This window comes from Buttiauxella cochleicola, assembly GCF_021282405.1.
Lineage (GTDB): Bacteria > Pseudomonadota > Gammaproteobacteria > Enterobacterales > Enterobacteriaceae > Buttiauxella > Buttiauxella massiliensis.
The window spans coordinates 230,687-346,029 of sequence record NZ_JAJSOU010000003.1 but is presented as its reverse complement, the minus strand read 5'-3'; the positions used below and the strand labels follow the sequence as shown (position 1 = coordinate 346,029).

Annotated in this window: 99 protein-coding genes and 1 pseudogene (2 of these 100 running past the window's edge); 46 read left to right on the top strand and 54 right to left on the bottom strand. The window is 50.2% G+C overall.

The annotated features are described in order from the left end of the window. On the top strand, window positions 1-361 hold the 3' portion of the coding sequence (locus LVQ79_RS05895) for a class I SAM-dependent methyltransferase (protein ID WP_502258307.1). 77 nt of this gene lie to the left of the window's left edge; 361 of the gene's 438 nt are visible here — the last part of the coding sequence; the start codon falls outside the window, past its left edge; its stop codon occupies window positions 359-361. Window positions 362-375: 14 nt separating this feature from the next. Here LVQ79_RS05895 and LVQ79_RS05890 read toward each other — a convergent pair whose 3' ends face one another. The 8 genes from LVQ79_RS05890 to fucP form a co-directional block, all read right to left on the bottom strand. After that, window positions 376-987, bottom strand: a complete 612-nt coding sequence (locus tag LVQ79_RS05890) for a helix-turn-helix domain-containing protein (protein ID WP_232864232.1) — start codon at window positions 985-987, stop codon at window positions 376-378. Window positions 988-1,022: 35 nt separating this feature from the next. Beyond that, complete coding sequence (locus LVQ79_RS05885; RefSeq protein ID WP_232864231.1) at window positions 1,023-1,706, bottom strand: EAL domain-containing protein; 684 nt, start codon at window positions 1,704-1,706, stop codon at window positions 1,023-1,025. A 51-nt stretch (window positions 1,707-1,757) separates the two neighbouring features. Beyond that, the gene (locus LVQ79_RS05880) at window positions 1,758-3,887 is read right to left on the bottom strand and encodes an EAL domain-containing protein (protein WP_232864230.1); all 2,130 of its coding nucleotides are present in this window, start codon (window positions 3,885-3,887) and stop codon (window positions 1,758-1,760) included. A gap of 655 nt (window positions 3,888-4,542) precedes the next feature. Further along, window positions 4,543-5,250: an L-fucose operon activator gene (gene fucR / locus LVQ79_RS05875; RefSeq protein WP_151994880.1), complete on the bottom strand. Its 708-nt coding sequence runs from the start codon at window positions 5,248-5,250 to the stop codon at window positions 4,543-4,545. A 65-nt stretch (window positions 5,251-5,315) separates the two neighbouring features. After that, window positions 5,316-5,738: an L-fucose mutarotase gene (gene fucU, locus LVQ79_RS05870; protein WP_151994879.1), complete on the bottom strand. Its 423-nt coding sequence runs from the start codon at window positions 5,736-5,738 to the stop codon at window positions 5,316-5,318. 2 nt (window positions 5,739-5,740) lie between these two features. Next, complete coding sequence (gene fucK, locus LVQ79_RS05865) at window positions 5,741-7,204, bottom strand: L-fuculokinase (RefSeq protein ID WP_232864229.1); 1,464 nt, start codon at window positions 7,202-7,204, stop codon at window positions 5,741-5,743. A gap of 87 nt (window positions 7,205-7,291) precedes the next feature. Further along, window positions 7,292-9,079: an L-fucose isomerase gene (gene fucI, locus LVQ79_RS05860; RefSeq protein WP_232864228.1), complete on the bottom strand. Its 1,788-nt coding sequence runs from the start codon at window positions 9,077-9,079 to the stop codon at window positions 7,292-7,294. A 49-nt stretch (window positions 9,080-9,128) separates the two neighbouring features. Beyond that, window positions 9,129-10,478 carry an L-fucose:H+ symporter permease gene (fucP, locus tag LVQ79_RS05855; RefSeq protein ID WP_255668742.1) on the bottom strand — a complete coding sequence of 450 codons (1,350 nt, stop codon included), beginning with the start codon at window positions 10,476-10,478 and terminating at the stop codon, window positions 9,129-9,131. 501 nt (window positions 10,479-10,979) lie between these two features. Here fucP and fucA point away from each other — a divergent pair. After that, window positions 10,980-11,627 carry an L-fuculose-phosphate aldolase gene (fucA, locus tag LVQ79_RS05850; RefSeq protein ID WP_232864227.1) on the top strand — a complete coding sequence of 216 codons (648 nt, stop codon included), beginning with the start codon at window positions 10,980-10,982 and terminating at the stop codon, window positions 11,625-11,627. Between the two features lie 38 nt (window positions 11,628-11,665). Next, on the top strand, window positions 11,666-12,814 hold the full coding sequence (fucO, locus tag LVQ79_RS05845) for a lactaldehyde reductase (RefSeq protein ID WP_232864226.1): 1,149 nt from the start codon (window positions 11,666-11,668) through the stop codon (window positions 12,812-12,814). 191 nt (window positions 12,815-13,005) lie between these two features. Here the strand turns inward: fucO and LVQ79_RS05840 are convergent, their stop codons facing one another. Further along, window positions 13,006-15,120 carry a glycoside hydrolase family 36 protein gene (locus LVQ79_RS05840; RefSeq protein WP_232864225.1) on the bottom strand — a complete coding sequence of 705 codons (2,115 nt, stop codon included), beginning with the start codon at window positions 15,118-15,120 and terminating at the stop codon, window positions 13,006-13,008. Between the two features lie 17 nt (window positions 15,121-15,137). Beyond that, on the bottom strand, window positions 15,138-16,376 hold the full coding sequence (locus LVQ79_RS05835) for an oligosaccharide MFS transporter (RefSeq protein ID WP_232864292.1): 1,239 nt from the start codon (window positions 16,374-16,376) through the stop codon (window positions 15,138-15,140). 252 nt (window positions 16,377-16,628) lie between these two features. Between LVQ79_RS05835 and LVQ79_RS05830 the strand changes: the two genes are divergently transcribed. Together LVQ79_RS05830 and LVQ79_RS05825 are read left to right on the top strand one after the other, a co-directional pair. Next, window positions 16,629-17,597 (top strand): ROK family protein, encoded by a 969-nt coding sequence (locus LVQ79_RS05830; RefSeq protein WP_232864291.1) that lies wholly within the window; start codon window positions 16,629-16,631, stop codon window positions 17,595-17,597. Window positions 17,598-17,608: 11 nt separating this feature from the next. After that, entirely contained in the window at window positions 17,609-18,598 is a 990-nt protein-coding gene (locus tag LVQ79_RS05825) for a LacI family DNA-binding transcriptional regulator (protein ID WP_151994870.1), read from the top strand. A 91-nt stretch (window positions 18,599-18,689) separates the two neighbouring features. Here the strand turns inward: LVQ79_RS05825 and LVQ79_RS05820 are convergent, their stop codons facing one another. Both LVQ79_RS05820 and LVQ79_RS05815 read right to left on the bottom strand, forming a co-directional pair. Further along, window positions 18,690-20,300: an FAD-NAD(P)-binding protein gene (locus LVQ79_RS05820; protein WP_232864224.1), complete on the bottom strand. Its 1,611-nt coding sequence runs from the start codon at window positions 20,298-20,300 to the stop codon at window positions 18,690-18,692. A 54-nt stretch (window positions 20,301-20,354) separates the two neighbouring features. Beyond that, window positions 20,355-20,936 carry a sugar O-acetyltransferase gene (locus tag LVQ79_RS05815; protein ID WP_232864223.1) on the bottom strand — a complete coding sequence of 194 codons (582 nt, stop codon included), beginning with the start codon at window positions 20,934-20,936 and terminating at the stop codon, window positions 20,355-20,357. Between the two features lie 407 nt (window positions 20,937-21,343). Here LVQ79_RS05815 and LVQ79_RS05810 point away from each other — a divergent pair, with 407 nt between their 5' ends. Beyond that, window positions 21,344-22,768, top strand: coding sequence for a sugar porter family MFS transporter (locus LVQ79_RS05810; RefSeq protein WP_151994867.1), 1,425 nt, complete (start codon window positions 21,344-21,346; stop codon window positions 22,766-22,768). A gap of 56 nt (window positions 22,769-22,824) precedes the next feature. On the opposite strand, the gene LVQ79_RS05805 is transcribed toward LVQ79_RS05810, so the two are convergent. The 6 genes from LVQ79_RS05805 to LVQ79_RS05780 form a co-directional block, all read right to left on the bottom strand. Continuing rightward, window positions 22,825-24,228: a diguanylate cyclase gene (locus tag LVQ79_RS05805; protein WP_232864222.1), complete on the bottom strand. Its 1,404-nt coding sequence runs from the start codon at window positions 24,226-24,228 to the stop codon at window positions 22,825-22,827. A gap of 235 nt (window positions 24,229-24,463) precedes the next feature. After that, window positions 24,464-24,889 (bottom strand): ion channel, encoded by a 426-nt coding sequence (locus LVQ79_RS05800; RefSeq protein ID WP_232864221.1) that lies wholly within the window; start codon window positions 24,887-24,889, stop codon window positions 24,464-24,466. Between the two features lie 10 nt (window positions 24,890-24,899). Next, the gene (locus tag LVQ79_RS05795; protein WP_232864220.1) at window positions 24,900-25,913 is read right to left on the bottom strand and encodes a DUF2955 domain-containing protein; all 1,014 of its coding nucleotides are present in this window, start codon (window positions 25,911-25,913) and stop codon (window positions 24,900-24,902) included. Between the two features lie 8 nt (window positions 25,914-25,921). Next, entirely contained in the window at window positions 25,922-27,016 is a 1,095-nt protein-coding gene (locus LVQ79_RS05790) for an HlyD family secretion protein (protein WP_232864219.1), read from the bottom strand. Next, on the bottom strand, window positions 27,013-28,479 hold the full coding sequence (locus LVQ79_RS05785) for an efflux transporter outer membrane subunit (protein ID WP_232864218.1): 1,467 nt from the start codon (window positions 28,477-28,479) through the stop codon (window positions 27,013-27,015). The genes LVQ79_RS05790 and LVQ79_RS05785 overlap by 4 nt, the downstream gene beginning before the upstream one ends. Window positions 28,480-28,525: 46 nt before the next feature. Next, a complete protein-coding gene (locus LVQ79_RS05780) occupies window positions 28,526-29,638 on the bottom strand; it encodes an AI-2E family transporter (RefSeq protein WP_151994861.1) in 1,113 nt (370 codons plus the stop codon). A 738-nt stretch (window positions 29,639-30,376) separates the two neighbouring features. On the opposite strand from LVQ79_RS05780, the gene LVQ79_RS05775 reads away from it, so the two are divergent. Then, a complete protein-coding gene (locus tag LVQ79_RS05775) occupies window positions 30,377-31,240 on the top strand; it encodes a MurR/RpiR family transcriptional regulator (RefSeq protein WP_232864217.1) in 864 nt (287 codons plus the stop codon). A gap of 48 nt (window positions 31,241-31,288) precedes the next feature. Here the strand turns inward: LVQ79_RS05775 and LVQ79_RS05770 are convergent, their stop codons facing one another. Together LVQ79_RS05770 and LVQ79_RS05765 are read right to left on the bottom strand one after the other, a co-directional pair. Continuing rightward, window positions 31,289-31,678, bottom strand: a complete 390-nt coding sequence (locus LVQ79_RS05770; RefSeq protein WP_232864216.1) for a RidA family protein — start codon at window positions 31,676-31,678, stop codon at window positions 31,289-31,291. A gap of 56 nt (window positions 31,679-31,734) precedes the next feature. Further along, window positions 31,735-33,165 carry an N-acyl-D-amino-acid deacylase family protein gene (locus LVQ79_RS05765; RefSeq protein WP_232864215.1) on the bottom strand — a complete coding sequence of 477 codons (1,431 nt, stop codon included), beginning with the start codon at window positions 33,163-33,165 and terminating at the stop codon, window positions 31,735-31,737. A gap of 202 nt (window positions 33,166-33,367) precedes the next feature. Between LVQ79_RS05765 and LVQ79_RS05760 the strand changes: the two genes are divergently transcribed. Beyond that, window positions 33,368-34,588, top strand: coding sequence for an amino acid deaminase (locus tag LVQ79_RS05760; RefSeq protein WP_232864214.1), 1,221 nt, complete (start codon window positions 33,368-33,370; stop codon window positions 34,586-34,588). 57 nt (window positions 34,589-34,645) lie between these two features. Here the strand turns inward: LVQ79_RS05760 and LVQ79_RS05755 are convergent, their stop codons facing one another. Continuing rightward, on the bottom strand, window positions 34,646-35,731 hold the full coding sequence (locus tag LVQ79_RS05755; protein ID WP_232864213.1) for a MurR/RpiR family transcriptional regulator: 1,086 nt from the start codon (window positions 35,729-35,731) through the stop codon (window positions 34,646-34,648). A gap of 272 nt (window positions 35,732-36,003) precedes the next feature. On the opposite strand from LVQ79_RS05755, the gene LVQ79_RS05750 reads away from it, so the two are divergent. The 5 genes from LVQ79_RS05750 to LVQ79_RS05730 all read left to right on the top strand — a co-directional run bounded on the left by LVQ79_RS05750 (window position 36,004) and on the right by LVQ79_RS05730 (window position 41,296). After that, window positions 36,004-36,309 (top strand): PTS sugar transporter subunit IIB, encoded by a 306-nt coding sequence (locus LVQ79_RS05750; protein WP_064516930.1) that lies wholly within the window; start codon window positions 36,004-36,006, stop codon window positions 36,307-36,309. A gap of 17 nt (window positions 36,310-36,326) precedes the next feature. After that, on the top strand, window positions 36,327-37,628 hold the full coding sequence (locus LVQ79_RS05745; protein WP_232864212.1) for a 6-phospho-beta-glucosidase: 1,302 nt from the start codon (window positions 36,327-36,329) through the stop codon (window positions 37,626-37,628). Window positions 37,629-37,829: 201 nt separating this feature from the next. Then, window positions 37,830-39,188, top strand: coding sequence for a PTS cellobiose transporter subunit IIC (gene celB, locus LVQ79_RS05740; protein WP_154155287.1), 1,359 nt, complete (start codon window positions 37,830-37,832; stop codon window positions 39,186-39,188). A 214-nt stretch (window positions 39,189-39,402) separates the two neighbouring features. Next, window positions 39,403-39,681, top strand: coding sequence for a DUF1471 family periplasmic protein YahO (gene yahO, locus LVQ79_RS05735; RefSeq protein WP_232864211.1), 279 nt, complete (start codon window positions 39,403-39,405; stop codon window positions 39,679-39,681). A gap of 154 nt (window positions 39,682-39,835) precedes the next feature. Beyond that, window positions 39,836-41,296: a TrkH family potassium uptake protein gene (locus LVQ79_RS05730; protein ID WP_154155285.1), complete on the top strand. Its 1,461-nt coding sequence runs from the start codon at window positions 39,836-39,838 to the stop codon at window positions 41,294-41,296. Window positions 41,297-41,381: 85 nt separating this feature from the next. On the opposite strand, the gene LVQ79_RS05725 is transcribed toward LVQ79_RS05730, so the two are convergent. The 7 genes from LVQ79_RS05725 to LVQ79_RS05695 all read right to left on the bottom strand — a co-directional run bounded on the left by LVQ79_RS05725 (window position 41,382) and on the right by LVQ79_RS05695 (window position 49,866). Then, window positions 41,382-42,770 (bottom strand): amidohydrolase family protein, encoded by a 1,389-nt coding sequence (locus tag LVQ79_RS05725; RefSeq protein WP_232864210.1) that lies wholly within the window; start codon window positions 42,768-42,770, stop codon window positions 41,382-41,384. Window positions 42,771-42,785: 15 nt separating this feature from the next. After that, entirely contained in the window at window positions 42,786-43,736 is a 951-nt protein-coding gene (locus LVQ79_RS05720; RefSeq protein ID WP_232864209.1) for a carbamate kinase family protein, read from the bottom strand. 99 nt (window positions 43,737-43,835) lie between these two features. Next, window positions 43,836-45,374 (bottom strand): xanthine permease, encoded by a 1,539-nt coding sequence (locus tag LVQ79_RS05715; RefSeq protein ID WP_154155278.1) that lies wholly within the window; start codon window positions 45,372-45,374, stop codon window positions 43,836-43,838. An 11-nt stretch (window positions 45,375-45,385) separates the two neighbouring features. Further along, the gene (locus tag LVQ79_RS05710; RefSeq protein ID WP_232864208.1) at window positions 45,386-46,798 is read right to left on the bottom strand and encodes a YlbE family protein; all 1,413 of its coding nucleotides are present in this window, start codon (window positions 46,796-46,798) and stop codon (window positions 45,386-45,388) included. Then, window positions 46,795-48,345 (bottom strand): acyl-CoA synthetase FdrA, encoded by a 1,551-nt coding sequence (gene fdrA / locus LVQ79_RS05705; protein WP_232864207.1) that lies wholly within the window; start codon window positions 48,343-48,345, stop codon window positions 46,795-46,797. Before fdrA ends, LVQ79_RS05710 begins: the two co-directional genes overlap by 4 nt. Continuing rightward, window positions 48,323-49,243 carry an oxamate carbamoyltransferase subunit AllH family protein gene (locus LVQ79_RS05700; protein ID WP_502258308.1) on the bottom strand — a complete coding sequence of 307 codons (921 nt, stop codon included), beginning with the start codon at window positions 49,241-49,243 and terminating at the stop codon, window positions 48,323-48,325. The genes fdrA and LVQ79_RS05700 overlap by 23 nt, the downstream gene beginning before the upstream one ends. A 17-nt stretch (window positions 49,244-49,260) precedes the next feature. Further along, entirely contained in the window at window positions 49,261-49,866 is a 606-nt protein-coding gene (locus LVQ79_RS05695) for an ankyrin repeat domain-containing protein (protein ID WP_232864205.1), read from the bottom strand. Window positions 49,867-50,261: 395 nt separating this feature from the next. Here LVQ79_RS05695 and LVQ79_RS05690 point away from each other — a divergent pair, with 395 nt between their 5' ends. From LVQ79_RS05690 to LVQ79_RS05670, 5 genes are all read left to right on the top strand, one after another. After that, entirely contained in the window at window positions 50,262-51,191 is a 930-nt protein-coding gene (locus LVQ79_RS05690; RefSeq protein WP_232864204.1) for a LysR substrate-binding domain-containing protein, read from the top strand. 165 nt (window positions 51,192-51,356) lie between these two features. Continuing rightward, the gene (gene fdnG, locus LVQ79_RS05685; RefSeq protein ID WP_232864203.1) at window positions 51,357-54,404 is read left to right on the top strand and encodes a formate dehydrogenase-N subunit alpha; all 3,048 of its coding nucleotides are present in this window, start codon (window positions 51,357-51,359) and stop codon (window positions 54,402-54,404) included. Between the two features lie 11 nt (window positions 54,405-54,415). Further along, complete coding sequence (gene fdxH / locus LVQ79_RS05680) at window positions 54,416-55,300, top strand: formate dehydrogenase subunit beta (protein WP_232864202.1); 885 nt, start codon at window positions 54,416-54,418, stop codon at window positions 55,298-55,300. Continuing rightward, the gene (gene fdnI, locus LVQ79_RS05675; protein WP_232864290.1) at window positions 55,296-55,949 is read left to right on the top strand and encodes a formate dehydrogenase-N subunit gamma; all 654 of its coding nucleotides are present in this window, start codon (window positions 55,296-55,298) and stop codon (window positions 55,947-55,949) included. Before fdxH ends, fdnI begins: the two co-directional genes overlap by 5 nt. 113 nt (window positions 55,950-56,062) lie before the next feature. Continuing rightward, window positions 56,063-56,314 (top strand): DUF1158 domain-containing protein, encoded by a 252-nt coding sequence (locus tag LVQ79_RS05670; RefSeq protein WP_232864289.1) that lies wholly within the window; start codon window positions 56,063-56,065, stop codon window positions 56,312-56,314. Window positions 56,315-56,353: 39 nt separating this feature from the next. On the opposite strand, the gene LVQ79_RS05665 is transcribed toward LVQ79_RS05670, so the two are convergent. Then, window positions 56,354-57,601, bottom strand: a complete 1,248-nt coding sequence (locus tag LVQ79_RS05665; protein ID WP_232864201.1) for a mechanosensitive ion channel family protein — start codon at window positions 57,599-57,601, stop codon at window positions 56,354-56,356. Between the two features lie 226 nt (window positions 57,602-57,827). On the opposite strand from LVQ79_RS05665, the gene LVQ79_RS05660 reads away from it, so the two are divergent. Further along, window positions 57,828-58,946 (top strand): YbdK family carboxylate-amine ligase, encoded by a 1,119-nt coding sequence (locus tag LVQ79_RS05660; protein ID WP_232864200.1) that lies wholly within the window; start codon window positions 57,828-57,830, stop codon window positions 58,944-58,946. 95 nt (window positions 58,947-59,041) lie between these two features. Here LVQ79_RS05660 and LVQ79_RS05655 read toward each other — a convergent pair whose 3' ends face one another. Next, entirely contained in the window at window positions 59,042-59,935 is an 894-nt protein-coding gene (locus LVQ79_RS05655) for a LysR family transcriptional regulator (RefSeq protein WP_232864199.1), read from the bottom strand. Between the two features lie 255 nt (window positions 59,936-60,190). Here LVQ79_RS05655 and LVQ79_RS05650 point away from each other — a divergent pair, with 255 nt between their 5' ends. The 7 genes and pseudogenes from LVQ79_RS05650 to lldD all read left to right on the top strand — a co-directional run bounded on the left by LVQ79_RS05650 (window position 60,191) and on the right by lldD (window position 67,626). After that, a complete protein-coding gene (locus LVQ79_RS05650) occupies window positions 60,191-60,613 on the top strand; it encodes a (R)-mandelonitrile lyase (RefSeq protein ID WP_154155248.1) in 423 nt (140 codons plus the stop codon). A gap of 128 nt (window positions 60,614-60,741) precedes the next feature. After that, a complete protein-coding gene (locus LVQ79_RS05645; RefSeq protein ID WP_304502992.1) occupies window positions 60,742-61,797 on the top strand; it encodes an NAD(P)-dependent alcohol dehydrogenase in 1,056 nt (351 codons plus the stop codon). Window positions 61,798-61,911: 114 nt separating this feature from the next. Beyond that, window positions 61,912-62,337, top strand: a complete 426-nt coding sequence (locus LVQ79_RS05640; protein ID WP_255668740.1) for a DUF2946 domain-containing protein — start codon at window positions 61,912-61,914, stop codon at window positions 62,335-62,337. A 41-nt stretch (window positions 62,338-62,378) separates the two neighbouring features. Continuing rightward, a pseudogene (locus LVQ79_RS05635) lies at window positions 62,379-63,731 on the top strand (PepSY-associated TM helix domain-containing protein); the annotation flags it as partial. A 276-nt stretch (window positions 63,732-64,007) separates the two neighbouring features. Continuing rightward, window positions 64,008-65,663 (top strand): L-lactate permease, encoded by a 1,656-nt coding sequence (gene lldP / locus LVQ79_RS05630; RefSeq protein ID WP_064516860.1) that lies wholly within the window; start codon window positions 64,008-64,010, stop codon window positions 65,661-65,663. Beyond that, the gene (gene lldR, locus LVQ79_RS05625) at window positions 65,663-66,448 is read left to right on the top strand and encodes a transcriptional regulator LldR (RefSeq protein ID WP_151994840.1); all 786 of its coding nucleotides are present in this window, start codon (window positions 65,663-65,665) and stop codon (window positions 66,446-66,448) included. Before lldP ends, lldR begins: the two co-directional genes overlap by 1 nt. After that, the gene (lldD, locus tag LVQ79_RS05620) at window positions 66,445-67,626 is read left to right on the top strand and encodes an FMN-dependent L-lactate dehydrogenase LldD (protein WP_151994839.1); all 1,182 of its coding nucleotides are present in this window, start codon (window positions 66,445-66,447) and stop codon (window positions 67,624-67,626) included. Before lldR ends, lldD begins: the two co-directional genes overlap by 4 nt. Window positions 67,627-67,669: 43 nt before the next feature. On the opposite strand, the gene LVQ79_RS05615 is transcribed toward lldD, so the two are convergent. The 3 genes from LVQ79_RS05615 to LVQ79_RS05605 all read right to left on the bottom strand — a co-directional run bounded on the left by LVQ79_RS05615 (window position 67,670) and on the right by LVQ79_RS05605 (window position 68,933). Next, window positions 67,670-67,972, bottom strand: a complete 303-nt coding sequence (locus LVQ79_RS05615) for a helix-turn-helix domain-containing transcriptional regulator (RefSeq protein WP_232864197.1) — start codon at window positions 67,970-67,972, stop codon at window positions 67,670-67,672. After that, entirely contained in the window at window positions 67,962-68,291 is a 330-nt protein-coding gene (locus LVQ79_RS05610) for a type II toxin-antitoxin system RelE/ParE family toxin (protein WP_232864196.1), read from the bottom strand. Before LVQ79_RS05610 ends, LVQ79_RS05615 begins: the two co-directional genes overlap by 11 nt. 213 nt (window positions 68,292-68,504) lie before the next feature. Further along, window positions 68,505-68,933 (bottom strand): OsmC family protein, encoded by a 429-nt coding sequence (locus LVQ79_RS05605; protein ID WP_154155233.1) that lies wholly within the window; start codon window positions 68,931-68,933, stop codon window positions 68,505-68,507. Window positions 68,934-69,089: 156 nt separating this feature from the next. On the opposite strand from LVQ79_RS05605, the gene LVQ79_RS05600 reads away from it, so the two are divergent. The 3 genes from LVQ79_RS05600 to LVQ79_RS05590 all read left to right on the top strand — a co-directional run bounded on the left by LVQ79_RS05600 (window position 69,090) and on the right by LVQ79_RS05590 (window position 70,909). Next, window positions 69,090-69,623: a tetratricopeptide repeat protein gene (locus tag LVQ79_RS05600; RefSeq protein ID WP_232864195.1), complete on the top strand. Its 534-nt coding sequence runs from the start codon at window positions 69,090-69,092 to the stop codon at window positions 69,621-69,623. An 87-nt stretch (window positions 69,624-69,710) separates the two neighbouring features. After that, window positions 69,711-70,160, top strand: a complete 450-nt coding sequence (locus LVQ79_RS05595; protein ID WP_232864287.1) for an RNA polymerase sigma factor — start codon at window positions 69,711-69,713, stop codon at window positions 70,158-70,160. Beyond that, window positions 70,157-70,909, top strand: coding sequence for an anti-sigma factor family protein (locus LVQ79_RS05590; RefSeq protein ID WP_232864194.1), 753 nt, complete (start codon window positions 70,157-70,159; stop codon window positions 70,907-70,909). Before LVQ79_RS05595 ends, LVQ79_RS05590 begins: the two co-directional genes overlap by 4 nt. A gap of 59 nt (window positions 70,910-70,968) precedes the next feature. Here LVQ79_RS05590 and LVQ79_RS05585 read toward each other — a convergent pair whose 3' ends face one another. From LVQ79_RS05585 to entC, 13 genes are all read right to left on the bottom strand, one after another. Beyond that, entirely contained in the window at window positions 70,969-71,358 is a 390-nt protein-coding gene (locus LVQ79_RS05585) for a type II toxin-antitoxin system VapC family toxin (RefSeq protein ID WP_232864193.1), read from the bottom strand. A 2-nt stretch (window positions 71,359-71,360) separates the two neighbouring features. After that, window positions 71,361-71,624: an antitoxin gene (locus LVQ79_RS05580; RefSeq protein WP_232864192.1), complete on the bottom strand. Its 264-nt coding sequence runs from the start codon at window positions 71,622-71,624 to the stop codon at window positions 71,361-71,363. Window positions 71,625-71,885: 261 nt separating this feature from the next. After that, the gene (ilvN, locus tag LVQ79_RS05575; protein ID WP_151994831.1) at window positions 71,886-72,167 is read right to left on the bottom strand and encodes an acetolactate synthase small subunit; all 282 of its coding nucleotides are present in this window, start codon (window positions 72,165-72,167) and stop codon (window positions 71,886-71,888) included. A 3-nt stretch (window positions 72,168-72,170) separates the two neighbouring features. Next, complete coding sequence (gene ilvB / locus LVQ79_RS05570; protein ID WP_232864191.1) at window positions 72,171-73,859, bottom strand: acetolactate synthase large subunit; 1,689 nt, start codon at window positions 73,857-73,859, stop codon at window positions 72,171-72,173. A gap of 111 nt (window positions 73,860-73,970) precedes the next feature. Next, complete coding sequence (gene ivbL, locus LVQ79_RS05565; protein WP_134183912.1) at window positions 73,971-74,072, bottom strand: ilvB operon leader peptide IvbL; 102 nt, start codon at window positions 74,070-74,072, stop codon at window positions 73,971-73,973. Between the two features lie 127 nt (window positions 74,073-74,199). Next, a complete protein-coding gene (locus LVQ79_RS05560) occupies window positions 74,200-75,222 on the bottom strand; it encodes a CobW family GTP-binding protein (protein ID WP_232864190.1) in 1,023 nt (340 codons plus the stop codon). A gap of 15 nt (window positions 75,223-75,237) precedes the next feature. Continuing rightward, a complete protein-coding gene (locus LVQ79_RS05555) occupies window positions 75,238-75,435 on the bottom strand; it encodes a YbdD/YjiX family protein (RefSeq protein WP_034456870.1) in 198 nt (65 codons plus the stop codon). Between the two features lie 53 nt (window positions 75,436-75,488). Continuing rightward, entirely contained in the window at window positions 75,489-77,594 is a 2,106-nt protein-coding gene (cstA, locus tag LVQ79_RS05550; protein WP_232864189.1) for a pyruvate/proton symporter CstA, read from the bottom strand. A gap of 304 nt (window positions 77,595-77,898) precedes the next feature. Next, window positions 77,899-78,315, bottom strand: a complete 417-nt coding sequence (entH, locus tag LVQ79_RS05545) for a proofreading thioesterase EntH (protein WP_232864188.1) — start codon at window positions 78,313-78,315, stop codon at window positions 77,899-77,901. Then, complete coding sequence (gene dhbA, locus LVQ79_RS05540) at window positions 78,316-79,068, bottom strand: 2,3-dihydro-2,3-dihydroxybenzoate dehydrogenase (RefSeq protein WP_232864187.1); 753 nt, start codon at window positions 79,066-79,068, stop codon at window positions 78,316-78,318. It abuts the gene before it with no gap. 2 nt (window positions 79,069-79,070) lie between these two features. Beyond that, the gene (locus LVQ79_RS05535) at window positions 79,071-79,925 is read right to left on the bottom strand and encodes an isochorismatase (RefSeq protein WP_232864186.1); all 855 of its coding nucleotides are present in this window, start codon (window positions 79,923-79,925) and stop codon (window positions 79,071-79,073) included. Window positions 79,926-79,939: 14 nt separating this feature from the next. Next, window positions 79,940-81,556, bottom strand: coding sequence for a (2,3-dihydroxybenzoyl)adenylate synthase (locus LVQ79_RS05530; protein ID WP_232864185.1), 1,617 nt, complete (start codon window positions 81,554-81,556; stop codon window positions 79,940-79,942). After that, window positions 81,557-82,738 carry an isochorismate synthase EntC gene (gene entC, locus LVQ79_RS05525; protein WP_232864184.1) on the bottom strand — a complete coding sequence of 394 codons (1,182 nt, stop codon included), beginning with the start codon at window positions 82,736-82,738 and terminating at the stop codon, window positions 81,557-81,559. A gap of 215 nt (window positions 82,739-82,953) precedes the next feature. Here entC and fepB point away from each other — a divergent pair, with 215 nt between their 5' ends. Next, a complete protein-coding gene (gene fepB / locus LVQ79_RS05520; RefSeq protein ID WP_232864183.1) occupies window positions 82,954-83,898 on the top strand; it encodes a Fe2+-enterobactin ABC transporter substrate-binding protein in 945 nt (314 codons plus the stop codon). Here fepB and entS read toward each other — a convergent pair whose 3' ends face one another. After that, window positions 83,899-85,155 (bottom strand): enterobactin transporter EntS, encoded by a 1,257-nt coding sequence (gene entS, locus LVQ79_RS05515; RefSeq protein ID WP_232864182.1) that lies wholly within the window; start codon window positions 85,153-85,155, stop codon window positions 83,899-83,901. It lies immediately after the preceding gene. 141 nt (window positions 85,156-85,296) lie between these two features. On the opposite strand from entS, the gene fepD reads away from it, so the two are divergent. From fepD to LVQ79_RS05495, 4 genes are all read left to right on the top strand, one after another. Next, window positions 85,297-86,286 carry a Fe(3+)-siderophore ABC transporter permease gene (fepD, locus tag LVQ79_RS05510; RefSeq protein WP_232864181.1) on the top strand — a complete coding sequence of 330 codons (990 nt, stop codon included), beginning with the start codon at window positions 85,297-85,299 and terminating at the stop codon, window positions 86,284-86,286. Next, on the top strand, window positions 86,283-87,275 hold the full coding sequence (gene fepG, locus LVQ79_RS05505; protein WP_232864180.1) for an iron-enterobactin ABC transporter permease: 993 nt from the start codon (window positions 86,283-86,285) through the stop codon (window positions 87,273-87,275). The genes fepD and fepG overlap by 4 nt, the downstream gene beginning before the upstream one ends. Continuing rightward, complete coding sequence (gene fepC / locus LVQ79_RS05500) at window positions 87,272-88,072, top strand: iron-enterobactin ABC transporter ATP-binding protein (RefSeq protein ID WP_232864179.1); 801 nt, start codon at window positions 87,272-87,274, stop codon at window positions 88,070-88,072. The genes fepG and fepC overlap by 4 nt, the downstream gene beginning before the upstream one ends. Window positions 88,073-88,373: 301 nt before the next feature. Further along, on the top strand, window positions 88,374-88,703 hold the full coding sequence (locus LVQ79_RS05495; protein WP_232864178.1) for a HigA family addiction module antitoxin: 330 nt from the start codon (window positions 88,374-88,376) through the stop codon (window positions 88,701-88,703). A 39-nt stretch (window positions 88,704-88,742) separates the two neighbouring features. Here LVQ79_RS05495 and LVQ79_RS05490 read toward each other — a convergent pair whose 3' ends face one another. Genes LVQ79_RS05490 through fes form a run of 3 tightly spaced genes read right to left on the bottom strand, consistent with a single transcriptional unit; the run spans window position 88,743 to window position 94,122 of the window. Then, a complete protein-coding gene (locus LVQ79_RS05490) occupies window positions 88,743-92,630 on the bottom strand; it encodes an enterobactin synthase subunit F (RefSeq protein ID WP_370639832.1) in 3,888 nt (1,295 codons plus the stop codon). 40 nt (window positions 92,631-92,670) lie between these two features. After that, entirely contained in the window at window positions 92,671-92,892 is a 222-nt protein-coding gene (locus LVQ79_RS05485) for an MbtH family protein (RefSeq protein WP_232864177.1), read from the bottom strand. Between the two features lie 15 nt (window positions 92,893-92,907). After that, entirely contained in the window at window positions 92,908-94,122 is a 1,215-nt protein-coding gene (gene fes / locus LVQ79_RS05480; protein WP_232864176.1) for an enterochelin esterase, read from the bottom strand. A 278-nt stretch (window positions 94,123-94,400) separates the two neighbouring features. On the opposite strand from fes, the gene LVQ79_RS05475 reads away from it, so the two are divergent. The 3 genes from LVQ79_RS05475 to gdhA all read left to right on the top strand — a co-directional run bounded on the left by LVQ79_RS05475 (window position 94,401) and on the right by gdhA (window position 98,909). After that, window positions 94,401-96,683, top strand: coding sequence for a TonB-dependent siderophore receptor (locus LVQ79_RS05475; RefSeq protein ID WP_232864175.1), 2,283 nt, complete (start codon window positions 94,401-94,403; stop codon window positions 96,681-96,683). Between the two features lie 104 nt (window positions 96,684-96,787). Continuing rightward, a complete protein-coding gene (gene entD / locus LVQ79_RS05470) occupies window positions 96,788-97,462 on the top strand; it encodes an enterobactin synthase subunit EntD (protein WP_232864174.1) in 675 nt (224 codons plus the stop codon). Window positions 97,463-97,565: 103 nt separating this feature from the next. After that, window positions 97,566-98,909 (top strand): NADP-specific glutamate dehydrogenase, encoded by a 1,344-nt coding sequence (gdhA, locus tag LVQ79_RS05465; RefSeq protein ID WP_232864173.1) that lies wholly within the window; start codon window positions 97,566-97,568, stop codon window positions 98,907-98,909. Between the two features lie 141 nt (window positions 98,910-99,050). Here the strand turns inward: gdhA and opgB are convergent, their stop codons facing one another. Then, complete coding sequence (gene opgB, locus LVQ79_RS05460) at window positions 99,051-101,330, bottom strand: phosphatidylglycerol--membrane-oligosaccharide glycerophosphotransferase (protein WP_232864172.1); 2,280 nt, start codon at window positions 101,328-101,330, stop codon at window positions 99,051-99,053. Window positions 101,331-101,772: 442 nt separating this feature from the next. On the opposite strand from opgB, the gene ahpC reads away from it, so the two are divergent. The 4 genes from ahpC to LVQ79_RS05440 all read left to right on the top strand — a co-directional run bounded on the left by ahpC (window position 101,773) and on the right by LVQ79_RS05440 (window position 107,794). After that, window positions 101,773-102,336 (top strand): alkyl hydroperoxide reductase subunit C, encoded by a 564-nt coding sequence (gene ahpC, locus LVQ79_RS05455; RefSeq protein ID WP_151994812.1) that lies wholly within the window; start codon window positions 101,773-101,775, stop codon window positions 102,334-102,336. 100 nt (window positions 102,337-102,436) lie between these two features. Beyond that, window positions 102,437-104,005 carry an alkyl hydroperoxide reductase subunit F gene (ahpF, locus tag LVQ79_RS05450; protein ID WP_232864171.1) on the top strand — a complete coding sequence of 523 codons (1,569 nt, stop codon included), beginning with the start codon at window positions 102,437-102,439 and terminating at the stop codon, window positions 104,003-104,005. A 220-nt stretch (window positions 104,006-104,225) separates the two neighbouring features. Continuing rightward, on the top strand, window positions 104,226-105,314 hold the full coding sequence (locus tag LVQ79_RS05445; RefSeq protein WP_232864170.1) for a NapC/NirT family cytochrome c: 1,089 nt from the start codon (window positions 104,226-104,228) through the stop codon (window positions 105,312-105,314). Window positions 105,315-105,352: 38 nt separating this feature from the next. Beyond that, the gene (locus LVQ79_RS05440) at window positions 105,353-107,794 is read left to right on the top strand and encodes a trimethylamine-N-oxide reductase 2 (protein WP_232864285.1); all 2,442 of its coding nucleotides are present in this window, start codon (window positions 105,353-105,355) and stop codon (window positions 107,792-107,794) included. Window positions 107,795-107,869: 75 nt separating this feature from the next. On the opposite strand, the gene LVQ79_RS05435 is transcribed toward LVQ79_RS05440, so the two are convergent. Next, window positions 107,870-108,532: a helix-turn-helix domain-containing protein gene (locus LVQ79_RS05435; protein WP_232864169.1), complete on the bottom strand. Its 663-nt coding sequence runs from the start codon at window positions 108,530-108,532 to the stop codon at window positions 107,870-107,872. Window positions 108,533-108,622: 90 nt separating this feature from the next. Next, complete coding sequence (cysS, locus tag LVQ79_RS05430; protein WP_232864168.1) at window positions 108,623-110,011, bottom strand: cysteine--tRNA ligase; 1,389 nt, start codon at window positions 110,009-110,011, stop codon at window positions 108,623-108,625. Between the two features lie 188 nt (window positions 110,012-110,199). Between cysS and ppiB the strand changes: the two genes are divergently transcribed. From ppiB to mnmH, 5 genes are all read left to right on the top strand, one after another. Further along, on the top strand, window positions 110,200-110,694 hold the full coding sequence (ppiB, locus tag LVQ79_RS05425; RefSeq protein WP_232864167.1) for a peptidylprolyl isomerase B: 495 nt from the start codon (window positions 110,200-110,202) through the stop codon (window positions 110,692-110,694). 8 nt (window positions 110,695-110,702) lie between these two features. After that, window positions 110,703-111,425 (top strand): UDP-2,3-diacylglucosamine diphosphatase, encoded by a 723-nt coding sequence (gene lpxH / locus LVQ79_RS05420; RefSeq protein ID WP_232864166.1) that lies wholly within the window; start codon window positions 110,703-110,705, stop codon window positions 111,423-111,425. Window positions 111,426-111,563: 138 nt separating this feature from the next. Beyond that, on the top strand, window positions 111,564-112,073 hold the full coding sequence (gene purE / locus LVQ79_RS05415; protein ID WP_232864165.1) for a 5-(carboxyamino)imidazole ribonucleotide mutase: 510 nt from the start codon (window positions 111,564-111,566) through the stop codon (window positions 112,071-112,073). Further along, a complete protein-coding gene (gene purK, locus LVQ79_RS05410) occupies window positions 112,070-113,134 on the top strand; it encodes a 5-(carboxyamino)imidazole ribonucleotide synthase (RefSeq protein ID WP_232864164.1) in 1,065 nt (354 codons plus the stop codon). The genes purE and purK overlap by 4 nt, the downstream gene beginning before the upstream one ends. A gap of 122 nt (window positions 113,135-113,256) precedes the next feature. Next, window positions 113,257-114,360, top strand: coding sequence for a tRNA 2-selenouridine(34) synthase MnmH (gene mnmH / locus LVQ79_RS05405; RefSeq protein ID WP_232864163.1), 1,104 nt, complete (start codon window positions 113,257-113,259; stop codon window positions 114,358-114,360). Between the two features lie 26 nt (window positions 114,361-114,386). Here the strand turns inward: mnmH and LVQ79_RS05400 are convergent, their stop codons facing one another. After that, window positions 114,387-115,343: the 3' portion of a porin gene (locus tag LVQ79_RS05400; RefSeq protein WP_232864284.1), read on the bottom strand. The gene runs 138 nt beyond the window's last position; the window shows 957 of its 1,095 coding nt (coding positions 139-1,095); the start codon falls outside the window, past its right edge; its stop codon occupies window positions 114,387-114,389.

Genomic DNA, 115,343 nt, shown 5'->3' with positions numbered 1-115,343 from the left:
GCGAGCTCATCAACAATTAACTGTCATTCTGCAAGAATTAAAACAACGTAGTATCCTACCCTCCCCCGGAGCTTCGTTTCTGGAATTAGGCTGTGGAAATGGTGCAATGTCTTCCCAATATATGGCAGAGCATGGCTATGAAGTATCCGGTGTTGATATTTCACAAACCGCAATTGAGTGGGCAATAGAGCGATTTTTGACACTTGGGCTTAAAGGGCATTTTACCCAAGGCGATGTCTGCCATCTTAAGCAGCTGGAAGAAGAGATCAGCAATCAGGGATTCTCTATCATTTATACCGACCTGAATCATAATCCATGGTGGGATCATGCCACTATTTGTTGTAAGCCATCACAGGAATGATGATGTGTTAAAAATCAAGCCATCTCATTCAATTCAATCAATTTCCCGCGGTAAAATTTTATATCTCCTGAGCCTTCTAGCTCTCTTACAACCTTCTGAACGGCACTCCTCGATATATTATTTCTGGAAAGAATAAAATTGTACACAGAAGTTGTGTGTCTTTCTGGTTCACCTAAAGCCCAAATTTCCTTCAAATGTTCAACAACGATTTCCCTGGCTGATGATTTATGAATTAGTTTTCCTTTAGGCATGCAGATATATAAATACTTTCTGATTATAAAAAAAGCATCTTGCCATAAATTATTCTCTGTAAATAAATCAAAAGCAATATTCGAATCAAGTATCCACATAGAACATTCGCTTTTACACTGAATGAAATGTGTCAGCCCAATATCATGTATATGCCCAAGCCCAATAACTGCGGGCGCTTTAATAGAGTTAGTCAGTAGCCCATCTTCAATACGATGAATAGTAACAATGCCCGATTTAAGGAATGCAACCTGATTATCCTGAATAAGGTCTACGTGCTGCCCCTTTTTTCTAAGTGCAAAAAATGCATATTTACATTTTTCTATCTCTTCACCGACTACTTTTACTGAGTGCGAGATATCCCTTCGACTGTTCATATTATAAGTGCCCTATTAATACCTTCTGGATTAATTTAAAGTATTACTTCTTCAATTGGCACTGGCTTACCCGTGTGGTATCCCTGTAACCAATCTACACCTATTCTTATTAGCTCTTGCTTGATCTCTTCATTTTCAACAAATTCTGCAACGACCTGCATTTTTTTGATTTTAGCAACGGTGCAGAAAGATCTAACTAAAAAGTGATTTAAGTCATCATGAAGAATCTTGCGGATAAAAGACCCATCTATCTTAAGAATATCAGCTTCTATTTCTTCCAGGCGAGAATAGCTGGAGCAACCGGTACCAAAGTCATCAATGGCTATCTTGCAACCAAGACTGCGCATCTTTTCAAGCTTTAAAGCGACTACTTTAGTATCAATAATGTCCGTTTCGACGATTTCAAAAATAATTCTGCCCGGTGATATTTCATACTTCTTGAATAGCACCGTCAAATGGTTAATAAAATAGATATGATGAAGCATCCGTGGGGCTAAATTAATACTAAATTTACTTTCAGATTTTGATTCATCAAGTGACTGTATAAATCTGAATGTTTGTTCAATAACAGTCATATCTAACTGAGCAAGAATCCCAGCTTGTTCTGCAATAGGAAGAAATGCGTCAGGAAATAAGAGCTTTCCATCTTTGTTTCTGATCCTAATAAGGACTTCATGATAGTATAAATCTGTACGTGATGAGATTACAGGTTGAGCCATGTTCAATATGTACAAAAAAACATCCGTGTGAGAGTAAGCCTCGCTTTAACATCATGATGTTAATTGCAGCTCCTTTTCATAGGTTGAAACATTATTAGAGCAATGATGATTTTCTTTCAGGACCTGGCATAATTTTTCAACTGGTAACGGACGCCAGAAAAGGAACCCTTGTGCCAGTTCGATACCAACAGAGCGAACCTGGGCAAGTTCCTGGTCTGTTTCAATCCCTTCAATAAGAACCTGGCGCAGCTCATCTTCAGTTTCAACACCTTCAATAACAAGATTGCAGTGCGTGAGTCGGCACAGTCTGGTGACTTGTTTTAAAAACTGCAGCCCACCATTTTCAGCTAGCCCCTGCACAAGTGAACGATCAAGCTTTATCTTGTCGAGCGGATATCGTGTCAGATAATTCAGTGTCGAGTACCCGGCTCCAAAATCATCAAGAGCAATACGAATCCCCATTGATTTTAATTTTGTCAGCACCGAGGCCACATTTACCGGGTCGATAACAGCTTGTGACTCTGTAATTTCCATCTCAAGAGTCCAGCCTGGAGGTAAAGGTTTTTCCAGCACTTGGGATATCACTTTAAATAATCTCTTGTCCAGCAGTGTCTGCGCCGAGACATTGACCGACAGAGTCATTTCATTAAATTCTTGAAGATGATGATGTAGATAATTAACAGATTGCTCGATAACCCAGAAATCTATATCTGCCATCGCTTTGAGGCGATCATAATATTGTAGGAAAGTAGGTGGCGTAATTTTACCATCTTCACCCTGATGGCGGATTAATGCCTCAACCCCAATAATGCGACGGTCGGAGATCCGTACCTGAGGCTGAAAATAAAGAATGAAATGACCACTCGATTGTAAGTGTTGCACCTTGCTCAGTGCATCAAGATAAGATTTTTCTTCGGACTGCAGCGTATGCCCAGGAACCAGGTCTAAATTTGTTGGTGGTAAAAACAAATTCAACTCAGGGGTTTTTAGTTTGCTAATAGACCATTTTCTAACAAATGGTGTGTAGATAAGCGCGCTTACGCCAATAATAACGATATTCAGTATAATGGCGGAGACCGATCCCCCAGTGGCAAGCCAGGTGCTCAAAATAGGTGGAACGCTCCAGTTTACCGCTTCAGAAACCGGGGGCACCAGATGCCAGACAGTTGCAGTGTACGCTATTGTATAGGACACAGCTGGCACCAGAACAAAAGGGATAATCAGCAAGGGGTTCATGACTATCGGCAAGCCAAAGATTAATGGTTCATTCACATTAAACAGCGACAGCGGAAGCGATAAGCCAAGCAAATTCCTGTGCGGAGATTTTTTATTCAACAATATGCATAGCAACATTCCCAGGGTATTTCCTGTGCCACCCATGGTGCACCAGATATTATAAAAAACGGGGCTAATAATATTTAGCTGCCCTTGCCCTGCATGCCAGGCAGCAATATTGCTATTCATTTCGGCAATAAACCCGGCATCAATATCGGCACAAATAAAATACCCATGAATACCAAAGAACCACGGTATGCAGCGAAGAACAATATAAATCAACCCATCGATGAAGTTATCAGGGTAAGAGTGCAGTAGCGTTTGCGATATTACGGGAAAAATTAAAAGGTAAATGGAGTGGGCTACCACGCCAATAATCAATGTGGAAAAGGTGATAATGAGTACAGAACAGAAGAAAAGAGCTGATGTTTTTCGGCTTTTGCTTTTCAGGAAATCAACTGAATCCACTAAAGCGATAGTTTTTTCCAGCAATAAATTGACCGTAATGCCTGAAAGTAAAGCTAAGGGAACAGTAATATCAAAGAAGAAAAGCTTATCATTACTGATAACCCTGCTAATAAATAGCAAGCTACAGAAATTAATAGTCAAAAAGTGGATAACTGAATAACGATTACGAATTGCCCAATGTAAAGCCATAAAGGCATTTATTGCGATGGGCATAAATTCTGTAAGCGTTTCTTGTAACTGGAACAACTGTACCGAAAAACTCCCCCACCCCAGCTGGTTACAGACGATTGAGCCAACAAGAAGTAATGCACGGATGATGGCAAAGGGGACAATAGCTAAGGAGCTTGCGACAATAGACTTTATAACTCGGTTATTGAATAACAAAATCCGACTGTTGTTGAGCTGATAAATAAAAGTGTTCTGAAACCATGTACTCATCTCAAAAATACTCTTTTTTGGACATTTATTGCCTGACTGAAAACTATATTTATAAAAATTCCGAATATTTCCAAATGCTGAATTTTTTGTATGAGTTATAATTCATCAGAGTTTCTTATTAATTAGTGTTGCCGGAAAGATGCATACATTTTGCTAGTTATGACGCAATGCAAACACAATTGTTAGAGTGGTGTTAGCCAGAAAGCCATTAGCATGCTTAATATATAAACACAGATCGATATAAACGATCAATAAATTAATTTCGATAGATTTAATCAATAGGTCTTATAGATCATTCGCCGGTAATAGATCGATAAAACCTATCAATTTGTTTAGTTATGTGATTAAGTTTTAAAAAAATGTTAATTTGAATTGTGTGGTTTTTTTAATTACAGAAAATTAAATTCGAATAATTACTTCAAGATATTACGGAGGAACGAATGCAGTCTAATAATTAAAAGATCAATAAACGAACAATAGTGTAAGTGTTTGTTACACATATTTATTTGCCGCAAGCACAGTGTTTCAACATTCAACTCAAGTTGGCCGTATTAATTCATTTTGGAAAAATGAATTTACAACTCCTGTCCTGGCAAGCAGGAGAGTTGCTTTTGTAGATCACATTATTATATTGAATTAATAACCTGTGAATGCGCTAGGCATTTTGATTTGAAATAACCAGTACAACATCTTCCACGCAGCCGATTTTTATTTCACTGGTTCTATTTATTTTACTCTTGTCGATAAGCAATAAAGATTGCGCTGCGCGCTTCATGAGTAATGATTTAAATTCCGCATTGTAAGCATTGGAATCCCATAGCACGCCATCCTTATCAACTCCCTCACAAGAGAAAAGAAACAGATCGATATCCAGTTCTTTAAGTTGGGAAATAATTGCAGGATTGACGTAACAAGCATATTTACGTTGTAGCAAGCCACCAGAACTAATGAGCTGTATATTTTTCCATTTTGCCAGTTCCTGGCAAATACGCACACTATTGGTAAAAACAGTGATATCAATATCCGGGAGTTGTTTTGCCAGATACCAACATGTTGAACTTGCATCCAGTGCGATGGTCATTCCAGCACTAATCCACGGTAGTGTCTGGCGCGCAATATCGGCCTTGCTGGCAAAATGGCTTTTGAGGCGAGCGCTAAATGGGTCTCCACTGTCATGAGTGTCGCGCTTGATGCTCTTAGCTCGCCCATGCTGGCGAATGATTTTCCCCTGCGTCTGTAAAGCATTCAGATCACGACGGATGGTTTCTTTACTGACCTTTAATAGCTCGGCGAGATCTTCAGTTGTCAGGGTTTCATGTTGTCGAATGAGTTCTACTATAGCCGCATGGCGCACCGTTTTCACAAGCCCTCTCCTCTACCTGAAACAACCATGCGCCAGTGGCGCATGGCAAAACAAGGAGTCTGAGACTACGGTGTAACCCCTTTTTTTAACAGAATATTCCCGTATTTAGCGGTCTCACCTGTGATGACGATCGCAAATGCCTGCTGCGCTCGTTCATAGAATGCAAAGCGATCAATACGGCTGACCTTATGTTGCGGCTTTTCACCAAATAAAGCCTGCAAATACCGGGTTTCAACACATGGATCTAATTCATCGCCTTCAACTGCCGCCATCATGACGAGCGGGGGCGCGTAACTATCGAGTTCAAATAACGGAATAATTGCGGCCAGTAACTCGCTCACTTTTAAACCATCGGCGCGGATAACATTCGGGCCCATGCTATGGGCAGGAAAATGCGCATCTGAAAAAATGATTTCATCGCCGTGACCCATTTCGGCCAATGTTTTAAGTAGCTGAGGAGAAATTAATGGAGATATGGTTTTTAACATCGTTAAACCTCTTCGAATATTTCGGAGCACTGGCAAGCGAGGTCTCGATATTGCGCGCTTTGCTTGCCTGGATAATAAGACTGGTAGCGATAGTTAACTTGCTGACGTGCTTGTTCTGGTGAGGTGTAAAAGTTGACACCACTCCAGGCAAACATTGCCGCTCCCAGAACGGTGGTTTCCGCATCTTGTAATACTTTGATAGGTAGATTGAGGACATCCGCTTTAATTTGGTTCCACAGTGGGTTTCGGCTCCCTCCCCCAACCAGCAGCAACTCTTGAGCTTTAAAACCGCCGATATCTTCCAGCACTAACAAGTTTTGCTGTAGCTGCCATGAAAGACTCTCTAACGCTGAGCGATAGAAATGACCGCGTTCTGTATGTAGATGCACACCACTCCAGCCTGCCTGCTCGCGCCTGTCGAGAAGTTGGCAGTTCATACGTAAACCTTCGCAGCCTGGTGGGATCGTTTTGGCTTCAGCGATCATCTGCTCATATACAGCAGGCAATGTGCCATCCGGCCAATACAGCTTACGAACCCATTCCAGAACACCGGAGGCCAGCCATTGCAAACCGGGATTAAACAGGCCAGAACAGCTATCAAGCTCACATGTTGAACCTGCAAAACGTGGCAGCAATGAGGTGTTAACCTGCGGGGTGCGTACCATCAGGATTTCCCAGGTTCCAGATGAAAGCACTGGTTGATCTAAACCTGCGCCAGAACCAAACAACGCAAACTGGGTATCATGCCCGGCAGAAATAACCGCTGTTCCCGCTGGTATTCCAAGGCGTTGTGCCATATGAGGTAAGAGATTGCCGATATGCTCGCCTGCGGCGACAAGACGTGGAAACAGCTCTATTGGCAGGCCGGTACGCTGAAAAATAGTCTTGCTGAAGATTTCCTGCCGAACATCTAATAATTGGCTAGTTCCTGCCATCGTGCGGTCGGTCGTGAATTCGCCCGTTAGCCGCTGATTAATCAATGAAGAGATAAATAGCCAGGCGTGCGCTTTTTCCAGCAACTCAGGGCGGTTTTCTTTTAGCCAGATAAGTTTATATAAGGTGTTAAAGCTGAATTGACCGATACCCGAAATAGTTTGTAGCTCACCGGGGGTAATGTAGCGGTCAATTTTTTCCATAATTTCTGACGTGCGGGGGCATTTCCAACTAATTATCGGATAAATGAGCTCCCCTTGAACATCCACCAGCGCGCCATCCACACCAAATGTTGTGACACTCAACGCGTGAATTTTATCGCCTTTGAGCTGCGGAATAATTTGCATACAGCAGTCGGAAAAGCGCTGCAAAATGTCATCGAGCGACCAAATGTGCCATTGGTCATTTTCTTCAGCAGCAAGACTTACATTGGGTAAAGCCGCTTTAGCGACCACATTGCCTTGCGAATCCACGGCAATGGCACGGATGTTAGTGGCGCCACAGTCCAGAATAATCACCACATCACGATTCATGATGCTTCCTTTGATAAGTATAAATGTGCCCCCCTCAAACAAAGGGAGGCGACAAAGGGGCTTGGTTATAAGCAGCCCCTTGGAGCATTATTTTTTATACAGTGGCCCGTAGTTTTGGCAGGCGCGATAGTCCTGGCCTTCCACATCCATACCATGAGCACCCCATGAAGATGGGCGATAAATGTCACCGTCCTCCACGTTATGCATACACACTGGAATGCGCAGCATTGACGCAAGGGTAATAAGGTCAGCACCCACATGCCCAATAGTCAGCACACCGTGATTAGCGCCCCAATTTGCCATCACAGAGTAAACATCAGTGAATGGGCCTTTGCCTGTCAGGCGTGGGGCAAACCATGTGGTTGGCCATGTTTCATTAGTGCGTTTATCCAGAATGTCATGCACATCTTTTGGCAGCTCAACGCTCCAACCTTCCGCAATCTGCAAGACCGGCCCAATGCCCTTAATAATATTGATACGGGACATCGTGAATGCCACGCCACCGCGAGTGAGGAAGCGTGATGAATAACCGCCGCCACGGAAATATTCATGGATGGCCGGGCACCATTCGGTAGCTTGCAGGCAGTCATCAGCCTCTTTCTTGCTGATTTTCCAATGCGGCTTCATGGTTGGCTTGCCCTGCTCATCAAGCTGGCGACATGAACCATCAAGTGCTGCGGAACCGGAGTTAATTAAATGGATAATTCCTTGCTCAGCATGCCCGGTCAAATCGGTACCGGTTACGCGTTTCACCGCTTCTGGGGACCAGTATGTACGCACGTCAGCGAATACCTGGGCCGTACCCGTGAGCATATGCCCAAACAACATTGCCACACCGTTCAGACTGTCATTTTCGGTCGCAAGCACATACGGCTTGCGCACCCCATTCCAGTCAAAGGAGCTATTTAACAAGGCTTCAGCGGTATCACCATTCGGGTATTGATCCGTCCAGTGACGTTGCCCCTGGAAACCGGCGGCGATGGCGTTATAACCAAGGGATTCTTCAACAAAACCTTTTTGTGCCAGCGCAGGATTGCCCTGCATCATGTCGCGGATACACATCGCCATCAGCAAGCTTTCACGCAATACCTGGCGGCTGCTTTCAGGGGAACGGCGGTATTGTTCCGCGTTAAGATCCGGCCCGAAACGGAAGTTTTTATCGGCCCAGGCCAGTGCCAGCTCTAGTTCCTGTTCATCATAAATTTTCTGATCAATACGACGACGTAGCTCGGTCATATCAACAGACTGCACCTTCATGCCCAGCCAGGATTCAAAGAAATTGTGGTCCACAATGGAACCTGCAATCCCCATTGAAACGCCACCCAGAGACATATAGCTTTTGCCTTTAATACTCGCCACAGCCAGGCCTGCCCGGGCAAAACGCAGCAGTTTTTCTTGTACATCCGCAGGAATAGATTCATCGCCGCCATCTTGTACGTCATGGCCATAGATTGAGAACGCGGGGATCCCTTTTTGGCTGTGGGCAGCTAACGCCGCGGCCAGATAAACTGCGCCAGGACGCTCTGTACCATTGAACCCCCAGATAGCTTTCGGGCGGAACGGGTCCATATCGATGGTTTCACTGCCATAACACCAGCAAGGCGTCACAGTAATGGTAAGGCCAACATTCTGTTTACTGAATTTGTCGTCACAAGCTGCTGACTCTGCCATTCCGGCGATGCAGCCATCAGCGATAATGCATTCAACCGGTGAACCACAGGCATGGTGAAGTTGTTCGCTCAGCAGTGCTGCCGTGGCTTTCGCCATATTCATGGTCTGCTCTTCCAGTGATTCACGTACCCCCATACGGCGACCATCAATCACAGGGCGAATACCAATTTTTGGTAAATTTTTAGACTGGTGTTGGCTGTTCATTTTATTCCTCAAATTAATCAGTAAATTGCACTTATTAAGGTTGAATTGCTTAAGCCGTTACACGCGGCATTACGTTTGATCTGAATTTGGCGAAAATGAAAATAATGGCGAAGCACAGCGCGGGGATGATTTCAGCAGCCGGGATATTGCCCGCCGCATCACTGACGAACCCCATAATCGGGGTGACAATCCCGCCACCGACAATAGTCATCACGATAATTGATGAACCATATTTGGTATCCTGGCCCAGTCCCTTGATGCCTAAGGAGAAAATCGTTGGATATTGAATGGACATAAACATGCTGCATAAAGTCAGCGCTATCAGGCCAAGATGCCCGCCCAGCACGGCTGAGATGATGCATAACAACATGGAAACGAAGGCATAGATGGCCAAAACTTTAAAAGGTGCATAGCGGCGGATTAACCATGTGCCGCTGAAGCGTCCGATGAAGAAACAGACCATGGTGGCGGTAAGATAGTTGGCGGCAAACCCTGGCGTAGTCCCCGGCAGCTCTTCGATAGCGTAACGAATCAAGTAACTCCAACAGGCTGTTTGTGCGCCGACGTAGCAAAACTGAGCTAATACAGCCCAACGCCAGTGACGAATACGCAGCAGGCGAGATATAGAAGCCATGACTGAACCAGCTTCTTTACTTTCGTCATGGGAATCACTTTGAATCGAAGGAAACTTGGTCAACGCAATTAATAGCGCCACAACTAATACGACCGCTACGATTATCATGTAGGGAGACTGAACGGCGAGCACCAGGCTGTGGTTATAAGCACCAAGCTGGTCAGGCGTCATACTCTTTAATACGTCATCTGATTGATGAGGAACATGGGAAAGAATAAGGCCCTGACCAAATACTACGGCAACAATGGCTCCGAAAGAGTTAAAGGTTTGAGCTAAGTTAATTCTAAAATGCCCTGACTCTTCAGGCCCTAACACAGTAACAAACGGGTTAGCTGCGGTCTCCAGGCAACCAAGCCCTGCTGCTATAATAAACAAACCAATTAAAAACAATGAATAACTCATTCCTTCCGCAGCAGGCCAAAATAAAGCCGCACCAATGGCATACAATAACAACCCAGTAATAATACCGGCTTTATAACTCATCTTCTTCATCAATATCCCGGCAGGGATAGGAATAAGGAAGTAGCCAAAATAAAATGAAGACTGAATAAGCCCAGCCTGGAAATTTGTTAATGTAAAAGCCTGTTGGAATTGCGGTAGTAAAATATCGTTAAGATTGTTCGCTACAGCCCACAGGAAAAAGAGTGAACATAATAATGCAAAAGGAATGGCGTAGTTCCCTTTGCGCTCATTGCTGGCAACGCAGTAGCTCTCTGACTGAATTGAAACTTGTCCCATAGCACCCTCGTTAAATATTAAGTACATCTGCTTTTATTTCCGCAGCAACATAATCAATACAGTCAGCCAATTTCTAATCTGACAATCATGCGGCTTGTGCGGTAAGTGCAGCTATTCTTAAAACAAAAAACGCTTAAAAATATGAGTTCAGTCACATTAAGCATTATTGGCAGGTGAAGTGTGAGCATGATCACTTCAGTAAAAGAATTAATATGCCCGTTTCCATCATGCATTGAATAAAAAACACAACATGCATGCCCGATTGGTTTTATTTATTTTAAAACGGGCACTTTTAGATATTTAACGACATAAATTGTCATAAATTGCCCGTTTAAATTCACTTGAGATAAAACGGACATTTTTACTATTTCCACAATTGCGTTATTGAATCTAAATAAGCCATTTAACTTGATGAAGATCACACTTTCTGAACTGGCAACTTCTTAATAACTCTTGCTGGATAAAGATAAAAATCACATTCCCCATTCATGTTTATTTTTTATTCAAGAAGTTTAGAGAGGCAATAAAATGGAAAGAGATTTACTCGCACGTGAAATCATTCACACCTGTCTGGAAATGACTCGCCTGGGTCTAAATCAGGGAACCGCTGGCAACGTCAGCGTGCGTTACCGGGATGGGTTACTCATCACCCCCACTGGCATTCCTTATGAAAATCTCACAGAGGAGCAGATTGTTTATATCGATGCCGACGGTAAACATGAAGAGGGAAAGGTTCCTTCCAGCGAGTGGCGCTTTCATCAGGTAGCTTATCAGACGCGCCCAGATGCCAATGCTGTCGTGCATAACCACGCGGTAAATTGCACCGCGATATCCATTCTTAACCGCCCAATTCCTGCCATTCATTACATGATTGCCGCAGCAGGCGGTAGCACTATTCCTTGTGCGCCTTACGCCACCTTTGGCACCAAAAAACTTTCTGAACACGTTGCGGTAGCGCTTAAAAACCGTAAAGCCACACTTTTGCAGCATCACGGCATGATCGCTTGTGAAACGAACTTACAGAAGGCTCTTTGGTTGGCTCATGAGGTTGAAGTTTTAGCGAAGCTCTATCTTTCAACTCTGCCAATCACTGATTCCGTCCCGGTCTTGCCTGATGAAGAAATCGCCATTGTGCTTGAGAAGTTTAAAAGCTACGGCCTGCGTGTTGAAGAATAAACCCGCCAGAAATTCATTTTTAAGCAAGGATTTTCATAATGACCAAAAGAATGATTTTGAATGAAACGTCATGGTTTGGGCGTGGTGCTATCAATGAATTAGTGCCAGAAGTTATGCGCCGGGGTTATGGAAAAGCACTGATAGTGACCGATGCCCAACTGGTTGCCTGTGGCGTGGTAGAAAAAGTGACATCAAAACTGGATGCTGCTGGGCTTCATTACCAGGTTTTTGATGCCGTTACACCTAATCCAACCATCAAAGTAGTGCAGCAAGGGTTAGCGGCTTTTCAGCAAAGTGGCGCCAATTATCTGATTGCCATTGGTGGAGGATCTCCACAGGATACCTGCAAAGCCATTGGCATCATCAGCGCCAATCCAGAATTTGAAGATGTACGTAGTTTAGAAGGCATGGCGCCTACACACAGCCCAAGCGTGCCGATTTTGGCGATTCCAACCACAGCAGGTACTGCGGCAGAAGTGACCGTCAACTACGTCATCACCGATGAAGAAAATCGCCGCAAATTTGTCTGCATCGATCCTCACGATATCCCGCTGGCCGCTTTTATTGATGCTGACATGATGGACGGAATGCCCCCCTCATTAAAAGCAGCGACCGGGGTTGATGCGCTAACCCATGCCATCGAAGGCTATATCACTCTTGGCGCCTGGGAGCTCACTGATGCTTTGCATCTTAAAGCCATTGAAATCATTGCATCTTCTCTGCGTGATTCGGTTGCAGGCAAAGCAGAAGCCGTTGAGAAAATGGCATTAGGGCAATATGTGGCGGGAATGGGATTCTCAAACGTCGGGTTAGGGTTGGTTCACGGAATGGCGCACCCGTTAGGTGCGTTTTACAACACACCTCATGGCGTCGCTAATGCAATTTTGCTACCGCACGTGATGCGCTACAACGCAGAATTTACGGGTGAGAAGTATCGTCATATTGCGCAGGCAATGGGTTTTGAAGTGACTCACGCAACTCTTGAACATGCGCGAGAGGCGGCAATTCAGGCAGTAGAATCTCTTAATCGTGATGTTGGTATTCCCGCGACATTAAGAGACGTTGGGATGCGTAAAGAAGATATTCAGGAGTTGGCGCAGGCAGCGTTTGACGACGTGTGCACGGGAGGAAATCCTCGTGAAGCGAAGATTGAAGAGATTGCCGAGTTATATTTAAAAGCACTATAAACCCTAAATAATTTAAGTTGTGGAACAAAAGGCTTTGGCCTTTTGAACAGTGCTTGCGCTGGCCCGCGAAGGGGCTAAGGCGAACAGCCAACGCATCAACAATTTGAAGTATGACGGGGATAAATTGCCTGAATAACAACCACGTTTCTAAATATCAGGGGCTGCCGAATAACACGCGGCCCCTGATGATCTTAATTTATCGCGTTAATTTCAAAGATTGCCGCCGAACGATTAGGCATAGATATCCGCATCTCCCCACGCGTTCCATCCCAGTGAGGCTCATGAGTGATGGTGGTTGGGTAACCTTGCTTAATCACAACCTCTTTTGCCGCCAGTTCGCTAATAGGTAACACACAAACAGCCTGTTCCCCTTCACGACGCCACACCGCCAGCAGTCGTTTTCCACCTGGTGCGATCAGCCCTAAAGCCACCCACTCATCCGAGAAGCGGGACAAACCGAGCGGCCAGAAAGGCAGTGCGTATTTAATGTCATCACGCAGCGTTTTATAGAAACTGATTGCCTCCTGCACCAGGTTAAAATTAGCCTCAGAAAGTTCAGCTAAATGCCCACTCTGATGTATGCGTAGCAACATCGCCGATACCTGATTAAAGATGACTTCCTGCTCATCACCATCGCGCATTGGATACGACCAAATAGCCGCCTGTTCAGGGGTAACTGCCGTTGGCGCATTGGCAGCAATCGTGGCGTATTTCAGATAATCTTCCTGGTCGCTGGTCGACTGAATTGAACAGCGGCTTAACAACGCGTAATCCATGCGTAACCCACCACTACCGCAGTTTTCAATTATCAGTTGTGGATGGCGGGCGAACACATCATCCAACCAGCTCAGATAAGCGCGATTGTGTTTCAGCAACCCATCACCAAAGCTGTCAGCTCCTTGCTCGGTACCAATTCCTGGCTCGATGTTGTAATCCATTTTGATGTAACCAACGCCATAAATATCCACCAGACGATTAATCACCTCATTGGCATGTGCAATAACCGCCGGGTTTGTGAAGTCGAGTTGATAGCGGCTTCGATCAAAGACCCTTTTCCCGTGGCGCATGAAGAACCAGCTATCATCAGTCTCCGCCAGTTTTGGCGACTTCACGCCCATGACTTCTAACTCTAACCACAATCCCGGGGTCATTCCTTTATCGCGAATATAGCTAATGACGAACTCAATACCTTCCGGGAAACGTTCTACGGACGGCAACCATTGGCCAACGCCGTTCCACCACTCACCTTTGTCATACCAGCCACAGTCAATACAGAAATATTCCGCACCAGCCGCAGCCGCAGCATCAATTAACGGTAATAATTTTTCGGTGGTCGGATCGCCAAACAGACAATTCATATAATCATTGAAAATAACGCCGAGTTTCTGGTTATCCTCGTTAATCCGACGAATGCGACGGCGATACTGCGTCAATACGCCCATTGCATGGTCAAAACCTTGAGCAGTCACCCCAATAGCAACAGGAACGGAGGTAAACGATTCGCCAGAGTTTAATTGCTTAAACCAGTGACTATAAAATTCGTTAGGCCCACCTAGTTGCAAATACAAGTGATCGGCCTGGTCACCTATTTCCCAGTGCCAGGATCCATTGTTTTCAATTTGCCAGAATAGTCCCGTGTTGTTATGACTATCATGCAAATAAGCCATTGGTAAATATTCTTTAGTGGACCATGCGCCGGTATTAGTAAAGTGCATTGGTTTTGACGAACGCTGCAATCCTTTTTGAATACACGGCGTAAAACCTAACTCATCAAAACTATATTTTCGCCATTGTAATTCTCTCGTCCAGCTATTGTGCGGAATGTGGAGTGAGAAATTCTTCTCCCACTCTGGAGAACTATCTTTTTCTATACCATTAAGGACAAAGCTTGATAAATACTCTAATGTTTGCGGGATGCTTCCTTTATTGGTAATAACCGTCCAACTACGAATAATTGATAGCTCACTGTAAAATTGATAATGCACCTCAACGCTGATTTCACTGGCTGTATCTGTCAGTAAAAAAATAAGCTTGCGCCCTTGATCATTATGGTTATCACTAAAGGAATCGAACTGTAATGTATATCCCGGCGCTGTTGCTGTAAAACCTGCACCGTGACGTTCCAGTGGCTTATCAAGCCCGGACAAATTCACTTCCACCAGATTAAAGCGCGACTGAGCATCACTATTATCAGTAATGTTTTCTGGGTTAAAAAATTCAGTCGAAAAGTGTAATAAACGGGCGCGCTCCGCCAAGTCGAAAACCATAATAATACCGTTTTCGACGATAGTTAATAAGTCAGACATGAAAACCTCAATATAAATTAGTGTGCAGGAATAAGTGGCTGAACCCGTTTATGCGATAAAGTGAATACTGATATAACCGTAAATACCAGAGCGACAAGACCAAGGATAGTGTAAGACTCTTTAAAGCCCAGCACGTCATACATACCGCCAATAGTCGTGCTCATAAATATTTGGCTAAACTGTTTTGCAAACTGGAAGCCGATTAAATAGACCGTGGCAGATAATTTCCAGTCGAAGTTAGCAGAAATATATTTCAGGGTGGCAATAATAAGAATTGAACTTTCAAAACCATGCAAAAGTTTCATGGTTGAGATCAATACTGGTCCCGTTGCCATTGCGCTACCAATAATACGGAAAGTCATAATAAATCCGCAGTATAGTAAGGCATTTTTCGGGCCAATTCGGTTAACGATGGCTGGCGCAAAGAACATTGTCATGGCATCAAGGAAAATCTGCGCGGTATATAAATAACCAAAGACTTCAGCGCCACGCGCTTTGCTTTCAAAGAACGTGCTGTAGTAAACCGCAAATTGCTGATCATATGTTTCATAAACAGCACCGACACCCACCATATACAACACCAGAAACCAGAATCTTTTGGTGCACAGCAGATCGAAAATATCGCTCTTATTCACCTTCGCACGTTCAGAACTGACGTTACCAAGGAAATTTTTCCCCGGGCGAAACACCAGCAAGATCAACGCAAGACAAACACCTGCTGCGCTGGCCATAATAAAGATGTAATCCGGGTTGACGACAAATAATTTACCGGAGAGAAACGTACCTACGGCGGCACCAATCCCCCCCCACATACGCGCACGGCCAAATTCAAATCCATCGAGACGTGAAACTTTATCAATATAGGCTTCACAGACCCCGCAACCACATCCGAAAGCAAGGCCGATAAAGATACCGCCGGCGGCCGCTCCAGCAATTGCACTGACTTTCAGTAGTGGTGCAAAGACCCAAATCCACCACGGTGCGAATGCAATCATCAGGATGACCAGCATCCACATCAGATGTTTTCGAAAATGTAGTTTATCGGCAAGAATGCCAAATATCGGTTGGAAGACGACGGCGACGGTAGCAATGCAGGTATAGACCATACCAACTTCAGCAGAGTTGATACCGATTCTTTCAGTAAGCCATAAAGATAAATAGGGAAAGCAAGACCCCCAGCAGATAAAGAAGAACAGAAACCATAAGCTTGATAAAAGGTAGTTCTGTTTTTGTATCCCGTTTCCTGACGAAGACATAGACACCTCATTATTTTTTAGTAAACAAACCAAGGCCACCTTAGTGATTAAAATTAACCCTGCAAAGATCACTGTTTCTTGAAGCGTGACAAGCATCACACCCTCTGTTTTTTGAAGCCATTTAATGTGATCTGCGCAATAAAAAAACAACAAAAGATATTGTGATATTCCTTAGGCACTCATAAATCCGTCATGGAAATGCTATTTTTAGTAATCAAAAAAATAACACTGAAAAACATGTTGAGGAAAAATATGAAAAGATTAGGTCTGGATATTGGCGGAACCAAAATTGAAGCGGTGGTGCTTGATGAGCAAGGTAACGTTGTTTACCGTCAGCGGTACCCTACCTGTAAGGAAAACTATCCGGCTTTCCTGAACAGCATCAGTGGAATCATTCAGGAGGCAGAAAAGCATGTTTCGGAAACTCTTAGTATTGGCATCGGTTTACCCGGCACACCGGATCCGCAAACCCATCTGATCAAAAATTCGAATATTCAGATTATTAATAAACAACATTTTGTTATTGATATTACTGAATTAATTGGCAAACCTGTTGCTGTAGCAAATGATGCAAACTGCTTTGCCCTTTCCGAAGCTATCGATGGGAGTGGTGCGGGTTTTCATTCTGTGTTTGGTGTAATTCTGGGAACAGGCTGCGGAGGAGGTTTAGTCGTTGGGCAGCACTTACTGACTGGGCCAAATGCCTGTAGTGGAGAATGGGGCCACAACCCCCTGCCTCATTACAATCCGCAACGTGATGGCATTACATCTCGCTGCTACTGTGGTCAGGATAATTGTCTCGAATCATTTATTTCTGGTACCGGCCTTGAACGTCAATACCATCAAAATTATAGTAAACATGGTAAAGTCCCTGACATAATTTCTCTTGTCAGAGCTAACGATGTTACGGCGATGCAATGTTGGGACAACTTTCTTGATCAAGTTGCCCGGGCATTAGCCAGTGTGGTGAATTTGTTGGACCCTGATGTCATCGTTATTGGTGGCGGGGTATCAAATATTGCCGAGCTTTACACATCGTTACAGCAACGTATGGCAAAGTATGTATTTGGCAACAGCTGTTGCACCCCGCTGATTGCGGCGAAATACGGTGACAGCAGTGGTGTAAGAGGTGCTGCGTGGCTTGGCCATCAAAAGATTAACCAAGCTTTTCAACGCAACAAGGAAGATGCGAATGAACGCTACGGTGCATCAGGAAATTAAACGGGAGAGGCATGACTAAACCAGTAAGAATCAGAGATATTGCGCAGGCATGTGGGGTATCCGTCGGTGCAGTTTCACGTGCGCTAAAGGGCCAACCGGGCCTGAAAGAAGAGACACGACAGCGTATTGTGGCCATCGCCGAAGAGCAAGGATATGACTTTTCGCGACTGCACAGCGATAAGATAAAACGGGTTCTCTTCTTGCTACATCGTCAGCATGATATTGCGCGTGCTCTGCCCTTCTATTCGTCATTGCTACTTGGCGTCGAAGATAATTGTCGCGCGAAAGGAATTGCGATGAGTTTTTTGGCAATCGGTCCGGATGATGCGATTAATGATCAGGTTCTTCTGCATCACCCTGATGCGCTAATTTGTGCGGGATACTTTGAACCGCAACTCATTGCTACGCTCGCGCAGATGAAATTACCTATGGTGCTGGTCGACTTATGGTCACCTGGCCTGCCGTGTGTTAACCCTGATAATGTTCATGGTGGTTATTTAGCCACCCAACATTTGATTAAACTGGGTCGAAAACGTATCGCTTTTTTAGCCAGTACACTCTCCCATTACAGTATTCGTCAGCGTGAGAAAGGCTATCGCCAGGCGCTGTATGAAGCACAAATGTTGATGCCGCCTGAATATGAAGTGATTGCGTCCCCACTGGTTGATACAGAGCAATCGCTGATTTATGCGATGAACGAACTGTTAAACCTACCCACTCCCCCTGATGCTATTTTCGCTTACAACGACGTCACCGCGATGATTGCCATTAATATGTGCGAACAGCGTGGATTAAAGGTGCCTGAGGATGTGGCGATTGTTGGATTTGATAATATTGAAACCGCAGCTTGGGGACGTCCTTCATTAACAACAGTTGCCGTCGATAAACATAAATTAGGACATCAGGCAGTCAGCTTATTACTCTCTAATGCATTACAGGAGAAAAACCAGCTATTGCCAGTGAAGTTGGTTATTCGAGAAAGCAGCGGTAAAGAAAAGTAACGCTGAGCACACCAGCCTGACCAGGCTTTAATCATTAGGCTTGAGCGAAATATAAGGCTTCTTTAAATAATAAGAAGCCCTGACTTTGTTGTTACCACTCTAAAAATGGTAATCGCCTGCGCGCATTAGCTGCTGACTCAAATATCCCCTTTGCCATAGCTTCTCCAATTTCCGCACAGACAGTCAGCCCCTGAACGAAGGGTTGATCGTGCATCAGATATGGCAGCGCCCCAAAAGCAATGCGCCCACGAACAGATTCCGGTTGTAATAATATGTAGTCCTCACCGACATCCGGAATATCATCGCCGCCAGACTCGAGCTGTTTTCGTAGGCCAGGAAACGGTAGATCTTTAGTCTTAAGCGGCCTTTGCCCGCGGGCATCAATAAAAACGTCAAACTCATAAACATTTTGCCCGACGGAAATCGCCGTCTGTTTCTCTTTTACATCCATCTTATAATCCGGCCCGAGCGTAAGAATGCTGATTATCCCGGCCTCGCGTAACGACAGTAAACGGCGAATAGATTGCGATGGTATTGCTGCGTAATTGTCGATGAACACTCGTGCAAGGCCCACGTTAAAGCGTTCCCGGTCCTGCTCGTCCAGATAAGGCACAATCAACTGGACGGCTTCATGTAACCGAAGGATCACGTAACGCCAGGGAACCGTTCGCTTGTCGCGCTTATTGCGTTCAACTTCATAAAGATTGGCTTCAGCCCAGTGAAACGGGTCGTTCATTTTCCTGTCAGCAAACCAGGCTTCAGCAAAACTATCCGCATCCAACGTATTGAGCGCCAGGTGTTTGCTCCATGCCGGGTCTGCACGTTCAATTTCCTCAACCATAAGGCCGAAAACCCGATTGAGAAGACCATCGGCCCCTGCTGAAATTTCGTGATTTATCGCCTCTTGCGTCACGACAGTTAGTGGCTCGTAAGGGATTGGGCAGTAGAAATCAGCTTCCGGCAGAATCCCCGATCGGGACATAAGCACAATATTAAGCTTTTCACTCCCCTCATCGAGATTGAAATGGATTTGCTCTTGTTCCGATTCAACAAACTCTCCATGCTGGATGACCACTGCCATCGCTGCATCCAGAGCACTCAACGATGTCCCCATAATTCCGACCTTACACGCAGCAATTTTAGCCTCCATCAGCCCTGACCATGGGCTTGGGAAAAAGGTGCGGGTCGACTTATCCTCATCAGGCCATACGTGCCCGGTGGCAATCACGACGAGATCAAACAACGCTGGGGAAGGTTCACCTTCTGCCCACAGTTTTACTCCCTCGGTAGTCGCCGCCAGATCGGTGACCTGGCAAGATTCATGAACCTCCACGCGGAATCCTTGCTCTTTTGCCTGAACAACCAGCTCCAGAAACTGATCGCGGAAGTACTCACCAAGAAGGATACGCGGTAGAAACTGTCGGATATGAAGTGAGTCATGGCGAACACCATAACGCGCCAAATGATCTTCACTTTGGCTGCGCAACCAGTCGATGTAGGTCGAAAAAATAGGCGGGATTTCGATACTGGCAATATTGGCCAGCATCATTCGGGAGTTTTCTTCATCACTGTAAGGCATACCCACCCCTGCCTCACTGCCCTGCTCATAGATAGAAATGGACAGTGGCACTAGCTTCTTCAGAAGGGAGAAAAGAGTGTAAATGCCCGTAGGGCCTGCGCCGACAATAGCGATTCTTTTCATCAATCTGCACCCACCGTTGTTATAAAGTCTTCCATCTCTATGTTGAGATTAGGCTCATTCAACGGTTTCTGGCAATTTATCTGCCAAACAAACTCGTTTTACCTGGCATGGGTTACCCGCAGCAATGACTCCGGCAGGAATATCATGTTTCACCACGCTTCCTGCACCAATAGTGCTGCCTTTACCGATAGTCACACCTGGCAAAATAATAACTCCCCCACCGATCCATACATCATCGCCAATATTTATCGGCCGTGCGCTGCCAATATGTTGGTTTCGCGTATCAGGGTCCAGCGGATGTTGAGCGGTATAAATTTGTACGTCAGGAGCAATAAATACGTTATTACCAACATTCACTGGCGCACAATCCAGTAGCACAAAGTTGAAATTAATAAATACATTATTCCCGATATGAGTATTACAGCCGTAATCAATACGCATCCCTTTTTCGAAATGAACATTTTCGCCAACGCTGCCAAATATTGTGCGAATTAACCTCTCTTTCTCGGTAACGGCACGGGCACTTAATGCATTAAATTCATCAACGATATCGCGTACCCGGTAACGGATTTCACGTAACTCTGGGTCATTAATATTATAATTTTCACCACTCACCATTTTGCTAAATTCGCGCATTCTCAACTCCTCACAGGCAATTGATGTTGTTAAATCATATTTTTTAGAACTGATAAATAACTACCTTTCGTAAACTGCATAGTCAGCACAAACGTCAATATATTCAGTTGTTTCTTACAACACCGAAAAGTAGAACAAAATTTATCCATATCGAATATTTGCATTGTTATGACCACACCTGATAAAAACCTCTAAAGCTTCAAGCTATCTGGTTGTTATTTATGTATTTATATTGTCATTCACTGAATTTATCAATTATGTCGCACTCATCACACAAATGATCACCACAGCAAAATAATCCATATATCTGCCTGCCTGGAGTCAGACGCTTTCTGGAAAGATCTTATAAAGTGCAGTCATTGGTTTTCGGAAACTACATTGAGCTTGCGGGATTTTGGAGATTTATTATGTCTAATGAAGTACTGCCTGGTTGCCCCAGTCACCTCAATACCAGAGCGCGCGACTCGCGCCGAATGACACTGTTTGTTTCCGTTTCTGCGGCGGTAGCGGGCCTGTTGTTTGGACTTGATATCGGAGTGATTTCTGGTGCTTTACCCTTTATTACTCAGCATTTTACTTTAAGTAGCCAACAGCAAGAGTGGGTTGTGAGTACCATGATGTTAGGCGCAGCAATCGGTGCACTTGCAAATGGCTGGCTCTCATCTGCGTTGGGTCGCAAATATAGTCTTATGGCAGGAGCGATATTATTTATTATCGGCTCACTCGGCTCAGCACTCGCGCCAACGGTAGAAATATTGATGGTCTCACGCGTCGTCCTTGGGATGGCCGTGGGGATTGCTTCATACACCGCTCCTCTTTATCTGTCTGAAATGGCAACGGAAGATATTCGCGGGAAAATGATCAGCATGTATCAGCTGATGGTTACTCTGGGTATTTTGCTGGCGTTCTTATCAGATACAGCCCTGAGCTACAGCGGCGACTGGCGAATGATGCTGGGCGTGCTGGCAATTCCTGCATTCCTGCTGCTGATACTGGTTGTCTTTTTGCCCAATAGCCCACGCTGGCTGGCCGCTAAAGGGCGCCATATTGAAGCCGAAGAAGTATTAAGTAAGTTGCGAGATACCTCGGAGAAAGCGCGCCAGGAATTGCAGGATATCCGTGAAAGCCTCAAGTTAAAACAGCACGGTTGGGAGCTGTTCAAAATGAACAGCAACGTGCGCCGTGCCGTATTCCTAGGCATGTTGTTGCAAGCGATGCAGCAGTTCACCGGCATGAATATCATTATGTATTACGCGCCAAAAATCTTTGAAATGGCGGGTTTCACAACCACGCATGAGCAGATGATGGCAACCATTGTTGTCGGCCTGACGTTTATGCTCGCCACCTTCATTGCTATTTTCATGGTCGATAAAGCAGGACGTAAACCGGCACTGAAAATTGGCTTTAGCGTTATGGCTGTTGGCACGCTGGTGTTGGGCTATTGCCTGATGCAGTTTGATAATGGCAATGCTTCAGATGGTTTGTCTTACCTGTCTGTCGGTATGACTATGATGTGTATCGCAGGCTATGCGATGAGTGCCGCACCTGTGGTTTGGATTCTGTGCTCTGAAATCCAACCGCTGAAAAGCCGTGATTTTGGGATTACCTGTTCAACCACCACTAACTGGGTGTCGAACATGATAATTGGTGCCACATTCCTGAGCCTGTTAGATGCAGTTGGCCCGGCAGCCACATTCTGGATGTATACCGCTCTTAATATTGCATTTATCGGCGTCACTTTCTGGCTAATTCCAGAAACGAAAAATGTCACACTGGAACACATCGAGAAGAAACTTATGGCGGGTGAAAAACTACGTAATATTGGGCAGTAATTCCTCCAGAACAATAAACCCTGACTGAATCAGGGTTTATCTATTTAATCTGGCAATTAAAGTGAGTTATCCATGCCGAATGGGTAACTCTCAATACAGTTGCGACCATTATTTTTTGCCTGATACAACATTTGGTCTGCTTTGTTAATAAGCCGCTGGTAATCAGGGTGGTTATCGAATTCGACCAAACCTGCACTGATGGTGACATTAAATGAGGTGTCTACATCGACTTCAATCATCTGGCTGGCAATATGGCTGCGCAGTCGCTCCGTCAGGACTTGAGCCTGAGACAGTGTCGTTTCCACCATCAACAACATAAATTCTTCACCACCGTAGCGGAAAACATAGTCACTACTGCGCACATACTCATGCAACCAGACCGCAATATTTTTTAGTGTGTTATCACCGACAGTGTGACCATAGTTATCATTGATTTTTTTGAAGTAATCTATGTCCAACAAAGCGATAGTAAAAGGCTTACCGGAGCTAATGGATAAACCAATCTCACGTCTCATGATCGTAGGGATAAAGCGACGAGTGAGTAGTTTGGTCATTGGATCTTTACCATTCTCACTTTTCACTATCTCTTCGAAGATAGAGCTAAGAATCATATTAACCTGTTCAATATCTTGCCTTAACAGGCGTAGCAAATGAATGCGACTTAACGTATTTGATGATTCTTTAGCAAACTCAGTGGTAATAAGCCTATCTATTTTTTGGATCAGTGCATCAACTTTCTTAATTAAATCTGGCTGCCTGAAAATATGCTGGCCTTTATGAGCAAACCATAGCCCGAATTCAGAATCACTAAGTAGCACACGTTCTTCAAATGGCAATTCAGTCGCAATATTATAAATAAACTGATTTTCCCAATCTTTTAATGCCCCTAACTGACGTTCACGTTCCACGCTCATATCGTCATAAACAGTTAGCAGGCGAAAATGTTCTTGATCGTGCATCATTTTTTGATGTGAAGGTGTAAAAGCAATAGTCATCACTTCAATTGCCGAATCTATTGCCATGCCACTAAAGAAGATAGCATCGTTAATTTCTTTTGCAGAGAGTTGTGTTTTATTTAATAGCAATTGAAAAAGTTCATACTTCAGCTTTCTGGCGCCACGGGCAACAAGATCGATAGGCAACCCAATCCGAGCATGAACCTCACCAACATTGCGCTGATGAGTAATTAATGCGGCTAAATCTTCACACGAACTCCCCAGCACTTTGCGCAACCAGTTATTCATACTGGCACTAAGTCTCTCTTCAACCTGGGTCGTGCTAAGGAATAATTTCGCCTTCTCATCCTGCAACATATATTGATAATACGCATCAACCAGCTGCCTGACCTCCTCATCACTAAGGCTCATAAGGGTCTGATGAGTTGCAGCATTTGTATTATTAATTAACAACTGCCACTCATTTTTAATAATGTCGTAATTAAGAGGTTGGATGTTTTTCATAAGTGTAACATTTATTCTTCGCGAGATATTATTTCTATTAAGGAATTCCCCTGTGAGTTGAATATTATCTCAACTGCTCTTTTTTGTATAACTTTATCATTTCCAGATATATATAATTCTCTTACTTAAAATTTCCACATTTAAATACATTCAACTGCTTTAAATACGTCAATACTTCTGCTATGCAACCCAATATTGCAGCAATAGCGAAAAACTTTGCGCCAGATAAAAAAGATTACTTTAAATTCCCCAATTGCTTGCGGATATGGTGCTGTAGCACCGCTAGCATGCTGGCACCGGACAACCCAATCATCAGCGCACCATTCACCGCTTCCAGTGGGCCGAGCAGTTTCCATTTCGCACTCATCACGATATCGCCATAGCCCAACGTGGCAAAATTGACGCCAGAGTGATAAACCGCCTCTTGCAGAGAGGAAAACTCCCCGAGCCACAAAAACAAGATCCCCCACAGCATTATTTGCAGCAGATTACCCACCAATACAATGATGATGATGCCGAACAATGCCAATACGCCATAAAACATCCCTTCCCTCTGGTGAAAGCGCTTGATGTAAAAGCGAATGCACCAAACAGACATAAGTGATTGCAGCAACATATTGCACAGGATGACAGGCATCCCAGTTATCAAGACCAGCAACATTTTAACCCCCTTAATCGGTTTCGGCTGCTGGACGACCAGCCAGATGCCAGCGTTCAAGAACCACCACACACGCCCAGCCATACAGGGCAACAGCAACATATAGAGAACAGCGCATCAGCGATGCCAGCCAGACATCTTTACCGGAAGCACTGTCCTGAATTGCTGGGCCAAACAGAATCAGGCAGGTGACCCAGGCATTACTCCAGAAAGAGGGGGTGAATCGGCTAGTCGCCAGTCGCACCAAACGGCGCGCAACCCAAAGGCTAACGAGAGCCATCCACAGCACCAGCATCAGGAATGAAGGCCAGATGCTAAGCCCAAACCACAGCACTACCGCCAACAGCGCCCCCATCAAAGTCGATAGCACCAACTCTTTCCCGACCTGTTTTGCCGCAAGCGTGTTGGTTTGCTGTGCCAGCATCACGGTTTTCATCACTGCCGGGATATAAAACGCAGGGTTGCTTAATGCTAACAACCACACCGGCAATACAATAAGCACTGCACGTAAAGCCAGCTGGTGTGGAGATTCAGGAGGCAGTAGCACCTTAGCTGCTGAGGCAGGTGTGGCCTGAGGCGGGAACAGTACTAACGCAAACCGGTTAACCACCGTACCAATGATGATGCCAAGCCCCATCATTTGAGCAATACCAATAGCTAGTGACTGCTCGATGAGTCCGGCAATCGGAATGATGGTAATGGCCGTCGTCAGTAGCATGGCCTGGGTTCCCTTCCCTCTAAGCCCCATCAGCATCAGCAGATAAAGCAGCAGCGCCGTAAACAGCAATGCAGATAACGGGTAGTGCGTCAGTAAAGGCACCATCAGCACGCCACCAATCATGGTCATCGTTAGCACTAAGCCAACAATAATCCCCTTTTTGATGGGCAAAGGTTTCCCCTGACACAACACAATCCAGGCCATAATGCAGCCCAAATGCGGCATCGGTAGTGCAAGACCGTAGCAGACCAGCGCCGCAATGGCCGATCCCACTCCAATTCTCAGTACCGCACGATCCCCGTTATGCATGGCCTACCTCAGTAGATATACGAGAACCAGCTCATCAGTCGTATGTAGATGCTACCGAAGAAGCTCATTACGCCAGCGCCATTGGCATAGACCAATACATCCGCCTGCCCACCGACCCGCAAGTTTTTAACCGGAGGGAAATCGTCTTTAACAAAGGCTATTTTCACCGGGAACCGCTGCGCCTGACGTAGCCAGTCACGGCTATTATCGACCGTAGGCAGAACACCTGCGGGCTGGCTTTGTGTAGCACTTACGCCATAACTGATGCTGCGCACCTGGCCTTTGAAAATATGCCCCGGCATGCTGTCGAGCAAAATGGCGACTTCATCACCGATATTCACGTTGCCGATGTTATTTTCGGTCATATCCGCGCTAATCCAGACATCGTTTATCGCCACCAGCGTCATAACGGGTGCTCCCGCGCCAAGAAACTGTCCGATATCAGTGCGCAGATCCGTTACCAGCCCGCGGTTGGTCGCAACAACTACGGTATTTTTCCGGTCCAGTTCGGCTTTTTGCACCGCGGAACGAGCGCTCAGCAGTTGTGAGTTTTTTTCCCCGGAAACGCCCGCAGCTTCCGTCGCTCGGCGCACATCAGCAGCGGCGGCTGCCATCTGGCTACGCGCGGTTTCCCGCGTGGCTTGTGCCACTTCGAGTCGGCGAACTGAGATGGTGCCGGGATCTTCACGATACAAACGCTCCTGACGTTCAGCGTCTTTAGCCGCATTTTGATAAGCGGCTGTTGCCGCCTGTAAACCCGCTTTGGCCGCGGCAATGGTTTCATTATTGGCTTTGACCGAACTGAGCACCGTTTCATAGTCCGAGCGAGCCTTAGCCAACGCGATGTCATAAGGCTCGGGATCAAGCTCAAACAGCTTATCGCCCGGCGAGACCTCCTGATTATCGCGGACATAGACCTTTTGTATTTGCCCTCCCACTTCCGCAGCAATGGGGATAACAAACGCCTGAATTCTTGCCTGAGAGGTATAAGGTGTGAGGCGATCCGCCGCCAGATACCAGCAAAGCAATAAAATGATGACCACGAGGAGACCTATCACTCCACGTCGACTGGCTTGCCCCGCCGGATATGAGGATTCTGTCATTGCTGTTTACCTTCTTTGGGTAACGTTGCTGATGGCAAAGGGGCATCCAATAAAGGCACCCAGTTATCACGCTGGCGTAAATGAGCATCGGTTTGCTTATCAACCAGTGGGCGCTCACGCCCTTTCTCCCAACCGCCGCCCAGAGCCTTATAGAGCGTAATCAAGTCACGCATCAGGGCACCCCGGCTATTCACTAGCCTCTCCTGTTGATTAAACAAGGCTCTTTGTGAATCCAGTACCCGCTGGAAGTCAGCCATACCCTCACGATATTGGGTGTTGGCGATATCCAAAGAACGGTTTGCCGCCTGCCCAGTTTGGGTCAGCAGATCGATCTCTTGTTTATCATTGGCATAAGCAACGGCTGCATCATCCACTTCACGTGCGGCCTGAAATACCGTATCCCGGTAGCGTTCATGCAGTTGCAGGAACCGCGCATCTTGTACCAACACCTGGTTACCCAGCCGCCCTTGATCAAGCAAGTTCCAACTAAATGTCGGCCCCGCAGCCCAGGAGAGCGTGCTACTTCCGCCATTTCGGGCGCTAATTCCCACGCTGCCGATAAGAGAAATAGACGGATAGAGTTCAGTTTCTGCCACGCCTATCAAGGCTGACTGTGCCGCTAATTGCCTTTCAGCCGCTCGCACATCAGGTCGGCGGCGCAGCAAATCTGCAGGCAATTCCGACACCAGCTCGAGGTTGCCCTTCGGAAGGCCCCCTGTGTTATCGACCATTTCGGGTAACGGGCCAGGTTTTCGCGCCAGCAGCACGCTCAATGCGTTCTGGCTCTGACGCAGACTTGTTTCCAGTTGAGGAAGACTTGAGAGAGTTGATAGATATTGGGTTCTCGCCTGCTGTACATCCAGCTCAGCGCTGTTGCCACTGAGGAATAAACGTTCTGTGATTTGCAGGCTACGCTGCTGAATTTTGGCGTTACTGCGGGTAATTTGCAGGCGCGCTTCAAGCGTACGGATATTCACATACAGCTGGGCGACTTGTGCCGCCATCAGCACCTGAATATCGTCATATTGCGCAAGTGTTGCGAAGTAACTCGCATCGGCAGATTCGACACCACGTTTGAACTTGCCCCAGAAATCAATCTCCCATCCCAGGTTAAAGCCCGCGCCATAGTTGGTGCTAGCGATGTAACGGTCATTATGTTGTTGACCGCCAGTAATGACTTGCCCATCGCCAATGGTTGCCTGAGGTGAGAGTAAGCTTTCTGCAATCCCCAACTGTGCTCGTGATTCAAGCAGGCGCAGACCGGCAATTTTAACATCGGGGTTTTTCCGCAAGGCTTCGTTGACGAGCATCGTAAGAGTCGGGTCATTAAGCTGTATCCACCACTGGTCATAACTGCTCTGAGATACGCCAGATGCCATACTCTTCGTCGCTGGCTGCCATTGCGCCAGCTCCGGAACTTGTGGAGTTTTATAGTCAGGTCCCAGAGTGGTACACGCGCTCAAGACCAGGCTTGCGCCCCCCGTTATCAGGAGGCGCCTGAATCTGTCTTCACAGAGCATCTTGCCCGCTCAACGTCGGGCCTGACGGACCTTCTTTAACCCAGGCCATGAAGATTCGGTAACCAATAGATAGCAAGGTCGCGCCAATAAACATGCCGAGAATACCGTTGGTCGCCATACCTCCCAGCGCCCCCAATAGCACCACAGGCATTGGCACATCTACACCACGCCCCAACAACAAAGGTTTCAGCACATTGTCCGCCATACCGGCGACAATCAGCAGAATGGTGAAAATGATATTCATCACGGTTCCGTTGTCGCCTGTCATCCACATAATCGCGATAGCCGGGGCGGTAACCAGTATCACCGGAACCTGGGCAATACCCAGAATCAGAGCCAGAACGAAGAAAATCCCCACGGCAGGAATACCAGCGAACGCCATCACAATACCAGCCAGCAACGCCTGAATGAAGGCAACACCAATAACCCCCATCGCTACGGCACGAATGGTATTGGTGCAAAGTTTAGTCAGGGCCGGGCCTTTTCTTTCATCGGTGATGCGTGTGGCGATACTCGTAGCACTTGCCGCACCTGAAGCACCCCAGGCCATCATGATACCGGCGACGATAAAGGAGAATACAAAGCCAATCAAACCGCCACTCATGCTAGCCAGAATGGTAATAACCTGGCGGGTAATCTCACCTAGTTGCGGGCCATAACTTTTAACTAAACCTGGTAAATCTGTCGCGGCCCTCATCCACACAACATAGATTTTTTCACCCACAATCGGTATTGCCACCAGGCGATTCGAAGGTTGCGGAATGACCAGGCTATCACTGGTGACTTTTGAAATAAGTGCACTGACGCTATCACCCAGGGAGCTAATCATCGCGATGGTAGGTACAACGATTAGCAACACCCCCAGCAACACCAGCAAGGTCGCAGCCCATCCCTGTTTATTCCCCATACGCGCAGCAAAACGTTGATGAAGCGGATAGAGAGTCACCGCCAGAATAAGTGCCCACAGCAGCATATTCATAAAAGGCGAGATGACAGTAAAACAGAAGGAGGCTAGTGCGAGGATGAGACCAAATTTGATGAACATATCCAGAAATCTGGCAACCAGTCTTTTCTCAGCTAAGGGAGTATCATTAATTTCCATGATGCGGTTATTCCAGGTGATAGTGACTACGTAACTATCCAGATCTCGAGCATTAATGACCGGGACAGCAGATCGCTGGCATTGCATTTTAAAAAATTAGATTGAGCCCAGTAATATAAACCCGTTGGTTTTTATTAACTATTTTGATAATAGAACAAACAGACATTACTGCAAAAATGGCACAAAGAGTGTGGTCGCCAGACTTACCATCTAAAAACAAAGATAAAAAATTTAATCTATACAACGGCATTCTATTTTCGATAGCATTTTCCGTATAAATACAAATAAAAAATCAGAACTAAGCTCTGTAAAAAACAACCCGTACAATCGAAAATATCACAACGGCGTTCGTAACACCTCACTCACTGATGAATACATCACCAGAAACGAATGAAATGACAATACCCCCCAACATCATTTCGGGTGATGTTCTTTCTGCAGAATAATTATTTCAGGCTATACCCAAGTATTAAACCAGCCTTATTAGCACACAACAAAACGGTTTTTTGTTTATTTTTAACAAACACTAATCAACTCAATGAGAATAATTGCGGCATTAAGGTATCAAAGTGTTAATAATTAATTGCAAGCCATTAATAATACAAGGTCATATCTAAAAACAAGGCGACTGTTAGCACGCAAACCATAAAACCTCAGTTGAACTCAGGCTGATCCCACAACAAATGATTTTTGTGGTACAAAGTACCAGCAATTTTTAACCATTTTCAGGGACGCGCCATGTCTGTTTCCATCGATATTATTTCCTGCATCACCGATCGTTTTGTGGAGCTGACCACGACAGAAAAGCGTATTGCACAATTTATTCTCGATGATGTGCAATCAGCTACGACTTTATCAATTTCAGAAATGGCGCGGCTTACAGATACCAGTCAGGCATCGATTACCCGTTTTGCACGCGCGATTGGCTGCAAAGATGTGCGCGAGCTAAAAGTGAAACTCGCACAGTCGCTGGCGGTAGGGCAACGTTTTATTCTGGATGTACCTGACCTCGAAGGCGTGCAAGGTATCTACGAAACTATCATTAATGTGCTGGATATTAATCGCCGGGCACTCGATACCGACTCGCTTAACAAAGCGGTGGAATGGTTGGGCCAAAGCCGACAAATTCTCGCTATCGGCATGGGCGGTGGCTCCACAATTTGTGCCCAGGAAGTACAATTTCGCCTGTTCCGTCTTGGCCTTCCGGTGGTCAGCCAAAGTGATGGTCTGCTGGTCAGAATGATGTGTTCGGCTGTGTCACCCAACGATGTGGTACTGGCATTATCGCTGGGAGGATACACACCAGAGGTGATTGAAAGTGCGGCTATCGCCCGGCAGTACGGTGCAAAAGTGATTGCCATCACCCCGCAAGACTCACCGCTGGCGCAAAACGCTGATATTGTGCTGCCGCTGATAGTGCGGGAAAACGACTATATTTTTAAGCCCAGCACCTCGCGCTATGCGATGTTAGCAATGGTAGATGTGTTGGCGACGGAGCTGGCTATGGCCAATAAAAACCAGACCAAAGACCGCCTGCGCCGCATCAAACTTGCCCTGGATAGCCATCGGGGTGGTGCGGACAGACAGCCTCTGGGGGATTAGCGGCTTGCCGGGTGCCTCCCTCAAGAAGAGGGAGGAGCGAACTAACCCTTAACGGTCTGCCCGATAACAGGTCAAATCCACTTCGACTTTACAATCCACCACCAGGTCAGCCACACAACAGACGCGAGCTGGCGGATGCTCGGCAAAGAACTCAGCGAACACTTTGTTAAACGACTGGAAATAGCGCGCGTCGGTAAGATAAACCTTCACATGCACCACATCGGCCAGGGTGTAGCCCGCACTTTCCATGATGTCCACGCAGTTCTGAATCGCCAGGCGCGACTGCTCAATAATGCCACCTTCAACGACTTCACCATCTTTCATTGGCGTTTGCCCGGAAACATAAAGCCAACCACCCGCTTCTACCGCTTTTGCAAAGGGTAAGTGCTGCCCGCCTGTTCCAGTGCTGCCACCGACTCCGTAACGTTTAATGCTCATTGTTGTTCCTTATTGATTTTCATTCTCTCAGGAGAGGGGCGAAATGAAGATGCGATTTAGCGACGTAAGAACCGCCCGGCACGCCCGATAACTTGTTGATCCCGACCATAACTCATCACACCGTTAACCATTACCGCTTCGATACCAGCAGCCGGTTGTTGCGGATCGCTAAAGCTTGCCACATCGCGCACGGTTTCAGCATCAAACATCACTAAATCAGCATAATAGCCGCACTTCACCAGTCCGCGCCCATCAAGCTGGAAACGAGCAGCCGACATTCCCGTCATCTTATGCACTGCAACAGTCAGCGGAAATAGCTTCTCATCACGGCTGTAGTGACCCAGTACACGCGGGAAGGCTCCCCACAAACGCGGATGCGGCATCGGATCGTTTGGCAAACCGTCTGAGCCGACCATGGTGACCGGGTAGCTCAACACGCGTCGCACGTCCTGCTCGTCCATGTTGTAGTAAATCGCCCCGGCTGGCATCAGCAATTTCCCCGCCTCAGTCAACGTCATCGACCAGTTTTGCGCGATCTGTTTTAGCGACTGCCCGGCAATTTCAGGATGCGGTTCCGACCAGGTAATCACAATGTCGAATTCGTCGGTAATTTGTTTCAGGTCCAGCGTAGAAGAGCTCGCAGAGTAGGGATAACAGTCGCAGGACACATCCTGCTGCTGGCGCACCTTGTCGAATAGTTTCAATGTTTCAACCGTCCGCCCCCAGTTCTTTGCCCCGGCGCACTTATGATGTGAAACAACGACAGGCACTTTGCCATGACGACCAATGCGAAAGGCCTCATCGAGCGCCTCAAGAATCGGCTCAAATTCCGAGCGCAGATGGGTGGTGTAAATTCCTTTCCCCGCCGCCAACTCTTCCGCCAACGCCATCACCTCTTCTGTTGTGGAATGGAACGCGCTGCCATAGGCAAGACCAGTACTTAACCCTAGACCGCCCTGCTGCAACGCCTCACGAAGCTGCGCGCGCATGGCGCTAATTTCTTCGCTTGTGGCGGCGCGGAACAAGTCATCCATATGATTATTACGCAGCGCCGTGTGGCCAATTAATGTGCCGACGTTAACCGCCGGCTTAGCTTGCTCTACGGCTTGCGCGTAGGCGGCAACCGTTGGGTAGATGAAGTGTTCCACTTCACCGAGCAAATTCATCGGGTCAGGCACATTACCCTTCATGGTCGCCGTGGCGGCACTGATTCCGCAATTGCCGACGATCACTGTCGTAATACCCTGGCTAATTTTTGGCAGGTACTCCGGCATCCGGATAACGTTAATGTCATCGTGGGTATGAACATCAATAAAACCAGGAGCCAACACCCGGCCTTTTCCATCAATTTCTTCATGTGCCGAACCACTGATCATTGGCGCGATTTCCACAATGCGATCGCCCTGCACCGCAACATCAGCACGATATTGCGCTCCACCGCTTCCATCGATAACCGTGACATTCCTGAACAAGTAATCGAACTTCATGTCTTCCTAACCCCCGTTATGTTCTGGATTAAAGTTAACCATTTACAAGCGTAAAAAACAGTGGAAGACTACTCAAAACCCCTATGAAATTATGATACTTTTATTCAATTAAGCACATTATTTTTAATAAAAAATATATTTTTCATTAAATTACAAATGATACATTGTCTGAAAGAAATGAAAATCACAAAGGAATAATGTTATGAAATACCAGAACGCTAACCTCGTCCTACACAAATCAGCCTTGATGTTTACCCCTGCTAATATCCTCAACGAAGACATTTGTTTACCCGCAGCCGTTATCAAAAAAGGCGCGCTGGAGAACAATATTCAGTGGATGCAGCGCTACGCAGATACGCGCGGTGTCTCCCTGGCCCCTCACGGGAAAACCACCATGACACCGTGGATTTTTCAACAACAGCAGCAAGCGGGGGCCTGGGCGGTAGGTGTCGGCAGCGCCTGGCAAGCAAGCATTGCGATGGTTAGCGGTATCAAACGAGTGTTGATGGTTAACCAGTTGGTCGGCAAAGCAAATATGCAGCTGGTCTCACAGCTAAAAGCTCATTACCCGGATGTCGATTACCTATGCTGTGTTGACAGTCTTGCCAATGCAAAAGCGCTTTCTGCTTTCTTTAGCGCGAATAACCAGCGGCTTGATGTTTTGATTGAACTGGGGGTACCTGGTGGGCGCTGTGGTTGCCGCACGACTGAACAGGCACAAACCCTGGCCGAGGGAATTTCTATACTCCCGGGTCTGCGCTTACGCGGTCTGGAACTGTATGAAGGCGTGCTGCACGGCGAAAACCCGCAACCGAAAGTGGAAGCATTGCTGCGCGACGCCGCGGCACTCGCCTGCCAGCTAGAGCAATATGTTGACGGGGAATTTATCCTCACGGGTGCGGGTTCTGTTTGGTATGACGTGGTATGTAATGTCTGGCTGGTCGCGCAAAAACCGGCAAACTGCCGCATTGTTATCCGCCCTGGTTGTTACATCACGCACGATGCCGGTATTTACCAGCAAGCACAGGACGAGCTTATGGCGCGCGATAAAGTCGCCTGTGATCTTGGGGGAGATTTAGTCTCGGCTCTGGAGCTGGTTGCAATGGTGCAATCCGTACCGGAAAGCGACCGCGCGATTGTGAATTTTGGCAAACGAGACAGCGCTTTTGACGCAGGTTTACCGCAGCCTGTTGCGCATTACCGAGCGGGAAAATCACTGGAACTGGTAGCTAATGCCATCGAAACCACCGGCATCATGGATCAACATGCCATGCTGAAACTCAAAGCCGGTGCTGATGTGCAGGTGGGGGATATTCTGGTCTTCAGCACTTCCCATCCGTGCCTGACATTCGACAAATGGAAAGCGCTCTTACTGGTTGATGAGCAGTACAACGTTCTCGAAACGTTGGAAACAGCCTTTTGATCAAATAGTTTGCCGGTCGGGTTAGCATTCGCGACACCCGACATTTATGCCATCGGCTCAGCTATCAATCCCTTCACAAAGCAAATCAATAATTAACAACGAACCGTAGCGCACTTCTGTTAGCGGTAAAAGAATATCGTCGCTGTGAATAAATGAGCCGCTATCCCGGCCAATGAAAATGATTTCAGCACCCAGCCGACGCGCCTGATGCGCCGCCGCAATCAGTGCATTTTCCGGTGCAGAGCCTGCAAAAACTACCAACACTTGTCCGGCACCAAGCATCGATGCAGTAATACTCATCAGCGCTGGGTCCTGACAAATATTGGCCGGATAGCCCTGAGTCAGCAGGCGATATTGCAACAGGCTCGCAAAAGGCGTATCTGCCGCACTGGCACTGAAAATATGCACCGCTTTCGCCTGTTTTAAACGAACAACTGCCTGATTGATGACTGCGGGTTGCAGTTCGCAGAACTGTGAATTTAGTGCATTTTGCAGCTTGTTCAGTTTTTCACGCCATGGCAAAGCCATATCACCACCGGCTACCGGTGTACTGGCTTGCGCCAGTTTCATACGCAAATCACGGATATCGTCACACCCCGAAGCTCTGGCAAATCGGGTAATAGTTGCCGGGCTAACCCCAGCAGCCGTCGCAAGCTGGTCGATGGTGGCCGAGGCAGCAAAAGAGACATCATCAAGAATGGTCTGCGCCACGCGTGATTCTTGCTGGCTGAAGTCATTCAGGCGGTTGCGGATCTGGCCGAGAATATCCCCGTTATTCTCACGCCCTATTGAGTGCGAAAACCTGTCGAGTATTTCGCTACCAATACCAGCGTTAAGGGCCAGCGCTTTCAGTGCACCCGGATCTACCCAGGCAGCATCGCCCAGCATAGGGGCTGCGGGAACTTGCAGATTGTTCTCCTGCTGTTGATGGCGCACCTGGCCGATAAAATCATTGATATCGTCACAGCCAATGCTGCGCGCAAAGTGCTGCAACGTGGCAGGGCTCACCCCTGCCTTTGTCGCTAACTCTTCCATCGTTGCTTCGGGTATTTGCGCGAAGTTATCGAGGAAAAAGCGTGCCAGACGAGATTCTTGCGCAGGCAGGCCAGATAACCCGTGTACCAGTTGGTAAACAATATCCATAACAGGGGGCGTCCTAATGTCGGCATTAACTGCTCGTTAAAAGCATCATAAATGTTTGAAATTATTTTTCAATCCATCTCATTCACGTACACATTATTCTCTACAACGCTCGCCATCCATATCCATTTTCCTATAGAGATCACATATTCATCCGGCCTCAGTGCCATCGGGAAATAATCCAACAGTGATCACACTCATGAAAATAATTTTCATACATGCTAATTAAAACAGCTAATGTATGAAATATGTTTTCAAATGAGGGGAAGGTTGTAATGAAAAAAATCATGTTGTGCTGTGCTGCGGGGATGTCCACCAGCATGCTGGTACAAAAAATGCGTACCGAAGCGACGAAGCGTTCTCTGGAAATCGAAATTGACGCCATCCCGGTATCCGAAATTGAAGGCCAATTGCGCCATGCCGACGTGGTATTGCTTGGCCCGCAAGTACAGTACGAATTACAGCGCCTGACTGAGCTTTCCACACCGCTGGGGAAACCTGTCGCGGTGATAGATATGATGGATTACGGCACCATGCGCGGCGATCGCGTGCTGGATAAAGCCCTCGCCCTAATGGCCTGAGACAGGCGGAGAACAAGATGAAAATTACCGTTATTGGCGGGGGAAGCAGTTATACCCCGGAGTTGATTGAAGGATTGATTGAACGCCATGCTTCACTGCCAATGGCGGAACTGGCATTGGTGGATGTAGAAGCGGGTCGCGAGAAAGTCGATATTATTGCCGCCCTCGCCCGTCGCATGCTCGACAGAAATGGTCTGGAGTCCGTCAAGGTATCCGTACATTTTGACGCTGACGAAGCCATCAAAGGTTCCAGTTTTGTCTTAACGCAGCTGCGCGTGGGGCAACTTCCCGCCCGCGCCGCCGATGAACGCCTGGGTTTAAGCCACAAGCTTCTCGGCCAGGAAACCACGGGGGTTGGCGGTTTTGCGAAAGCGTTGCGCACCATTCCCGTGATGCTCGATATTGCCCACCGCGTGGAGCGTCTCGCCCCGGATGCGTGGATTATCAACTTCACCAATCCGGCCGGCATTGTGACCGAAGCGGTATCACGTTATAGCAAAGCAAAAATCATCGGTCTGTGTAATGTGCCGGTGACAATGCACCATATGATTGCCGACATGCTAAAACTGCCTCATGACAAAGTTTCGCTCCGTTTTGTGGGCCTGAATCATATGGTTTGGGTGCATAAAGTGTTGGCAAACGGACGCGATGCCACCGACGAAGTTATTGAAATGCTGTGCGATGGCGAGCAGCTTTCCATGAACAACATTAAAGCGATTCCGTGGCCTGCGGATTTGCTGCGCGCACTAGGCGCCATTCCCTGCCCTTACCACCGTTACTTCTGGCAAACGCGCACCATGCTGGAAGATGAACTCTCTGATGCCGCTACTAAAGGCACTCGTGCCGAGCTGGTCATGAAGGTGGAAGAGTCACTGTTTAAGCTCTATGCCGATCCAAACCTCGATAAAAAACCGGAAGAACTTAGCCAGCGTGGTGGTTCGTTCTACTCCGAGGTCGCGGTGCAATTGATTAACGCCTTACACAACAATCTCGGTATGGAAATGGTGGTGAATACCGCTAACAACGGTGCCATTCAGGGGTTACCAGACGACGCAGTGATTGAAACCAACTGCCTGATTGACGCCCTTGGCGCACATCCGCTGGCCTTTGGGAAATTACCACTGCTGATGAACGGCCTGACTCAGCAAGTTAAAGATTTTGAACGTTTGACCATTGAAGCGGCGGTTCACGGCGATAAGCAAAAAGCGTTACTGGCATTGGTGGCCAATCCACTGGTCGCTGATGTCAATCTGGCGTCTGCGCTGGTCGATGAAGTGCTAAGTATCAATAAAGCGTGGCTGCCGCAGTTTAACGTTTAAACCAGCGTTGTCGGATGTCGCTACGCTAATCCGACCTACGACTAAATAAAATTATAATTCTACCCAAAATAATTCGAGTTGCAGGAAGGCGGCCAGCCCGTAAGTCCCCAGGAGCATAGCTAACTATGTGACTGGCGCGCGCGGGTGCAGCCAACGCACCTACGGCTTGAAGTATGAAGGGTATCCGGGCAGGGGGTGTCTATGAACAAATCTATTATCGAAAAATATGTACTGCCAACCGCGCTAAAAATTGCCGGGCAAAAGCATGTGCTATCGGTGCGTGACGGTATCATTCTGAACATGCCATTTATGTTGATTGGCTCGTTCTTCCTTATTTTTGCTTATCTGCCGATACCGGGTTATGCCCAAATGATGAGCGACTTTTTCGGCCCAACCTGGCAGGAAAAAGTGCTCTATCCGGTTAAGGCGACCTACGACATCATGGCGATTATCTCCGCCTTTGGTATCGCTTATCGCCTGGCAGAAAAGTACCGCACTATCGATCCGTTGACTGCCGGTGCCGTGTCTCTGGTTGCGTTTATCATGACCATTCCGCAGCACATCATGTTTACACCCGCTACGGGCGGTGCGGCACAGTTAGTGAAAGGCGTAATGCCGATGGGGCAAATTGGCAGCCAGGGATTGTTTGTTGCCATCCTTATCGCACTGCTTTCAACCGAAATTTACCGCTTTATCAACAACCGCAATCTGGTTATCCGTATGCCGGAAGGCGTGCCGCCAGCGGTAGCTAAATCCTTCCTTGCATTGATCCCAGGCTTCTGCGTTTTAGCGGTAGTGTTGGCGCTGCGACTGTTGGTTGAGGCAACACCATTTGGCGACATCAATACGATGATTACCGAACTGGTTGGTATCCCTATGAGTCATGTCGGCGGTTCACTGCCAGGTATGATTATCTCGGTATTACTGATTGGTATTCTGTGGATGCTGGGCCTGCATGGCGACACTATCGTACTGGTATTTATCCGTCCGGTCTGGTTGAGCAATATGTCGGAGAACCTCGAAGCATTCCAGAACGGTTTGCCTATTCCGCATATCATCACTCAACAATTTTATGACTTGTGGATTGCCCCTGGCGGCACCGGTGCCCTACTCGGACTGGTGATATTTATGCTGATCCGCAGTCGCAGTGCGCAGATGAAACAATTGGGTAAAATCGCCGCCCCCGGTAGCCTGTTTAACATCAGCGAACCGATGGTATTTGGCATTCCCATTGTGATGAACCCATATCTGGTCGTACCGTTTATTCTTACCCCTGTTGTATTAGTGATTGTTTCTTATATAGCAATGACCACCGGGCTTGTCGCCAAACCTGCGGGTATTGCCTTGCCGTTCACTACACCGATCGTGGTCAGCGGATACCTGGCAACCGGCGGGCATATTTCAGGTTCCGTGCTGCAAATCGTCAATCTCGGGATTTCGCTGGTGATGTATTACCCGTTCTTCCGCATCTGGGATAACCTGAAATATCGTGAAGAACAGGCCAGTAAATCGCAAAAAGAGGCTTCAGTAGCGCCTGTAACAGAGCAAGTAACGTCGTAAACCCGGCGAAGGGTGAATGGTGCCCATTCACCCTTTATCTGCTGTTCTCAGATAAGGTTAGCAATAATCATACTTTTCAATACTGAACAATCTCTTATACATCTATTTTTGAACAAAATTTTTCTTTCCCTAGTTGGCGAGAAATACAGTTCTGAACCATAGTCTAAAGGTAGGGAAAACAATTTATCTACCATAAGCAAAGATGAGGTTCGTCATGAAGATAGCTAAGGGTGTATTGGTAGCGTTAACTTTGGGTGCAGTATCATTCAGTGCATTGTCAGCAGAACTGTTGACGAAAGAAGCCTATAACGACCATAAAGATCAGTATGTAAAAGTAGGTACCATCACCACCAGTGGTGAAATGTCACCATCTGATGCCAAAGCAGAACTCTCCAAGAAAGCCGATGAGCTGGGTGGTCAGTTTTATGTTGTAACTTCTGCAGATACCGAGAATAAAATTCACGGCACCGCAAACGTATACAAGAAGAAATAACCTGTCTTCTAAATGGGCACCCCCTGTGTTGCCCATTTAATAACGCTTCCCTTCACAATAAAGCCAGATAACCTTTCCTACCCAAAATACCCTATACTTTGCCATCCGTACCTGATTGATATACCTGAATAACAAAGGTATCTGGGTTTCTCTGATGTATATATCAACCCGTTTTAGAATTGTGATTCATCTGTGCGCTTTTTTAGTTGTTCTCTACAGCCTGACGATGATCCCGCCAATGTTGCTGGCTTTAATTGAAAAAGAACGCAGCCTGTTCGGTTTTCTTTATACCTTTCTCATCACTTTTACACTGGGAAGCCTGGCCTGGGTGATGACTGGCCGGTCTAATATTCAACTCGAAACCCGCGATGGCTTTATTATCATCGTTTTGTTTTGGCTGCTTTTTTCAGTAATCAGCGCCATGCCGCTGTGGCTGGATGACAGCTATAACGTATCTTTAGCTGATGCCATGTTTGAGGGGGTTTCGGGGATAACGACTACCGGAGCCACTGTTTTTAACGATGTCTCCCTATTACCAAAATCAATCCTCTATTACCGCGCCCAGCTCAACTTTATCGGCGGCCTCGGTGTCATCGTGCTTGCTGTGGCAGTATTGCCGCTTCTGGGTATTGGGGGAATGAAGCTTTATCAATCCGAAATGCCCGGGCCATTTAAAGAAGAGCGCCTTACGCCACGTCTTGCTGATACTGCCAAAAGTTTGTGGCTGACTTACTTGCTGCTGGGTGCTGCCTGCACAATTGCCTACAAACTTGCCGGAATGCCGTTCTTTGATGCGCTTTGTCATGGCCTTTCCACCGTCTCATTAGGTGGCTTTTCTACACGCACCGAAAGTATCGGCTTTTACAACAGCTATGCTATTGAGCTTGTCGCCGGGGCTTTTTCATTGCTCTCAGCCATCAACTTCACCCTCTATTTTGTCGCCCTGGCACGTCGCAGTATTAAGCCGTTTCTCAAGAGTGCGGAGTTGCGATTCTTCCTGATGGTCGCAAGCATTGTGATTTTAATCATCACACTGGAAGTCTGGCGCGCAGGAATGTACGCCCTACCCGCCTCGTTCGTTCATGCCTTTTTCCTGACCAGTTCAATGATTACCGATAACGGCCTTTCAACCAGCGATTACGCTTCCTGGCCGGTACACACTATTGTTCTGCTGCTGTCCGCCAGTTTCTTTGGCGGATGTGTAGGGTCAACCTGTGGCGGGATCAAAGCGCTGCGCTTCCTGGTGTTATTTAAGCAAACCCGCCATGAAGTACATCAACTGGCACACCCGCGCGCCATCATGAGTATTCGGATTGGTAACTCGCCCGTTAACGACAGAGTGCTGCGTTCCGTGTGGAGTTTTTTCTTCCTCTATGTCGTGTGCACCTGCTTTTTTATCTGGATGCTGAATTTGCAGGGATATGACCTGTTAACCTCATTCGCCACCGTAGCGGCCTGTATTAACAACATGGGCTTAGGGTTTGGTGAAACTGCCGCAGGATTTGGTACGTTGAGCGATAGTGCAAAATACTTAATGTGTGCGGCTATGTTATTGGGCCGACTGGAGATCTATCCGGTGTTGATTCTGTTTTCGAGGACGTTCTGGAGGAGCTAATATTCACGTCGCCGCTCATAGAGCGGCTTCTTATTTACATCTCACGCAGTCAATCTGACAGCGTGAGATCAGTAAGCCTAGCTCACTACACGCTAAGTTCACCCCAAACCAGATTCCCTTTATGGAATGTCGCGGTTCGTGGAGAGATACGTGCCACGGCTTCGGCAGAACATGAGGCATCCACCAGCACAAAACTGGCTTCATCCTGCGCTTTTGGCCACACACGCTCGCCTTTGTCATTAAGCGGCAGCACATTTCCTGTGGCAATCGCCAACGAGCGCGAAAGGTTTAGCTCACTCACACGCATATAGAGCTGCGCATAAAGATTAGCTTTTTCCAGCATGTCGCCCAGGCCATACGGCGACCAGTGGTCGATAACGCTGTCGGTGCCGGTCATCACAAACACACCCTTCTCTTGTAGCTGCTTGAGTGGCATATGCATGGTGCCAATCGGTACCGTTGACGCGATAGTAATTTGTTGCGCTGCCATACGCGTAGCAATCGCATCAACTTCTTGTTCGTTCATCATCGCCAGTGCAAAACCGTGGCTGATGGTCAATTTGCCTTTCAGCTCAGGAGTTTTCTCCACCGTTTCCACCATATAATTCACCGCCGCAATGCCCGCCGGACTGGTTTCATGCAGGTGAATATCGACGCCCTTTTTGTAGTCGATGGCTATCTGGAACATGGCATCTAAGGATTTTTCCATCGCCCCATCGACGTTAGTCGGGTCAAGCCCACCCACGTAGTGAGCGCCCGCTTGCATTGCATCGCGCATCAACGCAACGGAGTTCGAGTGCAGCAAACCATGCTGAGGAAACGCGACAATTTCACAGCTAAAACCAGACTTACGGCGTTCCAGAACCGCTTGCAGATTCTCGAGGTTTTTCAGCCCGGAAACTGGCTCAACGTTGCAATGGCTACGAGCTATGGTCGAGCCTTTCGACTGAATCAAATCAATCAGCTTTTCCGCGCGTTCCTGTGTGACCGGTTGTAGTTCCGGCAAGAGTTTTTGCTCGAGCGCAATCATATCCAGAATGGTGGTTCCCGCCGGGCGGTTGTGTACACGCCATGGGCCACCGTAGAAGGTTTTATCAAGATGGATGTGCATATCGCGCATCGCTGGCAGCAGCAGTTTCCCTGACGCATCGTAATGGGCAAGGGTGGCATCGGGATGCTGTTTATTTGCGAGCAGTGCCGCAATTTTGCCGTCTTTAATTTCCAGCGTTTTCAGCTCGGTTTGCGTGCCAACAATAGTCTGCCCGTCGCGGCTAAAACCAGCCTCCAGCAGCACGTTGTCGAGGTAGTAATGGGATTCTTTAATGGCGCTCATGCGGTTGTCCGTTTCACAGGCGATGGAGGCTGGTTTCGCAGCATACGCCATCGAGCCGGTCGCGCCAAAGAGCGCACAGGCCGCCGCCACTTTGCCGCCGCCGCTTAAAAATTCACGGCGGCTTTTTTCTGCATTATTCATTGAGTTCTCCCACTCTTAGTCATTCACAATATGCGTGCCCGTTTCGCCACGCAGGGCGACGGATAATTTTTCCGGGGTGGTGATAATCACGCGCTTGCCGCCGTTGCGCAGGAACGCAAGGCTGGCGGTAATCTTTGGCAGCATGCTGCCAGGCGGGAAGTGGCCTTCATCGCTAAAACGCGCCATCTGTTCAACCGTGACTTCATCGAGTGCTCGTTGTTCTGGTTTGCCAAAGTGAACACACACTTTCTCCACGCCAGTGGTGATCACCAGAATGTCAGCGTTCACTTCGCGGGCCAGCAGCGCCGTTGACAGGTCTTTGTCGATAACCGCATCAACGCTTTGGTAATCCCCCTGCTCGCTGCGAACCACCGGAATGCCACCGCCGCCCGCGCCAATCACCACAAAGCCTTGTTTAATCAGCGCGCTAATCGCATCGGCTTCGACAATCCGTTTCGGTTCCGGCGAGGCCACCACGCGGCGGTATCCGCGCCCGGAATCTTCCACAAACCGCCAGTCCGGGTGCGCCACTTTTAACGCCTCGCACTGTTGTTCGCTAAAGAACGCGCCAATCGGCTTGGTTGGATGGGCGAAATTCGGGTCGTTTTTGTCCACTTCCACTTGGGTTATCACGGTGACCGCTTTTTTGTCTCCGTGTTTCCCCAACTGGTTATTCAGCGCCTGCTGAATCAGGTAGCCGATGCCGCCCTGGGTATCTGCCACACAGTTAGCCAGCGGCGTGAGCGGCAATCCCTCTTTCTCATGGGCGATTTCCGCGCGACGCAGGTCCAGCCCCACCTGTGGGCCGTTGCCGTGCGTCAGCACGATGTCGTAATCCGACGAGAGCATTTCCAGCACCGTCTGGGCCACTTCTTTAACCGCGACTTGCTGATGTTCAACCGACTGGCTGGCGTTATCTTTGATGATGCTGTTGCCGCCAATTGCCACAACCACGAGCTGTTTCATTATTTTTATCCTTGTAGGGCAAAGGCCGGTAGATGCCGCCTGAGGCTTATCCACCCTACAAAACCGTAGGGCGGATAAGTACGCGTCATCCGCCATTTTTTATACCGAGGTCACAACCTCAGAAGCCGCTTCACGGCGGTCGAGCACGTGCTTCACCACAAACATCGCGCCCATCATCAAATACGCGGTGACAAACATCAGCGAACTGCCCTGCGCAAAGCCGACCATCGGCGCGTGAATCACGCCAAACAGTGCCAGCAACGCACCGACAACCGCAGCCACCGCACCGCGTAACGGCTTGTTGATAATCGCGAAGATTGCCACGCAACCCCACAACATGCTGGCGAGCGGTGCACCGTTGCCCAAATGCACCAGTCCCTGGTAAAACACCCCTTTATGCGCCAGCGCTTCCGGGCCGATTTTCGCAGCCGACGTCCCGGCCGCGGCCATCACGCTATTCACCATGGTCAGCGCCCAGTTAGCTATCCACGGGAACAAGCAGATGAAAATAACCGGCACCTCTATTTTCGGTGTCTCTCGCACCACCTGGTTTGCCGTCACCACGCCGATAAACACCAGAATTGGCACAATGGCAGTCATCGGAATAATGGCGAGCATGAATGCACCGAGGCCAAACAGCGGCACGATAAACATGGTGACGCCGGACGCCAACGTGTAGCCGATACTCGCACCCATCGCCTTCCAGCCCGCGTGGCCCACGTACACCGTCACCGGGAACGGGTTGCCCATCAGGCAGCCGAGCGTTGACGCCAGGCCGTTGGTCAGCATCACTTTGCGGGTGTTGTATTCATCCCCCGCCGCGTGGGCGCTTTCGATGTTTTCCAGGTCAAAAATGTAGTTCGCCAGCCCCAACGGAACTGCCGATGCCAGATAAGGCAGCGCGTGCGGCAAGCCTTGCAGGAAGCTATCGACATGAATCGATGGCGGGTTAAAGCCGAATGATGACATCGAGGCTTTGATGGCTTCCGGGCTTTGCAGGCCAGAAACCCACGCCAGTGCCGTACCGGCAACCAGCAGTAATAAGCCAGTAGGAATACGGGCAAAAATCGGCTTTTTGCCAAACCAGTTAATGAAAATCAGCAGCAGAACAATGAAAGAAACCGTTGGCGCTTCAAATGCCTGAAGCATCGGGTTCATCGCCAGCAGCAATAAACCTAAGCCCGACAAACACGACAGCAGAACGGTACGCGGGATCATCTTGCGGATGGTTTCGCCAAGGAACGAACCACCCACCAGAATCATCGCTTCAACAAAACACCACACCAGGCCAATCTGAATCGCAAATTCGGCATCACCCGTTTGCTGGTATACCGGCATCAGCACCAAAAACGTCACGGTAAAGATAGACGGCGCACTTGGCCCGGAAGGCAGTGCGGTTACATCTTTTCGCCCTGTCTCTTTCGCCAGTTGCAGGCCAAACCAGGCGTAGCAAATGCTCGCTACCAGCACCGCCAGCCCGAAGGCTGGCGCAATGCGCCCGTAAACAATCTCAGTCGGAATACCCACTACAAAAATGAGTAACCCCATCATGGTCAGCAAGTTGGTCAGGTTGTTGGTCATCAACCCGAAATATGCCGCCCAGTCACCGCGTTTCCACTCAAGCTTAACGTTTGTCATCGGGGTATCCCTCAGAAAGAGTAACGCTCACCAAAGGCGAGCAGAGCCTTCTCAAAACATTCAAACGGCGGATGGACAATCCCGGCGCCAATCATGCCGATGCCCGCATCTTTGTGGGCAATGGCCGTGTTGATCACCGGCAAAATACCGCTGTTGCCCACACGCGTAATATCAATGGCGGTTGGGATGCCCATAAACGACAGCAATGGAATGGTGACGTTCGGGTTTTCGCCCAGCGTGATTTCACGCATCTGGCGTGAGAAATCGATAGCTTCATCCACGGTGCCGCCGACAAGCGCGACAATCGCCGGAGCCGTTGCCATAGCAAAACCGCCGATGCCGTAGGTTTCGGTAATCGCGCTGTCGCCAATATCCAGCCCAGAATCTGCCGGTTTGTAGCCAGCAAACATCGGGCCGATCACCTGCTGCGCCGGGCCGGTAAACCACTGCCCCGGCAAGCCGCTCACGCGCAGGCCAAACTCCACGCCGTTACGCGCCATAGTGGTAACCACCGTGCTGTATTCGATACCGTGCGCCGCGTCCATTGCCGCTTTGCACATCGCCATCCACGTCGGGCCGGAGAAGTAATCGCTGCTGGCGACAAAATCGAACACTTCTTTCTGCTGTGCGACGGTGAAGTTAGTCTGAATAATCCACGGCGTGAGCGCCTGAATCAGCAACGTGGTGCCCGCGTTGTTGCGGTTGTGGCACTCGTCGCCCATATGCAGTGCTTGCGCCAGCATCAAACGCAGGTCGATTTCACCCGCCAGTTTCATCGCATCGCGCAGCATGGGACCAAGCACATCACGCATCCAGAAAAGACGGTCGATCACGCTCTGGTCGTTAGCGCCCATGCGCAAGATCTTCGCCATCTGCTCGCTGAGGTTGGTATATGCGCGGTTGCCGTAGGTTTTGTTCTCGACGATATGCATAAACATTGAGGCAGACGTCACGCCCGCCATAGAACCCACGCAGTCGTGTTCGTGGCATGGTGAGAAGATGATTTCGCCGGAAGCGGCAAGCTGCGCGGCTTCGCCAATGTTCGCCGCCAGCCCTTCAAACACCAGTGCGCCCGTTACCGCGCCTTTCATCGCGCCACACATATCTTCCCAGGCAACAGGCGGGCCGGCGTGAAGAATGGTGTTGCGCATCATGCCCGGAACCACGTTAATCGCCTGGTCGTAACCCACCAGAACAGGCTGTGACTGGATGATGCGCTCAACGGCAAGTTTGTTTGCTGCGGCTACTTTCTCGGCAAGTGCCGGCGCGGCGATGGAATCGAGCGCTTTAACGACAGCTAAATTACCCTGCCCCGGTGGCGTCCAGTCCAGTTGCGTCACAGGAACGCTCTGCTTTTTCAAATCATCGCTGAACATTGCAATGCCGACGTTAATCACATTTAGCGGTTGGTTGAATAAACTCATTGTGCTTTCTCCTTGCAAACAAACTCACGTGCAAGCAAACCGGTGTTGGTGCTACTACTTGCCCAGATAACGCCCGCATCCGTCAGCATTTGGCACTGCTTTTCAAGCGATGGCGTGTCCAAATCGGTGCCCAACACGTAGCCCAGGATTTCCAGGTTACGTTCTTCACGGGCAGCAATGGCTTTCGCTTCTTTGATGGCGTCGAGCATCACACCAACAGGGTCTTCATGGGAGCCAAAGCCCAAGACGAAGTCCATTACGATCACGCCCACTTCCGGGTCACGTGCTTCCTGCAACAGGCGGCTAATACGGTTGGTTGGGTCAATCATCGGATGTGGTTTGCCGTTGGTGAAATCGTCATCGCCAAAATCGAGGAAGGTGTGGGCGACGCTGACATTGACGTCTTTGAGGCGATATTCAGGGTTCGGCTGGATATTGCTGTAGACGTCCGGGTATTTTTCCAGTGCCGCAAACATCGCTTCGTCACACAGCGTGCCGCCGCAGAACAGCGCACGAATGTACTTTTGTTCAGGTTTCATGCGCGCACGGACTTCTTCAATCAGCGGCCAGTTAAGCGGGTGTAAGTCCAGCGACTCTTTTTTGATTCCGGTCAGCAGAACGGCTTTCAGCGCGGCCTCTTTCGTGGCGCGGGCAAACTGCAAACCTGCTTCATCCTCACGTGCTTCTTTAGTGCCGAGGAAGCAAACCACAACCGGTTTGCGGCACGCTTTAGCCCTCTCCAGCACTTTACGGGCTACCGCTTCAGCAGGCGGTTTGGAAACCAGAACAATCACTTCAGTTTGCGCGTCATCTTCCAGCATCTGGATTGCATCGAGCATCATGATGCCGCCGATTTTCTCGCTTAAATCACGCCCACCGGTGCCGATAAGTTGTGAAATTCCACCGCCAAACTCATGGATACGTACGCTCAACTCCTGGCTGCCAGTACCGGACGCACCAATAATGCCAATTGAGCCACGGCGTACCGCGTTACCAAAGCACAGCGCTGCACCGTTGATAATCGCAGTGCCGCAGTCTGGCCCCATCATCAGCAGCCCTTTGCTGTGTGCAAGCTGCTTGAGTGCCAGTTCGTCATCAAGGGAAACGTTGTCGGAAAAGAGCATCACGTTGAGGTCGTTTTCCAGCGCCTGACGTGCTTCACGGGCAGCAAACGCACCATTGACCGAAATCACCGCGAGGTTACTTTCAGGGATATTTTGATGCGCGCTGGAAAGTGTTGCATAACGAGATTCGTGGCGTGAATTGCCGCTGTCTTTGCGGGTGAAGAGCCCTTCAATGGCTTCAAGAGTGGCGTCGTTCGCCGTATCGCTCGCGCCTTTAATCACAATCATCAGGTCGCCATTTTTGGCCTGTTCGAGTTCGTCGTTTAACAGACCGAGGTTTTTTAAAACCCCTTTGTTCATCTCGGTCGCCATCGCGACAAATGCCTGTTCCACACCGTCAAGCTGGTTGGCTTTGGTTGAAATGGACATCAGTGAGACAGAATCAAAATAGGTGTTCTTTTTAATTACAATCCTGGTCGACATAATTTCCTCCGTTAATTTTGGTCAAAGCGAAGGCATCCGCCATGCCGCAAAGCATGTCGCATCCTGAACTCGATCCTATTTTTTTAATTTCGTTAATAGACTGCTGAATATTTTCTAAATCACCATTGACCACCTGATAAATAAAACCATAAATAGTTTCACGATAACGTTGGTCAATAGCTTCACGCAGCGTAATAGCGCTTAGCTGCGTGGTTTTATGTTTTTCTCTCTCGATAGCGACAATAAAAACATCTCTATATTTCCGCGCTGGATGCCCGGTAATAAATAAAACAGCACTCAGGCCCGCCAGATAATCATCACCGGATGGTGTTAGTCCAATACCTAAACCCAGCAATCCACTTATTCCTTTTTCAATCCCAGAGCAATTCCCTGTATTTAGCGCTGATATAAGCTGCTTTCGGTGTAATTGCAGCAGGCGGCTCATTTCGTGGTAGAAAATATTATCGCCATGAAAATAAAATAGTGACGAACTTTGTATGACACTGGCCTGTGTCATTTGCGCAAGATGTTGCCAATCAATCTGTTTTATTCGTGTGTGGCTTAGAAAAAACGCTTCCGGTTGCCAGCGTGTACAGCGCGAGAAATCGATGCGTTTATCTGTGCCAATATCAATGCCGTTACTGTGAAAACTAACCCGTTCACCGGGCTTAAAGTGGTTCTGACAATGCTCTACTGCTAAACGACAGCTATTTGGTGCGTTATCACAATCAGTACTGAGCAAAGTGAAGATCTGTTGCCTTTCAGGGAGGTGAATATTCACCGCCCGGTCAAACACCTGCTCAACATAACCTGTTGTATCACCGTATAAATCCGGGGCGAAAAAAGCGCTATCTGCCGTTTGTGCAAAAAGGCACTGCCGCTGAAGATATCCGGCGATAGTGCATCTCCTATGTTTTACGCGCCGGCATTTACCAGCAGTTCGGCAATCTCGTGATAGCCTTTTTCACGCGCAAGAGACAGTGGGGATTTGCCATATTTATCGGTCATGTGCGGGTTGGCACCGTGATCCAGCAGCAGTTTGACGATCTCTTGCTGTTTCGCCCCACCATCATTGAGCACAATGGCTTCAAGCAATGGCGTCCAACCAACAAAATTAGTGTGGTTAACGTTAATTTCGGTGCGTGTAACCAATTCACGGACAATTTCAACATGTCCTTTTTCGCTGGCAGGGGTAATTCCCACGCCACCAAAGCGGGATAAACAATTCAGATCGGGATTTGCCGGTAATATCAAACGTAATAATGTCAGGTCGTTATTAAGACAACTCAGTAAGAAGGGGTTGAAACAGGTTTGGTCTTGCTTATTAATATCGGCACCGGCGGCAATTAAATATTCCACACAGTCATATTTTTTGTGCAGGCTGGCGAGGGTAATTGCCGTACGCCCCTGACGATTAGTGGCGTTAATATCCACGCCATCGCTAAGGCATTGTTTTAGGTTTTCCAGATGCCCCTGCTCTGCTGCACTTAGAAATTCTGCAATAAATTCTTTCTGAGACATATCCATACTCCCATACTTTGCTATTTCTGATGAATTGAGAATAGCAACACTATGGCCGCTTTAACATCCGTTTAAAAATCATTCATCGTTAATGACAGCATTGTTGAATAGCATTCAACAATGTGAGAAAAATGTGGTTCAGCGCAATCTTTTACCTATGATAAAACGGCTTTCGACAACCGTTAGCCTCAACTGGCAGTAACCACGTGAAGCCTTGTCAAAAGCGGGTTAAAGCAGATTTGAGAAGTGTGATGCTCTTCAAATTAGTTGTAACAGCAGTGTTAAATATGGTTCAAGGCAAAAGTGTGGATCATAAGGAATACAAATACATTCAACAATCGAGTTGGACAGCTGTCGGATGACGCTGCCGCTTATCCAACCTACGGGAGTAGCACATGAATTCCATTTTTACCGAAGAGAACCTGCTGGCGTTCACCACCGCCGCGCGGCTTTCAAGTTTCAGCAAGGCTGCGGTCGAACTGGATGTCACGACTTCTGCCATCAGCTACACCATTAAGCGGATTGAGACGTACCTTGATGTGGTGCTGTTTGTGCGCAATACCCGCAGTATTGAACTGACCGAATCTGGCTTCTATTTCTATCGCAAAGCAACCGAACTGCTTAACGATTTCCACGCTATCAAACGCGGTGTCGATACCATCTCGCAAGGAATCGAGGTTAAGGTACGCATCTGTATCAACCAACTGCTTTACACCCCGCGCCACACAGCAAAGCTGCTGCAAATACTGAAAAAGCAGTTCCCCACCTGCCTGATAACCGTCACCACCGAGGTATATAACGGCGTGTGGGACGCCATTATTAATAACCAGGCCAACATCGCCATTGGTGCGCCAGATACATTGCTCGACGGTGGTGGGATTGATTACACGGAGATCGGCGCGATTCACTGGCAGTTTGCTATCGCCCCAACCCACCCGCTGGCATTTATGCCGGAACCCATTTCTGAAAGCCAGCTGCGCCTGTACCCCAATATCATGGTGGAAGACACAGCATCAACACTGAATAAAAAGGTGGGATGGCTGCTGCATGGGCAAGAAGCGATTCTGGTGCCAGACTTCAACACCAAGTGCCAGTGCCAGATTCTGGGAGAAGGTGTTGGTTTTTTACCCAGCTATATGGTGCGCGAGGCTCAGGATAGCGGCCTGCTGGTGACACGCCAGATTAACAACCCGCGCCAGGATTCACGCATGCTGCTGGCGACCCAACACGCCGCCACCGGCCAGGTAACCCGTTGGATTAAAAAACAGTTTGCGCCGGGCGGGTTACTGGCAGAGATTTATGGGGATTTGTTGCACCGGGAGTAAAAGGGATAAATCCACAAACTAATAATGGTTACTGATTTCCCCTTCCTTCTACTCCTTAAGTAGCGGTTCGCTACCCAATGATTAGCGAATTGATTTTGCTCAATATCCGCTCTGCCTCAGTTGCTATTTTCGCCGCCATTCATACGTCATAACAATGAGGTTACGATGGACGTCAGTCGCAGAAAATTTTTTAAAATCTGTGCCGGCGGGATGGCAGGGACTACCGCCGCAGTTCTGGGATTTTCTCCCAAAGCGGCACTTGCCGAGGTGCGCAACTTTAAGCTTTTGCGCGCCAAAGAAACCCGCAATACCTGTACATACTGCTCCGTAGGCTGTGGTTTGCTGATGTATAGCCTGGGCGATGGCTCGAAAAACGCGAAATCCAGCATTTTCCATATTGAAGGTGACCCGGACCATCCGGTGAACCGTGGGGCGCTATGCCCGAAAGGCGCTGGCCTGCTGGATTACATCCACAGCGAAAGCCGCCTGCGTTACCCGGAATACCGCGCGCCAGGCTCTGATAAATGGCAGCGTATTAGCTGGGAAGACGCGTTCTCGCGCATTTCTCGCCTGATGAAAAATGACCGCGACGCCAACTTCGTTGAGAAGAACGAGCAGGATGTGACGGTCAACCGCTGGCTCTCCACCGGCATGTTGTGCGCCTCGGCGGCCAGCAATGAAACCGGCATGTTGACGCAGAAATTTGTCCGTTCACTGGGCATGTTAGCGGTAGATAACCAGGCGCGCGTCTGACACGGACCAACGGTAGCAAGTCTTGCTCCAACATTTGGTCGCGGTGCGATGACCAACCACTGGGTTGATATCAAAAACGCCAACGTTGTGATGGTGATGGGCGGCAATGCTGCTGAAGCGCATCCGGTGGGTTTCCGCTGGGCGATGGAAGCCAAAAATAACAACGACGCCACGCTGATTGTGGTCGATCCGCGCTTTACCCGCACCGCTTCGGTGGCGGATATTTACGCGCCAATCCGCTCCGGCACCGACATTACTTTCCTGTCGGGCGTTCTGCTGTACCTGATTTCCAATAACAAAATCAACGCCGAATACGTTAAGCATTACACCAACGCCAGCCTGCTGGTGCGCGATGATTTTAGCTTTGATGACGGCCTGTTTAGCGGCTACATTGAGTCCAAACGCCAGTACGACAAAACCAGTTGGAACTATCAGTTCGATGAAAACGGCTATGCGAAACGCGACGATACGCTCAGTGACCCGCGCTGCGTGTGGAACCTGCTCAAAGAGCACGTTTCCCGCTACACGCCGGAAATGGTCGAGCATATTTGCGGCACGCCGCAGGCCGATTTCCTGAAAGTGTGCGAAGTGTTGGCCTCAACCAGTGCAGCCGACCGCACCACCACTTTCTTGTACGCCCTGGGCTGGACGCAACACACCGTGGGTGCGCAGAACATCCGCACCATGGCGATGATCCAACTGCTGCTCGGCAATATGGGCATGGCGGGCGGCGGCGTGAACGCCTTGCGCGGGCACTCCAACATTCAGGGTTTGACCGATCTTGGCCTGCTGTCCACCAGTCTGCCGGGTTACCTGACGCTGCCGTCAGAAAAACACGCTGACCTGCAAACGTATCTCACTGCCAACACGCCAAAAGCCACGTTGCCGGGCCAGGTGAACTATTGGGGTAACTATCCGAAGTTCTTCGTCAGCCTGATGAAAGCGTTTTATGGCGATGATGCGCAAAAGGAAAACAACTGGGGCTACGACTGGCTACCGAAGTGGGACCAGGCCTACGATGTTCTGAAGTATTTCGACATGATGGACCGCAACAAAGTGAGCGGTTACATCTGCCAGGGCTTTAACCCGGTGGCGTCGTTCCCGGATAAAAACAAGATTGTCGCCAGCCTTAGCAAGCTGAAATATCTGGTGATTATCGACCCGCTGGTCACCGAAACGTCTAACTTCTGGCAGAACCACGGCGAGATGAACGACGTGAATCCGGCGGAGATTCAGACCGAAGTGTTCCGCCTGCCGTCGACCTGTTTTGCTGAAGAAGACGGCTCGATTGCCAACTCCGGGCGCTGGTTGCAGTGGCACTGGAAAGGTGCGGACGCGCCGGGCGAAGCCCGTACCGACGGTGAAATTCTGGCGGGGATTTATCACAACATCCGCGAGCTTTATCGCAGCGAAGGCGGTAAAGGTGCCGAACCATTGTTAAAAATGGGCTGGCATTACGAGCAGCCAGACCATCCAGAATCCGAAGAAGTTGCCAAAGAGAACAACGGCTACGCGCTGGAAGATTTGTTCGATGCCAACGGTAATTTGCTGGCGAAGAAAGGCCAGCTTCTGGACTCGTTTGCCCTGATGCGCGACGACGGTTCCACGTCTTCTGCCTGCTGGATTTACGCCGGAAGCTGGACGGCGAAAGGCAACCAGATGGCGAACCGCGATAACGCCGATCCATCAGGCCTGGGTAACACGCTGGGCTGGGCCTGGGCGTGGCCGCTCAACCGCCGCATTATCTACAACCGCGCGTCTGCCGATCCTCAGGGCAAACCGTGGGACCCGAAACGCATGTTGATTCAGTGGAACGGCGCGAAGTGGGTTGGCAACGATATCCCGGACTACAACACTGCCCCACCGGGCAGCGGCGTGGGGCCGTTTATCATGCAGCCAGAAGGTTTAGGCCGCCTGTTTGCCATCGACAAAATGGCGGAAGGCCCATTCCCTGAGCATTACGAACCGTTTGAAACGCCGCTGGGTACTAACCCGCTGCACCCAAATGTAGTCTCGAACCCGGCGGCACGCCTGTATGAAGCAGACGCTAAACGCATGGGCAAACGCGAGCAGTTCCCGTATGTCGGCACCACTTATCGTCTGACCGAGCACTTCCACACCTGGACCAAGCACTCACGGCTTAACGCGATTGCGCAGCCCGAGCAGTTTGTGGAAATCAGTGAGAAGCTTGCGAAAGCCAAAGGTATTGCCAACGGCGACCACGTGAAAGTCAGCAGCAAGCGCGGGTTTATTCGCGCCGTTGCGGTGGTCACGCAGCGCCTGCAAACGCTGAACGCAGGCGGGCAGGAAGTGGAAACCGTCGGTATTCCGCTGCACTGGGGCTTTGAAGGTACGGCACGTAAAGGCTATCTCGCCAACACGCTGACGCCGTCCGTCGGTGACGCTAACTCGCAGACGCCAGAGTACAAGGCGTTTCTGGTCAACATTGAGAAGGCGTAAGGAGCGAACTCATGTCCATGCAATCTCAGGATATTATCAAGCGTTCGGCTACCAACGGCTTTACGCCGCCGCCGCAGGCTCGTGACTTCAAAGAAGAAGTCGCCAAGCTGATTGACGTCTCAAGCTGTATCGGCTGCAAAGCCTGCCAGGTCGCCTGTTCGGAGTGGAACGACATCCGCGATGAAGTCGGTCATTGCGTCGGAGTTTACGATAACCCCGCCGATTTGAGCGCCAAATCCTGGACGTTAATGCGCTTTAGCGAAACCACGCAAAACGGCAAGCTGGAGTGGCTTATCCGCAAGGATGGCTGCATGCACTGCGAAGATCCGGGCTGTCTGAAAGCCTGCCCGTCTGCGGGTGCCATCATCCAGTACGCTAACGGGATCGTCGATTTTCAGTCGGAACACTGTATTGGCTGCGGGTATTGCATCGCCGGGTGCCCGTTCAATATTCCACGCCTGAATAAAGACGATAACCGCGTCTACAAATGCACGCTATGTGTCGATCGCGTCAGCGTGGGTCAGGAACCGGCCTGCGTGAAAACCTGCCCGACGGGTGCCATTCATTTTGGCACCAAAAAGGAGATGTTAGACGTTGCCGACGAGCGCGTAGCGAAGCTGCAAAAGCGCGGCTACCCGCACGCGGGCGTTTACAACCCGCAGGGCGTCGGCGGTACACACGTGATGTACGTGCTGCACCACGCCGACCAGCCGGAGCTGTACCACAATCTGCCGAAAGATCCGCAAATCGACGTGCCGATTAACCTGTGGAAAGGGATCCTCAAACCGCTGTCGGCGGCGGGCTTTATCGCCACCTTCGCCGGGCTGATTTTCCATTACATCGGTATCGGGCCGAACGAAGAGGTGAATGAAGACGAGGAGGAACATCATGATTAAGCAGAGCAAATCGATTGTCAGGACGAAATTTATCGACCGCGCCTGTCACTGGACGGTGGTAATTTGCTTCTTCCTGGTGTCGCTTTCTGGTATTGCGCTGTTCTTCCCGACGCTGCAATGGCTGACGGAAACCTTCGGCACGCCGCAGATGGGGCGTATCCTGCACCCGTTCTTTGGGGTGCTGATTTTCGTGGCGCTGATGTTTATGTTTGTGCGTTTCGTGCATCACAATATCCCGGAAAAGCAGGACTGGCCGTGGGTGAAAAATATTGTCGAAGTGCTGAAGGGCAACGAGCATAAAGTCGCGGATGTCGGCAAATATAACGCCGGGCAGAAGATGATGTTCTGGACCATTATGAGCATGATTTTCGTGCTGCTGGTAACCGGTGTAATTATCTGGCGGCCTTATTTCGCCTCATTCTTTCCCATCAAACTGGTGCGTTACAGCCTGCTGATTCACGCCACCGTCGCCATCATTTTGATTCACGCCATTCTGATTCATATGTATATGGCGTTCTGGGTGAAGGGGTCGATTAAAGGGATGATCGTCGGCAAAGTCAGCCGCCGCTGGGCACAGAAGCATCATCCACGCTGGTATCGTGCGGTTCTGGCGAAAGAAGCGAAGAAAGAGAGTACTGAAGGGTTGTAGTGCTCTGCCCTGATTTCCCCGGTGCATTTGTGCCGGGGATTTGAATCAGCGGTTATTTTCCCGGACAATGCGCTTTTGGCTCTGTTTAAACCTTATCCGGCATAATCATAATGATGAAACACCCTCTCGAAACCTTGATAAGCGCTGGCAGTATTTTGCTGCTGGCGTTTTTTTCCTGCCTGCTGCTTCCGGCCCCGGCGCTGACCGTTGAACTGGCGCAAAAGCTCATCACGATGTTCCATCTGCTGGATATGAACCAGCTTTACACCATTATTTTCTGCCTGTGGTTCCTGGCTTTGGGTGCAATTGAATACTTCGTGATTCGCTTTATCTGGAAGCGCTGGTTTTCGATTGACCGTGATTGATAAGATTATTTGTGTCGGTTGACGCTACGCTTAACCGACCTACAAAGCCTTCTGCAACACAATCGAACGAATATCATTACCCGTCGGCGCTTGATGAATCCGCAGCCCAAACTCGTCAACCACGGCAAATATATGCTCGAAAATATCAGCCTGAATGGCTTCATATTCCAGCCATGCTACGGTGTTAGTAAACGCATAAATCTCTATCGGCAAGCCTTCAGCCCCTGGTGCTAACTGGCGCACCATTAGCGTCATATCCTTACGAATACGTGGATGGTTTTGCAGATATTCAGTGAGATAAACACGGAATGTCCCCACATTGGTCATGCTACGGGCATTGAGCACTGAAACCCCGTCGCTATTATGGGTTCGATTATATTCTTCAATTTCTTTGCTGCGCGAGTCGATATAGGGCTTCAATAATCTCGCATTCATCAAGCGCTGTATTTCATCGGTGGAAAGAAAATGAATACTGGTGGTATCAATATTAATACTGCGCTTAATACGGCGACCACCGGACTGCGACATGCCACTCCAGTTTTTAAAGGCATCAGAAACCAGAGCATAAGTTGGAATAGTGGTAATAGTATTATCCCAGTTACGCACTTTCACGGTAGTCAGGCCAATATCAGTTACCGCACCATCAGCACCAAACTTCGGCATTTCCAGCCAGTCACCCAGCTTTAACATACGGTTTGCCGAGAGCTGTATACCGGCCACCAGCCCAAGAATCGGATCTTTAAATACCAACATTAATACCGCAGCCATTGCACCCAGGCCGCTGATAAGAATCGCAGGAGATTGGCCGATAATTCTGGAAATCATCATGATGCCAATCACCAGGGAGCTAATGAGCTTCACACCCTGGAATATTCCTTTTAGTGGAATATCCGACGTAATAGTAAATTTCTGTGAGAAATTATAAATAACATCCAGCAAGGAGAATAACGACAGTAAGGAATAGAGCATAATCCAAAGCTGTGCGCCGATAATTAATATCTCGCTGGCGTCACTGCCTTTTTGCAGCCACAGCACCGCCTGAATATTAACGATAATCCCTTGCAGGGTTGAAGCAAGCCTATGAAATAGCTTGTTTTCTGTGATAATTTGCAGCCACAAATGCTGACTGGATTGCGCACGTTTCTCAAAAGTGCGCAGTACAACGCGGTGTAGAATAAAATGTACAATTAATGCAAATACAAAAATAATACCCAGAACGACTAATATCGAAGTTGTTGGATCAAGCACAACACCAAAAGTACTTAGAAATGAAACCAAATCTTTCATAATAACTCCTTCCTGAACAACGCATATAATGGAGGGAGATGATTCTTAGTGCAACTTTCAAGGCATTTTAATTCACTGAACATTCTTTACAATATTATCATTGCATTTATGAGTAGCAGCTAATTACCAGTGATAATAATGAGATAAAAACAGTATCTACGCCCGATCATTTCCAGACGGCTGGCTATACTCAATTCAATAATTATCAGAACAATGAGAGTCCAGCATGCCACTAAGTGATTTTAATCATTCTGACCCATACACCCTCGGCATCGAGCTGGAATTGCAAATCATCAATCCACCAGCCAACGATCTCAGCCAGGACTCATCGCTGCTGATTGACTCTCTGAAAGGCCTGGTGACAGAAGGCGAAGTCAAACATGACATCACCGAAAGCATGCTGGAAATCGCCACTGGGGTGTGTGGCGATATCGCGCAGGCTCAGGCGCAGCTTTCAAGTTTGCGCCAGCATGTGCTGCAATCAGCAAGTAAACATCATCTGGCAATTTGCGGTGGCGGTACGCATCCATTTCAAAAATGGCAGCGCCAGGAGGTGTGCCAGAGCGAACGCTATAACAAAACGCTCGAGCTATATGGCTATTTAATGAAGCAGGCGACAGTATTTGGCCAGCATGTGCATGTCGGCTGTGAGAACGAAGAGGACGCTATTTATTTGCTGCATGGCCTGTCGCGCTTTGTTCCACACGTCATCGCGCTCTCGGCTTCATCGCCGTATATTCAGGGGGCAGATACAACCTATGCCTCGTCACGTTTGAATATCTTCTCGGCATTCCCGGATAACGGGCCTGCGCCTTTCGTCGGCGACTGGAACGAGTTTAAGTGGATGTACCAACGCCTTGAGTCCAGCAGCATCGTTCAATCGATGAAAGACCTGCACTGGGATATTCGTCCAAGTCCAAAATTTGGCACCATTGAAGTACGTGTAATGGACACGCCGCTGACTATTACACGTGCGGTCCATATCGCCGGATTTATTCAGGCGTTGGCGCTGTGGCTGCTGACCGAGCGCCCGTTCGTCCCGCGCTCGGAAGATTACCTGCTCTACCGTTTCAATCGCTTTCAAGCCTGCCGCTTTGGGCTGGAAGGCGTGCTGACAGATGTGCGCAGTGGCGAGCAACGCACAATGGCGGAAGATATTTTGCCATTGCTGGATACTCTTGCGCCGTATGCGGCACAACTCCGGGCATCATCAGCTTTAGAAGCCGTTGAAGGTTATGTGCGTAATAACGACAGTGATACGCGCCGTATTCGGCAGTTTATTGCTGGGGGAGGACTGCTGACCGAGTTGATGCGAGAACATTGTGAAATTTGGGCAACTGAGTGAATTTATTCTCTGCCAGGTGGCCTATTTGAAATAGGCCAATGCGATTTCTGAAAAACTTCTCTTTTTGCTGAATATTAACCACAGCTAAATATCGATTAACGCTTAAACCTTAGCGCCTCAACAAATAAAGAAAATGCGGTGGTATGTTGTTTACGGCTTGGGTAATACAGGTAATAACCGGGGAATGGAGTGCACCACTCTTTAAGTACCGTGACCAGCTCGCCACGCTCAACGGCTGCTGCTACCGAATCCTCCGGGACATAGGCCAGGCCAAGACCGACTGTTGCGGCATCAATCCGCTGGCGCAAGCTGTTAAACGTCAATTGCCCGTCAACGCGCACGCGTAATTCCCGCCCCTCTTTTTCAAATTCCCAGGCATACAAGCCACCCATAGTTGGCAGACGCATATTGATGCAATTATGGCTTTGTAATTCTTGCGGTGAATGCGGTGTGCCTTGCTTTGCGAGGTAATCAGGGGAACCAACTACCGCCATACGCATGTCAGGGCCAATGCGTACCGCAATCATATCTTTGGCAACTTGTTCACCGAGACGAATTCCGGCATCAAATCGCCCGGTAACAATATCCGTCAGGGTGTTATCGACGGTAATTTCCACGTTTATATCCGGGTAATCCCCCAGAAACGATTTCAGTACAGGCCACAGCACCGAATCTACCGCGTGTTCTCCTGCAGTTATGCGGATATTGCCCGCTGGGTTTTCACGCATTTCAATCAGCGCTTCCAGCTCGCCTTCAATTTCTGCGAAACGAGGCCCAAGGCTCTCCACCAGCTTTTCACCGGCTTCAGTTGGGGCAACGCTGCGTGTTGTGCGCGTCAGTAAGCGTAATTCGAGGCGCTCTTCCAGAGCGCGAATAGCGTGGCTTAACGCCGACTGAGATACGCCTAATTTGGCGGCAGCTTTGGTGAAGCTACGTTCACGGGCAACCACCAGGAATGAAATCAGGTCGTTAAAGTTCTCTTTTAACATATGCAAATCTGCCATCGCTGCATTAACTGGTTATCAGTATACGCCGATTCATGAATTCAACTCATAGCTCCTTGCGTATTTACCGGGCTAATCAGCAGTAATAACAGGCGCTAACATAGCTTTTTCGCTCCTCGTAACGAAGCGTGGGCACTCAAACCACGACCAACTTATCTGCCAGTCGCGCTCAGTTACCTATACTTCTGACTGGTGTTATCTCTGTTAACCCCGGCATTGAATGCCGAAGTAGAGGAAAAAATGGAAGAAAAGCTGAAAATCATCCAGGCTGGATCACAGCCTTCTCAAACGGGTCCGGAAAGTTACTTCACAGGTAGAGTCCGTATTGATGCACCTTTCCAGACCACGCCCCCTGCTCGTACCGGTGGCGCTACCGTCACCTTTGAACCTGGTGCACGTACCGCCTGGCATACGCATCCACTTGGACAAACTCTGATTGTCACCCATGGGCACGGCTGGTTGCAGGAATGGGGTGGTGAAATCCGCCAAATGAATCAAGGTGATATCGTCTGGATCCCTGAAGGGGTGAAGCATTGGCATGGCGCGACGCCAGATAACGCTATGACGCATATCGCCATTGCTGAGTCACTCAATGGCACCCCTGTCGAGTGGCTGGAACACGTCAGCGACGATCAATACAAAAAAGATACCCTTCATTCTTGAAGTTGCTTCGGCGGTGTCTGCACTCACCCCAGTCACTTATTTGAGTAAGCTCCCGGGGATTCTCGAGTTTGCCGCCTTGAAGCAACTTCAATTATTTTGGGTATAGCCTCTCAACCCGGAGAACAACCATGACGATGAAAGTGCTCGGTTATGCGGCACAGTCCGCAGATGTTCCACTTGCTCCATTCGAATTTATGCGACGCGCACCGCGTCCTGATGACGTGGTGATCGAAGTGATGTACTGCGGCGTTTGCCACTCAGACCTACACCAGGCGCGTAATGACTGGGGTTTTAGTCAATATCCTGTGGTGCCCGGCCATGAAGTCGTTGGACGCGTGGCCTCCGTTGGCAGTGACGTGACAAAATTCAAGCCAGGCGATTACGCGGGTATCGGCTGTATGGTGGACTCGTGTCGTATCTGCCATCCGTGTAAAGAGGGCCTTGAGCAGTACTGTGAAGAGGGCAACGTGCAGACCTACAATGGCGTTGATCGCCATGATCATCTGCCAACCTACGGTGGTTACTCGCAGGCGATTGTCGCCTCAGAAGATTTTGTACTGAAAATGCCTGAGGGTATGGATCTCAAAGGTGCGGCCCCATTGCTGTGCGCGGGGATTACCACGTGGTCACCACTGCGCCACTGGAATGTAGGCGAAGGTAGCAATGTGGCTGTTATCGGGCTGGGTGGCTTAGGCCATATGGCACTGAAACTGGCAAACGCGATGGGGGCGGAAGTCACTCTGTTCACCCGTTCTGCGAGCAAAGAGGAAGACGCACGCCGTCTGGGGGCGCATCACATTGTACTTTCCACCGATGATGAGCAGATGGCATCGGTTAGAAATCAGTTCGACCTGATTATCGACACCGTACCTTATGACCACGATATCAACCCGTATATGCCAACTCTGACGCTGGATGGCACGCTGGTGTATGTCGGTTTGCTGGGCAACATTGAACCACCGGTCAGCACCTTGCCGATGATTCTGGGTCGCCGTTCAGTTGCCGGCTCCTGTATTGGCGGCATCAAAGAAACCCAGGAAATGCTGGATTTCTGCGGTGAACACGGGATTGTTTCAGATATTGAAATGATCAACATGCCCGATATCAACGCAGCCTATGAGCGGATGCTGAAAAGTGATGTGAAGTACCGTTTTGTGATTGATATGGCGACGCTGAAAGCCTGATTGCACAAACCCTCTCTGTAAAAAAGGGAGGGTTTTTCTGGTTATACCCTCCCTTCAAACATCACATTTCATATACAATCGCGCAACACTCGCCGTATTTGGTAGATAGCCCGGTTGCCGTCACTCTTCTCCCTTTCACGTCATAAATGGCCTTTTGCTCTCGCTTTACTGGCGATGGCGATGCTTTTTATCGCCCCGGTGATTTCAAAATCACTGGAACAGCGGCGTGCGGCGGCGAATGGTGAGCATCATGTGATGAGCCATTCAGGCGGCATGATGATGGAGATGGGCAATATGGAAATGCCTACCACATCCCATTTGATGCCGGGCGCGGGCGCTTCCTTGATGGATGATATCGCCTGCGGGTACTGCCAACTTCTGCTGCATATCCCACTGATCGTCTGGCTATTTATTCCCTTTGTCTGGTTGGCATGGCGTATTTCGCGTGCGCCACCTCCTCCGGTTATCGCAGCGCTTCTGCCCCAGCACGATGATGCCGAAGCGCTGCCACGCGCACCTCCTGTCGCACTGTCTCGTTAATACAAACATCATTTAACGTCACAGTTTTACTGGAGATAACCATGTCTGTGAATCAATCTCAGCTCGCCCGCCGTGGCGCGCTGCTGACGCTTTTGCGTCGCCTGCATTTCTATATTGGCTTGTTTGTTGGTCCGTTTATTTTTATCGCAGCACTTACCGGCACCCTATATGTGTTGACGCCACAAATTGAGAATGCGCTTTATCATCAAGCCTTACGCACGCCGGATACCGGCCAAAACCAGCCACTTTCACAGCAAATAGGCGCTGCGCGCCAATATATTGGCGTTGATGCCAGCATCTCAGCCGTACGGCCTGCCCCTTATCCCGGCGACACCACCCGCGTGCAGTTTGTTGACCCGACGCTTGGTGAGTCTGAATCTCGTGCCATCTTTGTCTCGCCTGCAACACTTGCCATTCAGGGTGATATGACGGTGTATGGCACCAGCGGTGTGCTGCCACTGCGTACCTGGATTGATCAATTCCATCGCGCATTGCTGTTGGGTGATACCGGCAGAATTTACAGTGAGCTTGCTGCGTCCTGGCTATGGGTTGCAGCACTTGGCGGCGTGGTGTTGTGGCTGATCTCACGGCCAAAAAGAAAGTTAAAAGTACGGCAAACCCCGCAAAGAAAAGCGCGCCACTGGCACATTACGCTGGGTGCTGCGTTGCTGCTCGGCCTGCTGTTTTTCTCTGCCACCGGGCTGACATGGTCGCAGTGGGCAGGCAGCAATATCGACAAAATGCGCAGCACGCTCGGTTGGATGACGCCGCAGGTAAATACCTCGCTGGCACCAAAAACCGGGCATCAGCACCACGATCCCCACGCCGAACATCATGCCATGATGCCGGGAATGGTAATGCCGCAAACAGACGACAGTGTCTGGGATCAGGTACTTACAGCCGCTCATGGCGCCGGAATTGAATCGAGTAAAATCGAAATTCGCCCAGCCCGTTCGGCAGATAAGGCCTGGACTGTGACCGAAATTGACCGCGCCTGGCCGACGCATGTTGATACCGCAGCAGTCGATCCAACCAGTTTTAAGGTGATTGACCGCTCCTGGTTTGCTGATTTCCCGCTGGTTGCCAAACTGACGCGCTGGGGAATTGATGCTCATATGGGTGTGCTTTTCGGGCTGGCAAACCAGCTATTGCTGGCAGCGTTTGGCATTGGTCTGTGCGCGATGGTGATTCTCGGTTACCGGATGTGGTGGTTAAAACGCCCGGCGGCTTCTGCGAGCAACCCCGCACAAACGCTAAGTGAAGCGTGGCTTGCACTGCCAGGTGCGTGGCGTGCAGGAGTGGTGATTGTCGCGCTGCTCTTTGGCTACTGCCTGCCGGTAATGGGTGCCAGCCTGTTGCTGTTTATCGTTGCTGATATTGGCCGCTGGCGCAAAAACGCGTTGAAATTGCAGACTTCGTAATTCCCTTCCCCCTCTCTTTCTGGCGAGGGGGAAATCGTATTCTCCAGCCCTCCCCCTCTACAAATATTGGTCCTACCAATCCCGCCAAAAACGTGACCTCTTTGTGCATAACGACAAAAAAGCGCAACACCAATATTGCCATTAATTAACAAAAGATTAACCTTTACGCATTATCTACCCTACATCGCAATATTGGTCCTACCAATTAAGCGAAAAATAATAAGCACATCACGTTCTGGAGAGTCCTGCATGCAAGCCTGGCAACAAGTCTATGACCCCGCAGGTAACATATGGCTATCAAGCCTCATCGCCGCTATTCCGATTATTTTCTTCTTCTTCGCACTGATTAAACTGCGTATGAAGGGCTACACCGCCGCCACCATTACCGTGGTCCTGGCGCTATTAGTGGCGTTACTTTTCTACCGTATGCCGGTTGACCGCGCATTGTCGTCAGTTGTGTACGGCTTCTTCTACGGACTCTGGCCGATTGCCTGGATTATTATCGCCGCGGTTTTTGTCTATAAAATCTCAGTAAAAACCGGGCAGTTCGACATTATCCGTTCGTCGATTCTTTCCATTACGCCTGACCAGCGCCTGCAAATGCTGATCGTCGGTTTTTCCTTCGGCGCGTTTCTTGAAGGGGCTGCGGGTTTCGGTGCGCCAGTGGCGATTACCGCCGCATTACTGGTTGGCCTCGGCTTTAACCCGCTGTATGCCGCAGGTCTTTGCCTGATTGTGAACACCGCACCAGTAGCGTTTGGTGCGATGGGGATTCCCATTATTGTCGCAGGCCAGGTTACCGGACTCGATAGCTTTGAGATCGGCCAAATGGTGGGCCGCCAGTTGCCGTTCCTGACCATGATTGTGCTGTTCTGGATTATGGCGATTATGGACGGCTGGCGCGGCATTAAGGAGACGTGGCCTGCGGTAATTGTGGCGGGTGGTTCATTCGCCATAGCGCAATTCCTCAGCTCAAACTTCTTAGGGCCAGAGCTTCCTGACATTATCTCTTCGCTGGTTTCACTGGTTTGCTTGACCGCTTTCTTACGCGTCTGGAAGCCGGTTCGCATCTTCCGTTTTGGCGATATTGGCGCATCGGTTACCGACCAGACGCTGGCTCGCAAAAACTACAGCGCAGGCCAGGTAGTTCGCGCCTGGATGCCGTTTATCTTCCTGACAGCAACCGTCACACTCTGGAGCATCCCGCCGTTTAAAGCGCTGTTTGCACCAGGTGGTGCCATGGCTGATTGGGTATTTAACGTCTCGGTGCCATTCCTCGACAAAATGGTTGCCAAAATGCCACCGGTTGTCGCCGAAAGCATGGCCTACGCGGCGGTGTATAAATTTGACTGGTTCTCAGCAACCGGCACCGCGATTCTGGTTGCAGCACTCATCTCCATCGTTTATCTGCGCATGAAACCGAAAGCGGCCATCGAAACCTTCGGTGAAACGCTCAAGGAGCTGGCGCTGCCGATTTACTCCATCGGCATGGTGTTGGCATTCGCGTTTATCTCCAACTACTCCGGCCTTTCGGCAACGCTCGCTCTGGCGTTGGCGCATACTGGCCACGCATTTACTTTCTTCTCGCCTTTCCTTGGCTGGCTGGGTGTGTTCCTGACGGGTTCAGATACGTCATCAAACGCCTTGTTCGCCGCGTTGCAGGCCACGACCGCACAACAGATTGGCGTGTCGGACTTGCTGCTGGTTGCCGCCAACACCACGGGTGGCGTCACCGGGAAGATGATTTCGCCGCAATCTATCGCCATCGCCTGTGCAGCAGTAGGGCTTGTGGGTAGAGAGTCGGATCTGTTCCGCTTCACCGTTAAACACAGCCTGATTTTCACCTGCATGGTTGGCGTAATTACTACACTACAGGCCTATGTCTTAACCTGGATGATCCCTTAATGACGACGCACCTGCGCCTGGCCGACCATCTGGTCGAGCGCGTAAAAGCACTGATTAGCGAACGTAATCTGGAGGCGGGCATGCGGTTGCCCGCCGAACGCCAGCTTGCGGCTGAAATGGGCGTCTCACGCTCATCAATTCGCGAGGCGATTCAAAAGCTAATTAGCGAAGGCATTCTGATTAGCCGTCGCGGCGGCGGCACCTTTGTGCGCTATGAAGTTCAGGCGTGGTCTGAACAACGAATCGTACAGCCACTGAAAACGCTGGTGGAAGATGACCCCAACTACCGCTACGACATTTTAGAAGCGCGCCACGCGATAGAAGCCAGCACTGCGTGGTACGCCGCTCAGCGGGCCACACCTGCCGATAAAGAGAAGCTCATCGCCTGCTTTGATGCGACGGTGAAATTTAAAGAGAGCGATGACCCGGATCTCGCAGCCCAGGCCGACGTGCGCTTTCACCTGGCAATTGCCGAAGCCTCTCACAACATCGTATTGCTCCAGACGATGCGCGGTTTTTTTGACCTGCTGCAATCCTCAGTAATGCATAGCCGCCAGCGCATGTACACCGTACCGGCAATTTTTGCCGGGCTAACTGAACAGCATAACGAACTGTTGCAGGCCATTCTGGCAGGCGACCCGGAACGTGCGCGCACTGCCGCAAAAACACACCTTGGGTTTGTCCATACCACGATTAAAACCCTGCATGAAGATGAAGCCCGACAGGCGCGAATCACCCGCCTGCCCGATGAAGATACCGACGTAACAAGGGACGAAAATCCATGATTATTTCAGCTGCATCAGACTACCGCGCCGCGGCAAAACGCATTTTGCCGCCATTCCTGTTCCATTATATTGACGGTGGGGCTTATGCCGAACACACGCTGCGTCGCAACGTTGATGACCTGGCGCAGGTGGCGTTAAAGCAGCGCGTATTGAAAAACATGTCGGCATTGAGCCTTGAGACCAAACTGTTTAATGAAACCCTATCGATGCCGGTAGCGCTCGCACCGGTTGGTTTGTGCGGAATGTATGCCCGCCGTGGTGAAGTTCAGGCGGCAAAAGCGGCAGCCGCAAAAGGCATTCCGTTTACGCTTTCTACCGTTTCTGTCTGCCCGATCGAAGAAGTGGCACCCGCCATTGACCGACCAATGTGGTTCCAGCTGTATGTTTTAAAAGACCGTGGTTTTATGCGCAATGCGCTGGAGCGCGCCAAAGCCGCTGGCTGCTCGACGCTGGTGTTTACCGTTGATATGCCGACCCCTGGTGCGCGTTATCGCGATGCGCATTCCGGTATGAGCGGGCAACATGCCGCGCTTCGTCGTTACTGGCAGGCCGTGACGCATCCGCAATGGGCGTGGGATGTCGGCCTGAACGGTCGCCCCCATGATTTAGGGAATATCTCAACTTATCTGGGTAAACCGACCGGGCTTGAAGATTATATTGGCTGGCTTGCAAATAATTTCGACCCGTCGATTTCCTGGAGTGACCTGGAGTGGATTCGTGAGTTCTGGGATGGCCCGATGATCATCAAGGGCATTCTCGACCCGCAAGATGCCAAAGATGCGGTACGTTTCGGGGCTGATGGGATTGTGGTGTCAAACCACGGGGGCCGCCAGCTCGACGGCGTGCTGTCATCGTGTCGCGCCCTACCCGCCATTGCTGACGCTGTCAAAGGTGATATCGCGATTCTTGCCGATAGCGGCATCCGCAGTGGGCTGGACGTGGTGCGCATGATTGCGCTCGGAGCCGATACTTGCCTGTTAGGTCGCGCTTATCTGTATGCGCTGGCAACCCACGGCCAGGCAGGTGTCACCAACTTGCTGAACTTAATCGAGAAAGAGATGCGCGTGGCGATGACGCTGACCGGTGCTAAATCTATCTCTGAAATCAGCCCTGAATTGCTGGTGCGCGAAGGGCTGAAAGATATTCTTTCGCCACAAAGCATGGCGGTTGGGTTTTAAATAAACTGATGCTCGCCAGGTTGTAAGTGGCGAGCATTTCCACTTAATTCGTCAGCTCCGCAAAACTGATACCAGCAGCATTAATGATTTTTTTAGTAGTGCTAATGGTCGGGTTGCCGCGTGAGGAAAGCGTTCTGTAGAGCGTTTCGCGATTCAGTTTGGTTTCGGCGGCAATTTTGCTCACCCCACCTCTTGCCTCAACGAGACGACGTAAAGCGAGCAGGAATAACACTTCACCGTTTTCTTCATCCAGACCCGCAAATGCCCCTTTTATATATTCAACGGCAAAGGCGGGATCTTCTTGAAGCATTTCAATAACAGTTTGGTCAAACTCGTTAAATTTCATTTTCTGACTCCCGATGTTCTTGCCACCACGCCACTGCCTGGTCGATATCTGCTTGCTGCTTGCGTTTGTCACCACCGAGCAGTAACAGATAAGTATTCTTGCCTTCATGGGCGTAATAAATTCTGTAGCCCGGCCATTCATCAATGCGCATTTCCCAAACGCCTTGCCTGCAAGGCTTATGGTCACCTGGGTTATTGAGCGCTAACTGGTCAATTCGTTGTACGATCTTTGTTTTAGCGCGTGCATCCCTTAACACCCTTAACCACTCATCAAATGGAACCCTGCCATTTTGCAATTTGAAATACTTAATGATGTTCATCCCTGAAGCCCCTCAATTGTAGCTTAAATACCACAACGGTCAATGAATAAATTTTGCGCGAAAAAGCTTATTGCGCAGCAGGCTACAGCAGGTCTAATGAATACAGCGAGAGAAGTTCGAAGGGGTGTTTCAGCTTTGCGGCATATCTTCCAGGATGGAAATAAATGGAGCAACGCTGCCGCCGAAATTCATCGGGACAGCGTTTGTAGAACGTTAATTGAGTTTGTAATCGAGGGTAATTTCAGCTTTCATCAATTGTGAAACCGGACAACCGGCTTTGGCTTTCTGAATGATTTTGTCGAACTTCTCGCTATCTGCATTCGGCACTTTTACCGTGCTGGTTAACGCTATTTTGGTGATGGCAAAACCACCATCGGTTTTATCCAGTGAAACATCGGCTACCGTATCAATGCTTTCTGCTGTGTAGCCCTCTTCGCCAAGCATCAGCGAGAGCGCCATCGAGAAACAGGCTGCATGTGCGGCACCAATTAGCTCTTCTGGATTGGTACCGGCTGCGCCTTCAAAGCGGGTATTAAAACCATATGGCTGTTCTTTCAATGCGCCGCTCTCGGTAGAGACGGTGCCTTTACCGCGTTTAATGTCACCTTCCCAGTGAGCCTGCCCTTTCTTATGAATCGTCATCTTTGTGCTCCTGTTTTATTTACGCAAAGCATAAGTATAGAAGTTGAATACAGGTCTGCCTGGCAACTAAGAGCAATCCTTACCGCGTAAAAATAAATCGAATAAATCCTCACCCTCAAGTGTTCACTGCATACCGAACACCACGAGGGCTTTACCATGAACCGTTTTTCTCCCTGGTTGTTACCTGCTATTGCGAGCAGCTTCTTATTACTTTCAGGCTATACCCAGGCGATGGGTGGCAACAGTGACGAACCCACCCCGCCAACCTGTCCGAAAGGGCAAATTTATGACTCGAAAACCAAAACCTGCATGGTCGATAAAGGTGGGATGATTGGCGATGAAGCGCGTACCGATTACGCCTACGCGCTGGCAAAAGCGGGTCGTTATCAAGAAACTCTGGATATGCTCAACACGCTAAAAGATCCCAACACTGCCGAAGCGCTAAACTATCGAGGCTACGCCACTCGCAAGCTTGGCCGCACCGATGAAGGCATCAGCTATTATTTAAAATCTGTAGCGCTCGATCCCAAATATCCAAAGGTTCGTGAATATCTGGGCGAAGCGTACATGATCAAAAATCGTCCTGATTTAGCACGTGAGCAGCTTGCGACTATCAAAACGCTGTGCGGTGTCGGTTGCGAAGAATATCGTGACCTTGCAGCAGCCATCGACGGTCATCCGGAATCCTGATATTCGCCTGTGGAGGCAAAAATCAGCAGCGAGACAATACGCAACGAAATAGCCCACTACCTCTCCCGTTTGTGGCGTTACGCCCTGGTGCTTTCACATAAGCGGGATGTGGCGGACGATCTCGTTCAGGCTACCTGTGTGCGGGCACTGGAACGCGCCTCACAATACGTTGCTGGCAGTCGGATGGACCGCTGGCTGTTCTCTATTTTGCATTCGATCTGGATTAATGAAGTGCGGGCCCAGCAAATTCGCCGCGGGCAAGGTTTTGTCGATGTGGATGAACTGCCCGGAACTGAAAACAGTGATGACCCTATTTGGTCAAACGATGTGATGAAACGAGTTAATCGCCTACCCGAAGCCCAGCGAAATACCGTTTTTTTGGTATACGTAGAGGAGCTGTCATACCAGGAAGCAGCAGTAGTGCTGAATGTGCCTGTTGGAACGGTAATGAGCCGCCTTTCCACGGCGCGTCTCACGCTTGCAAGGGACAGCGCACTCCAGCCAAATTCGCCACAAATCAAAGGAGAGAAATCATGAGACTTCCGCTGGGTTCGGACGAAATGCTGGTGGCGTATCTGGATAATGAGCTCAGTGATGCACAGCGCAAAGTTCTGGAAAGCAGGCTGATTGAGGACGACGCTCTTGCTCAGCGCCTGGCTCTACTGGAACGCAGTAACCTGCCTTTTAAAACGGCTTTTGAACCACTACTGGAGATGGCCCCAGCTAAGCGATTACAACAGCGGCTCCCTCCTGAAATTCGCAAAACCTCAGGGGTTTCGCGACGCCATTTGATCGCGGCCGCAGTCGGTTTCCTGGCACTTGGCGTGATTGGCGATCGGGTGATTATTCATTTAACGCAACCCGAAGATAACTGGCGCGAATTAGTGGCGCAGTATATGGCGCTTTATACGCCGGAAACACTGGCAGAAACGCCATCAAACCAGGCTATGGATGCGCAATTGCAGACAACAGGCGAACAGCTAGGCCTTGTTCTTTCCTCTTCGAGTCTGTCGTTACCAGGTGCGGTATTAAAGAACGCGCGCATGCTGGCTTATGACGACCAGAAAATTGCGCAAATTACCTGGCTTGATGAAGTGCATGGCCCAATGGCGTTATGCATTACAAAAAATACTGGCCGCGGGATGCAAAAGATGAACGAACAACGGCTCGGCATGAATATTGTTTATTGGGCAAGTGCGAACCACCAGTTTATGGTGATTGGGCATGGTACTGAGGAACAAGTCAGTCAAGTTGCTGAGCAGTTACAAAGTACAATTGGTGCTTAGTTAAGACAGGCAGCAGCTTTGCTTGCCTGCATGCAAGAATTGCAAAGCGCATACTTAGACTAGACTGCCCAGTCTTCGACACGCAACCGCGCCACCATAGTAAAGGTACGATCGCTGGTTATCAGCGTGGCGTTTCGGCTCAGTGCATGCGCGGCAATTAACTGGTCAAGATGGCCCAATACTTTGCCTTTCTTTTCCATCGCCGCTCGTAATTGGCCGTAGCTTTTTGCCGCTTCACTATCCCAGGCGTAGATCGATACTGTTTCCAAAAATCCCTGCACCGCTGCAGCCAGATTTTTACTCTGGCGTTTGGCAACGCCATACAACAACTCAGCCTCCGTGATACTAGAAATGCACACTTCTACAGGCCGTGTTTGAGCAAGCTTTTCTATCACTTTAGGATGCTGACGGAAAAGATAGCTCACCGTGTTGGTATCGAGCATGTACATGATCAGTCCATCCCTGCAAAGGGATCTCTGTCAGCAATACTCTGGTTACGCTCTTGTTCATCAAGGAACGTATCCGACACTTTTGCTTTCTTAACTAAAGCAAAAACGTTTTCCCATCCTTCTGGTTTAGCTGGCGTTTTTGAAAGAATCACGTTTCCCTCCTTGTCTTTGCGGATATACACCCTGTCGGTATCAAACTCAAACTCCACCGGTAACCTCACCGCCTGGTTTCTGCCGTTTTTAAAAAGCTTCGCAACGCGTTCCATAGTATCTCCGGGTACTTAATGACCTATGCCATAGCATATGCCAGAGACATATATTCGCCAAGCTCACTTTTTATTCAATTAACGTTTTCGAGGGCAACACTACCCTGGATTTATACAATCAGCCTGGCTTTATTTCGACGGGATTATTGTTTTGCGAGAAGCTTTCAGGATTATGAAAATAACGACGCGGCATTGCAGCCCGGAATGATGAATGGCTCAAAATCAGGGTGGGTAAACTGACCATTTACCCACCCTGATATGCTACTGAACTAAAGCAGTCAGCTTGCCAAAAACGCCTGCGCCATCGGCATCACGCCTGATTTGCACCACATCTTCAAGCTTGTCGATTTGGCTAATCATTTGCTCGAGGCGTTGGTCGTCTGCCACTTGTAGCCAGATTCGGCTTTGGTCGCCCTGCGCTAGCGGAAGGCAGAGAATGCCCTCAACGTTGAACGCACGGCGGGCAAACAGGCCACAAATGTGAGACATCACACCCGGATGGTTACGCACCGTAAGTTCCAGAATAACGGTTAGTTGTTGCATCGCTTACTCTCCAATCATCTCAATATTGGCAGCGCCTGGCGGCACCATCGGGAATACTTTTTCGCTGGCATCAATGCGCACGTGAATCAGGCATGGGCCAGGTCGTGAAATCGCCTCTTGCAGTGCCTGTTGCGGGTTTTCGGCTGCGTTCAAATCGCAGGTCGCGAGACCAAAACCTTCGGCGATTTTCAGGAAATTAGTCTGCCCTGAATAGGTCGCAGCAAAGACATTTTGTTGATAGAACAGAGTTTGTTGCTGATGCACCAGCCCCAAAGCCTGGTTGTTGAGCAAAATGATTTTTACATCCAGATTATGTTCCGCAGCGGTCGCCATTTCCTGAATATTCATCATGATGCTGCCATCGCCAGTGAAGCACAGCACTTTGCGATTCGGTTCAGCTAATGCCGCACCTACCGCGGCAGGCAGGCCAAAGCCCATGGTTCCCAGACCGCCAGAAGTCAGCCACTGGCGCGGTCGGTTCAGCGGATAGGCCTGAGCCACCCACATCTGGTGCTGGCCAACGTCGGTGGTAATCACCGCTTCATCATCCACACAGGCGGCGGCTGCGTTAATCAGGCCGTACGGCGTTAACGGGTTATCTGCACCAGGCATATTGAACGGGAATTCATGCTGCAAACCAGCCACTTGTTGCAGCCATTCCTCGCGTGGTTTGGCGTCAATTTTTGGCAGTAATTGTTCCAGCACTTCACCCACATCAGCGCGAATGGCAACATGAGCTTGTTTGATTTTACCCAGCTCAGCGCGGTCGATATCAACATGAATGATTTTCGCGTTCGGGCAAAACTCTTCGGTTTTACCAATCGCACGGTCATCAAAACGCGCGCCCAAAACAATCAGCAAATCCGCTTCCTGCAAAATGTAGTTGGTGCTTCGAGCACCGTGCATACCCAACATGCCCAACGATAACGGGTGTTTCGCCGGAACAGTGCCCAGCGCCATTAACGTCATTGTGGTTGGCAGATTAGCTTTTTCGGCCAGTGCACGCGCATCAGCATGGGCATTAATCACTCCGCCACCGAGATACAACACCGGGCGCTGTGCCTGGTTAATCATCTCGGCAGCATCGGCAATTTGTTTGGCTTCAAATTGTGGTGCAGGAGTGTGTGCGGAAACAGACGGCAACTCGCTAATATCAATTTCTGCGGTCTGCACATCTTTTGGAATATCAATCCAGACTGGGCCTGGGCGGCCAGATTCAGCAATGCGAAACGCGTCGCAAATTACCTGCGGTAGTTCAGCAATATCGCGAACCAGATAGTTGTGTTTGGTGATAGGAATGGAGATGCCGTAGGTGTCGACTTCCTGGAATGCGTCGGTGCCAATCATCGATTTCGGCACCTGACCGGTGATGCACACCAGCGGGATGGAATCGAGGCGCGCATCGGCAATAGCGGTGACCAGGTTTGTGGCTCCAGGACCGCTACAGGCGATGCACACCGCCGCTTTGCCCTGCGTTCGTGCCATGCCCTGCGCCATAAAGCCCGCACCTTGTTCGTGGCGCGCCAGAATGTGGCGAATTTTTTGGCTTTTACTCAGTGCGTTGTAGAGCGGCAGAACGGTGCCACCGGGAATACCGCTAACGGTGGTGATGCCATGATGTTCAAGCATTTGCACAATTAATTGTGCACCCGTAATACGGTTTGCTTGCGGTGGGTTTTCCGAAATTGCCATTGCTCCAGTCCTTCTTCTTATGCCGTTTCGCTTTTGGCCGGGGGACTAAAACAAGAAACCCCGCCCGGTTTGCGCCGGCGGGGTTTTGGAATCGATGTGTTGATTCAGACCCTACGGCGCATTGCCGACGACGACCACCACCACACGCACGACGACCACCGCGGCTGGTAGCGCGGTTAGTAGTAGGGCTGATGTGTGCAGGTTAGTTGTCATTTGGGTCCTGAATGTGTTGTGTGTTTTTAACAGCGAATTTCATACAAACATACTGCTTCGTTTCGCACAACAGCTTTATTCGCCATGGATGAAAATCGTGCGGAAGATCACATCCGCGTTTCAGCGTTTAAATGGTTGTTGCAGCAAACTCCTGACGCAACTCATCAATCGGCAGGTAACGCCCGATAATCACTAAGCGCGATACTCGCGATTCAGATGGGTGCCACATCGAGCCATAATCAAAACCCACCACTTTATGTACGCCCTGCACAATTAAGCGCTGTGGGTGATCGGCTATTGCCAACACGCCTTTGTAGCGCAGCATGTCATTGCCAAAACGCGCGATGCAGCTTTCCATAAACGCGCCGATTTTTTTCACATCCAGCATTCCGGCATCAAAAACATGGGCCTGAATGGCATCATCCCATGAGCGTTTGGCAGGCATTTTACGGAACGGCTGGAAACGATCGGGGTGGCTGGCATCAGCGCGAATCACATGGAACCCTGCGGCCATATCGATATTATCGGTGAGTTCAAAAGCGTTAAGATCAAGCCAAAACTCTTCCGGACATTCACCGTTTACGATCTCAAACAGATCCGCTTTGTTATTGATCCGATTAATCCGATCGAGCGCCAGCTGTTTTGTCTCTTCGTCAACACGATCCGCTTTCGTCAGTAAAATACGATCGGCGAAGCCAAGCTGTGACGCAGCAACTGCATGTTCATCAAGCTGGCGTGAGATATGTTCGGCATCGGCAAGTGCGATAACGGCATCCAGGCGCAACGCTTCACGCAGGTGTTCATCAACAAAGAATGTCTGGACGATAGGCGCCGGGTCAGCAAGGCCCGTGGTTTCAACAATCAGACGATCAAATTTCAGCTTTCCGGCCGCACGTTTTTCCAGCATTTCTCTTAATGCGGCAGTGAACTCCCCACGCACGCTACAACAGACACAGCCATTACTGAGTTCCACAACGTTGACGTTTTCACCGCCTCTGAGCAATGCGCCATCAATGTTTACTGCACCAAATTCGTTTTCAAGAATAGCGACGGGGGCGTTGTCGGAATGGGCGAGAAAATAGTTAAGCAGCGTGGTTTTCCCTGAGCCGAGAAAACCCGTTAATAGAGTGACAGATACCGCTTGATTCATGTCAAATTCCTTAGATTAGCAGCAGCGAGCGCCGCCTTTTCCGCCGTAGCGCGCATCCTGACGCTCACGGAAAAACTCTTCGTAAGTCATCGGCGTCTGCTCTGGATGGGTCAGACGAATATGTTGTACGTAGTTGTCGTAATCAGGTACGCCAACCATCAATTTAGCGGCCTGGCCTAGATATTTTCCAGCTTTAGCGAGTGTGTCAAACATGGTAGCTCCGGGCGTAAAATCCACCTCCCCTTACGGGGAGATGGATGAATGGCTTAGTGCGCACTTTTCGCCTGCGCAACAATCTGCTCAACGTCTTCAGGCATCTTCTGGTAAGGCGTTTCCTTCGCCGTTGGCGTATCCGATCTCAGCGCCTGGCGAGCGGTTTTAATCGCAAACAGACCAATCACCACCACAACTACCATAAAGAAGATGGTCAACCCAGCATCCAGACGGTTGTTAAACACCAGTTGGGTAAGCTGAGACTGAGTGTATTGCGCGGGAATATTGCCGCTGTCGATCATCGCCTGGAACTTATTAGCGATAGCCAGGAAGCCCACTTTCGGATTGTCGCTGAACGCCTTTTGCCAGCCAGCAGTCAGCGTACAGAACAGCAGCCAGGCCGTTGGCACCAGTGCCACCCAGGCATATTTCTGCTTCTTCATCTTAAACAGCACTACCGCACACAGCATCAGCGCCATGCCTGCCAGCATCTGGTTGGCGATACCAAACAGAGGCCACAACGTGTTAATACCGCCGAGTGGGTCAACAACACCCTGATGCAGGAAGTAACCCCATGCCAGCACGCAAAGCGCCGTCGCCAGTAAGTTCGCAGGCAACGAGTCAGTACGCTTGAGGCTTGGGGAAATTACCCCCAGCAAGTCTTGCAGCATAAAGCGTGCCGCACGCGTACCAGCATCGACTGCTGTCAAAATAAACAGAGCTTCAAACAGAATGGCAAAGTGATACCAGAACGACACATCCATCAGGCCGCCCAACGCACCATGTAGAATGTACGCCATCCCAACCGCAAGCGTTGGTGCACCGCCCGCACGCGAGATAATGCTTTGCTCGCCCACTTCATTGGCAATGTTGGTTAAGGTTTCCGGAGTAATCTGGAAGCCCCAACTGCTGACCACGCTCGCAGCAGAAACCACCACATCGGTGGTGCCCGCCGGAGCCAGAACCGCCATCGGGCTGTTCATCGCGAAGTACACGCCCGGGTCGATAACGCAGGCCGCTACCAGCGCCATAATCGCCACGAACGATTCCATCAACATGCCGCCGTAACCGATGAAGCAGGCCTGGTTTTCGTTAGCCAGCATTTTCGGCGTGGTGCCGGAAGCGATCAGCGCATGGAAGCCAGACACCGCGCCACAGGCGATGGTGATGAACAGGAACGGGAACAGGTCGCCGGTCCACACCGGGCCGGTGCCATCAATAAATTTGGTCAGCGACGGCATTTGCAGCGTCGGGCGCATGATCAAAATACCAATCGCCAGGCCGATAATGGTGCCGATTTTCAGGAAGGTTGAGAGGTAATCACGCGGTGCAAGCAGCAGCCAGACCGGCAGAACTGCGGCGACAAAACCATAACCCACCAGCATCCAGGTCAGCTGTACACCGGTAAAGTCAAAGTACGGTGCCCAGGTTGGGCTTTCGGCAACCCAACCGCCAGAAATAATGGCAAATATCAGCATAATCAGACCGATGACCGACACTTCACCAATGCGGCCCGGGCGCAGGTAGCGGATATAGACACCCATAAACAACGCCAGTGGAATGGTGAACGCCACGGTGTACGTCCCCCACGGGCTATGGGTCAGCGCTTTCACCACAATCATCGCCAGCACCGCGAGGATAATAACCATGATCATAAAGCAGGCCACCAGCGCGATAACACCCGCCGTGTTGCCCATTTCTTCTTTGACCAGTTCGCCGAGCGAGCGCCCATCGCGACGCGTCGAGACAAACAGCACCATAAAATCTTGTACTGCCCCGGCCAACACCACACCCGCCAGCAACCAGAGCATACCAGGCAAGTAACCCATTTGCGCGGCAAGTACCGGCCCGACAAGCGGCCCCGCACCAGCAATCGCAGCAAAGTGGTGACCGAACAGCACTTTTTTGTCGGTTGGTACGTAGTCCAGGCCATCGTTATGGCGCACGGCTGGCGTCATACGTGTGGCATCAACAGTTAAGACTCGTTTAGCGATAAACAGGCCGTAGTAACGATAAGCGATGAGGTAAACGCAGATTGCAGCAACCACAATCCACAATGCGTTTATCTGCTCGCCACGATTGAGTGCGATATAGCCGAGCGCGAATGCACCTATCAGTGCAAGCACAGCCCATATGAGGTGTTTCCCTGGATTATTCATATTGTTTTCCATGTGTAGAGCCAGAGGTAGAGGCAGACGGTACTACCGTTTTGTTCTAGAACAAGCGCGTGGATTTAACAACATTGAAACATTGGAATACAGTGGTTTGACCAGGGATTTACATCAGCTTGTTACGGGGATCACGATGCGGGGGGATCCGCTGTCCCAGAAGGGAATTATTGGATATGGCAAGCCGGAGGTTTTCCGTTCACCCGAAAGTTTACCGTTCCTACATGGATCAGCGAACGGTGAACGGAACAATCACAGCCCTAACAATGTATGCGGCTGAATCCACCACAAACGTTCACCCCATCACCGCCGTCGTCAACCGCCCCGTACAACACCTTTTCCCGCGCCCATCAAAAATGGCAATTTCCCACACCTGTGAAGACCGCCCTAAATGCAGCGGTTTGCACACACCGCGCACGGTGCCGGACGCTACCGCCCGATGGTGGCTGGCGTTGATTTCAGTCCCGACCACGCACTGTCCTTCGCTCGTGGTCAGAAACCCAGCCATCGACCCCAGCGTTTCCGCCAGCACCACCGATGCGCCGCCGTGCAGCAAACCAAATGGCTGCTGGGTGCGGTGATCAACAGGCATTTCCGCTTCAAGACTTTCGTCATCCATGCGCGTATAGACGATGCCGAGATGCTCAACCATCGTCCCGACGCTGGTTTTGTTTAGCGCCTCGAGCGTGAGTTCCCTTTTCCAGATACTCATTCAGGCTCCAAGCGTTGCGCCGCCATCAATCACAATATCCTGCAACGTGATGTGGCTGGTGTGCGATGAGGCGAGGAACAAAATGGTGCTGGCGATCTCCTGCGGGCGGGCGATTTTTCCCAGCGGAATACCCAGTTTGAACTGTTCCGGGAAGCCCTGAATACGCTGTTGTTCGGCATCTGGCGTTTTCCACAGGGTGCGCTGCATGTCGGTATCGGTCGACCCCGGAGACACTACATTGCAGCGCACACCAAACGGAGCCAGCTCAAGGCCAACGGTTAACGCCAGGCTTTTGAGCGCCGCTTTCGATGCGCCATAAGCCGACATTCCGGTGCGCGGCGTGTGCGCGGCATCGGATGCAACGGTCACAATCGCCCCGCTGCGCTGTTCGCGCATTCGTGGCATTACAGCGCGGAACATATTAAATGCACCGCCAACGTTGACCGCAAATGTGTCCTGCCAGTCTTGCAGGGGCAGTGCATCCGTCGCGCCCATGCGCAAAATTCCCGCCGCGTTGACCAGCACGTCAAGCTGCGGCTCGTCGCTCATTAAACGCTGCGTAACGGCAGCCACCTGCTCGGCATCTGCCACGTTCAGCACTTCCGCGGCGAACGGATAAATATCCAACGGGAACGCCAGATCAAAGCCAATAACCGTCGCACCGGCTTCGCTAAATGCACGCGCAGTGTGATAGCCGATGCCTTTACCCGCCCCGGTTACCCAAACGGTTTTGCCGCTAAAGTCGATGTTCATGCTCATGCTCCCCGTGACAGCAGCGCCCACCAGGCGTCAATGGTCGGGTTTTTCGCCAGCATCACAAAATCGATATCAGCGTGAATTTTGCGCCAGCGAGCTGCCAGCGCCATCATGCGCACGGAATCGAGGCCGTAATCAATCAGGTTCTCGTCATCTTCAGGGATGTCGGATTCATCAAGCAATGGCAAGACAATTTCACGCAGTTGCTGTTTGTTTTGCGGGGCACTTTCCGGCAACAAATCACGCGTCATCACCACGCGTCCGGAACGACCTGCGGTGTATTTCAGCGCCATCATGTGTTCTTCGCGGCTGAAATCTGCCAGCGCATCGGCCACCATAAACGGTTTGATATCACGCATAAACGCATCGGTTGCCGTGGTCATGCAGCCTATATGTGCGTACACACCACAGATAATCAGTTGGTTACGGCCAGTTTCTTTCAAGGACTGTTCCAGCGGCGAGCGGATAAAGGCGCTGTAGCGCCATTTGGTCAGCACCGTGTCGTGTTCGTCTGGCGCAAGTTCGGCCACCACTGTCTGGCGCTCCGGGTGTTTATTTAAGCCCGGCCCCCACATGTCGTTGAGCAGCGCACGGTCTTCGTCGCTCTGAGCGTTGGGCTGTGCTGTGTAATACACCGGAATATTGTGGCGTTTGCAGTAATCGCGCAGCGCAGCGATGTTGGCGATAACTTGTTGGATCATCGGGCAATTGTCGCCCCAGAAATCAATGAAATATTCCTGCATATCGTGGATTAACAGCGCCGCGCGCTCAGGCTCAAACGCCCAGTTCACTTTGTTTTCCGGGATGTCGGCAGCCATCGGTAAGGGGTATGCGTTCAGTTTTGGAATAGCCATAATTTCTCCGTCAATCAGGAAGCCAGTTGCTTTTCAGCAATCAACTGGCGCAAACTTTTTTTGTCCACTTTGCCCACCGCCGTCAGCGGCAGGTTTTCAACGATTTCAATACGATCAGGCAGTTTGAAGTCGGCAATGCCAAGCTCACGCAAGTAACGGCGAATTTCCACCGCGCGGAATGGGCGACTGCCGACGATAAATGCGCAGCTTTTCTCGCCCAGCAGACTGTCTTCCATCGAAACCAGCGCGGCATGCACGATCTCTTCATGGCGCAGCAGCAGGTTTTCGATCTCCTCGGCAGCGATCTTTTCTCCGCCACGGTTGATCTGATCTTTTTCGCGCCCCTGAACCGTGATGTAACCGTCTTCGGCAATGGAAATTAGATCGCCGGAGCAGTAAAAACCGTTGGCATCAAAGGCGCTGGCGTTGTGTTCCGGGCTGCGGTAATAGCCACGGAAGGTGTACGGCCCGCGCGTCATCAGGCGGCCCACTTCCCCGTGCGGTAAAGGGTTGCCGTTTTCATCAGCCACCCACACTTCGTCGTCCGGGCACATCGGTTTGCCCTGGGTTTTGAAGATGTGCTCATTGTCGTCATCCAGGCGCGTGTAGTTCACCAGGCCTTCGGCCATGCCGAAAACTTGCTGTAACTGGCAGCCAATTTCTGCCGGAATACGTGCGGCCAGCGCTTCGCTCAACCGTGCGCCGCCAACTTGCAACAGCGTCAGCGACTCAAGCGATTTATTACTGCCCCATTCGCCAATCGCCTGTAACCACAAGCTGACCGCAGGCGGCACCAGCGCGGTGGCGTTAATCTGGTGGCGTTCAATCAGCGGGAAACAGAGCGTGGCACTCGGGTCGTTTGCCAGCACCACGCGCCCACCGCCGTAAAATACGCCGAGCGAACCAGGTGAACTCAGCGCGTAGTTATGCGCCGCCGGGATCGCGCACAGGAAGCGCGTATTGCTATCAAAACGGCAGATTTCGACGCTGCGGCGAATGCTGTAGTAGTAGTCGTTGTGGGTGCGTGGGATCAGTTTTGGCGTGCCGGTGCTGCCGCCGGAAAGCTGGAAGAAAGCCACTTCGTCCGCTGCCGATGGCGTAGCGACAAAGTTCTCTTCCGGCTCGTTGATAAAGGCGCTCAGCGAACGTTCACGATCGTTTTCGTTAAGCAACACCGCCATGCGTAACGATGGGTTCTGCTCGCAAAGCGATTCAAGGAAATCATCATGGGCGAACAAATTGTGTTTGCGGTCAGCAATCAACACTACCGGCTCGATTTGCTTAGCGTAGGCTTCCATTTCGGTGCGTTGGTGGCTGAACAGCGCGTTAACCGGAGCCACGCCAATCTTCAGCAGTGCAAACAGCGTGATATAGAGTTCCGCCACGTTACCAAGCTGAACTAACGCGGTTTCACCGCAGCTCAGGCCACGACGCTGTAATGCACAGGCCAGTCGCGTAGCGGCCAGTTCGAGTTCGCGATAACTGTAGTGGCGCTCGCCATCAACCAGCGCAATGGCATCATTTTTGGCATGGCGCGTGAGAATGTCGGTGAGCGGCAAATCGGCCCAGTAGCCTTTTTCGCAGTAGCGAGCGGCCAGTTCATCTGGCCAGCGCGTGAATTGAATCGCCATTTATTTCAGTCCAAATACGTTGAGCATGGTGGAAAGTTTGACACCCGTTTCGCGCCATTCAGATTCCGGCGACGACGCAGGAACGATGCCCGCGCCTGCGAACAGCCGCACTTGATTGCCACCTACGCGGGCACAGCGAATAGTCACCACCCACTCGCCGTTACCATCAGCGTCACACCACCCGACGATGCCGCCAAACAGTTCGCGGTCGAACGGCTCCAGTTCGGCAATCAATTTTTGCGCCACATCGTGCGGGAAACCGCTCAGAGCGGGTGTGGGGTGCAATAAGCAAGCAAGGGAAAGCGCGTTGTGCTGGCGGTCTTCAACCTGGCCGTAAATCGGCGTGGCGAGGTGCCATAACGTCGGAGTGGTGATAAGTTCCGGCGTATCGGAAAGCGTTAAATATTGGCTATGCGGCTGCAAAACATCGCGCATCGCCTGCGTCACGAGGCCATGTTCGTGGCGGTCTTTTCTGGATCGCAGCAGTTGCGCACCAATTTCGCTGTCGCGCGGGATATTTTCTTTATCACGACGCGCCGAGCCTGCCAGCGGCAATGAACTGAAATTCTTGCCCGATTTGCGTAGCAGCAATTCCGGGCTGGCACCCACCAGCGAGCTGCCATCCGGCAACGGCACGTGGAAGTTATAGCTGGTCGGGTTCTGGCTAATCAGGCGATTGAGTAACACATCAAGGTCAACGGGCGCGTCCGTTTCAATATCAATCAGGCGCGAGAGCACCACTTTGTCAATATCCGGCTGAGCCGTAGCAGCGGCGGCGTGAGCCACCATCTCCATAAATTTTTCTTGTTCAGGAATCGCTTTGCGAGCGGCAATATTTAGCGGTTTTTCCGTTCTGCTTTGTCTGGCACCAGCCTGGATCTGGGAGCGGGAAAACGTCTGCCAGCTTTCGGGGATAAACAACGCTGAAGGTTGACTTGGATCGAAAGGAATTGCACCGACGACAACCGGTTTCTCGATACCGTGCTTTTTGGCGTTTTCAAACGCTTCACGCAGCTGTTTTTGCAGGTCCCCGTGGGGGTTTGCACCATCAAGCGCCGCGCAATCCAGGCGAGTAAAGCAGCCGCTGGTCGAAAAACTGCGATAAGGCGACATAAAGAAAAAACTATTCGCACAAGGTGTTAGCTGTTTTTCTTGTGGCTGCGGCACCAGTAACGTTTCCATCCGTCCTCCGTAAAAACATGACAAAAGATAGTAATAATGATTATCATTTGCTTTTCGGGGTCGTAACCTAAAGAGAAAAGACAGCAGTGTCAATAGCTGCTCGGTCTTGCCGGATGGCGCTAACGCTTATCCGACCTACGCAAAACAGTTTTGTAGGGTGGATAAGCGCCAGCAGCATCCACCGCAATCGTTAAATTTCAACAGGAAGTTATTGAGTGAAAATCAGATTCTCCGCAGTTATCGTTTTATGCCTGAGCAGCCTTGCCCACGCTGCCGACTGGCCACGCACCATCACCGACAGCCACGGCCCTCATACTTTTGAGCAGGCACCGCAGCGCATTGTCTCAACCAGCGTGACTCTCACCGGTTCCCTACTGGCAATTGATGCACCGGTAGTGGCAAGCGGTGCTACGACGCCAGGCAATCGAATGGCTGACTCACAAGGTTTTCTACGCCAGTGGGGAGATGTCGCTAAACAACGTAACGTTCAGCGTTTATATATTGGCGAAGCCAGTGCTGAAGCCGTCGCGGCACAAATGCCTGATTTGATTTTGATTAGTGCCACTGGCGGTGATTCCGCCCTCGCCCTTTATGAGCAACTCTCTGCAATTGCACCGACTCTGGTTATCAATTATGACGATAAAAGTTGGCAGCAATTGCTCACCCAGCTCGGTGAGATTACTGGGCACGAAAAGCAAGCCACAGAAAGAATCTCAAGCTTTGATAAGCAGCTAAGCGAAGCCAAAATGCACATGAAGCTGCCGCCGCAACCGGTCACAGCGATGGTTTACACACCTGCGTCTCGTTCAGCGAATATTTGGACGTTAGATTCGGCACAGGGAAAATTGCTAGTGCAGCTCGGTTTTACCTTATCGCCAATTCCTGCGGCTATTCATACCAGCCAGAGCATGGGTAAACGTCACGACATCGTGCAGCTTGGCGGTGAAAACCTTGCTACAGGTTTGAATGGCGAGAGCCTATTCTTGTTCGCAAGTGATGAGAAAGATGCCACCGCGCTGGCAAATAACCCGCTTCTTTCGCACCTGCCCGCCGTGCAGAAAAAACACGTTTACGCGCTGGGAATCGAGACTTTCCGTCTCGATTATTACAGTGCAACAAGAATCCTTGAGCACATGAGCACGTTGTTTGCCAGCAAGTGATTATTTAGCTGTTTCTGCCTCGGGTTGCGCCGGGGCGGCCTGGCGATAACGTCGCAACTGCACCAACACAATCGCCAGCACAACGCCGCATAACGTCAATGCAAAGCCCCCGGAACTTGCCGCCGCCACAGGCGTCATTACAACCGTCATGCCACCTAAAATCGCAGCACCTATCGCATCACCCGTCACGTTCTGTGCTGTCCACAAACCATTGATTCGGCCCAGCATGCCGTCCGGGGTAAGCGTCTGAATTAGCGTGTATTGCAACAAAGAGCTAATCGCACTGAGATAACCAAACAGCGCCAGACACGCCAGCCCAAGTCCCCAAACCGGCATCAGGCTGAAAACGCCAATCGAGATAAACGACACAATTCCGGACGCCAGCATGATCATGCCTGGGCTCGCGTGATGGGCGATGCGCCCGCTGGTTAACGCGCCAATCGCGGCACCCAACGGAACGGCGGCATACATCAGGCCGATTTGTGCGGCACTCATTTGCCAGTGACCAGCCAGCGCGGGATACAAGACGCGCACCGCACTTGCCATCGTCAGCAATGCGCCGACTAACGCAATGCCGCCAATAATCGGGTGGCCGACCAGAAACCGTAAACCATTCCACAGCGACAACAGCGGATTTTCACGCGCCTGGGGAGGCGGTGCCAGTTTTGGCAAACTCAGCAGCGGCAGCAGCGTAATGAACGTGCCGACGGACGCCAGCGCGTAGTTCCACACCACGCCACCGGAAGCCAGCAGCAGCCCGCCAATCATCGGTGAAATCACCGAACCGAGGCGCACGGTGAGCATGGTTATCGCACTCGCCTGCATCAAATTCTCACGCCCGACCAGCGCAGGAGTCGCGGCTAAAAGCGCCGTCACGCCGAGTGCGCCAAAGAATCCATCCCACACGCCGAGCAGATAAATCGCCGCCAGCGAGGGGTCAGGTAATGCGGCGTTAATCGTCAGGCCAATAAAGCCGACGCCACAGGTAGAACGGGCCAGAAGAATCAGGCGGCGGCGCTCATGGCGGTCTGCCAGCACACCGCCCATCATCAGACCGATAAACATCGCCGAACCGGTAAGCGTCACCGCGAGCCCCACTTGCAAGGAGGAGCCTGTCAGCATCTGGATTTGTACCGGCACCGCGACACCCAACAACCCCAACGACACAATGGAGATAAAACGGGCGAGGAAGACAGCGCGAAAAGCGGGATGAGTCTTGAGTAAACTGAGATTAAGCAGCAAAGAATTGCGGTTCATTACATGGCCTTAAAGCGAATTTTTCTTTCCGGGTGCGAGGCGGCTCATGCTAACATAAACAAATAAGAGTGATAATGATAATAACTATCATTTAATTTTACATGATTTTTGTAGGGCTACGAAGTGAAGGATATACAACGTATGTCACGCTGGTTCATCCTGCTGAGTTTGCTGTTTTTACTCGTTTTAATGGCAATACTCAGTTTGTTATTAGGTGCCAAATCCCTCCCTGCCGAAGTGGTTATCAATGCACTTAGCGGCCAATGCCAAAGTGCAGATTGCACTATCGTGCTCGACGCCCGCCTCCCCCGCACACTAGCTGGTATTCTTGCGGGCGGCGCGCTGGGCCTTGCCGGTGCGTTGATGCAAACGCTGACCCGAAATCCCCTCGCTGACCCAGGCCTGCTTGGCGTCAATGCCGGGGCCAGTTTTGCCATTGTTTTGGGGGCGGCTGTGTGGAGTCTTTCATCACCAATAGCATTACTCGGGTTGGCCTTTGCGGGCGCATTGTCTGCGGCACTGGTGGTGGCTTTTACCGGAAGCCAGGGCGGCGGGCAACTCAGCCCGGTACGGTTAACGCTGGCTGGCGTCGCGCTCGGTGCGGTACTCGAAGGCTTAAGCAACGGCATCGCGCTACTCAACCCGGTAGTCTATGACCAGTTGCGTTTCTGGCAGGCCGGAACGTTGGATATTCGCACGCTCGAAACCCTAAAAATTATTGTATTGCCCGTGCTAGCGGGCTGCGTGATTGCGCTGTTTATCAGCCGTTCGCTTAATAGCCTGAGTATGGGCACCGACACCGCCACCGCGCTGGGCAGTAAAGTTGCACGCACTCAGTTGCTCGGTTTAATTGCCATCACTTTATTGTGTGGCAGCGCTACCGCCGCAGTCGGGCCAATTGCTTTTATTGGCCTGATGATGCCGCATCTGGCTCGTTGGCTGGTGGGAGCCGATCACCGTTGGTCGCTCCCCGTGACTCTTATTGCCACCCCAACTCTACTGCTGTTTGCCGATATTATTGGCCGCATGCTGGTTCCGGGCGAACTGCGCGTTTCAGTGGTGAGCGCGTTTATTGGCGCACCGATGCTTATCTATTTAGTACGCCGCAGCCGCAAAGGAGCAGGATTATGAACCGCCCTTCTCCTCGTCTGATCACCATCAGCCTGATTTTATTGCTACTCAGTATCACTCTGGGAATATGGAGCCTGGGCAGTGGCGTATTACCGCTTTCGGTAAGCCAGGTGATTGACGCGCTATTGGGTTCCGCACCGCGCAATATCTCACTGGTCGTCGTTGAATGGCGTTTGCCACGCGTTGTCATGGCGCTGCTGATTGGTGCAGCGCTGGGCGTGAGTGGTGCCATCTTCCAGTCACTGATGCGTAACCCACTCGGCAGCCCGGACGTGATGGGCTTTAACACCGGGGCATGGAGTGGTGTTCTGGTCGCCATGGTGCTGTTCGGCCAGCATCAAACCGCGATTGCCACCTCCGCCATGGTTGGCGGCATTTTGACGGCACTGGTGGTCTGGTTGCTCGCCTGGCGAAACGGCATTGAAACTTTCCGTTTGATAATCATCGGCATTGGCGTACGGGCTATGCTGGTGGCGTTCAATACCTGGCTGTTGCTACATGCCTCGCTTGAAACCGCCATTTCCGCAGGGCTGTGGAATGCCGGTTCCCTGAACGGTTTAACCTGGGGGAAAATCTTCCCGGCAGCACCTTTAATGTTACTGGCGCTGGTTGCTGGAGCATTGTTAGTGCGGCGCATGCGGTTGCTGGAAATGGGCGATGACAGCGCCTGCGCACTCGGCGTTTCGGTTGAACGCTCTCGCCTGTTGTTAATGCTAACTGGTGTGATACTCACTGCCGCAGCCACCGCATTAGCCGGGCCAATTTCGTTTATCGCACTTGTCGCACCACATATCGCCCGCCGTTTAAGCGGTACTTCACGCTGGGGTTTACTGCAATCCGCATTATGCGGCGCAACGCTTTTACTCGCGGCAGATCTGTGCGCCCAACATCTGTTTATGCCATATCAATTACCAGTCGGTGTGGTCACGGTAAGCCTCGGCGGTATTTATCTTATTGCGTTGTTGATTCAGGAGTCCCGTAAGAAATGAGCCAGATTTCCACTCCATCGCGCCTGCACGGCGAAAAATTACGGCTTGGATATGGCAATCATGTGGTGGCCGACGGCCTGACCGTTGCCATTCCTGACGGGAAATTTACCGCGATTATTGGCCCCAACGGCTGCGGGAAATCCACGCTATTGCGCACGTTAAGCCGACTGATGAAACCGATGCACGGCCAGGTTTGGCTCGATGGCAATGAAATCCACCGTTTTGCGACCAAAGAAGTGGCGCGGCGCGTGGGTTTACTGGCGCAAAATTCCACAGCACCTGGTGATATTAGTGTGGCGGAGCTAGTGGCACGTGGCCGCTACCCGCACCAACCGATGTTTTCACGCTGGCGAGAAGAGGATAGCCAGGCAGTCGAGCGGGCATTAAAAGCGACCAACATTGAAGATTTAGCCGATCAACCCGTGGATACGCTTTCTGGCGGCCAGCGGCAACGAGCCTGGATTGCGATGGTGCTGGCGCAAGAAACTTCCATTTTGCTGCTTGACGAGCCGACCACCTGGCTTGATATCAGCCACCAAATTGATTTGCTGGAATTACTGCGCGATCTCAATCAAAAGCAAGGTTTTACCCTTGCCGCTGTGCTGCACGATTTGAACCAGGCCTGCCGTTACGCCACGCATTTAATCGCCTTGCGAGACGGTAAGATTGTGGCCGAAGGTGCACCGACCGAGATTGTCACCCCCGAACTTATCGAAGCGATTTATGGCCTGCGCTGCATGATTATCGAAGATCCGGTCGCGCATACGCCGTTGGTGGTGCCGCTCGGACGGGCGTGAAAAGAACTGATTAAAAAGTTTGCGTAACACCTCGCAAAAACGCACACTAGCACTGTGCGAGTGTGCGGAAATATATTTTACTGTCCATCTGATTAATCACATCGAACCAGCATCAGTACTAACGTTAAAGCACACAATCTCAACTTTGCTGATCATATATAGCCATTAGCATTCGAGTTGCAGGTAGGCGGCCAGGGAGCAAATCCCCAGGAGCTTACTGAAGTAAGTGACTGGGGTTTGTGAGTGCAGCCAACACCCCTGCGGCTTGAAGGATGATGGGTATAAACAATAAGGATTAAGTATGGTCCAGGCACAACGTAAACCCACCTCTGTCGGCGACGTGCTTCTTTATGAGTATCTCGAACCTACAGGTCTGCGAATTAACGATCTGGCGGAGATGCTTCAGGTTCATCGCAACACCGTCAGTAAGCTGCTAAATAACAACAGCAAACTGACAACCGATATGGCTTTCAGACTCGCGAAGGTGTTTGATACCTCTGTGGAATTTTGGCTCAATCTGCAAACGAATGTCGATATCTGGGAAATTCAGAACGACCCGCGGACTCAGGAAGAAATGAGTCGTATCGTGACGCTCAGAGAAATGCTGGAACGTAAAACCAGAGCAGCATAAGTAAAATGGCGGGTAACCTAAACTACCCGCCGCTTTTGTTTAATCTAACGCTAACACTCGCTGCAACACCGGCCCAATTTCCTCGAAAGCATTTGGGGAAATGATATCGACATGGGCGCAATCCAGGCGGTATACATCAAGTTCGCCAATCCATGGTGCCCAGGTTTTTTGCGGGTCCATCCCTTCTGGCAACGTTCGCTCGGCAACAAACAGCGTGGCTTTGCCGGCAAACGGCACACTTTGCGCCGTGGTAAGCAGGCGCACCGCATCGCCGTAGTTCCCTTCGATAGCCTGGAATAATGCATCCGACGTTTGCCCCTGCTGAGCGGCGACAAAAGCCGCACGTTCGCGGTTAATTTCATCAAGCACCGCCGGGTCGAGTTCGTTGGCACCTTTTTCAGCCCAGTTTTGCGTTTCCGGTGGCCAGGTATCTAACAGCCCTAAGAACGCCACCTTTTCACCTGCAGCTTCAAGATGCGCTGCAATCCCTTGTGCTAGTGTGCCGCCTAATGAATATCCCATCAGATAGTACGGGCCATGCGGCTGCAGTTGACGCAGAGTTTGCAGGTGCGCTTCGCACACCTGAGCCAGGTTTTCTGCCTGCTGCATCGGGCCATACGGGCGCGGAGACTGAATGCCAGTTATCGACCAGCGCGGGTCGAGATAGCGCTGCAATACGCTAAATTGCCAGGCAAAACCAGACGCCGGGTGGAAGCAATAGAGCGTTGGCCCGGTGCTTTTACGCAGCGGCAGCACGGCATCAAACCCTGCCCGATTCGCTTCTTCTTCACCGCAATCTTTCGCCAGCATTTGCGCAAGCTGGCCGACAGTCGACGCCACCATCACTTGCCCCACAGTTACTGGCCTTTCAAGCATACGGCGTAGTTGAGCCGCGAGGCGCATCGCCAGTAATGAATGGCCGCCGAGGGCAAAGAAATCGTCATCTATCGAGTGAATTTCGCATCCCAGCAAATGGGCAAAAGCGTCAGCAATGGTGATTTCTAAAGAAGATTCCGGTGCGCGCCCTGTGCCACGTATCGCCAGTTCCGGCAACGGCAGCGCTTTTCTGTCCAGTTTGCCATTCGCGCTCAATGGGAAATCATCAAGCTGAATGAGCGCGACCGGCACCATGTGCGCCGGGAGCACGTTGCTCAATTGTTTACGCAGAGTGTCGACGGGCAAAACCTCGCCTGAAGCCGAGACCAGATAGCCCACTAGTTGGCGGGCATCGCCACCGCTTGCGGCCTCTTTATTGAGCACGCAGGCGTGCGTCACTGCCTGCGCCACATCCGGCAGCGCCTGCAAAGCGCGGTCAATGTCGCCCAATTCAATGCGTTGCCCACGAATTTTTAACTGATCGTCACTGCGGCCAAGGTATTCCACCGCGCCATTATCAAGCCAACGCGCCACATCGCCGGTACGATACATGCGCTCGCCCGCAGCAAAAGGATCGGCAACAAAGCGGCTGGCAGTAAGATCCGGGCGGGATAAATAGCCCTGCGCCAGTTGGATCCCGGTAAGGTAAAGATCACCTGCGATCCCGACAGGAACCGGGCGCATTGCCGAGTCCAGAATTCGCAGCCCGGTATTCCACACCGGCCAGCCAATCGGCACGCTGCTGCCTGAAACCTGTGCTAATTCCGCACCAAATGCCGGATACCAGCTCACGTCGACCGCGGCTTCCGTTGGCCCATAAAGGTTATGCAGTGGCACGTGGATGAGCTGTTCCCAATGGCGGCAAAGTTCTGTTGGCAGTGCTTCGCCGCTACAGAATACGCGTTTTAAAGTTGCGCATTTCGCCACCGCGTCGGCATCGGTTAGTGCCGCAACAAACGCCGCTAACATTGATGGAACAAAGTGTGTAGTAGTCACTCGATAACGAGCAAAAAGCTGCTGCAACGCCTCCGGGTCGCGGTGCGCTTCAGGTGGGGCCATAACCAGTTGTGCGCCAACAATATACGGCCAGAAAAATTCCCAAACGGACACATCAAAACTGCATGGCGTTTTCTGCAAAACCACATCGTCACCGTTTAACGGGTAGTGATTTTGCATCCACAACAGGCGGTTAACGATAGCCTGTTGCCCGACCATTACCCCTTTCGGGCGACCCGTGGAACCGGATGTGAAGATCACATACGCGGTATGTTCCGGGCGAGAGAGATTGTGAGTCTGCGGCGGCTTAAACGCTGTCAGCACATTTTGATAGCAGAAGGTTTGCAGGCCATGAACAGCACTAAAACGTGGTAACTGCTCTTGAGAAGTGAGCAACAAACGTGGCGCGGCATCTTCAAGCATCATGTGTAACCGGTCATCGGGGTAACCAGTATCCAGCGGCAACCAGGCGGCGCCAGCTTCCACAATGGCCTGCAACGCCAGGGATAAAAAGACCGAGCGAGGGAGTGCCACGGCAACCACATCACCCGGTTTTACGCCACGTAACAGCAGCTCACTCGCCAATGCCTGAACCTGTTCACGCATCTCGCGATAACTGAACTGGTGGTGTTCATCCGCTAACGCCGGAGCGTCTGGTGTGCGCTCCGCTTGCTGCGCAATGAGCTCGCTTAACGTTGTCGAAGGGACTGACGTCTGCGTAGCATTTACGCTTTCCAGCAGCGAGGTTTCGGATTCATGCAACAGTTGGGCATCTACGCATCGTAATGCAGGATTGGCCGCAAACTGGCGCAAAAGAAGCGGCAAGCGCGCAATATGCTGCTGCAAAGTTTGCGCATCGTAACGCTCGGCATTTGCCAACATCTCAAGGAAGAAGTCACCTTGTTCGCTGATGTAGAGCGCAATTTCCAGGTCGCGCACCGGGCCTGAAGCCAGTTGATGCGTGATGCCTTCAATACCATTGAAATCAAGCCGGTAATCGAACATTTTCAGGTTTATTACTGGGCCATACAGCGGTTCGCCATTTGCGATCAGCCCCAAATCGCGCTGGATTTGTTCAGCATCGTAACGCTGGTAACGGCGTATACCTTTCAGTTCTTTGGCGAGGTTTGTCGCAAGGCTGGCGAGGGTGTAGTCGGATTCAATACGTACACCAAACGGCAATACATTCAGCACCGGGCCGGTGGCACAAAGTGCGGCGGAACCCATGCGGCGCATAAAGATAAAACCGGCGGAATACTCATTGCGGCCACTTAAGCGCCCGAGCCACAACGCCACCAGTCCTAACGCCATATCGGCGGCTGTCAGGTTTTGCAGGCGGGCGTTTTCAACCAGTGCATGAAAATCTGCCGACTCAAAACGTAGCGTCTGGCGAATCAGTTTTGTGCTAACCCCTTGGCCAGTAAGCGGTTTGGTTGACAGAGTGGCAGGTGGTGGCAACTGTTTAGCTTTGCTTATCCAGAATGCAGAATCACGCCGCCAGGCATCCGTTTTGCGGTAATGCTCGTATTCTTCAACCACTTCGCTAAACGGAGTAAATGGCGTGGGTTCAGGCGCTTGGTTTTGGCACAAGTCGCTATAAATATTGGCAATTCGGCGGGTAATAGCGGTGAAACTAAAGCCATCGACAACTAAATGATGAAAACGTTGATACCAGAACCAGCGTGTGTTTGAGATTCGCAGCAGTTGATGATGGTAAAGCGGCTTACCGCAGGCAATGCGCAAATCCCCGTCGAGATCGTCGCGCATCATCGCTTGTGCGGTGGCGATCGGATCGATTTCATTGCGCAGATCAACGCAACAAGGGGCAACAAACGACGCGTTGGGGTCTATCCACTGCCGCGCTTCGCCGTCCACTTCGCTAAAGCGCATGCAAAGGGTATCGGCCTCTTTCATGCCTGCCACTATCGCCCGGCACAGTAACGCTTCGTTGAGTTCTCCATTTAGCTCAACATAGTGTGCCACGCTCCACATATTAGACTGTTGTGACAGCTGATCCGCCATCCAGATTCCGGGCTGTGCTGCTACAAGCGGCATGGTTTTGATCTGTTGTTCCAGTGCTGGCGTCATCATTGATTCACTCACCAATCACCTCTTCTTTTGCAAAGGAGGCGGGTTGAAGATCGCTCCAGTTGGCAAGCAACCAGCGGTTGCATTCATCGTTTGATGCGGGTTCACAAACCACCTGCCAGCCATCGGGCAATGCACAATGTTCCGGCCATAAGCTGAACTGTTGCTGCGCATTTTCAAGGATGAAAAAACGGCTCTGCAACGAGTCGAAAGGGTTACTGAATTCCATAGTTAACTCCGCTCTTTAAGGCGCTTTCCAAAGCCAGGCGAGACCGTCCAAAAGGCCACCTCGCCAGCAAAGCGCATCGTGCCCACCATCAACCTGACGGTAGAAAACAGCTCGCTGTGTTTGTTGTAGTAAGGGGTAAATTCTTTGATTAACTTGATAAATGAGAGGTTCTCTGACCCCTGCCTCAAGATAGATACGCAGCGCTTTTTCACACGCAAGCCCATCTTCCAATTGCCGTATCAACTGCCCGCCTTGCTGGTTGTTTTCACGACGTGGCCACCAGTAAGAACCTGACTGGCTCAGCACACAGCCAAATTGTTCAGGCCAGTGAAGTGCGGCATAAAGCGAGGAAAGCCCGCCAAAGCTTTGCCCGGCGACTACTGTGGTTTCAGGGTTTTCATTCCAGCGGGTAACCGTGCGCAGATGTGGCAGTAATTCTTCTTGTACTGCCAGCCAAAACTGCGCATTACAGGGCAGTTCATCACTGCGGGTTGCGTTGTCGATGACATCAATCAACACATAAACGGCGGGAGGTAATACGCCAGCATCAGTTTGAGCCTGAAGTGCAGACCACACTGGCATCCCTTCAACCCAGAATTGGCCGTCGAGCAAAATCGCCAACGGGCGCTGCTCTGGCTGGGCGTCACCGGTTGCAAAAATCCATACACTACGCTGGTTTTTCAGGCGCTCACTCAACCAGGAAATATGCTGAGGTGTGTGATACGGCGTGTCTGGTTTATCCCAACCGGCCTGCATTGGCGCATCAGGAAGATGGAGTGCTGACATCGGATGCCCTCGCCCACCGAGCCAGCTTTCAGGATTTAGCGGGTCGGCAATCGCAAGTGGCAACAGTTTTCGCCAACCTTCTCGCAGCGCCATGCGCTCCGGCACGATGCCTTCAAAAGCCTCTGCCGGGAAATCATCTTCGCTGTTTGTTGGAATGAGGCAATAACTGCCGCGCCATGTAGCAGTTAGCTGCGTTTGCCATTGCCAGACATCAGTTCCGGCAATGCGTTCGAGCGTTTGCGGACGCGAGCGTTGATGGTGATCTGTCACGCCCGTGATGTAAATCCAGACTCGCTTTATCGGTGAGGTTTGCTCGCAACCCTGGGGGTCACGCCACAAAAAAGTCACCTCACACAAACCGTCATTTTCACAGGTAACGGCGGGGATCCCTTGCGCCTGTTTTTCCTGCCACCAGCTCTCACTTCCTGTCAGCAAATTCGTCACTCGAACATAACCTTATGAAATTATTGATAACGGTCAATAATCTTGAAATATATTGATAATACTATTGATAATTATTTGCATTTGCAATAGCGTATTTCCGCGCTTTGGGCTACCAGCTTCCTGGTGCAAAAACAATTAATTGCCGGACTTGAACGCACGATTCCCTCATTTCGGGGCTGTTGCAGACAGTTTCGGTATCGCTTCGTAACATCCATGCTGCGCCCGATCCCTCTGGGAATGGAATGACACCGGGCCCAGCGGAAAAGCAGGCCGCCATAATGAATAAGAAAATTAACTATTCCCTCGCAATGCTAATCAATCTGGGAATATACGGTGTTGCAGCACCTGTCTTTGCGGCAGAGCAAGCGGCACCAGCAACGGCTCAGACCGCTGCTGCCAACAATGACGACACACAAAATCACGCTGAAGAAGACACTTTGATTGTTACCGCCGCCGCGCAAAACTTGCAGGCACCAGGCGTTTCAACCATCACCGCTGAAGAGCTGAAAAAACGCCCACCAGCGCGTGATATTTCCGAAATCGTCCGCACTATGCCAGGCGTTAACCTGACCGGTAACTCCACCAGTGGCCAACGTGGCAACGGCCGCCAGATCGATATTCGCGGTATGGGTCCGGAAAACACCTTGATTCTTATCGATGGCAAACCGGTCACCAGCCGCAACTCGGTAAGACTTGGCTGGCGTGGCGAACGTGATACACGTGGCGATGCAAGCTGGGTACCACCTGAAATGGTCGAGCGTATCGAAGTTATTCGTGGCCCGGCCGCAGCGCGTTACGGTAACGGTGCGGCAGGTGGTGTAGTCAATATCATTACCAAAAAAGGTACCGGCGAATGGCATGGTACCTGGAACACTTATCTCAATGCGCCTGAGCATAAAGACGAAGGCTCCACTAAGCGCACCAACTTTAGCCTGAACGGCCCACTGGGTGGGGATTTCAGCTTCCGGCTGTACGGCAACCTCGATAAAACTCAAGCCGATGCCTGGGACATCAACCAGGGCCATCAGTCTGAACGTACCGGTATTTATGCCGATACCCTGCCAGCCGGGCGTGAAGGGGTAATTAACAAAGATATCAACGGCGTCGTGCGTTGGGACTTCGCACCAATGCAATCTCTGGAACTGGAAGCGGGTTACAGCCGCCAGGGCAACCTGTATTCCGGCGATACCCAGAACACCAATACCAACCAAATCGTGAAAGATAACTATGGCAAAGAGACTAACCGCCTCTACCGCCAGAGCTACTCCATGACCTGGAATGGTGGTTGGGACAGCGGCCTGACGACCAGCAACTGGGTGCAGTACGAACACACCCGCAACTCACGTATGCGTGAAGGTCTGGCCGGTGGCACCGAAGGGATTTTCTCCAGTGATAAATTCAGCGATATCGATCTGAGCGATGTGCTATTGCACAGCGAAGTGAATATCCCGATTGATTTCGTGTTTAACCAAAACCTGACGCTGGGCACCGAATGGAACCAGCAAAAGATGAAAGATTTGTCATCGAACGGTCAAACCTTTATGGGCGGCCCAATTCCAGGTTCGAATAGCACCAACCGTAGCCCATATTCTCAGGCAGAGATCTTCTCACTGTTTGCTGAAGACAATATGGAGCTGACCGACAGCACTATGTTGACTCCGGGGCTGCGCTTTGATCATCACAGCATCGTGGGTAATAACTGGAGCCCATCTCTGAACCTGTCTCAAGGTTTGGGTGATGACTTCACCCTGAAAATGGGTATTGCTCAGGCATATAAAGCACCGAGCCTGTATCAAACCAACCCGAACTACATCCTCTACAGCAAAGGCCAGGGTTGCTACGCAAGCGGCACCGGCGTGGGCTGCTATATGATGGGTAACGAAGACCTTAAAGCTGAAACCAGCGTCAACAAAGAGATCGGTCTTGAGTTCAAACGTGACGGCTGGCTGGCAGGTGTCACCTGGTTCCGCAACGATTATAAAGACAAAATCGAAGCGGGTTACGCACCAATCGGCCAGACTTCTTCTGGCAAAACCAAAACCGATATTTACCAGTGGGAAAACATTCCTAAAGCTCTGGTAGAAGGGCTGGAAGGCACGTTAAACGTACCGGTTTCCAATACGGTGAACTGGACGAATAACATCACTTACATGCTGGAAAGTAAGAATAAAGAGACCGGCGAGCGCCTGTCCGTTATTCCGGAATATACGTTAAACTCCACCCTGAGCTGGCAAATTCGCCAGGACATCTCTGTGCAATCGACCTTTACGTGGTACGGCAAACAACAGCCGAAGAAGTACAACTACAAAGGTTTGCCTGCAACGGGAACAGAAACCAACGAAGTTAGCCCTTATAGCATTGTTGGCCTGAGTGGGACCTGGGATGCCACGAAGAATGTCAGCCTGACTACGGGTATCGACAATGTCTTCGATGAACGCCACTGGCGCGCAGGTAATGCCCAGACAACGGGTGGCAATGCCGGTTACATGTACGGTGCAGGTGCCGAAACATATAACGAGTCCGGACGTACTTACTACGTGAGTGTGAATACCCATTTCTGATAGACCTCCGCTTACGCCATGCAGTCCCTCTCCTTTTTGGAGAGGGACTGCGATAATGGTCCTCATCCCAACCTTCTCCCCAAGGTAGAAGGAGAAAACATCTGATGAATACTCAGCTCACCCATTTCAGCCTCTGTGACACGACGCAAACTATCGTGCGGGTGGATTTTGACGCTGTCACTTTTCAACACGATGACCTGCTGTTACTCCCGCATCACAAGCGTCTTGAAAATGCTGTCAGGCAACGCAAAGCCGAGCATCTCGCTGGCCGGATTGCTGCCAGAGAAGCGCTGCGTCTTCATGGAATAAGCCATCATATTCCGGGCATTGGCCTGCACCGTGAACCTTGCTGGCCGCCAGGGTTTACCGGCAGCATGACTCACAGCGGCAATGTGGCGCTGGCAACAGTAATCGCTGACTCGGCGCAAATGCGTGTGGGAATTGGCATTGATTGTGCTGAAATTATTACGCCAGATGTCGCCGGGGAAATTTACCCTGGCATAATTGATAGCGCGGAAAGAGAAGTTTTGTGCTCGACCGCCCTCCCCTTTCATTACGCATTAACGCTGGCATTCTCTGCCAAAGAGAGTTTATTCAAAGCCTTGTTTCGCCACGTTGGGCGCTATTTTGATTTTTCAGCTGCATCCATAAGAAAAATAGATGACAAGCATCTTATTCTGACGCTCAATCATTCACTTGGGCCATTTAAAAAAGAAAGTAAATTCAAAGCGATATGGGAAAATCACGCTACGCAATTAATAACGCTAATACAGTTATAAACAGCATAAGATAAATCACTTGCGGCCTGGTAATAAGTGAATGTTATATTCGAAAGAACACAACACATCTACAACATCACTTATAACAAGGACTTCTTAATCTATGGAAAACTCGCTTTCTCTCGAATCATTCCTGACCTCTGTTCAACAACGTGACCCGCACCAGCCTGAATTTGCACAGGCAGTACGCGAAGTCATGACTACGCTCTGGCCGTTCCTGGAACAAAATCCGCAATACCGCCGTTTGGCACTTTTAGAGCGCCTTGTTGAACCAGAACGTGTGATTCAGTTCCGCGTCACCTGGGTTGATGACCAAAATCAGGTGCAGGTTAACCGCGCATGGCGCGTGCAATTTAGCTCGGCGATTGGGCCATTTAAAGGTGGGATGCGTTTCCACCCGTCAGTGAACCTCTCAATTCTGAAATTCCTCGGCTTTGAACAAACCTTCAAAAATGCGCTGACCACACTGCCAATGGGCGGCGGTAAAGGCGGTAGCGACTTTAATCCGAAAGGTAAAAGTGAAGGCGAGATCATGCGTTTTTGCCAGGCACTGATGACGGAACTGTATCGCCATCTCGGGCCGGATACCGATGTTCCAGCAGGCGATATTGGCGTTGGCGGACGTGAAGTTGGCTTTATGGCGGGGATGATGAAAAAACTCTCCAACAATACGGCCTGCGTGTTTACCGGCAAGGGATTGTCGTTCGGCGGCAGTCTTATTCGCCCGGAAGCGACCGGTTATGGCCTTATCTACTTCACCGATGCGATGCTCAAGCGTCATGGTCTGGGCTTTGAAGGAATGCGCGTTGCTGTTTCTGGTTCCGGTAACGTGGCGCAATACGCCATCGAAAAAGCATTATCTCTGGGTGCGCGCGTGGTTACTGCTTCTGACTCCAACGGTACCGTGGTTGATGAAGCTGGTTTCACTAGCGAAAAACTGGCGCGCCTGGCTGAAATTAAATCCAGCCGCGATGGGCGCGTGGCAGATTACGCCAAAGAGTTCGGTCTGAAGTACCTCGAAGGCCAGCAACCGTGGAGCGTACCGGTGGATATCGCTCTACCGTGCGCGACACAGAATGAACTGGATAGCGAAGCTGCTCGTGTGCTGATTGCCAATGGCGTGAAGGCCGTGGCTGAAGGTGCGAATATGCCGACCACCATTGAAGCTACCAATCTGTTCCTGGACGCGGGCGTGCTGTTCGCACCAGGTAAAGCGGCAAATGCGGGCGGTGTGGCAACTTCAGGTCTGGAGATGGCGCAAAACGCCGCTCGTATGGGATGGAAGGCCGAAAAAGTTGATGTTCGCCTGCATCACATCATGCTGGATATTCACGAAGCCTGTGTGAATTACGGTGGCGAAGATAAGCAAACACATTATGTTCGCGGCGCGAATATTGCGGGCTTTGTTAAGGTAGCCGATGCGATGTTAGGCCAGGGCGTTTTATAATACCCGTCATTCTTCAAGTTGCAGGGGTGTTGGCTGCACTCGCTCACCCCAGTCACTTACTTTAGTAAGCTCCTGGGGATGAACTCTTTTGCCGCCTACCTGCAACTCGAATTATTTAGGGTATTATTTTTTTATTTAAAACTAAACCCCAGGAACCACCTTAATATCTTCCATCCCAATCCCAATCTTGCGCGGTTCGTGGCCAAGAATATTGCCTTCATTAGATAACTGCGGCTGCGGTGGAATAATCTCCAGCAAATTACTGCGCTCCGGGTTATCAAAATGCAACGTCGTGGTACTTAACTCTTCGCCAAGCGTAAGTGTTTGCTGCTGGCTCCCGACTTTGACCGGCACCGGCTGACCGATATTCGGGCCAAACGCTTTAGCTGAAATCACCAGGTCAAATTTCTCGGGCAGCGGCTCGGCATATTCAATTTTCACTTCCGGTGCCAAATTCGCATTCGACCAACGCCCCCACTCTTCAGGGCGAGAAATCCCCGCATACTCTTTCACATTAAGTGGCGCCCCCGGCACATTGAAAATAAAGCTATCTGCCTGATAGCGGATGGCGTTTTCATCCACTTTCAGCAGCGCAACGTTCTGTTTAAAACGTGCTTTATCGATGTCCTGTTTGGCAAATTCAACGGCATGTTGTTCCTGCTGCTGTTCAATTAAGCGCACTGACGGTTGGCCGCCAACTTGCCCCTGAGCAACACACAGCCCGGTCGAAAGTGCCAGTTTAGGTTCCCATAAACGCGCCATTTTGAAGCAGCGGTCGGCCCAAATAAATTTGTCATTTTCTTTAAAGTCAGCCAGTTGATAGCGTAACGGCGCGGAATACTCGCTTTCAGGCAACGGCTCTATTTTTTTATCCAGAATACGCAGCAATAAAGGCATTTTGAAATGCGCGCCTGAATAGCTAAAGGTATTTTTCTTCTGGTCAATTTCATACTGGGTAATCGTTTTCGGGAAGTTCCACAGATCGATTACGTCCGGTTTCCACTCCATCACCTTTTCTTTGACGTTAAGAAATACCGAAGCAATCGACTGCCCGGACAAACTACTGCGTCCAAGACCCAGGTAATTATCACCGCCTAAAACATCTAAGACCGTTGCGCCGTTATCCAGCGTGCTGCGTTTAACTGGCACCAGATCGGCCTGCGGTTTATCACCGCGAATAATAAAGAACAGGTTATTGCGGTCATGCTGGTTGAGGTATTTGTACGCGGTGTTATTCATTGCCAAATGGTCGGAACTTACGACGATGACGGTATTTTTAAAATATGGTGATGCTTTTATCTTCTCGATAAGTGCAGCGACATGCTCCTGGCTGCAAGCTACTGCACCGAAAGATTGGTTTTCTTTGCCGTCAAAGTTGTAGCTACGGCGCTTACAGGTTTTCGAGATAAAGCCGTCCGGGTGGTGCGTGTCGACGGTCAGCGTAAACAGTGAGAAACGTTTATTTTTCTTCGACAGTTCAACATACTTTTCATATACCTCGTCCAGCACAGTGTCGTCATAGAAACCCCAGTTATTGCGGTATTCCGGGTCTGCGACCATACTTTTCAGCTCTTGCGCACCGTACATATGGTCGAAACCATGGGACTGTAAAAAGATGTCTTTGCCCGCAAAGCGTAAGTCTGCGCCCTGCATAAAGTAGTTTTCATATCCCGAGGCTTTTAGAATATCGCCAAGGCAGATATTTTTTGGGAAAAAACTGGACATTGAAGCCGATGAATTCCCCTCAAATGGGGCAAATAAAGGAATACCACATTGCGAGGCGACCATTCCGGCAATAGTGTAATCGGTGCCGGGTAATTGCACCGTATGGCTGAAATCTATTGCTTCATCTTTAAGCCCGGTTAATTCCGGCGCTAAATCAGGGAAGAACTCTGGCTGTAAATACGTACGTTCCAGACTTTCACCGTAAATATAAACCAGGTTTAATTTAGGATCTTTAATATTCCCCTGCGGGGCTTTGTAATAAACATCGAAATCTGAATCACCGGAACGGGTCTGTGATTTCACCAATTCTGTGACCTGGCGAAATGCCGGCGAGGCATCGACAGAACCCATCGCTAACGCAAGCGCCAACAGGCTGTAGCCAAAATGGTGAGGGTAGTTTTTACGGCGGCGTAAAATCCAGGTCAAACCGCTGAAAACGGCCACCAGCGCCACAAACACCCCGACACCCGGCAGGATATACTTCCCAATCCCCGCCCCAGTCAGACTGCTGGTAAGGGTGTAAAGCACCGCATCGTTGATGCCATCGCCAGTGAAGTAGTTACTGGCAACAAAGGTCACGTTCAGGACAATATACAGTCCTAAAATCAGAAGGATAGCGCTAAACCACCAGGCGTTACGACCTGCTTTTACGGCGTAAACGGCAATAGCTGCGACAAACAACACAATTGAAAGCATTTCCGACAACGCCTGACCCTCGAAATAGATGCGCACAATGGCACAAAGCTGTGCTCAGAGATTACTGAGCGCTAAATCTAGCGTTGTTGTCACAGTCCTGCAATTTCCCTGACATGAAAATGTGCTCTATTTCGGAATTGTGCCCGCTGGGAATAAGGGTATTGCATTGATCGATAGTAAATAGCTATCAGAATCATCGTTAATACAACGGTTGAGTCGATTGACCAGTACTGCGTGCAAATGATTTAATCGCGCCGCTGTTATAATTTTTTAAAGTGGAATTGTAACGCGCAACATGAAGGCCACCCCGCAACGGGTGGCTTTTTTTATGTCTGCTATTTCGCTTGTAAGGTATTACTTATCAATTCGATACGGTCTACCCATTAGAGCCAAACGCGAATATTCGGTACCTTTCTCCCATCGCAAAACGGAGGAAGTACAGATGTCTTTAATTAATACAAAAATCAAACCATTCAAAAACAGCGCTTTTAAAAACGGTGAATTCATTGAAGTAACCGAGAAGGATGTAGAAGGCCGCTGGAGCGTTTTCTTCTTCTATCCAGCTGACTTTACTTTTGTATGCCCAACTGAACTGGGCGATGTTGCTGACCACTACGAAGAATTCCAGAAACTGGGCGTAGATATCTACTCTGTTTCCACTGACACCCATTTCACGCATAAAGCATGGCACAGCAGCTCTGACACCATCGCGAAAATCAAATATGCGATGATCGGCGACCCAACTGGCGCACTGACTCGTAACTTCGAAAACATGCGTGAAGATGAAGGCCTGGCGGATCGCGGTACCTTTATCGTGGACCCACAGGGCATCATTCAGGCTATCGAAGTGACTGCTGAAGGCATTGGCCGTGACGCCTCTGACCTGCTGCGTAAAGTGAAAGCGGCTCAATACGTTGCTTCTCACCCAGGTGAAGTTTGCCCGGCTAAATGGAAAGAAGGTGAAGCAACGCTTTCTCCATCTTTGGACCTCGTCGGTAAGATCTAAAAAATAATAAGACAATAAACACCTGCAATAACTAACTCAGCGGTGGGCAGCGCGCAAGCCTGCCCACCCTGGTTATTCTCGCCATCAGGGAGATTTACCCATGCTCGACAACAACATGAAAACCCAACTCAAGGCCTACCTTGAGCGCTTAACCAAACCTGTTGAGTTGATTGCCACGCTGGACGACAGTGCAAAATCGACCGAGATAAAGGAACTGTTGGCAGAAATTGCTGAGCTATCTGACAAAGTTTCTTTGAGTATTAATAACGATTTGCCGGTGCGCAAACCGTCATTTTTGATCACCAACCCAGGTTCCGATAAAGGCCCACGCTTTGCGGGTTCCCCACTCGGCCACGAATTTACTTCTCTGGTTTTGGCTTTGCTGCAAACCGGAGGACATCCGTCGAAAGAATCACAGGATTTGCTTGAGCAGATCCGTGAAATCGACGGCGATTTCCATTTTGAAACCTATTACTCGCTTTCGTGCCACAACTGCCCGGACGTGGTGCAGGCGCTGAACCTGATGGCGGTGCTGAACCCGCGTATCAGCCACACCGCGATTGACGGTGGCGTTTACCAGAATGAGATTCAGGATCGCATCGTAATGGGTGTTCCTGCGGTATTCCTGAATGGTAAAGAGTTCGGCCAGGGGCGAATGACACTGGCTGAAATCGTCAGCAAAATTGATACCGGCGCTGAAAAACGTGCGGCCGAAGCGCTGAACAAACGCGAAGCTTACGATGTGTTGATCGTCGGTAGCGGCCCGGCAGGTGCGGCGGCAGCAGTTTACTCCGCACGTAAAGGCATTCGCACCGGCCTGATGGGCGAGCGTTTTGGCGGCCAGGTTTTGGATACTGTGGATATCGAAAACTACATTTCCGTGCCGAAAACCGAAGGTCAGAAACTGGCTGGCGCACTGAAAGCTCACGTTGATGATTACGACGTGGATGTTATCGATACGCAAAGTGCCAGCAAGTTAATCCCGGCGAAGACTGAAGGCGGTCTGCATCAGATTCAAACTACGTCTGGCGCGACACTTAGTGCACGCAGCATCATCATTGCAACAGGTGCAAAGTGGCGCAATATGAACGTGCCGGGCGAAGAACAGTACCGCACCAAAGGTGTGACTTATTGCCCGCACTGCGACGGCCCGCTGTTTAAAGGTAAACGCGTGGCGGTGATTGGCGGCGGCAACTCTGGGGTGGAAGCAGCGATTGATCTGGCGGGTATCGTTGAACACGTCACGCTGCTGGAGTTTGCCCCAGAAATGAAAGCCGATCAGGTATTGCAGAACAAAGTTCGCAGTCTTAAAAACGTCGACATCATTTTGAATGCTCAAACGCTGGAAGTGAAAGGCGACGGCACGAAAGTTACTGGTTTGCAGTATAAAGACCGCGTTACTGAAAGCGTGCATGAAATTGAGCTGGCAGGCATTTTCGTACAAATCGGCCTGTTGCCCAATACCAACTGGCTGGAAGGCAGCGTTGAGCGCAACCGCATGGGTGAAATCATTATTGATGCGAAGTGCGAAACTACCGTTAAAGGTGTGTTTGCTGCGGGTGACTGTACTACCGTGCCTTATAAACAAATTATTATTGCTACCGGTGAAGGTGCAAAAGCCTCGCTGAGCGCATTTGATTATTTGATTCGCACCCCTATCGATAATTAAAAATCATTATTTACCTGCATATCAAAAAGCGGCTTCGGCCGCTTTTTTTCATTCTTTAAATGAATTAAATGCTTCACAACATTCATTAACCAAATGAAATAAATAACTTTTTCTATCTACCCCTCATTTTACATTAAGTGCCATTGACATATTTCAGCTCACCGCTCAAATATCCATAAAATAACCAATGTTTTATATTAAAAAGTTCAATGAGAATAATATGAACAAGAAATGGATTTTTGTGGTTTGTACGGCAAGTATCGTCGTTGGAGTTATGTTAACCGCACTCACCGGATGGGGTTTAAAAAAGACCTCAGAAACAGAATTTTGCCTCTCATGTCATACCATGCAAGCCCCCTACGAAGAGTATCAGGGGTCGGTTCATTTTATGAATCAAAAGGGTATTCGCGCCGAGTGTAAAGACTGCCATATTCCGGAAGGTGGGCTCGATTACCTCGTGACTAAGCTTCGCGCCAGCAAGGACGTTTATCACCAATTTATCACCAACAAAATTGATACCCCTGAGCAATACGAAGCCCATCGCCTTGAGTTGGCGCAAAGCGTATGGAGCCAGATGAAAAGCAACAACTCTGCCACCTGTCGTTCCTGCCACAGCATGGAAGCAATGGATCTGCAAAAACAGAGTAGCGATGCGCAAAAAATGCATGCTTTGGCGGTGAAAGAGAACCAAACCTGTATTGATTGCCACAAAGGTGTCGCCCACTTCCCGCCTGAAGTCACCGTTGATAGCAAAGCGTTGGATGCAATGATGGCTGAAGCCGTTAAAACCCCAGTCGATGCCCCAGAGCGCTTTGCCGTAACCCCAACGCCGTTGGGCACATTGGGCACTGTCTATCCAGCGACAAAAATGAAAGTTTTGCGCCAAATAGATGATGGGCAAGAAGTTGAGATTACCGGCAGCCAAATGCAGGGTGCGGAGCAGGTTATCTACTTTGCAACAGGCCAAAGGTTGGTCATTGCCTCTCTTACCGCCGAAGGAATGCAAGCGCTTAAGCCACTGGGTGAATGGGAAAAAGACAGTTATGGCAATGTCTGGCGGGACGTTAGCCTGCAAGGTACGGTCACAGAGCACTCGTTGGCAAGCCGCGAACCTCTTTGGCGCTATGCAAAATCCCTCGACACCGCTTACTGCTCCGGTTGCCACGCACCTATAGCCGCAGATCACTACCCCCTCAACGCCTGGCCTTCTATTGCTAAAGGAATGGGGTCCCGCACAGATATCAGTGATGACGATCTGGACATTCTGACGCGTTGGTTCCAGTACCACGCTAAAGATGCTGCCCGGTAAGCCGTACGTCATAGCCATGTTCATTTAAGGAGAGAATGATGAAGTTAACACGACGTAGTTTTTTGAAAACGGCAGGCGGTACGGCTGGCGCCATGGTGGTGTCCTCAGCAATTCCGCTTCCTGCATGGGCTGAAACACCTGCAGGTACAATACTCACCGCTGCTCGCTGGGGAGCAATTGAAGTTGAAGTGAAAGATGGGAAGATAGTCTCTTCGAAAGGCGTTCTGGCTAAAACCATCGAGAACTCACTACAGAGCAGCGCACCTGATCAGGCTCATACAGCCTGTAGAATTAAGTACCCTATGGTACGTAAAAGTTATCTCGCAGCACCAGGAACAGCAGATGGAAAACGCGGTAAAGATGAGTTTGTCCGCGTTTCCTGGGATGACGCGCTAAAGCTCATTCACGAACAGCATGCTCGTATTCGTACCACTCATGGCCCGGCATCTATCTTTGCGGGCTCTTATGGCTGGCGCTCCAGCGGAGTGCTGCATAAAGCACAAACATTATTACAACGTTATATGAGTATGGCTGGCGGTTATGTTGGTCACACTGGAGATTATTCCACAGGTGCTGCGCAAGTGATTCTGCCGCACGTTGTCGGTTCCGTTGAGGTTTACGAACAGCAAACCGTCTGGCCCATGATCCTTAAAAATAGCCAGGTCGTTGTTCTGTGGGGAATGAACCCGCTAAATACGCTGAAAATCGCCTGGAGCAGTACCGATGAACAAGGCCTGGAATATTTCAATCAGTTGAAAGCTTCCGGCAAAACGGTGATTGCCATCGATCCTATGCGTTCAGAAACCATCGGTTTCTTTGGTGATAAAGTTCAGTGGATTGCTCCCAACATAGGTACTGACGTTGCACTAATGATGGGGATCGCCCATACGCTGGTTGAAGCAAACCTGCACGATAAGGCCTTTATTGAGAAATACACCACCGGATACGCGGAATTTGAGTCCTATCTTCTTGGTGTTGCTGACAAAACACCTAAAAACGCCGCCTGGGCTGAAAAAATTTGCGGGGTTCCTGCTAAACAAATCACGCTGCTTGCCGAGATATTCGCCAAAAATAAAACCATGCTTATGGCTGGATGGGGTATCCAGCGTCAGCAGTATGGCGAACAGCGCCACTGGATGCTGGTGACGCTCGCAGCAATGCTTGGGCAAATTGGCAGTGATGGTGGTGGTTTCGGCTTCTCCTATCACTATTCAAATGGTGGTAACCCAACGCGTAGTGGCGGCGTATTAACGGCAATTTCTGCAACCGTTGCAGGCAATTCTTCCGCCGGTAATGACTGGGCTACATCCGATGCTGTGACTAATATTCCAGTGGCGCGTATTGTCGAAGCACTGGAGAACCCAGGCGTTAAATACCAACACAACGGTAAGGAACAAACCTTCCCTGATATCAAAATGATCTGGTGGGCAGGCGGCGGTAACTTCACTCATCACCAGGACACTAACAGGCTCATTGCTGCCTGGCAGAAGCCAGAGCTGGTGGTGATTTCTGAATGCTACTGGACAGCTGCAGCAAAACACGCAGATATCGTGCTACCGATAACGACCTCCTTTGAACGCAACGATCTGACCATGACCGGCGACTATAGCAACCAGCACCTGGTGCCGATGAAGCAGGCCATAGCACCACAATTTGAAGCGCGTAATGACTTTGACGTATTTGCCGATCTGGCAGAACTGCTCAAAGCTGGAGGAAAAGCTGTTTACACCGAAGGGAAAGATGAAATGGCCTGGCTGCGCGAGTTCTACGATGCCGCGCAGAAAGGAGCCCGGGCACAGCGCGTCAATATGCCGCAGTTCTCTGCTTTCTGGCAGGCAAATAAGCTTATCGAAATGCGTAAAAACCCGAAAAATGAAACCTTCGTACGCTATGCGGATTTCCGCAAAGACCCGGTGATGAACCCACTAGGTACACCGAGCGGAAAAATAGAGATCCACTCAAAAACTATCGAAGAATTTGGCTATAAAGATTGCCCGGCACACCCGACCTGGCTTGAACCAGATGAATGGGCAGGCAACGCTCAACCGGGCCAGCTGCAACTTTTAACCGCGCATCCGGCTCACCGTCTGCATAGCCAGCTTAATTATGCCGAACTGCGTAAAAAGTATGCCGTGGCGAACCGTGAACCCATCTATATCCATTCTGATGATGCAGCAAAATGCGGTGTTAAGAACGGGGATACGGTTCGCGTGTGGAACGATCGTGGTCAGGTTTTAGCGGGAGTTGTGGTTACTGATGGGATCAAACCCGGAGTGGTTTGCATTCACGAAGGCGCCTGGCCGGATCTTGATCCAGCAACCGGTATTTGCAAGAACGGTAGCGCTAACGTGCTGACCAAAGATATTCCAACATCACGCCTGGCAAATGGCTGCTCTGCAAATACGTCGCTGGTGAAAATAGAGAAGTATTCAGGAGCAGAGCTAACACTTAGTGCATTTACGCCTCCTGTCGGAGCGTAACATAAAACAGTAAACCCCTTCGGTAATAGCCTTAGGGGTTTATTTCCACTTACGTGTCCTTGCGACCCAGGCTTGCTAATAATCCTTCGGAAGATGCCGAATCGCTACCAGTTTCCCACGCTTAATCTCAATGTAATCACCACGACGTAATTCCCCAAGAATCGCCATAATCGTGCTGCGCGCCAGTTGCGTACGTTCCTGAATAAAATCTGCTGCATTAATGTCACGGCGTACCTCAGCAGGTTGCAAATCCAGTTCAAGCAATTTATTGCGAATCATCACATACGCCGTAACGCCTACCAGATGCTCATCACGTAAAGAGTACATCTGTAAAAACCAGGCAAGAATGCCAGAAACTGACTCCCACAATTGCAGTCGGGTAAAGAGTTCAAATGCTTGCTCAGCCGGGATAACTCGCGCTTCACAGGGCTCTTCTACTTTCAAAAACCAGCCGCCACGAGGCCGCAAACATTCAGCAATGCCATAAATCATCTCACCTCTCACCGATGACAGGACTAAGCCATCAGTTGCACGAACAGCTGTAAAATGCCCTTCATTGAATAGATACAGGTATTTTTCGTGCTGAAAAACTGCGTGCACTTCATCATTAGGCTGAAATGAACGTACCGTCCCAAGCGTGGAAAGCGCTTCCTTGAGAGCATATATCTCAGCTACAGGCCTGTGTGGATAAAGAGAGGACAGCCCTGATTCACTGTTTTGATCATTTACGGTGGTCATGAGTTAACCTTTTTATATTCCTCGCACCACAATCATAGCTGATAAAAAAAGCGGCTTGCGCCGCTTTCTATATAACAAACTGAATAAGTTCTACTTTCTACGCCAGGTCGTGCCTTGTGGGCCATCTTCCAGCACGATACCCATCTCATTCAGACGGTCACGCGCCTGGTCCGCCAGCGCCCAGTCTTTTGATTGACGCGCGTCGTTACGCTGTTTGATTAGCGCTTCGATTTCGGCAACTTCACTGTCGTCAGACTGCGCACCACCTTGCAGGAAGGATTCTGGATCTTGCTCAAGCAGACCTAACACCGCAGAAAGTTGACGCAGTGCGGCAGCCAGGCCATTTGCCGCGGCTAAGTCTTCGGTTTTCAGGCGGTTTACTTCACGCGCCATATCGAACAACACGGAATAGGCTTCCGGCGTATTGAAATCATCGTCCATCGCTTCACGGAAACGCGCTTCAAATGCTTCGCCGCCCGCAGGCTGAACGCTGGAATCGGTGCCGCGCAGCGCGGTGTACAAACGCTCAAGCGAAGTACGCGCCTGTTTCAGGTTCTCTTCGCTGTAGTTCAGTTGGCTGCGATAGTGACCGGACATCAGGAAATAGCGAATGGTTTCAGCATCGTAATATTTCAGCACGTCACGCACGGTGAAGAAGTTGCCCAGTGATTTGGACATTTTCTCACGGTCAACCATCACCATGCCCGAGTGCATCCAGGTGTTGACGTACTCGCCGCCGTGCGCACAGGTAGACTGGGCGATTTCGTTTTCGTGGTGCGGGAACATCAAGTCCGAACCGCCACCATGAATATCAAAATGGTTACCGAGCTGTTTGCAGTTCATCGCCGAACATTCGATGTGCCAGCCTGGACGGCCTTCGCCCCAAGGGGATGACCAGCTTGGTTCGCCCGGCTTGGACATTTTCCACAGCACGAAATCCATTGGGTTACGTTTGACGTTCGCTTCGACTTCAACACGCGCACCGGCTTGCAGCTGTTCCAGATCCTGACGGGAAAGTTTGCCGTAATCGACATCGCTTTCTACCGAGAACATCACATCGCCATTGCTGGCAACATAGGCGTGATTGCGCTCAATAAGCTGTTCAACAATTTCGATGATGTCCGGGATATGTTTGGTGGCGCGCGGCTCACTGTCCGGGCGCAAAATATTCAGCGCGTCGAAATCGGTATGCATTTCAGCAACCATGCGATCAACCAGTGCCACAAAATCTTCGCCGTTTTCATTGGCGCGTTTGATAATTTTGTCGTCGATATCAGTAATGTTGCGAACGTATTTCAGCTTATAGCCGAGAAAACGCAGGTAACGCGCAACCACATCAAAAGCAACAAAAGTACGACCATGTCCAATATGACACAAATCGTAAACGGTGATACCACACACGTACATGCCAACCTCTCCGGCATGAATAGGTTTGAATTCCTCTTTTTGGCGACTCATTGTATTGAAGATTTTTAACATCAGGGGATTCCATGTAAGTGTGTCGAAACGGTGCAATTGGCTATATTAAACCATAATTTTACCTGGAGGCAGCACGCTTTGCGAGGTTATCGCATGCTGACGGGCAGGACGCAGTTATGATATAACAACCACCTTGTGTGGCGGCACCGTTTGCCGGAACACTGTCTGACTAATATAGGATGCACAGCATGGTTACTTTTCATACTAATCACGGCGATATCGTAATCAAAACTTTTGATGATAAAGCGCCGATTACTGTCAAAAACTTCCTCGAGTACTGCCGCGAAGGTTTCTACGCCAACACCATTTTCCACCGTGTGATCAATGGCTTTATGATCCAGGGCGGCGGTTTTGAACCGGGTATGAAGCAAAAAGACACCAAAGACACCATCCAGAACGAAGCGAATAACGGCCTGAAAAACACCAAAGGTACGCTGGCAATGGCACGTACCAATGCGCCACATTCTGCAAGTTCCCAGTTCTTTATTAACGTGGCTGACAACGATTTCCTGAACTTCAGCAGCGAAAGCATGCAAGGTTGGGGTTACTGCGTATTTGCTGAAGTGGTAGAAGGCATGGACGTTGTTGAGAAAATCAAAGGCGTGTCCACTGGTCGCAGCGGTATGCACCAGGACGTTCCTAAAGAAGACGTGGTTATCACAAGCGTAACCGTCAGCGAATAATTCGCCCCATGGCGACGCTGTTTATCGCAGATTTACATCTGTGTTCAGAAGAACCGGCGATTACCGCCGGTTTTCTGCGTTTTCTGGCGGGCACCGCTCGGGAAGCTGATGCGCTCTATATTCTTGGCGATCTGTTTGAAGCCTGGATTGGCGACGATGACCCCGAACCGCTGCACCGCCAAATCGCTTTAGCCATTAAAGACCTGGTGGATTCTGGTGTTCCCTGCTTCTTTATTCACGGCAACCGCGATTTCTTACTCGGTAAACGTTTTGCCCGCTTAAGCGGCTTGACGCTTCTGCCAGAAGAAAAGATGCTCGACCTGTATGGTCGCAAAATGCTGATCCTGCACGGCGACACGCTGTGTACAGACGACCACGGTTATCAAGCCTTCCGCAAGAAAGTTCACCAGCCCTGGCTGCAATGCTTGTTCCTCGCCCTGCCGCTGTTTATCCGCAAGCGTGTAGCCGCGAAAATGCGCGCCAACAGCAAAGCCTCAAACAGCAGTAAATCGATGGCGATTATGGATGTGAATCAACACACCGTGACCCGTGCGCTCACCCGCCATCAAGTGCAATGGATGATCCACGGTCATACCCATCGCCCAGAAATTCATCCTATTTCAGCCAACGGCAAACCCGCGTTTCGCTGCGTGCTCGGTGCATGGCATAGCGAAGGGTCGATGATCAAAGTCACTGCCGAAGACGTCGAACTCATCTCCTTCTCTTTTTAAACAAAATCACGCCTTTTTGCTGCCTTGTTGACCACGCAACCGTTTTCCTTGCTCTATGTTCATGCTATTCTCTGAGCCCTTCTGACCGACCGAGCCACGTTCGGTGATGTTTGCATACCCACAGGAGTTTTGAGACGCATGTCCTCCAACCAGACCCCGGCGCGTATCGCCATTGTCATGGGTTCCAAAAGTGACTGGGCTACCATGCAGTTTGCCGCAGAAATCCTCACCGCCCTTGATGTCCCGCACCATGTCGAAGTGGTTTCCGCACACCGCACTCCCGATAAACTTTTCAGCTTTGCTGAACAGGCAAGCGACAACGGTTTGCAGGTGATTATTGCCGGTGCAGGCGGAGCGGCACATTTGCCGGGCATGATCGCAGCAAAAACCCTGGTTCCTGTGCTGGGTGTGCCTGTCCAGAGCGCGGCGTTAAGCGGCGTCGACAGTCTCTATTCCATTGTGCAAATGCCACGTGGTATTCCGGTTGGCACGCTGGCAATCGGCAAAGCGGGTGCGGCGAACGCGGCCCTGCTGGCGGCGCAAATTCTCGCGATCCACGACAAAGCCTTGCATCAGCGCCTTGAAGTGTGGCGTCAAAGCCAGACCGACGAAGTGCTGGAAAACCCGGACCCACGGGGTGAAGCATGAAACGCGTCTGCGTGTTGGGTAACGGCCAGTTAGGCAGAATGCTGCGCCAGGCAGGCGAACCGCTGGGCATCGCGGTTTACCCGGTTGGCCTGGATGCCGAACCTGAAGCCGTGCCATTTGCGCAAAGCGTCATCACCGCAGAAATTGAACGCTGGCCAGAAACCGCCCTCACCCGTGAACTGGCGCGTCATAACGCGTTTGTGAACCGCGATGTGTTCCCGATTATCGCCGACCGTCTGACGCAAAAGCAACTATTCGATAAGCTCGAACTAGCGACCGCGCCATGGCAGTTACTTTCTAGCCGCGATGAATGGACGGGTGTTTTCCAGAATCTTGGCGAGCTGGCGATTGTGAAGCGTCGCACAGGTGGTTATGACGGGCGTGGGCAGTGGCGTTTACGCAGCGATGAAACGGCTCAGTTGCCGGACGATTGCTACGGCGAATGCATCATTGAGCAAGGTATTAACTTCTCGGGCGAAGTCTCTTTAGTTGGCGCGCGTGGCCACGATGGCACAACTGTGTTTTATCCGTTAACGCACAACCTCCATCAGGACGGTATTCTGCGCACTAGCGTGGTTTTCCCACAGGCTGATATTGAACAACAACAGCAAGCTGAAACGATGCTTTCTGCCATCATGCACGAGCTGAAATATGTCGGCGTCATGGCGATGGAGTGCTTTATCACGCCAGCTGGACTGCTTATCAACGAGCTGGCCCCACGCGTACACAACAGCGGGCACTGGACGCAAAACGGCGCATCGATTAGCCAGTTTGAATTGCATCTACGCGCCATTGTGGACCTGCCGCTGCCGAAACCGGTGGTGAACGCCCCGTCAGTCATGATTAATCTTATCGGCACCGATGTGAATTACGACTGGTTAAAGCTGCCGCTGGTTCATCTGCACTGGTACGATAAAGAGGTGCGCGAAGGCCGCAAAGTGGGCCATCTCAACCTCAACGACAGCGATACCGGCAGACTGTGCGCCTCTCTCGAAGCGATGGTGCCGCTGTTGCCAGCGGAATACGCCAGCGGAATTGCCTGGGCGCAAAGCAAGTTCTAATCTTTCAGCGGGTGGCGATTTGTTCACCCGCTCTTTCACTCAAGTCTCCCCAACCTTTCTTTTCCAGACTCGAAGGCGCACAATCCACGGCGTTTCGGCCTCACTCGCTCTAAGGTTTTTCTATGCAAAACGCTCGTCCTGATACTCAAAATTACGAACATCTGCTGCGCAGCGGTATTCCGCTAATCGACGTGCGCGCTCCGGTTGAATTCAGCCAGGGGGCAATGCCTGCCGCGCTAAATTTCCCGCTGATGACAGATGACGAGCGTGCTGCAGTGGGCACTTGCTATAAACAGCGCGGGCAGCAGGCAGCGGTTGAGCTGGGCCATCGTCTCGTACACGGCGAAATCCGTGAAGCCCGTTTGCAAAAATGGCTGGAAGCGTGTCGACAAAATCCACAGGGATATTTGTGTTGCGCGCGTGGCGGCATGCGTTCGCATCTGGTTCAGGAGTGGTTACGCGAAGCAGGCGTTGACTATCCGCTGGTTGAAGGCGGTTATAAAGCGCTGCGCCATTACGCCATGGACGTGATAGAAGCTCGCTCGCAATGGCCAATGGTGCTCGTCAGCGGAAATACCGGCGGTGGTAAAACGATCCTGATCCGCTCACTGCCGACCGGGATCGATCTTGAAGGGCTGGCGCACCATCGCGGTTCGTCATTTGGCCGCACAATTGTGGAACAACCCTCGCAAACTAACTTTGAAAATAACCTCGCGGTCACGCTGCTTCAAAAAGGCGACAATGCAGAAGTGACATGGGTGGTGGAAGATGAAGGCCGCATGATTGGCTCACGTCATATTCCGGAATGCTTCAGAGAGCAGATGCTGCGCTCGCCGATTGTGGTGATTGAAGACCCGTTTGAGCAGCGTCTGGAGCGTTTGAAATTCGAATATTTTGAGCAAATGAGCGAAGCATTTTTATCAGTACACGACGAAGAGACAGCCTGGCAAAACTACGGGGAATATTTGCATCACGGCCTGTTCGCTATTCGCCGTCGTTTGGGCATGGAGCGTTTTGCGCAATTTAGCAAATATCTGGATGAGGCGTTAGAACTGCAACGTAAAACCGGTTCGGTTGATGGGCATCTGGCGTGGCTTGCGCCACTACTTGAAGAGTATTACGACCCGATGTACCGCTATCAGCTCAGTAAGAAAGCGGGAAATATCGTGTTTCGTGGCGACTACAGCCAGGTTGAAGAGTGGCTGCGTAAACGTACGGGCGAATAGCGCAAGCGCTATCCGCCACAAAACGATTAGAAGTCGTAACGCAGACGAACCAGGTTCATATCACCCAGGTTGTCAGTGCTGGACGTAAAGACGTGTTCATAATCAACACGGAAACCGTAATCCAGTTGGAAGCTAACACCCACGCCATTATCGATGCGCTGGTAATCGCGACCGTTAATGTAGTCAATGCGGTCGCCCATGAAGTATGGCTGTACGGTTTTAACTGCAAACTGATCCACCGGAATGGTGTAGCCAGCAAAGTATTCAACGCCCCACGCATCACCCGCGAAGTAATTGTTCACGTCCACTTGTTTAGTGGTCATGAAGTTCTGATACCAACCGCCACCGACGCTGAACGTCCAGTTATCGGGTTTCCAGCTTAACGCTGTGCCGAGGATATTCTGGTCGTAATTTTTACTTTCGCTGGTGCCAGGATCACGCATTTCAGCACGCGTGTAGTTCCACGCTGTACCCCAGGTCAGATCTTTGGTCAGATGATAATCCACACCCAGTGAACCGCCGCCTTTACGCTTGTAGCGCAGGCCGTTACCCGGCAAATATTCGTCATCGTTGAACAGATAAGAGACATATACATCGGCATCACCGAAAGTATTCTTATATTTCAGCATGGCGCGTGAACGATAAGTACCATCATAGTTGCCATTAATACCATTAGCCGATGCCTGGCCGATCATGTCGTAATCCCAGATATCGGTTTTCGCGCCAACAACATCGTAATAGACGCTATTTTGCTTACCGTAGGTTAGCTGACCCCAGGTCTTACTTTTAAAACCGGTATAAAGCATACGACGGTCAGTATCATTTGCCCCTTCTGCATAATGATTATCCCAGTCAAATACAGCCGGAATGTTAACCCCAAGTTCGTAATAGGTTATCCAGCTAATATCATCGAAGAGATAATAATCAGCGGTAAAGCGAAAACGAGTGCCGCCATCAAAGCCATTATTCTTATAAGAGCCTTT

Coding starts and splice junctions, on each gene's coding strand:
- LVQ79_RS05530 (WP_232864185.1), bottom strand. CDS start 81,556: ATGGCGATTCAATTCACGCGCTGGCCAGATGAACTGGCCGCTCGCTAC.
- LVQ79_RS05790 (WP_232864219.1), bottom strand. CDS start 27,016: ATGACAGAATCCTCATATCCGGCGGGGCAAGCCAGTCGACGTGGAGTG.
- lldR (WP_151994840.1), top strand. CDS start 65,663: ATGACGACGCACCTGCGCCTGGCCGACCATCTGGTCGAGCGCGTAAAA.
- LVQ79_RS05780 (WP_151994861.1), bottom strand. CDS start 29,638: ATGGAAATTAATGATACTCCCTTAGCTGAGAAAAGACTGGTTGCCAGA.
- LVQ79_RS05495 (WP_232864178.1), top strand. CDS start 88,374: ATGGTCCAGGCACAACGTAAACCCACCTCTGTCGGCGACGTGCTTCTT.
- LVQ79_RS05820 (WP_232864224.1), bottom strand. CDS start 20,300: ATGAAAAGAATCGCTATTGTCGGCGCAGGCCCTACGGGCATTTACACT.
- LVQ79_RS05725 (WP_232864210.1), bottom strand. CDS start 42,770: ATGAATAATGCAGAAAAAAGCCGCCGTGAATTTTTAAGCGGCGGCGGC.
- lpxH (WP_232864166.1), top strand. CDS start 110,703: ATGGCGACGCTGTTTATCGCAGATTTACATCTGTGTTCAGAAGAACCG.
- LVQ79_RS05745 (WP_232864212.1), top strand. CDS start 36,327: ATGAAAATTACCGTTATTGGCGGGGGAAGCAGTTATACCCCGGAGTTG.
- purK (WP_232864164.1), top strand. CDS start 112,070: ATGAAACGCGTCTGCGTGTTGGGTAACGGCCAGTTAGGCAGAATGCTG.
- LVQ79_RS05535 (WP_232864186.1), bottom strand. CDS start 79,925: ATGGCTATTCCAAAACTGAACGCATACCCCTTACCGATGGCTGCCGAC.
- LVQ79_RS05585 (WP_232864193.1), bottom strand. CDS start 71,358: ATGTACATGCTCGATACCAACACGGTGAGCTATCTTTTCCGTCAGCAT.
- LVQ79_RS05800 (WP_232864221.1), bottom strand. CDS start 24,889: ATGTTGCTGGTCTTGATAACTGGGATGCCTGTCATCCTGTGCAATATG.
- LVQ79_RS05830 (WP_232864291.1), top strand. CDS start 16,629: ATGAAAAGATTAGGTCTGGATATTGGCGGAACCAAAATTGAAGCGGTG.
- ivbL (WP_134183912.1), bottom strand. CDS start 74,072: ATGACAACTAACCTGCACACATCAGCCCTACTACTAACCGCGCTACCA.
- lldD (WP_151994839.1), top strand. CDS start 66,445: ATGATTATTTCAGCTGCATCAGACTACCGCGCCGCGGCAAAACGCATT.
- LVQ79_RS05750 (WP_064516930.1), top strand. CDS start 36,004: ATGAAAAAAATCATGTTGTGCTGTGCTGCGGGGATGTCCACCAGCATG.
- LVQ79_RS05485 (WP_232864177.1), bottom strand. CDS start 92,892: ATGGAATTCAGTAACCCTTTCGACTCGTTGCAGAGCCGTTTTTTCATC.
- fdrA (WP_232864207.1), bottom strand. CDS start 48,345: ATGTCGACCAGGATTGTAATTAAAAAGAACACCTATTTTGATTCTGTC.
- entH (WP_232864188.1), bottom strand. CDS start 78,315: ATGAGTATCTGGAAAAGGGAACTCACGCTCGAGGCGCTAAACAAAACC.
- LVQ79_RS05835 (WP_232864292.1), bottom strand. CDS start 16,376: ATGTCTTCGTCAGGAAACGGGATACAAAAACAGAACTACCTTTTATCA.
- LVQ79_RS05770 (WP_232864216.1), bottom strand. CDS start 31,678: ATGAGCATTAAACGTTACGGAGTCGGTGGCAGCACTGGAACAGGCGGG.
- LVQ79_RS05775 (WP_232864217.1), top strand. CDS start 30,377: ATGTCTGTTTCCATCGATATTATTTCCTGCATCACCGATCGTTTTGTG.
- purE (WP_232864165.1), top strand. CDS start 111,564: ATGTCCTCCAACCAGACCCCGGCGCGTATCGCCATTGTCATGGGTTCC.
- LVQ79_RS05755 (WP_232864213.1), bottom strand. CDS start 35,731: ATGGATATTGTTTACCAACTGGTACACGGGTTATCTGGCCTGCCTGCG.
- LVQ79_RS05615 (WP_232864197.1), bottom strand. CDS start 67,972: ATGAAATTTAACGAGTTTGACCAAACTGTTATTGAAATGCTTCAAGAA.
- cysS (WP_232864168.1), bottom strand. CDS start 110,011: ATGTTAAAAATCTTCAATACAATGAGTCGCCAAAAAGAGGAATTCAAA.
- celB (WP_154155287.1), top strand. CDS start 37,830: ATGAACAAATCTATTATCGAAAAATATGTACTGCCAACCGCGCTAAAA.
- ahpC (WP_151994812.1), top strand. CDS start 101,773: ATGTCTTTAATTAATACAAAAATCAAACCATTCAAAAACAGCGCTTTT.
- fepD (WP_232864181.1), top strand. CDS start 85,297: ATGTCACGCTGGTTCATCCTGCTGAGTTTGCTGTTTTTACTCGTTTTA.
- LVQ79_RS05605 (WP_154155233.1), bottom strand. CDS start 68,933: ATGACGATTCATAAGAAAGGGCAGGCTCACTGGGAAGGTGACATTAAA.
- fucO (WP_232864226.1), top strand. CDS start 11,666: ATGACCAAAAGAATGATTTTGAATGAAACGTCATGGTTTGGGCGTGGT.
- fepG (WP_232864180.1), top strand. CDS start 86,283: ATGAACCGCCCTTCTCCTCGTCTGATCACCATCAGCCTGATTTTATTG.
- gdhA (WP_232864173.1), top strand. CDS start 97,566: ATGGAAAACTCGCTTTCTCTCGAATCATTCCTGACCTCTGTTCAACAA.
- LVQ79_RS05670 (WP_232864289.1), top strand. CDS start 56,063: ATGAAACACCCTCTCGAAACCTTGATAAGCGCTGGCAGTATTTTGCTG.
- LVQ79_RS05445 (WP_232864170.1), top strand. CDS start 104,226: ATGAACAAGAAATGGATTTTTGTGGTTTGTACGGCAAGTATCGTCGTT.
- LVQ79_RS05660 (WP_232864200.1), top strand. CDS start 57,828: ATGCCACTAAGTGATTTTAATCATTCTGACCCATACACCCTCGGCATC.
- ahpF (WP_232864171.1), top strand. CDS start 102,437: ATGCTCGACAACAACATGAAAACCCAACTCAAGGCCTACCTTGAGCGC.
- entC (WP_232864184.1), bottom strand. CDS start 82,738: ATGGAAACGTTACTGGTGCCGCAGCCACAAGAAAAACAGCTAACACCT.
- cstA (WP_232864189.1), bottom strand. CDS start 77,594: ATGAATAATCCAGGGAAACACCTCATATGGGCTGTGCTTGCACTGATA.
- LVQ79_RS05580 (WP_232864192.1), bottom strand. CDS start 71,624: ATGGAACGCGTTGCGAAGCTTTTTAAAAACGGCAGAAACCAGGCGGTG.
- LVQ79_RS05655 (WP_232864199.1), bottom strand. CDS start 59,935: ATGTTAAAAGAGAACTTTAACGACCTGATTTCATTCCTGGTGGTTGCC.
- fdxH (WP_232864202.1), top strand. CDS start 54,416: ATGTCCATGCAATCTCAGGATATTATCAAGCGTTCGGCTACCAACGGC.
- LVQ79_RS05760 (WP_232864214.1), top strand. CDS start 33,368: ATGAAATACCAGAACGCTAACCTCGTCCTACACAAATCAGCCTTGATG.
- ppiB (WP_232864167.1), top strand. CDS start 110,200: ATGGTTACTTTTCATACTAATCACGGCGATATCGTAATCAAAACTTTT.
- LVQ79_RS05795 (WP_232864220.1), bottom strand. CDS start 25,913: ATGCATAACGGGGATCGTGCGGTACTGAGAATTGGAGTGGGATCGGCC.
- LVQ79_RS05560 (WP_232864190.1), bottom strand. CDS start 75,222: ATGAATCAAGCGGTATCTGTCACTCTATTAACGGGTTTTCTCGGCTCA.
- LVQ79_RS05690 (WP_232864204.1), top strand. CDS start 50,262: ATGAATTCCATTTTTACCGAAGAGAACCTGCTGGCGTTCACCACCGCC.
- LVQ79_RS05435 (WP_232864169.1), bottom strand. CDS start 108,532: ATGACCACCGTAAATGATCAAAACAGTGAATCAGGGCTGTCCTCTCTT.
- ilvB (WP_232864191.1), bottom strand. CDS start 73,859: ATGGCAATTTCGGAAAACCCACCGCAAGCAAACCGTATTACGGGTGCA.
- LVQ79_RS05810 (WP_151994867.1), top strand. CDS start 21,344: ATGTCTAATGAAGTACTGCCTGGTTGCCCCAGTCACCTCAATACCAGA.
- LVQ79_RS05695 (WP_232864205.1), bottom strand. CDS start 49,866: ATGTCTCAGAAAGAATTTATTGCAGAATTTCTAAGTGCAGCAGAGCAG.
- LVQ79_RS05645 (WP_304502992.1), top strand. CDS start 60,742: ATGACGATGAAAGTGCTCGGTTATGCGGCACAGTCCGCAGATGTTCCA.
- entS (WP_232864182.1), bottom strand. CDS start 85,155: ATGAACCGCAATTCTTTGCTGCTTAATCTCAGTTTACTCAAGACTCAT.
- LVQ79_RS05555 (WP_034456870.1), bottom strand. CDS start 75,435: ATGTTTGACACACTCGCTAAAGCTGGAAAATATCTAGGCCAGGCCGCT.
- fucU (WP_151994879.1), bottom strand. CDS start 5,738: ATGTTAAAAACCATATCTCCATTAATTTCTCCTCAGCTACTTAAAACA.
- fucK (WP_232864229.1), bottom strand. CDS start 7,204: ATGAATCGTGATGTGGTGATTATTCTGGACTGTGGCGCCACTAACATC.
- LVQ79_RS05730 (WP_154155285.1), top strand. CDS start 39,836: ATGTATATATCAACCCGTTTTAGAATTGTGATTCATCTGTGCGCTTTT.
- lldP (WP_064516860.1), top strand. CDS start 64,008: ATGCAAGCCTGGCAACAAGTCTATGACCCCGCAGGTAACATATGGCTA.
- fepC (WP_232864179.1), top strand. CDS start 87,272: ATGAGCCAGATTTCCACTCCATCGCGCCTGCACGGCGAAAAATTACGG.
- LVQ79_RS05440 (WP_232864285.1), top strand. CDS start 105,353: ATGAAGTTAACACGACGTAGTTTTTTGAAAACGGCAGGCGGTACGGCT.
- entD (WP_232864174.1), top strand. CDS start 96,788: ATGAATACTCAGCTCACCCATTTCAGCCTCTGTGACACGACGCAAACT.
- LVQ79_RS05880 (WP_232864230.1), bottom strand. CDS start 3,887: ATGAGTACATGGTTTCAGAACACTTTTATTTATCAGCTCAACAACAGT.
- LVQ79_RS05890 (WP_232864232.1), bottom strand. CDS start 987: ATGAACAGTCGAAGGGATATCTCGCACTCAGTAAAAGTAGTCGGTGAA.
- LVQ79_RS05805 (WP_232864222.1), bottom strand. CDS start 24,228: ATGAAAAACATCCAACCTCTTAATTACGACATTATTAAAAATGAGTGG.
- LVQ79_RS05665 (WP_232864201.1), bottom strand. CDS start 57,601: ATGAAAGATTTGGTTTCATTTCTAAGTACTTTTGGTGTTGTGCTTGAT.
- LVQ79_RS05610 (WP_232864196.1), bottom strand. CDS start 68,291: ATGAACATCATTAAGTATTTCAAATTGCAAAATGGCAGGGTTCCATTT.
- LVQ79_RS05475 (WP_232864175.1), top strand. CDS start 94,401: ATGAATAAGAAAATTAACTATTCCCTCGCAATGCTAATCAATCTGGGA.
- LVQ79_RS05600 (WP_232864195.1), top strand. CDS start 69,090: ATGAACCGTTTTTCTCCCTGGTTGTTACCTGCTATTGCGAGCAGCTTC.
- dhbA (WP_232864187.1), bottom strand. CDS start 79,068: ATGAACATCGACTTTAGCGGCAAAACCGTTTGGGTAACCGGGGCGGGT.
- LVQ79_RS05650 (WP_154155248.1), top strand. CDS start 60,191: ATGGAAGAAAAGCTGAAAATCATCCAGGCTGGATCACAGCCTTCTCAA.
- mnmH (WP_232864163.1), top strand. CDS start 113,257: ATGCAAAACGCTCGTCCTGATACTCAAAATTACGAACATCTGCTGCGC.
- fucA (WP_232864227.1), top strand. CDS start 10,980: ATGGAAAGAGATTTACTCGCACGTGAAATCATTCACACCTGTCTGGAA.
- LVQ79_RS05885 (WP_232864231.1), bottom strand. CDS start 1,706: ATGGCTCAACCTGTAATCTCATCACGTACAGATTTATACTATCATGAA.
- LVQ79_RS05490 (WP_370639832.1), bottom strand. CDS start 92,630: ATGCCGCTTGTAGCAGCACAGCCCGGAATCTGGATGGCGGATCAGCTG.
- fucP (WP_255668742.1), bottom strand. CDS start 10,478: ATGTACTTAATATTTAACGAGGGTGCTATGGGACAAGTTTCAATTCAG.
- ilvN (WP_151994831.1), bottom strand. CDS start 72,167: ATGCAACAACTAACCGTTATTCTGGAACTTACGGTGCGTAACCATCCG.
- yahO (WP_232864211.1), top strand. CDS start 39,403: ATGAAGATAGCTAAGGGTGTATTGGTAGCGTTAACTTTGGGTGCAGTA.
- opgB (WP_232864172.1), bottom strand. CDS start 101,330: ATGCTTTCAATTGTGTTGTTTGTCGCAGCTATTGCCGTTTACGCCGTA.
- LVQ79_RS05825 (WP_151994870.1), top strand. CDS start 17,609: ATGACTAAACCAGTAAGAATCAGAGATATTGCGCAGGCATGTGGGGTA.
- LVQ79_RS05715 (WP_154155278.1), bottom strand. CDS start 45,374: ATGACAAACGTTAAGCTTGAGTGGAAACGCGGTGACTGGGCGGCATAT.
- LVQ79_RS05710 (WP_232864208.1), bottom strand. CDS start 46,798: ATGAGTTTATTCAACCAACCGCTAAATGTGATTAACGTCGGCATTGCA.
- LVQ79_RS05765 (WP_232864215.1), bottom strand. CDS start 33,165: ATGAAGTTCGATTACTTGTTCAGGAATGTCACGGTTATCGATGGAAGC.
- LVQ79_RS05840 (WP_232864225.1), bottom strand. CDS start 15,120: ATGTCTGACTTATTAACTATCGTCGAAAACGGTATTATTATGGTTTTC.
- LVQ79_RS05815 (WP_232864223.1), bottom strand. CDS start 20,936: ATGCGCGAATTTAGCAAAATGGTGAGTGGTGAAAATTATAATATTAAT.
- fucI (WP_232864228.1), bottom strand. CDS start 9,079: ATGAACAGCCAACACCAGTCTAAAAATTTACCAAAAATTGGTATTCGC.
- LVQ79_RS05720 (WP_232864209.1), bottom strand. CDS start 43,736: ATGAAACAGCTCGTGGTTGTGGCAATTGGCGGCAACAGCATCATCAAA.
- LVQ79_RS05590 (WP_232864194.1), top strand. CDS start 70,157: ATGAGACTTCCGCTGGGTTCGGACGAAATGCTGGTGGCGTATCTGGAT.